Source organism: Hymenobacter glacieicola (assembly GCF_014640315.1).
GTDB lineage: Bacteria > Bacteroidota > Bacteroidia > Cytophagales > Hymenobacteraceae > Hymenobacter > Hymenobacter glacieicola.
This window is the reverse complement of record NZ_BMGS01000007.1, coordinates 229,545-337,704: the sequence shown is the minus strand read 5'-3', so window position 1 is coordinate 337,704 and position 108,160 is coordinate 229,545. Positions and strand designations below refer to the sequence as shown.

The following is a 108,160-nucleotide window of genomic DNA, read 5'->3' as shown; positions in this document are numbered from 1 at the left end:
CAGCATGCGCAGGAGCTTGAAGCCCAGCGACACGGTCAGCAGCCAAAATAACGGCGCGTAGCCAACGTGGTCGGAGTCAGCAAACCACCACAGAAAATGCCCCGTTAGCACTACCCCAATCACTACTAGTAGCCGCATTTGCCCTACCTGGGTCAAGAAGGTGTAGCCAACACGAGCGGCCGCTGGAGTTGATTGGATAGAGGAAGGAGGAGGGGAAACTGCTGTTGAAGTAGGCGTTTCTTCATAAAGAGTCATGGCGCGGCTGACTAGCAGTGTGAGAAGTAGAGCAGGGTAGTAGCTGAAAGGCGAGCAAAACAGGCAAACGTGGAGGTTGTCTTTAGTATAATGTATTCAAGTAATTTTTGTAAAATAATGCCAATAATACGATTTTTAAAATGTAATAAAATTTAATTATTTATTATAATTATACAATATTGCCTCGTCCGTACTTTTTTCTTGGTTATGGGTTTGCGACTTTTTGCTTCCTTCTGGTGGGTTATAAACCTGGGTATGTGGTTAGGCGGGTGCCAAACTGCCGATACTCCCTCGGAGCAAGTGCTTGCGCCACCACCACCGGGCGTGCTGCCCGTGCAGGTAGTAAAAACCAAAGTCGGGTGGCAGCTGCTGCGCGGGGGCAAACCCTATTATATCAAAGGGGTAGCCGGACTGCAACAGCTAGAGCGGGTGCAGGCCCTAGGCGGAAATTCCCTGCGGCTCTACACCACGAACTACGCCGACGCCATCCTCGACAAAGCGCAGCAGCAGGGCCTAAGCGTAATGCTGGGCATATGGATGAAGCCTGAGTATGAGGACTTCGACTACTTCGACCGGAAGGCCGTGGCGCGGCAGCAGCAAGAAATCCGGGAGCAGGTGCTGCGCTTCCGGCACCATCCCGCCCTGCTGATGTGGAATGTGGGCAACGAGCTGGACAACCACACCAATAACCCCCGGGCCTTTCAGGCCCTGAATGAGGTAGCCCGCATGATTCACGAGCTTGACCCCTACCACCCCGTCACAACTACTCTGACCAGCAACTTCAACATGGTATCGGCCGTGGAGCGCTTTTGCCCCGATCTGGATGTACTGACGGTCAACATCTTTGGTGGGCTAGGGGAGTTGGATGCCCGGCTCGTGCAGGATGGCTGGTCGGGGCCCTACATTGTGGGCGAGTACGGGGCCCGGGGCTGGTGGGAGGCTCCGCGCACTAAGTGGCGGGCCCCGCTGGACCAGAGCAGCGACACGAAGGCGGAGTTTATGCGCACCCGCTTCGAAAAAAGCGTTAAAGGCCAACCGAATCGGTGCCTGGGCTCCTACGTGCTTTACTGGGGCCAGCGCTTCGAGCAGACCGCCATGTGGTTTAGCCTCTTTACCGATAAGGGCGAGAAAACCGCCGTGGTAGATATGGTGCATTACCTCTGGACTGGAAAACGAGTTCCTAACCAAGCTCCGCGCTTGGCGCGCCTGCAGCTAAGCGGCCTGCCCCCTACCCGCAACGTGCTGCTACGGCCCGGGGCATCCTATCAGGTAACAGTGGAAGCAACTGATCCCGAAGCGGATCCGCTGCGCATTGAGTGGGAAGTAGTGCCAGAAGTAGATGAAAACTTCGTGCTGCCCCAGGACCGGACGGCCCCCGAGCCGCTGCCCGATCTGATTAAGCAGCCCCAAGGCCAGAGGGTATTACTGCAGGCCCCGCGCAAAAAGGGCCCCTATCGGTTGCTGGTTATGGCGTATGATGGACACGGCAGCGTAGCCACCCACAGCTACCCCTTTTTCGTGGGCCCGCTCTCAGCCGCCGACACGGCCAAGGAGCCCCAGGGCAGCTTCAGAAAAAAGGCGTTCCAGTAAGCACCGGAACGCCTCTTTAGGGATGAACTGACAGGTTCAGCAAATGCTGAATGAGTTGGTTAGCAGGCCCACGGTAGGATCAGCTTACCTGGCCGCCAGAGTAGCCCGTTTATTGAGCAGGCAGGCCGCCTTCTTTCAGCGCCTGAAACCCTCCAGCATTCACCACTTTCAGGAAGCCTTTCTCCTGCATGAGCACGGCAGCTTTGCCGCTGCGGTTGCCGGAGGCGCAGTACAGCACGTAGCGTTTTTTGGGGTCGAGCAGGGCCATTCGTTGGGCAAATTCAGGGGCGCGGAAATCCAGGTTTTGCGCCCCGGAAAGATGGCCGGCGGCAAACTCGGCCGGTGTGCGCACATCCAGGAGCACGGTGCCGGGCTGGGTCAGGGCTTGCTTCACCTCCGCCAAGTCCGCCACTGGCACGCTAGGCCTGGTTATGGTCCCAACATTCACCATGGGTACTGGCGCTGGGAGGGGCCGGGCTGCCGGAGCTGACATTTGCGCGTGGGCCGCGGCAGAACCTATCAGGAGGGCAGCAGCAAAAGCAAAACGTAACATATAAAAGAGGCTAGTGGGAAGTATAGGGCAAGGACAACCCCTGGCCCGAAGAAGTTGCGCCAGGGGTTGCAGGTTACTAATTATGAATGAGAGACTTAAAACAAGCTGCCCTGCTCGCCCGGGCCGCCGGATGAAGTAGGGCCAGTGGCGGCGGCAGGGGTAGCAGCTACGGCCGAAGAATCGCCCAGCATTTGGTCTAGCACGGCGTCCTCCGCGTCGAAGCTGGTGGGCAGCATGGCCAGCAGCTCGTCCTCGGTGATGATGGGTACTTTCAGCTCGGTGGCTTTTTCGCGCTTGGCCGGGCCCATTTTGTCGCCGGCCACCAGGTAGCTGAGCTTCTTGCTGATGCTGCCGGTAATTTTGCCGCCGTTTTGCTGAATCAGGTGCTGCAGCTCCTCCCGGCTGTGCTGCTCAAACACGCCCGACAGTACAAAGGTCAGGCCCGCCAGCCGGTCGCTCTGGGGCTGCGGGGCCTCGCCCGTCAGGGCCAGTTGCAGGCCCGCGGCCCGCAGCCCCTCAATCAACTCACGGTTTTCCGGTTCCTGAAACCAGGCCGCTACCGACTCGGCAATAACGCCGCCCACCTCGGGCACGGCAGCCAGCTCGGTGGCCGACGCGGCGGCCAGGGCATCAACGGTACGGTAATGAGCCGCCAGCTTTTCGGCCACTGTTTCGCCCACGTACCGAATGCCCAAACCAAACAGCACCCGGTCGAACGGAATCTGCTTGCTTTGCTCCAGGCCCGCCAGCAGGCGCTGCACCGATTTTTCGCCCATGCGCTCCAGCTGGGCCAGCTCGTGCGCTTTAGCGGGCAGGTCGTAAAGGCTGGCCGCATTCGACACCAGCCGTAGGTCGAAAAACCGACCCACCGTTTCCGCGCCCAGCCCGTCAATATCCAAAGCCTTACGGGACACGAAGTGCTCCAGCTTGGCCTTGAGCTGAGGCGGGCAGGCTCGTTCATTGGGGCAGCGGAAGTGGGCCTCGCCCTCGGGCCGGATCAGGGGCGTATTGCAGGCCGGGCACTGGGTAGGGTACACAATGGGCACGGCGTTGGCCGGGCGGGAAGCCAGGTCGACGCCGGTGATTTTGGGGATGATTTCGCCCCCTTTTTCCACAAAAACCAGGTCACCGAGGCGCAAGTCGAGGGCGGCAATCTGGTTGGCGTTGTGTACCGAGGCGCGCTTGACCACGGTGCCGGCCAGGGGCACGGGGTCGAGTAGGGCCACGGGGGTTACGGCACCAGTGCGGCCTACCTGGTACTGAATGGTGTGCAGGCGGGTGCGGGCAGCTTCGGCCGGGTACTTGTAGGCAATGGCCCAGCGGGGGCTTTTGGCCGTGAAGCCCAGCAGCTCCTGCTGCCGGAAATCATCCACTTTGATTACGATGCCGTCGGTGGCAACCGGGAGGGTGAACCGCTTTTTGTCCCACTCGTGCACGAAATCCAACACCTCTTCAATGGTGCCGCACACCCGCCACGTGTCGGACACGGGTAGGCCCCAGGCGTGCAGGGCTTCCAGGGAGGCGCTGTGGGTAGGAAATATGCTCCGGCCCGGCATCAGAAATGAATACGCGAAAAACCGCAGCTTGCGGGCCGCCACCAAGGCCGAATCCTGAAGCTTGAGGGCTCCACTGGCGGCATTGCGCGGGTTGGCCAGCAGGGCTTCCCCGTTGGCTTCGCGCTCAGCGTTCAGCTCGGCAAAAACCGGCAATGGCATGAAAACTTCGCCGCGTACCTCGAAGTCGGCGGGTTGGGGCGGGCCGGCCGGGCGCAGGTGCAGGGGTAGGTTGCGAATGGTGCGTACGTTGCTGGTTACTACGTCGCCGCGGGTGCCGTCGCCGCGGGTTACGCCCTGGGTGAGCTGGCCGTCCTGGTACGTCAGGCTCATGGCTACCCCGTCGAACTTCAGCTCGCACACGTACTGCACCGCGGCGCCTTCCAGCCCCCGGCGCACCCGCTCGTCAAACTCGCGTAAGTCAGCCTCGGAGTAGGTATTGCCCAGGCTAAGCATGGGGTAGCGGTGTTCCGCGGTGGGGAACTGCTTGGTGATGGTGCCTCCCACGCGCTGGGTAGGGGAGTTGGGGTGGGCAAACTGGGGGTAGTCTTTTTCCAGCTGGGCCAGCTGGGCCAGCATCTGGTCGAACTCCTGGTCGGGTACTTCCGAGATGTCGCGCTGGTAATATTGGTAGTTGAGGTGGTGCAGGCGCTCAGTGAGGGCCGTTATCTGGTGCTGAATGTTGTCGTCGGCAGGCATGGGAGGCACGGGGTTGGAGCTGCAAGCTACTAACTGCGTCCCTAAACTAACGTAGGCGCGGTCCTTCCCAGGTACGCCAAACCGCCCCGCCCCGTTCCCCAGTTTCTGGGTGTTGGCTGGATCTGGTCGGCCATAAAAAAGCCCCGGGCGACGGGGCTTTTCTCACGATGATACTTTACTTGTCGGCTACCAGCACGCCGCTGGCCTCAAAGTTTAGCTGCTGCTGGGGCTGGGTAATGGCGGCTACTTCCTGCGCCGACTTGCCGGCGTCCTTGGCGTAGTGCTGCAGGTCGGAAACCGGAACCGTTTCGCGGTGGGCCCAGCCGTCAATCACGACGGTTTTGCCGGTAATGTCCTTGGGCACGAAAAAGGCGTAATCCTTGAACCGCACGCGCATAGGCTCTCCGTTGGGCGCCTGCAGCGTAAGCCAGCAGCCCTTGGCCTGGCACACGGCCGTGGCAGTGCCTACCAGCTTCACCCGGGCCGAATCCTGCTCACCCAGCAAGCTGTTCAGGGCTGAAACTGGCTGGGCGCCCGCGGCCGTGATGGGGGCGCCGTAGGTAGTGCCCGTGGGGCCCGCAGTGGCGGCAACCGGCGTTGGGCTAGCGGTGGTTGTGGCGGCAGCGGTTTCGGTTTGGGGTTGGCAGGCGGCCAGCAAAAGCACGCTCAGGGCGCCGGTGAGTGGGGTAAGCAGGTGCATAGCAAGCAAAAGTGTCGGGTTCAGCTCTCAACTTACGATTTTTTAACCTTGTATTTCTCCTTCTCCCTGGGCTGAATGGTGCCGCCGGCGGGTGCTCCCGTATTGATGGCTGTTAGCAGGCGTACCTGTTCCAGCTTGCCTTTTTTGTCATAGACTTCACTTTTGACAATGCCCACGGCCGGCGAGTAATAGTCAACTACCCGCACGGCGTTGCGCATGACCATGTCGGCGCGGGCGGCGGTGGCGCTTTCCCGCTCGGCTTCCACTTTGTAGCAGGCAAAGGAGCCGGCTGGGGTCGTAACCATTTCAGTGCCGGTTACCCGGCGCTTGTGCACGGTAGTGTACACCTTGGCAATATCGACGGCCGTGCTGCTCACCTGCACCGAAATACCGCCCTGGGGCAGCTCCGAGCCAACGGTGGGCTGATTGGGCCAGGCCAGGGGCACGGGGGCGTAATCAAAGCGCCGGTCGCGGAAGGAGCGCAGGCTTTCGGGGCTTAGCTCGGCGGAGCCATCGGTGAAGCTGGTGTCCTGGCGGCAGCGGAAGGTAAGGTCCTGCAAGCGCAGAAGCTTGTTCTTCGGGTCATAGGTGCCGCTTTTCAGCAGCACCGTATTCGTAGTAACTGTCTGCTTTTTGTTTTGCTCTGCGCTGAGGCTCACCACCCGGTTGCGCATGGTGCCGGTTGTCTTGCCACTGGCATCCTGCAGCTGGTACACCAGTTCCATGTTATCATAAAGACCAAACGGATGCGCGCAGTCAACGGGCGGCAGGGTTTGGGCCAGGGCGGGAGCGGCGGCCAGGCAGGCGCACAGACCAACTGCCAGAAAATGAAATCGGGGCATGGGGCAAAGAAAAGAGGAAGTAAATCAGCCGTTGGGCTGCATACGCAGACGGTTGAGTTTTGATGCTGGCCTTCTAACGAGGGCCACGCGGCAGGCTTGGTGCAAAGGTCTTGCCAGCGTCATCTCGTAACTTGCCCCGCGCAGCGCCGTTTCTACCCGGGCAGGTCAGGGTAGTTTCAGTTGCCGCTACCGCTCACTTCTTCCTTTTCTATTGTAGATCTATGCCAGAACAACCTACTTCCTGGGCCGATACGGCCGCTTCCCTGCTCTCCAAGCTTTCGGGTGGGGTAGAGGTAGCCCTCAACTTCGAGCAAATGGAGCTGCAGGTGCCCAACCCCGCCAACCCCGCTACGCCCACCACCTGGCGCCTGAACGGCTCGTTGCGCATCCGTACCCGGGGCGAAAATCCGCCTTCCGGCGCCCTCCCGCCCGCAACCCCCGGTACCCTTGGCTAACGGACTCGATATTGAAGCTAGGCTGGTTGTTACTATGGATGGCGACGATGTACAAATAGCGGGCTCCGGGGGCTACCTCATCATCAACTTCCCCAGCCAGCGGGTCTTCGACAAAATTACCAGCGGCCCGCCCAAGGACCCCAACGCCCCACCCAAACCCAAGAACCCTAACGCCCCCGACCCGCTCCAGCAACTCAACGACCTGGCCCTGCGGCTGGGCTTGGTGCTGGATATGCGGGTAGCCGGCAAAACCCACGTTACCTTCGGCACGGGCCGCTCCGCCAAGATTACCCTGAACGCGGTGCTCGGCAAAATAGGGTCGTTTTTCCGGGGGTAATGGGTGTGGGCAGTACTGTTCAGAATTCTACTTTGGTTGCTACGGGGTCCTCATGCCGCGCGCAGTGTGCAGCATGAGGACCTTTTTTGCATCTCGGGTAAGCCACTGCGCTGTTCTAGAGTAGGGGCGTACTGCAGGCTGGCAGCCAGGGTTTTGGCCCGAAAAAAGCACACGCGGAGCGGAACGTTTTTACGTATCTTGCTCAGAAGCCCTTGTCCTCAGATATGCCCCCTGGGGCCGGAACTAAAGGGCTTCAGATTGGTTTGCTTACTCGCACCCAGCCCTGCTTTGTCGCTCATGAATTCTGATCAAGAACGTACCAATAAAATTGGCGCCGGTCGGCCTGCCTCGGCCTTTCAGCGCATGGAGGGAGTGCCGCCGCTGCTTCTGATGCTGTACCTGGGCCTGGCCGGCGTGGGGGTGCTGTTTCTGATGCTGGTGGTAGCCTACATGTACACCCGCAGCCAAAGCGACACGCCCACCGGCATCTATCCGCTGCCGCGCTTTTTCTCCCTGAGCACCATTGTCCTGCTGATCAGCAGCTACACCATCAACCAGGCCCGCCACCTCTACTCCCGCGACGACCTGGCGGGGCTGGCCCGCTGCCTGGGCGCTACCCTGCTGCTAAGCAGCGTGTTTGCGGGGTTGCAGGTGCTGGGCTGGCGGGAGCTAATGGCCCAGGGCGTGCTGCTCGACGGCGTAGCCAGCGGCACGTTCGTGTACCTGCTCTCGGCCCTGCACGTGGCGCACTTGCTGGGGGGCATGTTGTTTCTGCTGGCCCTGCTGCTGCGCACCCACACCGCCGCCCGCGACGCGGTGCGCAGCCTGGTGTTTATCCGCAACCCCTACCGCCGCCTGCAGTTGCGCATGATTACCATCTACTGGCATTTCATTGACGTGCTGTGGGTAGCGTTGTTCGCGGCTTTTCTGTTTCTGTATTAGCGGCCGGCCCCGAAGGCTCGCCCCCAAAAAAGCCCGGCCAGGCCGGGCTTTTTTGGGGGCTACCGTTACTGCGCTGCCTAGTTGGCAATGGTTACAGTGCCTTTGTAGCGTTTCTTGTCCGTGAACTCAATGAGGTAGTAATACACGCCGGCGGGGAGGCCGCCCCCATCCCAGCGGAAGCTGCGGTTGGTGGTGCGGTACACCCGGCTGCCCCAGCGGTTAAAGATTTCAAGGTCAGCAAAGCGCGACTCGCAGAAATCCGGGGGCAGGTTGTTTTTCACGTTGTCCAGCTCGAAGAAATCGTTCTTTTCGTCGCGCTGGTAGGGGGTAATAACGTTGGGCGGCAGGAAGTCCGGCACGGGCGGTTGCTCTACCTCAAAGCGCACTATTCGGGTTTGGGGCTGGGGCCAGCAGGTGCTTTCCTGTAGGGTAAACGTAACCTCCAAGCCATTCAGGCGCACAGCTTCACAGCTAGCTTCCCAACGAAATACCCCACTGGCTTGGCCGTTGCCATTGCGGGGCACAAAGGTCATACCGGCCGCAGCCAGGTCGAAGCCGGTGCCCACCGCCGTGAGCGTCAGCGCGTCCACATCCAGGTCTAGGCCCGCGAGGGAAGCCTCGTACACGCCCCCAATCGGCCGCCTGATAACCAGCGGAGCCGGTGGGGTAGGCGAGCCGGCCGCAGGCCCGGGGAACGGGCTGGTCAGCTGCGGCGGCCGGTTTACGTACTCAATCTGTACCGGAATAACGAGGGTAGTAGCTTGCCGGTCGGCACAGGGCGCGGCCGCGGCCGTAAACTCGAACTCGTACAGCGGTTTATCCACGGCCCGGCAGTCAACGCGCCAGGTGAAGCGGCCCGTAAGCTGGCCGTTGCTCGCCGTCTGAGTTAACTGGGCCCCAACGCCCGCAGGCGTAAAACCCCGGCCGGTCATTTCCAGCGTAATGGGGTCGTTGTCGGGGTCCGTGGCCACTAGGTCAAAGGTAATTAGGTCACCGGGCCGGGCGCGCAGGGGCAGCACGGCCGTGCTACGCAGCAGCGGGGCGGCGTTGGGCTCGGGCACGGAGGTAACGGCTACCCGCACGGTGTCGCGCTTGGGCAGGCTGCACCCGTTATCGGCCACAATCACGTCCAGCAGGTACACCTTGCCTTTGGTGTTAAAGCAGTCCGGAAAGCACAACCGCGACACAAGGGTATCGGGGGCGCCGGGCGTGCGCACGGTACCCTGCAGGATGCTCAGGGTAGGCAGGGGCGCGGTAAAGTTCACCGGGCTTAACGACAGGGTCAGGGCCGAAGTGAGGTCAGCGTCGGTGAACTTGAGCGTGAAACAGCGGTTGCCACCGGGTTGCAGCCGTAGCGTATCGCGCCCGACTTGGTAGGGCTGCCTGCGGTTAGGCACCTGCATGACCACCTTCGGCCGGGCGTTGGTGGGGCAGGAAATAACTTTGAGCTGAAAATCGCGCCGGGTTTCGCCCAGCCGTACGCCCTTGCGGTACTCCGTGCAGCGCACCCCAAACACGAACAGCCCCAGCCGGGTAGGCCGCACTTCCAGCCGGCCCGTGAGCCGCCCAATGCTCAGGGTAGGGTTGCCCGGAATCTGGCGCGTAACGGACAGACTATCTACCCACCGCACCGTGCTGTACGGGGCTGGCTGGGCGCGGTCGGGCTTAGGAATAACCGTGTTGGAGTAGCCGTTCAGCGGGGTTACCAAATCGTACACCAGGGAGTCCCCGTCGGTGTCCTGGCCCCCGAAGTTGTAGTAGAACAGCTCTCCCCGGCAGGCGTAATCACTCAGGGGCGGAAAGATGCGCGGCGTGGAGTTGCGAAAGTCCTGCCCGTTGCGCACGACCGGCGGAAACTCCAGGTAAAACGTTTGGGCCGCCCCGCCGGGGTCCACGATGTTGCTGATGCCGTTGTTGCGGCAGCAGCGCTCCACGGCCACGTAGTAGCCATTGGGGCTGGCGAAGGTTTGCCCGGCCAGGGTAATGGGGCGGGTGTACACCAGGCGCCGCGTCACCAAGCTAGGCGTGGTGCAGGCGGGGTTGGTGTAGCTGACGAGGGTGTTGTTGGTCAGGGGCAGCGGCACGTCCAGCATGCGGCGGTTGGTGCCTTTCTCGAAGATGCTGGCCGTCAGCTCCGGATCCAGGGCGCCGGGCTGCCCGTTCACGGCATCAAAGTACAGGTTCAAGCTTAGCTGATAGGTAGCGCCGTTAACGTGCTGTAAATCAAGCTCGCCGCCCACAATGTGCGTGGCCCGGGCCGCCGGAGCGAGCAGGCACAGTAGCCACAGCAGCAGGCCGCCCCGAATAAAAGTCGTAAGAGTAGTTGTTGGCATAGGGTAGCGCAGCTGAACAGGTAGCAATGACGAAAGATACAACCCCAGTCGCCGGGAGTCCTACCTTTTCGGTTTTTTATGCTGCCTGCTGCGTACCTTTCGTTACTGGCTTCTCTGCCCGTACACGCTCCCTGTCCGTCTGTAAATCTGCCCTATGCGCCCCTACCTCTACGCCCTCGCCCTGGCCGGTCTGCTGAGCCGCCTGCCCGCGGCCGCCCAACTGCCTGCCTACCACCCCACAGCCGCCGACCTGAACGGGGCCGCTGCGGAGGCTTGTGCGCAGACGCACAACCGGGTGGCCCGTCCGGCCTACGCCAGCCTGAGCCACTGGCAAAAAATGGCCCGCTACGATGTTACGTATTATAAGCTGGACCTGAACCTGACCAACACCACCCGCGCCGTGAGCGGGGCCGTGACCATCCGGGCCCGCACCGGGGCGCAACCCCTCGACTCCCTGGCTTTTGAGCTGTATGCTACTTATATCATTGACTCGGTGGTGGTGAACGGCCGCCGGAGCGCGGGGCTGCGCCGGGTCGGCATGGGTGATGTAACCGTAGGACTAACCCAGGCCGTGGCGCCCAATACCCTGTTTAACGCCCTGGTTTACTACCGGGGCACGGCTCCCAACGGCAACTCCGCCGCCATCGGCAATGCCCTTGATACCCGCATCGACCCGACCTACGGCGTGAGTACCACCTGGAGTTTGTCGGAGCCGTACAACGCCTACGAGTGGTGGCCCTGCAAACAGGTGCTCACCGACAAGGCCGATTCGTCGGACGTCTGGGTTTCGACGGCCGCTACCAACAAAGCGGGCTCCAATGGGGTGCTGCAAAAATCTACTCCGCTGCCCAACAACCGGGTGCGGCACGAATGGAAATCCCGCCACCCCATCGACTACTACCTGATTTCGGTGGCGGTGGGGCCATACGTGGAGTACGTGAACTACGCTAACCCCGCCGGTGGCCCCCGGATTCCTATTGTGAATTACGTGTACAACCAGGCGGCCCTGGACAACCAACGCACGGAAATAGACCGTACCCCCGGCTTTATTGAGCATTTCTCGGAGCTGGTAGGGCTCTATCCTTTTGCCAACGAGAAGTATGGCCACTGCATGGCTCCCATTGGGGGCGGCATGGAGCACCAAACCATGACGACACAGTCCGGCTTCACCTTCACGCTTACGGCCCACGAGCTGATGCACCAGTGGTTTGGCAACAACGTGACCTGCGGGGCCTGGGAGGATATCTGGCTGAACGAGGGCTTTGCTTCTTACGGGGAGTACTTGTCGTTGCAGCGCTTTATCTCGCCCTCTGATGCGCTTAACTGGATGAATCAGGCCCACACGTCCGTGCTGAGCCAGCCGGGGGGTAGTGTTTTCGTGCTCGATACTACCAGCGTCGGCCGCATTTTCAACTCCCGGCTCTCGTACAAGAAAGGGGCTGCCGTGGTTCACATGCTGCGCTACCTGGTCAACGACGACGTGAAGTTTTTCCGGGCCCTGCGCACGTACCAAAGCACTTACGCCGGCCGCACGGCCCGGACCCGCGACCTGCAGCGCGTGTTTGAGCAGGAAACCGGCCGCTCCCTGCACGATTTTTTCGGCCAGTGGTTTCGGGGAGAAGGCTACCCCACGTTTACGGTGCGCTGGAACCAGGCCGGCGGGCTAGTGTACATCCAGAACACCGAAACCGCCTCCATGCCCGCCGTTACGCCCTTTTTCGCCACCGATGTGGACTACCGGCTCACGTTTACGGATGGCACCACGCGCACCATTCGACTGCCGCAGTACCAGCCAGTGGTGTCGGCGGCCGTGGCCGAGGCGCGCCCCATCACCAGCATCACCGTCGACCCGGACCAGTGGCTGCTCAACGGCCCCGGTCCTATCACCCGCGACAATGGGCTGGTAACCGGCACCCGCCCAGGTGCTAACACAGCTACCATTACCGTTTATCCTAATCCTTGCCTGGACCAGCTCCGGCTGGCCGATTTCAGCGGCGGGCGGGCTACCGCTGAGGTTACGGATGCCACTGGCCGGGTAGTACTGCGCCAGTCCGTGTCGGCGACGGCACCGGTGCTGCACACGGCGGCGCTGGCCCCTGGCATCTACCACCTGCGCCTTCTGGGCCCCGATGGTCTGGTAGGGCAAGCCCGGTTCGTGCGCGCCGCGGAGTAAGGGTAGTCAGTCAAGGGCTAGTAAAAAAGCCTCCGGTACACGTGTACCGGAGGCTTTTGTGTAGGTGCTGGCGTCACGCCTGTCCCATCAAACCTTTCGATACTGATTGATGAGCTTCTGCACTTCCGGCGGGGCCGAGGGCAAGTTGAACACCGCGTCAATCAGCTCATCAAATGAGTGAGCCGGCGTGAAGATGGAATCCGTGAAGGGGTTGCTGAGCAGGCGCAGAAAGCCCGGCTGCCCATTAATGCTCACCAGATCCAGGGTAATGTTGCCGTAGCGCTGGTTGCAGCGGCCGGTGTTCGTACAGTCGTGCGGCTGAGGCTTTAGGAAGTGCTTCTGCGTGCTTTCCGTATACTGCTCGTGGCGCACCGTGCGGTGGCTGGAGGCGCCCACGTGGTAGCCCAGCCCCAGCACTCGGTCCCGAATAAAATCAAACAGGTGCCGGAAATTGCCGGGGCCAATGCTGGGGTCGTACAGGAACACGGCACCGGGCCGCCCCGCATCCCGGGCCAGCTGCACCCGAAACATGCCACCGGGCAGTCCGGCCTTCTGGTAGTGGTAGGCTTTAAAGTAAGGCCCCATCCAGTTCAGGTATACCTGCTGGGCAACCCACTGCTGCCGTACCTGCTCCTCGGCCGCGCTGCGCTGCAGCGGCTGCCAGTCGGCAGAAGCGGGAGCAGAGCCAGAAAAAAACCGTTTGAACAGATTCAACAACGTAGTAGGATTGATTTACAGGACAACACAGGCTCGGTAAAATGGTTTTAACCTCGGCGCTACCGGCGGCGCCCTTACGTTGGCCGGCAACTTGGTAGTACTAGTTCCAGCCTGTCACCACGCAAGCACAGTGCCACACCCGTGCTCAGCCGCCCCCAACGAAAAAAGGCGGCGCCCCCACAGAAGGGGGCGCCGCCTTGTAAGCCTAAAACGCGCGGAGCAGGTTATTTAACCCGGGTCCAGGTTTGCGACTTGCCGATCATGGAGAAGCCGATGTATCCTTTCACTTCCATGCTGTTTGCATTCAGCATTTTCATGTAGCAGGAATACGTTTTGCCGCTTTCTGGGTCGTAGATCTTACCGTCGTCCCACTTGTTATCATCGTCGTACTCAAAGCCTTGCATGAATACCATGCCCAGGCGAGGACGGTTGCGGAGCTTGGGTTCGGGGTTCATCGTGTCCGTTTTGGGTTTGCCGGTTTTGGGGTCATTCGGCACGGTAAGGCTCACGATTTTGCCGCACAGCTTGTCGCCACACTTGTAAATCTCGAAGGTGGCCTTTTTCTCGGCGTTTGTCCATACTCCGAGTGGGGAGAGGGATTGAGCCGAAGCCGCCCCTAGCAAGCCCAGGAACATACCCAGGCAGAGGAACAGAATTTTTTTCATGGTAAGTGAAATGATAGATGGGAGTTTGCGGGAAAAAGATAGGGGAAAACTCGTGAATAAAACGAATGACGCCTGTTTTTCCTGGAATTGGGAGAGGCAACTTTGAGGCCAACTTACGGGCACATCTTTTTTGTAAATAAGCAGGTTAATAAAACGAGCTGATGGTCAGCTATATGAGTAAAAACTGCGGCCAGGACCATAAATAATGGTGTTTTTATTTTGAACCATCCGGGGGGATTTTAACTTTACCTATCGTAGCGAGTGCTACAGCCCCCGCCAAGCAGCCCTAAGGTGCTGGGTAGCGCAGCCGGGGTTATGTCGGATCTAAAGAAAGGAGGTACAAAATGTCTAGTAGTCCCAAACAAATCCTGCCAAGCCTGTCGAATGTAGTCCGCTTCACCGCCGGACGCGCTTAACAACAGCTTTCGCGCGGAATGACCTCCTGATTGAGTATTTCCCGCATTCTGGCAAGGTCTTACTGGATAAGTGGATGATGGGGCTGTACCCCAGACTCATCGCTTGGTAAGATTTGAAGGATTAGATGCCCGGTTCGCCCAGCAGCCTCATGTAGAGGATCTGCACTGGCGGCCGGGCATCGTTCTTTCATAGTGGTTCGGTGAGACAGTGATTAAGTGAGTTTTCGTTCGGTTGGCGTGAAGGCTCCCGCGGGGCGACAGCCAATCGTATAACGAGCGGTGTCGCCCCGCCGGGGCGTTGCTTACTATCAGCAAGGTATTTCCTACTAATAGGTCGTCCCGCTGGAGCTGCTAGAACGACAACTCACTCCATCACTATTTCACCGAATCACTTATAGTACCCGGCGCACCTGCATAAAGCGGCGTTCGTAGTCGGTGCCTTCAACCTGGCTTATTTTCACGCCCGATTCGCGGCGGGCCGAGGAGGAGTGCACAAACCGCAGCGGCTCGCCGGGTTTGCTAATAACGATGCCCGCATGGCCGGGAGTAGTGGAAGAGGTGGCCGTGCCGGTAAAGACCACGATGTCGCCGGGGCGGGCTTGCAGGCGCTCTACTGCTTTGCCCGTGCTGATAAGCAGGGCTGTGGAGTGAGGCACGGGTATCCGGTAGCGGGCAAACACGTAGTTCACAAAGCCCGAACAATCGAAGCCAGTGGAGGGGGTGCTGCCGGCATAGCAGTAGTTGGTGCCAAGCTGGCGCAGGGCAAACGCTACTACGCTATCGGCCCGGGGTGGGGCGGCCTTATCCCTGATAACATATGCTACTGCCCGCGTGGCTTTGGCCTCCGGCTGTAATTCTGCCGCTGCGGGGGCCTGTCGGGTCCAAATCGACCAGCCAACGACCACGCTAACCAGAAGCAGAAAACTAAGCCAGACGTAGCGCATAGCGGGGAAAAAGGGTAGGGGGCGGGCGACAGTCAATTCCATGGCAGACAGTTTAAACTTGCTGGTTGCAAATTGTTTGCCAGCTACCTAAGACTGAACAAGGCCCACAAGATACTCGACGCTAGCGTAACGGCGGACGCGCAGAGCGGGTTTAGTATAGCCTAGGCTGCTGGCATGTGCGTTGGGGCGTAATTTGCGCGCTACCTTGCAGCCCTAAGTGGTTTCCGCCGTTCTTTGGCGACCACAACGGCTTTTTCACCACCTCACCCTCTTTCCGAATGCTCCTGAACTTTGCCCGCCCGCTGGCGGTAGCGGCCCTGGGACTCCTGCTGAGCCAGGCTGGCTCGGCCGCAGTGGCAGCGCCAACGCTGCGCTATACGCTTTCCATGCCCGCGCCCCAAACCCACTACTTCGAAGTGGAAATGCAGCTGGACGGCTTCAACAAAGCCTTCACCGACGTGAAAATGCCAGTGTGGGCGCCCGGCTCATATTTGGTGCGTGAGTTTGCCAAGAACGTTGAGGGCTTTGAGGCCACGGCGGGCACCGAGAAGCTGCGGGTAGAGAAAGTCACCAAGAATACGTGGCGCGTCTATCATCCCAAGGCCAAGAACTTTGCGGTGCGCTACCGGGTGTATGCCTTCGAGCTGAGCGTACGTACCAGCTTTATTGATGCAGCGCACGGCTACCTCAACGGTACAAGCGTATTCATGTACCCGGCTGAGGAAAAGCAGCTGCCCAGCACCCTGGAAGTAAAACCGGCCGCTGGCTGGAGCCAGGTAAGCACCAGCCTGAAGCCGGCGGGCGGCACCTTCACCTACCGCGCCGCCAACTACGATGAGCTGGCCGACTCGCCCATTGAAATCGGGAATCAGAAAATTTACACGTTCACGGCCAACGGTACGCCCCACACGGTGGCCATGTTCGGCGACCCGAAAGTAGACACCGTCCGCCTCACCCGCGACATGCAGCGCGTGTGCGAGCAGGCCCAGAAGGTAGTGGGGCAAAACCCGCTGGACCGCTACGTGTTTATTGTGCACAACATCGATAGGGGCACCGGGGGCCTGGAGCACTTGTTCTCGACCACCTTATCCGTGTCGCGCACTGCCTACTCCTCGGAGGCCGGCTGGAAAGGCTTCCTCGGGCTCGTGGCCCACGAGTATTTTCACCTCTGGAACGTGAAGCGCATCCGGCCCGTCGCGCTGGGGCCGTTCAATTATGACCAGGAAAACTACACCCGTATGCTGTGGGTAAGCGAAGGTGGCACCGAGTACTTCAGCAACCTGATTGTGCAGCGCGCCGGCTTCGTAAGTCCCGATGAGTACTTGGGTGACCTGAGCAACGGCATCAACCGGGTAGAAAACACGCCCGGCAACCGGCAGCAGTCGGCCGCTGAATCGAGCTTCGATGCCTGGATTAAGTACTACCGCCCGAACGAAAACTCCTCCAACACCGGCATCAGCTACTACGATAAAGGCGAGGTAATCGGGGCCGTGCTGGACCTGATGATCATCAACGAAACCAAGGGCCAGAAAAGCCTCGACGACGTGATGCGCTACCTCTACGACCAGTACTACAAAAAGCTGGGCCGGGGCTTCACCGATGAGGAATACCAGGACGCCGTAGCCAAAGTCGCCGGCCGCCGCTTCGACGACTTTTTCCGCCGCCACGTTTACGGGGTAGAAACGCTGCCCTACGAGCAGGCTCTGGGCTACGCCGGCCTGCAACTCCGGGTGGCTCCGGCCGCCGCCACCGAGGCCAGCCTGGGCGCCAGCATCAGCCCGGCGGGGGGCAAACAAACCGTATCTAGCGTGGTGCGCGAAGGCAGCGCCTGGCAGGGCGGCCTAAGCGTGGGCGACGAGATTCTGGCCGTCGATGGCGCCCGCGTAACCGACGACGTGAACCGGCTGCTCGCCAACCGTGCCCCCGGCTCCGAGGTGAAGCTACTCGTAAACCGCGACGGGCTGGTAAAAGAAATTAGCTTCCCGCTGCTGGCCAATCCGTTGCGTCGCTACCGCATTGAGCGCCAGGCAAACCCCACGTCCGAGCAGCAAGTAGTGCTAGCCAAGTGGCTGCCCGTGCAGAAATAGCCGGTTATCCGCTAAACAAAAAGCCCCGCTGACTAGCAGCGGGGCTTTTTGTTTGAAATATGTTCTGGCACCCAATGTTTTGGGTTGAACTGACAATTACTTGATGCGCTTAAGGGCTACCTCCCGCACGGGGGTAATAACTAACGGTACTTTCTCCACTTTCACCGAGCTGGTATCAAGGCCGAAATACTTGTCTTCGGAAGCAATGAACTGCTTGATGTAGAAGTAGGCCTGCATCACCAGCTTCTCGACCATGGGAAACTCGTTTTCCACCGAGAGAAACTTCTCCAGTACCACGAAGCGGAAGTCGCCGGTAACGTGCTGCTTGCTCAAGGACTCGTAGCGGGAGGTAATGTCCACTTCCTTGTTGCGCACCAGGTCTTCGACCACCTTGCGGAAGTACAGGTTGATGCGCTGCTCCACCCGGAAGCCCAGGCGGAACGTAATCCGGAACACGTCGTCGGGGGCCAGCTCGGTCACTTTGTATTCCATCGTGTAGGGCTCGTCGGTGGTATCTACGTGCACAAACCAGTAGATGTCGGCGCGCTTGGGCCGCTTCTGGAAGATGGAGTAGATAATCTTCGACTCGATTTCCGACTGCCGCTCCGCCGAGGACATGAACACCAGGTGGGTAGCATATTTCGACACCGACTCGTCGTTGGAAAGCTGCTTGAGCGCCTCAATGTAGGGGTCAATTTTCACGAACTCCGTCAGGCGCCGCTTAATGTAGTAGGCCCGCAGCCACACGTACATCACCGCCATCAGCGAAGAGCCAATGGCCAGCGAAACCCAGCCCCCGTGGGGAAACTTGATGAGGTTGGCAATCAGGAATGAGCCCTCAATGGCGCCATACACCAGCACGAAGAGCACTATAGCCGGCATGGGCACCCGCTTCATGTGCAGCCACGTGGTGAGCAGAATGGTGGTCATGAGCATGGTTAGCGTGATGGCCAGGCCATAGGCCGCTTCCATGTTCGTGGATTCCTGGAAGTACAGCACTACCCCAATGCAGCCTAGCAGGAGCAGCCGGTTCATGCTGGGCACGTAGAGCTGGCCCTTCACGTCAGTGGGGTAGTTGAGCCGCACTTTAGGCCACATGTTCAGGCGAATAGCTTCCGCTACCAGCGTGAACGAGCCCGTAATCAACGCCTGCGAGGCAATAATGGCGGCAATGGTAGCAATGCCAATTCCGATAAGCAGGAACCACTGGGGCATCAGGGCATAGAAGGGGCTCCGACCGTCCAGCATCTGGCCCTGGTGAGCCAGCAGCCACGCTCCCTGGCCCAAGTAGTTCAGAATCAGGGTGGTTTTTACGAACACCCAACTGATGCGGATGTTGCCCTTGCCGCAGTGGCCCAGGTCAGAATACAGCGCCTCGGCCCCGGTAGTACACAGGAACACCGAGCCCAGCAGCCAGAACCCGCCCGGGTACTCGGCCAGCAGCTCGTAGGCGTAGTAAGGGTTAATGGCTTTCAGAATATCCGGGTTCTGCACAATCCAGCTCACGCCCAGCACGCCCAGCATGGTAAACCACAGCAGCATAATCGGCCCGAAGGCCTTGCCTACAATCTGGGTACCAAAGCTTTGCAGCAGAAACAGGCCCGCAATAATGCCGATGACAATGGGCACCGTAGGAATGTCGGGCTTCACGGCCCGTAGTCCTTCAATGGCTGACGATACGGAAATCGGAGGGGTAATAACCCCGTCGGCCAGCAGGGCCGCGCCGCCCACAATGGCCACGGCCGACAGCCAGGCCCCGCGCCGCCGCACCAGGGCGTAGAGCGAGAAAATGCCCCCTTCCCCGTTGTTGTCGGCATTGAGGGTCAGGATTACGTACTTGACGGTTGTTTGCAACGTCAGGGTCCAGAGCACGCAGGATATGGCGCCCAGCACGAGGTTGGCTTCAATCAGGTTGGGCACCCGGGCGCTTTTCAGGATGGCGCTCATCACGTACAGCGGGGAAGTCCCGATGTCGCCGTAGATAATGCCCAGGGCAATGAGCAAGCCAGCCGTCGAAATGGCGGTATGCGAGTGTTTGGCGTCCATGTGAGGAGGAAGAGAGTGAGGATAGCCGTTTTTAATAAGCGGGGCCAAAGGTAGTAGTTGCACACGAATGCGGCGCTTCAACCTCGGCGCGCTTACGTAGGCACCGGTAAAAAGTGACAGCCCGTCCGTAAGATTAGGAGCCGACCGGTGCCTCCGGCCCCGAAAAAGCCGACCGTTCGGCCTCGTGCAGCCAGTAAGCCGCCGCGGCCGCCGCCTCGTTGTGGCGCTGCCGGATGCGGTAGTTAGCCTCGCTGGCCAGCTGCTGCCAGCTGCGGGCGGGGCCAGAAAAAGCGAAGTGGCGCGCCTCGCGGCCGGGCCGGTGCAGCCGCCAGCGGTTGGTGCCCCGGGCTCCCCACACCAGGAGCAGAGCGCCTGCGGCCATGCCCAGGGCGGCCGGCATAGTATGCAGCCAAAATTGCAGGTAGCCCAACATAAAGCCGCAGAGCACTAACCCGCCCCCGAGCACGCCCAGCAGCCAGCGCACCGGCTGCACATCAACCCCTTCCAGCTCACGCCAGCCAAACAGCTCGTCGTTGATTTCCAGCCCGTCGTTGGTGAGGGCTACCCGGCTGTCTTCGCTGCGCAACGTTGGGAAGTGCTGCGGCGGCGCCGGCGGGAGGGGGCGAAAACCCAGCTCCGCTTCCTGCCCTAGCTCGGGGCCGTTGGCGGCCGCCGGGGCGGAAGGTGGGTTTTCTGGTTCAGAAGCAGGTGGAAAGGAAGTAGAATCAGGCATAGTCGAAAAAGCCCCGCCGGCCGTGGCAGTCAGCGCCCACCGGGGGGCACAACACTATGCACGGCTCCAGCGGGGCTGGCACTCGAAGAAAAGCTTAATTATTTACTTTCAGCAGCTCCACGTCGAAGATGAGAGCCGAGTCCGGACCGATGTCGCGGCCGGCGCCGCGCTTGCCGTAGGCCAGGTCCGAGGGGATGTACAGGCGCCATTTCGAGCCTTCGGGCATCAGCTGTAGGGCTTCTGTCCAGCCCGCAATTACCTGGTTTACCCCAAAGGTAGCGGGCTGGCCGCGCTGGTAGGAGCTGTCGAACACGGTGCCGTTGGTAAGCGTGCCGTGGTAGTGCGTCGTCACCGACGAGCCCGGGCCGGGCTTGCGGCCGCTACCTTCCTTCAGCACTTCGTACTGCAGGCCGCTGGGCAGGGTAGTAATGCCGGGCTTGGCGGAATTTTCTTTCAGGAAGGCTTCGCCTTCGGCTTTGTTGTTGCTCATATCAGAGGAGTCTTGGTTGGCTTCTTCGTGGGCTTCCATCTGCTGCTGCAGCTGCTGCATGGCGCTTTGCATCTGCTCGGGCGTCAGGCGACTAGGCTCGCCGCCGAGGGCTTCCTTCATGCTCTGGGCAAATACGTCAATGTCCAGATCCAGGCCTTGCTGGGCGAAGTTGCGGGCCATGTCGCGCCCGATGATGTAGCTGATTTGCTCTTTCAAGCCGGTCAGATTCATAAATCACAGTTTGTGCTCCTGGGGGGGAAAGCCGCCGGGCGTTTGCCGAGGCCATGCTCACCCAGGTAAGCAGGTGAAGGGATGCCCGGCGGCCCACCCTGGGCCGCCGTTCCTGTGAAGTACCGAAAACCGGCGCGAATGGATGTTGTTTTTTTTGGCTGCGTTGGTAAGTCCCTGATTTTGACCTCGGCTTTGTTCCGGCTTAAACGCAACAAACCCCGCTGAGTAGGCGGGGTCTGCAGAAAAACAAGGCCAGCGGCTCCCTAGCAGAAGTGTAACTCTTCCTCGTCGCGCAAGTCAAAAAACAGGTTCAGGTCGCGCACCTGAGCGGCCAGGAAGCTCAATGAGCCAATACCTCCGAGAACGAGCAGCGAAGAAACGGCAGCAGTGGTCTTTTTCATGGTGTTGTATGTATGTTAAAGTAAGTCAGCCGGTTGAATGCAAAGATACTACGCAGTTATTACATAAATGTTATGCAAGCATCATTATTTGTGTGCTTGACAACCGGGCGCGCCCACGAGTTTCAGTGCGGTCAAGTGCGTTTGCAATGGGCCGTGCGAAAGAGATTCAAAAAGAAAACCAGCTCGAGGCTAGGGTAGCTGACTCAGGAGCTATGAGGCTCTCGTGCAGCGTGCCGCCTACCACGTACAGGGGAGTCAGCAGGTAGTTCTCGCCCGACAACCGGGTGCGCAGGCAGCCGTGTACTTAACCTGAGCCAGGCTTACTAGGCTATGGTGCCCAGGTACTTTGAATTCTATTTGCCACTACTGGCGCTGCTCTGGTTGGCCTTTATTTTCTCGGCTACTTCTACCATCGGGGCCACCCAAATATCCCGCTCATGCGCTTTGAGGTAGCGCAGCAGCTGCCGGTGCGCGGCCAACTCCACGTTCAGGCTATGGCCGCCGCCTACGCCGTGAAACAGAAACACGAGCAGGGCGCCCGAGCGTTGGGCCTGCCTCACCAAATCAACCAGGTAGTCGCCCGACTGCCCATTAATCATGTAGCTGTTGATGTTAGCCAGGTCAACCTGGGCCATCGGTTGCAGGCCCGCCGAAACTCCCCGCGCCGCCACAAAGTCGGGTTTAAGTTGCTCGTAGAAGTACACGCCCCCAATTTGCCGGTCGCCGCAGGGGTAGGCGAAGGTGCGGGCGGTTTTGCCGTCAATGGCCTTGAGCAGCACGTTGTTGACGCGCACCTCGCTCACCGCCCGGCTGATGGTGTACTTGCTCAGGTCATTATCGGGCGTTACGAAGCTGCGGCCGGGCAGGCTGCCGTCGCAGGGGTGCATGAGGGCGTGGTTGCCGAGCTCGTGCCCCCGCTGGGCTGCCCGGCGCCACTCGGGCAGGCGGGCAGCCACTACCGGCGAGGACCCAATCAGGTAGAATGTGCCCCGCAGCTTCACCGAGTCGAGGGCGGGTATCACGTGGTCCAGATCATCAGCAATGGCGTCGTCGTACGTGAGCACCACGGCGCACTGCTTGTTATTCCAGGGGCCCGGGGCTTTGGTTTGGGCGCGGCTGCCGGGGCTGGCGGTTAAAACCAGCAGGGCTGTCAGTGCCAGAGGGGTAGGGAAGTTCATTCTAGGTGATATCAGGTAGATTCGCTGTTGCGCCTTTCCGCAAGCACTGCGTCGGGACAAGAACAACTAAAAGAACATCAGTTTACCGTTTTCTGGCTACATGGCACACCAAGTTGGGCAATCTTCTTACGACTTTTCCTCGCTGACTTCCACGCGCCGGTTGCGGGCATCGGGGGAGGGGTAGAGGGGGCGGGAGTCGCCGTAGCCGATGGTGCTGATGCGGCTGGCCTCAACCCCGGCCTTTATCAGCTCGGCTTTCACTGCCTCGGCGCGTTGCTCCGAAAGCACCAGGTTCTTCTGGGGCTCACCGATTTTGTCGGTATGGCCGGCCACGCGCAGCTTGAGCAGTGGATGGGCTTTTAGCTCGGCGGCTAGCTGCTCGAGGGCTGGGCGGCTTTCCGGCAGCAGCTCGGCCGTTCCCAGCTTAAAAAGTACCGTGGGGAGTACCACGGGCGTCGGAGCCAGGAGCGGGGCTGGCGCGCGGCGGACCGTATCCGGGCGGACCGTATCCGGGCGGGCCGTATCGGGGCGCACGGGGGCCGGCGAAAGTACCGGCGGAGCGGAAGCAGCTCGCTTGGGAGCCGGGGCGCCGGTTACTTGTATGGTAATGGGTACCACGGGACTTTGACTGGTGGGGTAGTACCCCTGCGTGAGGTAGAAGGTAGTGGTTTTGCTGAGCGTAATGCGGTAGCTGTTACCGGCTGTAAGCGGCTTTTTGAGGTCGGCATCCGCAAACCAGAGCACATTGCGCCCCGACACGCGGATGGTGCTGGCCGCGTTAGCCGCTACCTTGGCCGCCGACTTGAGCTTAATCCGGTAGAGGGTGAAGGCGCCAAAATCACAGTCGCCCACGGGCTGGTAGGTGGCGCGGCCGGTCAGCTTTTCCTGCTGGGCATCATAGGTGAAGGTAACGGAGCCCTCGCACCAGTGGCTGAAGGGCGAGCGGCCGGTTTCGTTGAGCTTACGGACGTGCTCGAGGCGCAGGCCCGTGCGAGAAGGGGTAGCCCGCACCTGAAACGTTACCGTTGTACGCGGCTGGCCGCCCACTTCCTGGTAGAGCACGCCAAATAAGCCGCTGCCCTTTCCTTTCTGCACCCGCAGGACCGCCGGCCAGTAGCCTTCCCGGTCCCCGGTATCCGTTTCCACGCCCTGCCAGATGCCCGCCAGAGACTGGGCGCGTAGTGGTGCCGCTGGCAGCAACAGAATAAGAGTTAACCAAACACTGCGTTTCATGGCACCTGCGTAAGCATAAGCTGTTTCGAAGCATGGCCGCGGGGCAGGAGCGCAAGCCATGCCGGGCCCCGGGCGGAGCGTTGCCGCTGGTAACGCTCCGCCTGGCAACTCGAATATCCGACGCGGTCGAATTTTTCTTAACCTCTTACATTGAGCGTGGGGCTACACTAATGAATTTAATGAAGAATAATGTTGATTTACACTGTCTTTCTAAAGACATTGCTAAACAGTTCTACACTAATATATTCTGAAAGTAATTTTAAAATTACGCTTATATAAACATGGGTATATTTCTTAAGTTTCCTTAGTGCCGTATACCCAGTCGTCAATGTAATCTTTGCCTGTACTCTGACTCACAATGACATACCCATTGCGTTTAAGATACTCACTTACTATAGCTTTGGTGCGAAAAAACTTATTTCCTTCCTTAGCATAACGGAAGTCGTGACAGGAAATAGCCACGTGTTTAATATCTAATTCAGGCCGTTCAAACGCTTTAGATAAAAACCGTTCTGCACCTTCAATATTGACTTTAAGTAAATCAATTCGACGAATAGAGTGAGTGGTGCAAAAGTCTTGTAGAGGTAGGCCTTGTACTTCATAAGTAGTGCCTTTATTTATGTTGTTTAACGAGGATGCTAAATACGTGTCTGGCGCGTCGTCAATGCTAACGAATTCGTGCTGTTCATTGATGGCAATATTGGATAGAATAACATTCGTAAAACCGTTAAGTCTAATGACTTCCTGTAATACCTGATATACAATTGGGTTAGCCTCTATGGCATACACTTTGCCCTCTGCTGCTACTAAATCAGCGTAAATAGATGTTTCCTCACCTAAACCAGCCCCAACGTCTAATACTACATCGCCTGGCTTGGGTTGGTAGAATTTACAACTTATATTTGCTACCTCCTGCGCTAATAAGGGCTTATGCAAATACCAGTTAAATGATTCAGATGCTATGTTAAAATCGTCTACATTATAAATGAAAAATCTCCCGTTATTGTAGATGTTTAATTTTTTTAGACTTATATTATTGCTTAAGTAACCCAGCTTACAGATTAGAAAAAGTAGATGCTTGTTATGTACTATTTTTGCGACTTGCATATAATCGAGTTTTGTAGTAAAAACTAAAGGGGTCTTACAATGATGACAACCTGTCACTAGCAGATGCTGCGGTAATATAATAATAAATTTATATCTGATTTTGATGATTTGCATAACAGCTTGATGATTGGAAGCATAGCTAGGTAACAGTCTAGCACAAAAGAGACTACTTGCCCTGTTGCAAGACTAGATCCGTTTGGAATAAATTTGGAGTGAAATGCTCCTCACACTAAATACGCGAGGTGCACCCGCTCTGCGCCCGCCGCTGAATACGCTTTTCCCAGCGCTTGCGCTTGGGTGCAATGTAGCCGCGCAGGTATTTCTCCATCACCAGCGTGGCGCAGGGCGCGGCGGCCGTGGCCCCAAAACCGGCGTTTTCAAGGTAAACGGCCACTACAATCCGGGGTTTGTCGGCCGGGGCAAAGCCGACGAAGGCGGCGTGGTCGTCGCCCTCATCATTTTCCACGGTGCCGGTTTTGCCGGCCACGGTAATGCCCACGTCCGAGAGGCTGGACGCATCGGCCGTGCCACCGCGTTGCAGCACGGCCACCATGCCCGGCACCAGGGCCGCGAAATGGACGCTGTCGATGAGGGTACGGTGCTTTTCCAGAAAGCGCGGCAGCGGGCCGCTTTTCTCTACGCTACGCACCAGGTGGGGCGCGTAGTACCAGCCGCGGTTGGCAATGATGGCCGCCATGTTCGCCATTTGCAGGCCCGTAAGGTTGATTTCGCCCTGCCCAATGCTGAGCGAGTAAATGGAGCGGTAGGTCCAGCGGGTGGTGCGGCGGGCTTTGTCGTAGTAGGCGGGGGTAGGCAGAAAGCCCGGGGCTTCCCGGGGAAGGTCCACGCCCAGCACCGAGTCTAGCCCGAACGAGCGGGCATGGCGGCTCCAGAGCGCCAGGTTGGCGTGCCGGGCTGCTACCGTATCTACGGCTAGGCTGTCGGGCAGGCGGTTAATCAGGTGCTGCATCACCTGGTAGAAGTAGGGGTTGCAGCTGTACTTCAGGCCCAAAGTCAGATTCTTGCCCGGGGGGTGGCGGTGTACGCAGCTAACCAGCGACTGGTCGCAGCGGAAGGCGGTAGTGGGGCTGATGGCGCCCAGCTGCAGGGCCACGGCGGCATTCACCAGCTTAAAGACCGAGCCGGGCGGGTTAGCCAGCATGGCCGGCCGGTTCAGCAAGGGCATGTCTTCGTGCTCCAGCAGCTCGGCGCGCACCCCGGCCTGGTCGGGCGCCGTGAGGGTAGCCGCGTTATACACCGGCGCCGACACGTAGGCCAGGATTTCTCCGGTGCGCGGGTCCAGGGCCACGAGGTAGCCGCGGCGGTTGCCCAGGAGTTTCTCGGCGTAGGCCTGCAGCTTCACGTCGATGGTCAGGTGCAGGTCCTGGCCTTGCTGGAAGGTAGTGTCCTGGGCCCAGCTGCCGTGGGTCCGGCCTTTGGCATCTACCAAGGGGTGGAGGTAGCCGTGGCGGCCCCTGAGCAGGCCGTTGTAGTAGGTTTCCACGCCGCCGTTGCGCAGCCGGTAAAAGCGGCCGCGCCGGTATCGTTTGGCCTGGCGGTAGAAAGTCTGGGCCTCGGCGCTCAGGTAGCCCAGCACGGGAGCCGCCGCGCCGGTGGTGTAGCTGCGCTGGCGGCGCTCGGTTACGGTTAGCATCGGCCAGTTGGCGCTGTCGCGGCGGACTCGCTTGGCTTCGGTGGCAGTAAGTCGGAGCTGCACGGGGTAGCCGGGTGGGGCATCCGGGTAGGGCAGGGCATCGGCAATGCGTTGCCGAACGGTAGTGGAATCCCAGCCCAGCAGCTGGCCCAGGGCCAGAGTATCGAGCGGGGGCCGACGCGGCAGCTTCAGCAGGTAGTACAAGCGGGTATCTACCAGCACCGAGTCGTTGCGGTCGAGCACCCGGCCCCGGATAAGGGAGTCCGCCACCACTATACGCCGCCGGGAATAGACTTCCCCGGTTGTGGGGTCCGGCGACGATTGGCCGGTCTGCTGGTCGGGGGAGGAGCAGGCGGCCAGCACCACAAGCAAAGCTAGTAGCCTATTTTCCCACCAAATGAAAGCCGTGCGCATGGGGTAAAGCTAGACAATTGCCACACTTCGGCCCCGCGCTTTTCGATTAACCAAGCTGCTCACTACCTCAAGCAAGCCGTAAACCAGGCCGGCTGTTTAGGCGGAGCTGGAATGGAGTGCACCTTGCAAGTTCATGTTAGCAAGTAGGCAGGTACAGAACCACCCTGCCTGAAAACAAGCTCGACCAGGAAACCGTACTGGACCTTTATGGTAGAAAAAGCTATTCTAGAGGAAGCCTACGCTACGGTACTGGCTGACGCGGGCACACCCTGTATTGTAGTACAGCTGCATGGTTTTGCCAACCGGGAGCAGTTTAAGCACATGATGAACACGGGGCTGGAATATTTCCAGGCCAACACTACCCCGCAGCAGCCCTGGGGCTGGATTGCCGATACACGCCGCATGAGCGCCATTCATAACGAGATTCAGCAGTGGCTGGCCCAGGATTGGAACGTGCGGGCCTACCGGGCGGGCCTGCGCGAAATGAGCATTGTTACCTCCGAAAATATTATTGGCCAGCTGGCAACCCAACAGTACGCCCAGCTAGCCGTGGCGCAGCCCGAAACGTATGTGCTGGAACCCGTATATTATCCGTCGTTGGAGGACGCCAAGCAGGGCGTCAGGAAAAGAGCCGCAAGGCTCAGCGCTGAACAATAGCCCGTGCAACCTATGTGCAGGCAGTTTGCTCATACATCTTTGATTTCGAACCGAGGTATTTATGCAAGAGTTGAAAACACCCCTGGGCCGGGTTTACCTGACTGTGGAAACTGATCATGACAACCAGTGGATACGGGTAAACTGGCAAGGCTACTTAACCGCCGACAGTATTCAGGAGGGAGCCAAGGCCTACACTGCCGCGCTAGCCAAAGCAGGCTTCTCCTGCGTTCTAAACGATACTCGCGCCGTGCGCGGGCCCTGGGACCATTCCATGGATTGGGTCATCAACGAATGGGCGCCCAATGCCGCCGCGGCCGGCATGCGCTACTTCGCCCTGATTTCCACCCCAGAAACTCTCGCCGACGGCTCCGCGGCCAACTTCTACGCCCAACTCAAAGCTTTTCACGCCGAGGTCTTCGACAACACCGAAGAGGCCGAGCAGTGGCTACGCCGCGTGTGCCCCCCTGAAAAATAAACCACCCAGATTCCGGCACGTAGCCTTGGTTTGCTACCAAGGCGGCTTTAATCGGTGGTCTTTTTCAGGGACTAGGTTAGAAACTATCCTGCGCGACGCTTGTGCCAGAAGAAAAGGCACTCTTGCCCTTAACCTAGGTGCCTGTATTAGTGGTTTTTATCGGCTGCAGCCGGGCTTGTTGCCGACGTAAATACACGAAAAACGGCAGTCCAGTCAGTATCAACCCCAGGCCCGAAAGCGACTGGGTAGGTTGGGTAAGTACCGTGTGGCCGGTGAATGTAAGGGCGAACAGAATAAGGATTATTTGCACGAAGGGGTAGCCGGGCACCGGGCCGGGGATGCGCCCTTGGCGCTTCATTTTAACCACCGCTACGGCCAGCAAGCCATAAAATAGAAAGGTGGCGAAAATAACCAGGTCCGTCAGGCGCTCGAAGGTACCGGAGACAACCAACAGGCTGCTCCAGGTGAGGGTGAAAAACAGAGCCCGGTAGGGGGTGCGGTAGCGCGGGTGCACCGTCGCGGCCGAGTGAAAGAAATACCCTTCCTGGGCCATGCGAAAGTGCACGCGGGTGTGGGAGAGTAATACCGAATTCAGCGTGCCGAATACGCTCACCAGAATCAGGACCGTCACGCCCGTTTTGCCCCACTTGCCCAGTAAGGACTCTGCTACCACGGCCGCCCCAATTTCGTTAGGGCCTACCGCCGCCAGCTGGGCCAGGGGTAAGGTGCGCAGGTACATGTAGTTGATGAGCATGTACAGCACAATGGCCACGCTCACCCCGCCAACAATGGCCCGGGGAACATTGCGTCGCGGGTTTTTAATTTCGCCCGTAACAAAGGAAAGGTCCACCCAGCCGTCATAAGCCCAGAACACGCTGAGCAGGGCGCTAAAAAAGGCACTGGCCAGTGAGACTTCCCGTACGGGCCCTACCGGCGCCGTACCGCCGGAGTCCGGAGAAGCCAAAAACAAACCGGCGAGAATAAGCAGCAGAATGCCCGTGATTTTGGCCGCCGTAAACACATTGCTGAGCCGTCCACTGTCGCTCACTCCGCGGTAGTTTACCCAGGTAAGAGCCGCTACCGTGCCGATGGCCAGGAGCTTGATGCCGGAGTCGGCGAAGGGGTAAATCAGCCCGCCGATGGAAAGGTGCGCCCATGCCTCGGCCGGGTTGGGCAGGGGGAGCAGGGCGTTAACGGATTGGGCGAAAATAAACGCCAGCGCTGCCACCGAAGCAGAGCCGATGATGGCGAAATCCGTCCACCCAAACAGAAACGAAGCAAAATTGCCAAACGACAACCGCAGGTACTCATACACGCCGCCCGATTCTTCGGTGAGCGAGGCCATGCCCGACAGGTTTAGGGCCCCGCAGATGGTAATCAGGCCCGCCACTACCCAGGCCGCGAGAATCCACCCCGCGCTCAGGCCACTCTGCGCCAGCGGCACGATTTTCTTGAACACGCCGGAGCCAATCACAATGCCCGCCACCAGCAACGTGCCGCTTACTACCCCGAAGGCTCGAACCAGAGTAACGGGGGCGGCAAGGGCTGGCTTTTCTGAATCTTTCATGTTTCAAGGTAAACGGGGTTGCTACTGAGCAGCGCGATGTTGGTTTGCCATATGGATAGCGAAGCAGGCCCCGAGCCTTAACTCCTACCTATGCGCGTAGCTAAACAGGCTACTGCTGCCCGGAGTCGAGTAAGCGCCGGTGGTAATTAATCTGGCCCAAGTGATAGGCCAGATGAGTGGCCAGATGCACCAGGAAATATTCAGTCGATGTTTTCTGGTCAAAAACCAGGATTGGGTATTCCCGCGCCAACATGTCGGGGTTTACTTGCTTTAGTGATATATCTACTCTGCGGCTGGTGTCCTGTAGCATTGCCAGCAGCTCCAGCCGGGGAAGGTTTTTGAGCGAGAATTCTACTTCGCGGTACCGGAGATACGCTATACCACCCAGTTCAGCCCCGATATACGTATTCAGGTTGCCGACTACATGCAGGCATAGGTTGCCAGCCGAATTGCCTATACCTTTTTCAACGTGCCACATGATGTGCTCATCGTTGTACAAAGTGAGTTCTTGCTTCACTCGGTTCAGGTCACGTTGAAACAGGTGGCGGAGAGTATCAATCAGCATATACAGTAGGTCATTTGCTTGGACCAGCGCTTGGTTTTGCTTCGGGAGTCGCTTTAATGGCTATATCCTCCCCGGACATGATGCTAGTTACCCATGGTGTCTCGCTAGCTTGTCCAACGTCCCGAATGAAGGTAACTCAAACCTGCTCGGCTTCAGCTACGGTTAGGCAGCACAGCAGTAGCAACCTGCGAGTGTAGCCCAGTAACAGCTAGTAGCCATGCCGGGCCCGGCTCTGAATGCGGGCTTCCCAGCGCTTACGCTTAGGCGCGATGTAGCCGCGCAGGTACTTTTCCATGACTAACGCGGCGCAGGGCGCAGCGGCATCAGCGCCAAAGCCCCCGTTCTCAATGTACACGGCTACGGCTATTTGGGTATTCTCGGCCGGGGCGAAGCCCACGAAGGCGGCGTGGTCGTTGCCTTCGTCGTTTTCTACGGTGCCCGTTTTACCGGCCACCGTAATGCCCACATCAGCGAGGCTAGAGGCATCGGCTGTGCCTCCCTTCTGCATCACGGCCACCATACCAGGCACCAGGGCCGCGAAGTGGGCACTATCTACCAGAGTATAACGCTTCTGGGTAAAGCGCGGCAGTGGCCCACTGTCCCCGACGCTTCGTACCAAGTGAGGAGGGTAGTACCAGCCGCGGTTAGCAACAATGGCCGCCATATTGGCCATTTGTAGGCCTGTAAGGTTTATTTCGCCTTGGCCTATACTAAGGGAGTAGATAGAGCGGTACCGCCACCGGGTGGTGCCCCGGGCCTTGTCGTAATACTCGGGGGTAGGCAGGAAGCCCGGTGCCTCGCGTGGTATGTCTACCCCCAGCACGGAGTCGAGACCAAACGACCGAACGTAGCGCCGCCACTCGGCTAGGTTGACGTGGCGGGCAGCTACAGTGTCCTGCACCAAACTATCCGGCACGTAGTTGATGAGTTTCCCCATCACCTGGTAGAAGTAGGGGTTGCAGCTGTATTTGAGCCCGGCAATTAGGTTGCTGGGCGCCGGGTGACGATGCACACAGCTGACGAGTTTCTGGTCGCAGCGGAAACCGGTAGTAGGGGTGATAGAACCTAGTTGCAACGCCACGGCGGCATTCACCAGCTTAAACACGGAGCCGGGCGGATTGGCGCGCATAGCCGGCCGGTTAATCAGCGGCATGCCTTCCTGTTGCAGTAGCTTGGCGCGCACCCCAGCCAAATCGGGAGCGGTGATGGTAGCGGGCTTGTAGATGGGCGCCGACACGTAGGCCAGTATTTCCCCGGTACGTGGATCAAGGGCTACCAGGTACCCTTTACGGCGGCCCAGGAGTTGCTCGGCGTAGGCCTGGAGCTTTATATCAAGGGTCAGGTGCAGATCCTGGCCTTGCTGAAAGGTGGTGTCGGGTGCCCAACTGCCCTGCGTCTGGCCTTGCTCATCCACCAAGGGGTGTAGCGTGCCCCGGCGCCCGTTAAGAATGCCATTATAGTAGCCTTCTATACCACTGTTGCGCAGTTGGTAGAAACGGCCTCGGCGGTAGCGCTGAGCTTGGTTATAAAATGCCTCCGCCTCGGCTGCCATGTAGCCTAGCGCATGGGCGCCCACGCTGGTGGTGTAGGTGCGCTGGCGGCTTTCGGTTAGGGTGAGGGTAGGCCAGTCGCGGCTTTTGCGGCGTACCCGCGTTGCTTCGGCCGCCGTGAGTCGCAGCTGTACTGGGTAGCCCGCCGGGGCTTCCTCATACGGCAGGGCATCGGCAATGCGTCTCCGGATGGTAGTGGGGCCCCAACCCAGCAACTGGCCTAGCGCCAGCGTATCAAGCGGTGGTCGGCGCGGGAGTTTTAAGAGGTATTGCGGACGAGTGGCTACCAGTACCGAATCGTGGCGGTCCAGAATACGGCCGCGCTGGGGCACCTCGGGCAGCACGATGCGCCGCTTAATATAAACGATGCTCGTATCAGGAGCCTGAGGCGGGATGTCAGTTTGTTGTTGAAATGAGGAACAGGTGACCAGCACCAAAAACGCAGTAAGTAAACTCATTCTCCAAGTTGCAAACAGGTAAAGCCACGGATACCCGGGGTACTCTACGCAGTTGCCGAGTTTCTAGATGTGTTGGTCAAGTGGTCAAGCGTAGGTGGTTGGCTCTCAATTAATCATGTATAATGCTTGCCATACTACCTAGCTTACGACCTTCTCCAAGCTGCCTTACAGAACCAAGCCAAGCGTGCTCTGCTGGCTTGTGATAACCAGGTAAGCTGAGCGATAAGAGTTACCTACAGGATATTGTCATTTTCGGCTTAGACAGTCTGATTTGCTAGGCTTCAGCAGTGAGTTAACTAATACTTAATGTTCCCTTCCTGGTTCACCGCTAAGCGGCGGTTAAGTATTATTTAAGAACGATTTGCGCGGGAATGCTTTACGTTCTGTTTCGTAGCAATTTAGTTTGTGGCTAAGTGATATACTATTGATTTACAAGCTAATAACTATGTATAGAGCGTGGTGCCAGCACGCCTGTCTCTGTACGACTTTAGCAATTGGATTTAGGGAATAATAAGCGTTGAGCTTACTTCTTTACTGCAGGTGTTAAACTGATACCTTGGAAGTGTAAAATGTTGATAGTAAGCCCGCAAAGCAAAACAAATGCATAGAGCTTGTTGATGCCTGCAGAGGCGAACAAAGTGAAATAGGGGTCGTTGAAATAGCTGAGCAAGAGGCACTTGCTCTTGATCTTTTACTCTTCTGAGCTATGGAAACCGACGACCTAAAACAACTCATCAAAGATGGCTTATCGGCCCAGCAGGCCGGCAGCCAAGTGGCAGCCCAGGCCACCGACGAAATCCTCAACGATGCCACCCACCCGGAGTTGAAAGCCGCCCTGCAAGAAGGCAACGAAACCGCCAAGCAGTGGGCCCAGCGCATTGAGCAGGCCATTGCCGAAGTAGGCGGCGCCGAAAACCAGAACAATGAAATTCTGGAGGCCCACTACCGCGTGAGCAAGAAAATCCGGGCCAAAGCCACCTCCGACACCACGCGCGACCTGGGCATCATTGCCAGCGGCCAACTGGCCCTGCACTACTGGATTGCTTCCTTCGGCACAGTCGCCTCGTACGCCGCCTCCGCCGGCCTCACCCAAACCGAGCAAAACCTGAAAGCCTGCGTGCAGGAAGCCAAACAAGCCGACGACAAGCACACCGACATCGCCCAGCGGATACTAGCTGAGCAAGGCCAGGAATAAGGGAAGTTATCATTGCCGACTATAACGAAACCGCGCCGCTCGGATAACCCCAAGCGGCGCGGTACCGGCTTGCCGCTGGGGTGGATGGGAATGTTGGGGCTTCTGGCGAGGCCAGCCACGAGTTACGCTACGCCTAACTAACGATAGATGGAGAAGCCGAGCCAGTAAGCACTATCTTCGAAGCAAAAAAGTACAGCTTTGAAGAACATAATCTATTCGTCTAGAATAAAATCACTTTATATAGGTTATAGCGTTACGGGCGCAATTTTTTGCAGTTGCCTAGCTTATATGTTATTATTCAGGCCATTAGGAGAAGTTGAAGGGATTGGCATAGCTACTGCTAAGATAATGATATGGGGGCTGGGAAGCATATTTGTATTTTTTGCTTGTATGAGCATCGTCATGTTACTATCAATCCGTCTATTTGCAATAATTGATAATGAACTAATAATTACTTAGCCGCTGCAATTCAGGAAGAGAATAATAGAGCTCAATAAGATTGAAGCAATTGAAGAGCAAAAACTTAGAATAGATTCATCACATGATTTGAAAGACTTCAATGTATACCGAGGTAAGCAGGTTGTGATATTATGTCAAGGAGGAAAAATAATTAAAGTGAGTTCTTTTGAAATTGCAAACTATTATTCGTTTGTTGCTCACCTTCGTAATGAATTAAGAAAATACAAATGGCGGTTAGATGAAAATAAGCTCTCTAAGCTAGATAATAGCTGGGAAGGATATGGATGGTTAATTTTGATGATAGTATTAACTGTAGGTTTGTTGTATGGTTTGCTCGTTGCTTAATCTATACAGAAATAGTATTCGCAGTTAATGAAAAATGAAAACGGGTGCTACCTTGCTGAGGTAGCACCCGTTTTCATTCAACCAAACTAGCCGTATTACATATTTCTTCTATACTGGCCGCCTACCTCAAACAGCGCATTCGTCACCTGGCCTAGGGAGCAGAACTTCACGGTTTCCATTAGCTCCTCGAAGAGGTTGCTGTTGGTTACTGCTACTTGCTGCAGCTGCTTTAGGCGCTGCTCGGTGGTGCCTTGGTTGCGGGCGTGCAGGTTCTGGAGCATTGTGATTTGATACTGCTTTTCCTCCTCCGTGGCGCGGATAACCTCGGCGGGCACCACCGTGGGCGAGCCTTTCGAGGAGAGGAAGGTGTTCACGCCAATGATGGGATACTCGCCCGTGTGCTTGAGCATCTCGTAGTGCATGCTTTCCTCCTGAATCTTGCCGCGCTGGTACATGGTTTCCATGGCGCCCAGCACGCCGCCACGCTCCGTAATCCGGTCGAACTCGGCCAATACGGCTTCCTCTACCAGGTCGGTGAGCTCCTCGATGATGAAGGAGCCCTGCAGTGGGTTTTCGTTCTTGGCCAGGCCTAGCTCGCGGTTGATGATGAGCTGGATGGCCATAGCCCGGCGCACCGATTCTTCGGTGGGCGTAGTAATGGCTTCATCGTAGGCGTTGGTGTGCAGAGAGTTGCAGTTGTCGTAGATGGCGTAGAGGGCCTGCAGCGTGGTGCGGATGTCGTTGAAGTCGATTTCCTGGGCGTGCAGGCTCCGGCCGCTGGTCTGGATGTGGTACTTCAACATCTGCGAGCGGGCGTTGGCGCCGTACTTCAGCTTCATGGCCTTGGCCCAGATGCGGCGCGCCACGCGGCCAATTACGGCGTACTCGGGGTCGATGCCGTTGGAGAAGAAGAACGACAGGTTGGGCGCAAAATCGTTCACGTCCATGCCCCGGCTCACGTAGTACTCCACGAAGGTGAAGCCGTTGCTGAGGGTGAGGGCCAACTGCGTGATGGGGTTGGCGCCGGCCTCGGCAATGTGGTAACCGGAAATCGACACCGAGTAGAAGTTGCGCACCTTCTCCTTGATGAAGTACTCCTGCACGTCGCCCATGAGGCGCAGGGCAAACTCCGTGGAGAAGATGCAGGTGTTCTGGGCCTGGTCTTCCTTCAGAATGTCGGCCTGCACGGTGCCGCGCACCTGGCTGAGCGTGCGCGCCTTGATGGTGGAGTACACGTCGGCGGGCAGCACCTGGTCGCCGGTCACGCCGAGTAGCAGCAGGCCCAGGCCGTCGTTGCCAGCGGGCAATTCGCCTTGGTAGCGGGGGCGCTCCAAGCCTTTCTCCTGGTAAATCTGATTGATCTTGGCGTCAACCTCGGCCTCCAGGCCATTCTCCTTAATATACAGCTCACACTGCTGGTCGATGGCCGCATTCATGAAGAAAGCCGCCAGCGTAGCCGCCGGACCGTTGATGGTCATGGACACCGACGTGCTAGGGTTGGCTAGGTTGAAGCCAGAGTAGAGCTTCTTGGCATCGTCGAGGCAGCAGATGCTCACGCCGGCGTTGCCAATTTTGCCGTAGATGTCGGGCCGGTGGTCGGGGTCCTCGCCGTAGAGCGTCACCGAGTCGAAGGCCGTGCTCAGGCGCTTGGCCGGCAGGCCCGCCGATACGTAGTGGAAGCGGCGGTTGGTACGCTCAGGGCCGCCTTCGCCCGCAAACATGCGGGTAGGATCTTCGCCCTCGCGCTTGAAGGGGAACACGCCCGCAGTATAAGGGAACTCACCGGGCACGTTTTCCTGGAGCTGCCAGCGCAGCAAATCACCCCAAGCGGTGTAGCGCGGCAGGCTCACCTTGGGAATCTGCTGGTTGCTGAGGCTGGTGGTATGCGTCTGGATGCGGATTTCCTTGTCGCGCACCTTGAAAATGAACTCCGGGGCTTTGTAGGCGGCTACCTTTTGCGGCCAGGTCTCCAGGAGTTTCCAGTTTTGGCCGTCCAGCCGGAGCTTGATTTCCTCGAAGGTGCTCTCCAGGCCGGCGACGAGGTTTCCTGATCCGGGGGCGTGGCTGCCGTTCCCAGCGCCAGGTCCTCCACTGGCGGGGTTGTATCCGAGGCTTTGGACGGCTCCGATGGCTTGCCGGATTCCGTAGAGTTGCTGAGCGGTGTCAGACTGTTTTTGAACCCACTGGTCATACTGGCGGTTGGTTTCGGCTATTTCAGAAAGGTAACGCGTGCGGTGGGGCGGAATGATATAAATCTTCTCCGAGTCCTCCTTGGTAGTCTCGAGCTGCGACGCAAACGGCACCCCCGTTTTCGCCTCTACGGTTGCCAGCACGGCCCGGTACAAACGGTTCATGCCGGGGTCGTTGAACTGCGAGGCGATGGTGCCAAACACGGGCATCTCGTCCAAGGGCTTGTCCCAGAGCTGGTGGTTGCGCTGGAACTGCTTGCGCACGTCGCGCAGGGCGTCGAGGGCACCCCGCTTGTCGAACTTGTTGAGGGCAATAACGTCGGCAAAATCGAGCATGTCGATTTTCTCCAGCTGAGTAGCGGCCCCGTACTCGGGCGTCATCACGTACAGGCTGGCGTCGGAGTGCTCAATGATTTCGGTGTCGGACTGCCCGATGCCCGAGGTTTCGAGGATAATCAGGTCGAAGTCGGCGGCGCGCACCACGTCCACGGCATCCTGCACGTAGCGGCTCAGGGCCAGGTTGCTCTGGCGCGTGGCCAGGCTGCGCATATACACCCGCGGCGAGTTGATGGAATTCATCCGGATCCGGTCACCGAGCAGGGCGCCGCCGGTTTTGCGCTTGCTCGGGTCAACCGAAATAATGGCAATGGTTTTCTCCGGGAAGTCGAGCAGAAAGCGGCGCACCAGCTCATCTACCAACGATGACTTACCTGCGCCACCCGTACCAGTGATGCCCAGAATAGGGGCTTTCTTAGACTCCGACGAAGCGGCATTGAGGCGCTGGTCCGAGCCAAACTCTGACTTCTGAAAATCAGCAATCAACTGGCCTTTCACCCGCTCGAACTCCTGGGGGAAGTTCTCGGCGGCGGAAATAAGGCGGCCAATGCTGCGGGCGTCTTTCTCTTTTACGTGGCCGGCCTCCCCGTTCAGGTTCTGGCCGGTGGGGAAGTCCGACTTCTGGAGCAGGTCGTTGATCATGCCCTGCAGGCCCATGGCGCGGCCGTGGTCGGGGGAGTAGATGCGGGTGATGCCGTAGGCCTCCAGGTCCTCGATTTCCGTGGGCAGGATTACGCCGCCGCCGCCGCCGAAGATTTTTACGTGTCCCGCCCTGCGCTCCTTCAGCAGGTCAAACATGTACTTGAAGTACTCGTTGTGGCCGCCCTGGTAGGAGGTAATGGCAATGGCCTGGGCGTCTTCCTGAATGGCGCAGTCCACGATTTCCTGCACCGAGCGGTTGTGGCCCAGGTGAATAACTTCGGCACCGCTGCTCTGGATAATGCGGCGCATGATATTGATAGCGGCGTCGTGCCCATCAAACAGGGCCGCCGCCGTCACGATGCGGATGTGGTTCTGGGGCTTATACGGAGCTACAGGAGCTGCTTGCATAGCGCGGGAGGTTTGGGTGGAATTTGGGGTAGCGAAGGTACGAAAAAAGCCCCGGCATGGTAGCGCGGGGCAGGTTCAGCAATAGGGGGTAGCAGATTGGTGGCGCGGCTGGCCAGCAGTGGCAAAGCCGGCTTTACTCTTGCCAACTCTGAACCGTTAGGTACATACTAGGTTGCATGGGGTACGTCTTCCAATTCGCCTGGCTTTTATCCCGGCCAAACACCCGGTGCAGCGGGGCGGGAAACACGGCCGGAATACCGAAGAACCAGCGCTCCGAAAAAGGCGTGTCATTATCGAGCCACTGCAGGGCCAAGGCTATCGGCTGCTTTTTATCTAGTTGCACGTTGTAGGAGCGTAAATCCACTGAAATCCAACCGGTGCGTTGGTCACGCACCACAAACTGCACGTCATCCGGTAGCAGAGCCGTAGCTGGCTTCCCGTCCAGGACCGTATACAGCATCAGCCGGAACCGGACTGCCCGGAACGGATTGCTGTCGATGTACACGTTGAAGCTGTCGACGTAGCAGCTGCGGGCGGGCCGGAGAAAGGTACCAAATTCCCTACCCCGCATATCGCGGCGGGTGCTGTCCGGGGTCATGCTGCTGATGCCCCAACGAGCCAGGCCGGTTTTGCCCGTGTGCCCCAGCGTTTCCGGGCGTAGCCTCTGGGAGCGTACCGTTACCTCCCGCAACGCCTGCGCCCGGGGCCGCAGCCGAACCAGGGCTGGGCTTTGCCGCCGCAGGGCTGGTACCGACAGCCGAACCGGGTAGTAGCCGACGCAGGAAACAACCACCGTATCCTGAGCCGTTAGCCCGGGAGAGTCGGGAAAGCTAAAGCGGCCTTGCGCATCGGTTACCGTTCCGAAGGGCTTATGGCGGACACCTACGGAGGCGAACGGTACGGGCGTTGCCAGAGAATCGTGGAGCACGGTGCCGTGCAGGGTTTGAGCACGCAGCCCGTAGGTTGGAAACAGAATGAACACGATGCTCCACCAAAAAATCAGACGCATATAACTTGCCGAATAGGTTCAGGCAGAAGAGCAGCGGTAGGTACAGAGCGTTGCAAGGCGCATAAAAAGGCCCCGCGAGGTGGGCGCGGGGCTTTAATGATATTACTGCGCTAGACGCAGAGAACTAATCAGGGAAGCCACTTTCTTTCTGATGGGAAGAGGGATATGGTCAGGTGACCTAATAAGCTCACGAAGAAAAAAATAACTCCCAGGGGTTAGTAATATCGAATCAGCGGCCCGTTTTACAAGCGCAAACAAGTTTGGAGATATTTCCACCTCATGCTCATAAAGCTGTTGAACAATGATGTCGAAGGCACAGCCATATTCGCCTACTAAAAGCATGTCTTGTGCATAGGCGTAATCACGCGGCAGCAAGCCTGCTTCGTAAGAGGCGGCCAGTAGCGTTGCAACCAACTGTTCCCGCTGCTTTAGACGGTGATACTCTTTCCACCAACTCCACATACTTACCGCAGCTCCACCAGCCGTAGCTGGAACCCCGGCAGTACGGCTTCGCCGGATAGCTCCTTCTCAAAGCCTTGCACCACTTCCGGCTCGGGTTGGCCGGGGCGGTAGAGGTAGGCGGTTTCGGTTTCCGGCACGATGAACCACGCCAGTTGGGCACCGTTGCGGAGCCAGTCGAGCATTTTGGCCTGTAGGGTTTTCAGGGAGTCGGTAGCCGATTTCAGCTCTACTACAAACTCCGGGCATACAGGCGCAAATTTGTCCTGCTGTTCGGTGGTCAGGGCGTTCCACTTGGCTGCCGAAACCCAGGAAGCATCCGGCGACAGTACGGAGCCATCGGGGAGGGTAAAACCGGTGTTGGAATCGAATACCTCGCCTTGTTGTGAGTGCTGAGCATACCAGCTGTATAGTTGCCCGGTAAGGCGGGCGTTGCGTTTGCCGGAACGGCTGCCAGTAGACGACATAAGTAGTATTTCGTGGTTGGCAGTACGCTCAATCCGCAAGTCGGAGTTCAACTGGCAGAAGTCGAAAAACTCGTCGTCCGACATATTGGCCAGCACCGGGCTGCGGAGCGTAATAACGTCTTCGGTGATAGTAGGGCGCATAACGGAGCTATTGTAGACAAGCGGAAGATACGCAAAAACGAGTCGGCAGACCAGCTATGGTAGTCTTGCTCATTCCGTCATTACCGTGAAGTACAAACTCGGCTGCAGGGCGTGGGTAGTCCAGGCGGCCTCGCTATTTTCGCGTTCCACCATTACGTGCTTGGGCTGGCGCGTTACGGGTATGGAAAAGTACTTTTCCCACGGATTGGTTTTCTCGCTTTGCAGCCACTGAAGGGTGGCTACTACCGGCTGGGATTCCAGCATGATTTCGTAGGGCCGCAGATCCAGCGTGAGCCAACCCCGTTGGCGGTTGCTGCACACCAATTGTACGTCGCGGGAGAGTAGTGCCCGGCCCGGTCGGCCCTGCTCCAGCGCGTACAGGTTCAGGCGGAAGCGCAGGTGCTCGTAGGTGTTGGCGGCTAGAAAAACGTGAAATTCTTCGAGGTAAGTGCGATGGGTAGGCCGCAGCACGGTGCCCAGCTCCCAGCCCCACTCGTCGTCCACGGTTTCTTTGCCGCTTGAGCCTCCCGTCCATAGCACATCGGCCTTTTCCTTGCTGCGGCCCAGCTGGCCCGGATGCACCCGGCGGTGCTCCACCACCACCGCGCCTAGGGCCTGCTCCTGCGGGGCCAGCCGAAACTCGCGCTGGCCGGCCGCCAGGGCCGTGGGTAAGACAACCTGCCGGGAAAAACCTACGCAAGTAACCACGAGCGTATCCCGCAGATCGGGTAGGCGCAGCAGGTAGCGGCCCTGCTCATCGGCCACGGTGCCCAGCCCCCGGCCCGGTACGCCCAGCGTAGCAAAGGGCACGGGCTCATTGGTGTGCGTGTTCAGAATACGGCCTTCGAGGATGATGTTCTGAGCCCGCAGGCTGAGGCTGACCAGCGAGAATAAAAGCAGTAAACAATATCTGGGTGGCATTCTAGAAAACAGGACAAGGCAGCGCGCCGCCTTGGTAGGTGGCCTGCAATATACGGCCGTCGCAGGTGGCGGCGGCGGCAAAAGGTGCCGGCAACAAAACGGCCAGGGCGCTTTCCCGCACCCCGGCCGCCCCTGTTGGGCCCGGCGTCCTCCTCGGTTGCCGCGTGGCGTTATGCTAGTTTATTGGCCCGACAGCGCCTGTACGCCCGCCTCAGCCACCGCATGGTCGTCCTCCACGGTGCTGCCCGACACGCCAATGGCGCCGAATATCTGGCCCTCGCGGTTCTTGAGCGGAATCCCGCCCGGGAAGGTAATCAGGCCCCCGTTGGAATGCTCAATGTTGTACAAGGAGCCGCCGGGCTGGGAGAGGCCCCCAATGGCCCCCGTGGGCATGTCAAAGAAGCGCGCCGTCTTGGCTTTCTTAATGGAGATATCCAGGGAGCCCAGCCAGGCATCATCCATGCGGATAAAGGCCACGAGGTTGGCGCCGGAGTCAACCACGGCAATGTTCATTTTGACGCCCATTTGCTGCGCCTTTTCGTGCGCGGCCTGCACGGCCAGTTGCGCTTGCTGAAGAGTAATGCCCATACGAGTTATCTGGTTAGCAGGAAAGAAAGTGTTCAGTTAAGAACGGCATCCGCAGCGCATAGTTCTGGTAGGCGGGGCGGTAGTACTGGCCCGGCTCTGGCTTAGCCTAGGCAGGCGGTTCTACAGCGGTGGGAAGGGGGAGGGGCTGACCGGCAAGTACAGCCCAACCGGCTAACCCCGGGCACAGGGGGCGGGCTGGGCAAACGGGCTCCGTTAGCTTTTACGGGTCGTTTTTCGTACCTTCGCCTCTGGAAAAAACCGCCTCTAGTGAAGAACATCCGCAATTTCTGCATCATCGCCCACATCGACCACGGCAAGAGCACCCTGGCCGACCGCCTCTTGGAATTTACCAGCACGGTAGCCAAGCGCGATATGCAAGCTCAGCTGCTCGACAATATGGACCTGGAGCGGGAGCGGGGCATCACCATCAAGAGCCACGCCATCCAGATGCAGTATCAGTACAAGGGCGAGCAGTACACGCTCAACCTGATTGATACGCCCGGTCACGTCGACTTTAGCTACGAAGTATCCCGCTCCATTGCTGCCTGCGAGGGCGCCCTGCTGATTGTGGATTCCTCCCAGGGCATCGAGGCCCAGACTATCAGCAACCTCTACCTGGCCATCGGCTCCGACCTGACCATAATCCCCGTTCTCAATAAAATTGATCTGCCCCACTCCATGCCGGAGGAGGTGTCGGACGAAATTGTGGACCTGATTGGCTGCGAGCGGGAAGAAATCATTCCGGCCTCGGGCAAATCCGGCATTGGTATCGAAGCCATTCTGAACGCCATTTGTGAGCGAATTCCGGCGCCCCAAGGCGACCCGGAAGCCCCGCTCCAAGCCCTGATTTTTGACTCCGTATTCAACTCCTACCGGGGCATTGAGGTACTGTTCCGCATCAAGAACGGCACCATGCGCAAGGGCGACAAGCTCCGGTTCATGGCCACGGGCAAGGAGTACGGCGCCGATGAAATTGGTATTCTGGGCTTGAACCAGGAGCCCCGGCCCGAAATTGGGGCCGGCAACGTGGGCTACCTGATTTCCGGCATCAAGGAGGCCCGCGAAGTAAAAGTAGGGGACACCATCACGCACGTAGCGCGGCCCACGGCCGAAGCCATTCAGGGCTTCGAGGATGTCAAGCCCATGGTATTCGCCGGCATTTACCCCGTAGATACCACTGAGTATGAGGAGCTGCGTTCCTGCATGGAAAAGCTCCAGCTCAATGACGCCTCCCTGGTGTGGGAGCCTGAAACGTCGGTGGCTCTGGGCTTCGGCTTCCGGTGCGGCTTCCTGGGTATGCTGCACATGGAAATTGTGCAGGAGCGCCTGGAGCGCGAGTTTAACATGACGGTAATTACTACCGTGCCCTCAGTGCAGTTCCACGCTACTGGCACCAAAGATCAGCGCCTGACCATCAACGCGCCGAGCGAAATGCCGGAGCCGAACATGATTAAGCTGATCGAGGAGCCCTACATCAAAGCCCAGATCATCACGGCGGCTGATTACGTAGGGCCCATTATCACGCTCTGCATGGAGAAGCGCGGCATTATCAAGGGTCAGAGTTACCTAACTTCGGAGCGGGTAGAGCTGACCTTCGAGCTGCCCCTGTCAGAAATCGTGTTTGATTTCTTTGACAAGCTCAAAACCATCAGCCGCGGCTACGCTTCCCTCGACTACGAGCTGATCGGCTTCCGTGAGTCGGACATGGTGAAGCTGGACGTAATGCTGAATGGCGAGAAGGTCGATGCGTTGTCGGCCATCGTGCACCGTTCCAAGAGCTACGACTGGGGCCGCCGCCTCTGCGAAAAGCTCCGGGAATTGCTACCCCGCCAGCAGTTTGAAATTGCCATTCAGGCCAGCATTGGGCAGAAAATCATTGCCCGGGAAACGGTGAAAGCCCTGCGCAAAAACGTAATTGCCAAGTGTTACGGCGGCGACATCAGCCGTAAGCGCAAACTGCTCGAGAAGCAAAAGGAAGGCAAGAAGCGGATGCGTCAGGTGGGCTCCGTTGAAATCCCACAAGAGGCCTTCCTGGCCGTTCTTAAAATCGACTAATACCCCCAGCGCGGCTCCGAAACGGGCCGCGCTTTTTGTTGTTACCGCACTTCTTTTTTCACCTCATGCACTTCTTGACACGGCGTGTAATGATTTACCATCGCAAAACATGTCCGATACCCTTCTCAAGAACTGTACAAGCCAGGAGCAACTAGACAAGATCATCAAAGGGCAGGAGCGCAAGTTCCGGTGGCGCGACGATTGGCCCGCCATGGAAGCCGCGCTGCAAGCCGCCGGTACCGCCGCCATTGCCGCCCACGACCACAAACGCATTCCCGACCAACCGCAGGATTTAGCCTAACCCCCGTACCCATGACCACTGCTCCCGAAGCTACTACCTACCGCCTGATTGACGGCAAGCAGACCGCCGAGGCTATTAAAGAGGAAATTGCCGCCGAAGTAGCCCAGCGTCAGGCGGCCGGCCAAAAGGTACCGCACTTGGCCGCTGTTCTGGTTGGCCACGATGGCGGCTCCGAAACCTACGTGCGCAACAAGGTGCTGGCTTGTGAACGGGTAGGGTTCGGGAGTACGCTGCTGCGCTACGAGGACGACATCACCGAAGCCGAGTTGCTGGCCAAGGTGGAGGAGCTCAACCAGGATCCGGAAATTGACGGTTTTATTGTGCAGCTGCCCTTGCCTAAGCACATCGACACCAACAAGGTGATTGAAGCCATTCGCCCCGAAAAGGATGTGGATGGCTTCCACCCCATGAACATTGGTCGGATGGTGGCCGGGCTACCCGCGTTGCTGCCCGCTACCCCCTCCGGAATTGTGGAGTTGCTGCGTCGCTATGAGCTACCAACCGATGGCAAGCACTGCGTCGTAATTGGGCGTAGTAACATTGTGGGTACGCCAGTTAGCATCTTGCTGGCTAAGAACTTAGAGCCGGGCAACTGCACGGTTACTTTATGTCATTCTCGAACTCAAAACCTGGTGGAAATAACCCGCTCCGCCGATATTTTGGTAGCCGCCCTGGGCCGGCCGGAGTTTGTTACGGCCGACATGGTGAAGCCCGGCGCGGTTATCATCGACGTAGGCACAACCCGCGTGGAGGATACCACCAAAAAATCGGGGTGGGCGCTTAAGGGAGACGTGAACTTTGCCGAGGTGGCGCCCCTGGCTTCTTATATCACGCCGGTACCGGGCGGGGTAGGCCCCATGACCATTGCCATGCTACTGCTTAACACGCTGCGGACGGCCAAGGGAGAGGTATATGCCAAGTAAGCGAGTCGTCAGCGCTAGGCAACACCGGCTGTAGGCTACACCCAATTGGTTATAGCTCAGCTTCAACCCTTGCTTTGGACCTCAAAATCCAATTAAAACCGCCTCAGGCTTTTAGAATTCGGGGCGGTGTACTACTTTTAAAGTCGGGCCGTTGGTAAACAGGCCCGGTGCTAACCCACCGGGCCCGCCCCAGCGGCCCGACTTATTATTTTCAGAATACGCGTTTTGCTGCACGAACTTCCCGTTACGTCGGCAGCCCCGACTCAGGCGGCTGCGGCGCTTACACTGCCCGTAATGGAGCAGTTTTATACGATTCAGGGCGAAGGCTATAACACTGGCCGCGCTGCCTACTTCATTCGCCTGGGCGGGTGCGATGTGGGCTGCGTGTGGTGCGATGTGAAAGAGTCGTGGCCCCTGGACGCGCACCCGCGTCAAACCCTTGCTGAGCTGGTGGCCGCCGTTACGGCCGAGCCCGGTCGCAACGTGGTTATCACCGGTGGCGAGCCGCTCATGCATGATCTGGCCCCTTTAACCGCCGCGTTGCACGCGGCCGGCTGCCGCAACTGGATTGAAACCAGCGGGGCCTATCCGCTAAGCGGGGAGTGGGACTGGATTTGCGTTTCGCCCAAGAAATTCAAGGCGCCACTGCCTTCCGTACTGGTTGCTGCCCACGAGTTGAAAATCGTGGTGTTTAACAAGAACGATTTTGCCTGGGCCGAGCAGCATGCCGCTGCGGTTGGGCCGGAGTGCCGCCTGTATCTGCAGCCGGAGTGGAGCAAGGCCGCCCAGATGATGCCCCTTATTGTTGACTACGTAAAAGCCAATCCGCAGTGGCAGGTGTCGCTGCAGACTCATAAGTTCCTCGACATTCCGTAGCGCCCTACCCGCCTATGCGCCGTTTACTTTCCGTTCCGTTTGTGGTGTTGTTGGCAATAGCCGTAAGTGAGGTCGTTCCCCTGCCAGCTGCTGCCCAGGCCAAGCTTAGCACTACCAACACCAAGGCCCGCAACCTCTGGGACAAAGCCCAGGAGCAAGCCAAAGACCGGGAGTTCAACAAAGCCATTGAAACGCTGACCCAGCTCAACCAGAAGTTTCCTTCCCTGGGCGAGCCTTACTTGATGAGAGGCTCCCTGCTGAAGGCCATGGGTGAAAACCGCGCTGCCTTCGAGTCGTACCGGGACGGGATTAGTAAGCTTCCCCTGGACCCCGCCCGGGCCAATGACTACTTTACCCTCGGGGAGCTAGCCATGAGTTTCGGCGAGTACGCCACGGCTGCTGATAGCTACAAAAAATACCTGAAAACCGCCACCAAAAGCCCCCGCAACGCGCCGCGGGCCCAGCGCCAACTGCTCAATTGCGAGTTTGCCCTGAAGGCAATGGCGGCGCCCACCGGTATTCAACCGGAGCGGCTGCCCGGCCCGCTGAATACCTACCGATTTCAGTATTTCCCGGCGCTTACTGCTGATAGCCGCTTTCTGCTGTTTACCGGCCGCCCGACGGCCGAAAGCGGAGAAGACCTGTTCGTTAGCCGCCAGAACAAGGACGGTACCCTGGATGCGCCGGCTTCCATTTCGCCGGCCATCAACACTCCCTACAACGAAGGCGCGGGTACAATTTCCGGCGACGGAAAAACGCTGGTGTTTGCCTCCTGCGACCGGCCGAACTCCGTGGGCAACTGTGACTTGTACATCTCCCGGCGCACGGGCAACACCTGGAGCAAGCCTCAGAACCTGGGCCGCAACGTGAATTCGCCGGAGTGGGACTCCCAGCCCACGCTTTCCGCCGACGGCCGAACTCTGTATTTTACCAGTATCCGCCGCGGGGGCAAAGGCCAGGAAGATATCTACGTGACTACGCTGGGCGCTGACGGCAACTGGACGCTGGCCCGCAACGTGGGCGCCCCCGTGAACACGGCGGGTAAGGATATGGCGCCCTTCATCCACGCCAGCGGCACCACGCTCTACTACGTGACCGATGGTCTGGTCGGCATGGGTGGGCTGGACATCTACCGGTGTGAGCAGCTCGGGGCCGGCAAGTGGAACACTCCTCAAAACCTAGGCTACCCGCTTAATACCTTTGAGAATGAGGCCTCCCTCTTTATCAGCTCGGATAACCGCCGGGGATTCTGCTCCCGCTCCCGGGCCGCCGCACCAGGTGTCAAGCAGGAGCGCGACCGTCCGGTAGAGCTGTTCGGCTTTGAGGTGCCCAAGGAAATCCGAGCCCGCGAAACCAGTACCTACACCCAGGGCCGGGTCTTTGATGCGTTTACCAAGAAGCCCATCCGGGCCGATGTGCAGCTCTACGATCTGAATACCGACGAGCTGGTGCAATACGTGGGCTCCGATGCGGAAAACGGCGAGTACACGGTGGTGCTAAACGAGGGCCGCCAGTACGCTATGTACGCCGCCGCCGACAAGTACCTGATGAAGAGCCTGAGCTTTGACTATAGTGACAAGCGCAGCTTCGACCCGCTGACCTTGGACATTTACCTGGAACCCGTCCGGGCTGGGCGCAGCATCGTGCTCAATAACTTGTTCTTTGACACCAAGCAGTATGAGCTAAAGCCCAAGTCGCGGACGGAACTCAACCGGCTCGTGGGCTTCATGAAACAGTACCCCGATGTGCAGGTGGAAGTATCTGGCCACACGGATGACGTAGGCTCCGACGATGACAACCAGCTCTTGTCCCAGAACCGGGCTAAGTCGGTGTACACGTACCTGGTCAGCCAGGGCGTAAAGGCTACCCGCTTGCGCTTCAGAGGCTACGGAGAAACCAAACCGCTCCTGCCCAATGACTCCGAGGAACACCGCCAGCAAAACCGCCGCATAGAATTGCGAATCCTGTAAAAGACAATTTTAACTGCTATGACTGAACCCAGCTGCCCTAAAGCAGTTGGGTTTTTTTATTGGAGTTTTCCTTTTCAATACGATTATTACGGGATTCAGAATGAGGCATATATCTCTCTCAAGTAAAAGTGTTTGACTAGAATAGTTATAAAAATTCTTTTTTTTATTAAATAATAGATTCTATATTTGGTCACGCTGCTTAGCCTCGGAAGATGACATTTCCTTTCATTCGAATTGCTTGCTTTCCTTGCTGGCTAGGCAGTGGCCTTGAATATGTCCCACTTTTCATCCTTTTCATTTCCTACCACCATGAAAAAAATTACTCTGTTTGCGGGTTTGTTGTTGGGCCTGCAGGGAGCTGCTGTAGCTGGTTCTGAGCCGGATGCACCTACCAGCCTGCAGGCGCGGGCAACCGCCCTCACACGCTCTATTTCGGACAAGGCTCGCTTGGATGAAGGACAGTACCTGCGGGTAAAGCAGCTGAACATCCGGATGCTGGCGGAACAGGAAGACCTAAAAACGCGCTTCGCTGCCGATCCTACTCTGCTGGACCAGCGCCTAGCCGATGCCCAGGGCCGCTACGAAAACGACCTGACCGCCTTGTTGCGTCCCGCTCAGCTGGCGTTGTTTCAGCAAAGCCGCACCAGCATGACGGCCCTTGGGGCCGCGCCTAAGTAGACCCGTGTAACCAAAAAAGCCCACCAATAGGCGGGCTTTTTTGGTTGGGCCTGGCAGAGTAGAGCAACGCGTAATGACATGATTTTATAAGTACTGTATATCACACATTTAATAGTAAAAATATATATTTAGCTACCTGCTTATTGAGTCGCTTTTTATTTCTGGTTTTCCACCTTTCACCAACCCTACACCATTATGAAAAACGGATTCATTTGCCTGGCATTTACCCTGCTGCTAGCCGCAGGAACTACTTATGCTACCCCCGCCGACGGCGGAAAGCTCTCCACCCGGGCCACGGAACTCACCCGGCGCATGGCGGAGCGCACCAAGCTCAGCGAAGGTCAATACGTGAAGGTTCGGCAGCTTAACCTGCGCTTGCTCACTGAAATGGCTGAGGCTCGCAAGCAGTTTGCCTCTGATGCCGCGGGCCTCGACAAAACCCTCGCCGACGTGCAGATGCGCTACGAATGGGACCTGGCTTCCATCTTGTGGCCCAAGCAGCTAGCCGCCTACGACGACATAAAGCAAAACTTTACCGCCACCAACCTGCGCTAAATCTTTAACAGCCAGAATCTTCCTGGATGCAAAAAAGCCCGCCGAAGCGGGCTTTTTTGTTATCGTCAGTAAGTCTCTTAAACGGAAGCTTAGGAGCGCTGCTCAATCGGGGTGTAGTCGCGCTCCGTTTCGCCGGTGTAAATCTGGCGGGGGCGACCAATGGGCTCCTTGTTTTCGCGCATTTCCTTCCACTGGGCAATCCAGCCGGGCAGACGGCCCAGGGCGAACATTACCGTAAACATCTCCGTCGGGATACCAATGGCCCGGTAGATGATGCCGGAGTAGAAGTCCACGTTCGGGTACAGCTTCCGTTCGATGAAGTACTGATCGGTCAGGGCAGCCTGCTCCAGTTCCTGGGCAATTTTCAGCAGCGGATCATCAATGCCGAGAGCAGCCAGCACTTCGTCGGCCGCCTTCTTGATGATTTTAGCGCGCGGGTCGAAGTTTTTGTACACGCGGTGGCCGAAGCCCATCAAACGGAACGAGTCGTTTTTGTCTTTGGCTTTGGCTATGAACTTGCTCGTGTCGCCACCGTCCTTCTGAATGGCCTGCAGCATCTCCAGTACTTCCTGGTTAGCACCACCGTGCAGGGGGCCCCACAGGGCGTTGATGCCAGCCGAAACCGAGCCGTAGAGCGAGGCGTTAGCCGAGCCTACCAGGCGTACAGTAGAGGTAGAGCAGTTTTGCTCGTGGTCGGCGTGCAGGATGAGCAGCTTGTTGAGGGCGCTGACAATGCGCGGATCGATGTCGTACTTCTCCGTGGGGAAGCTAAACATCATGTACAAGAAGTTCGAGCAGTAGTCGAGGTCGTTACGCGGATAGTTCAGCGGGTGACCCATGTTGTTCTTGTACGTCCAGGCGGCAATGGTCGAAATCTTGGCCATGAGACGAATAACGTTCAGGTCGATTTCTTCCTTGCTCAGATCCGGCGACACGCTTTCGGGGTAGAAGGCGGTAAGCGAGCAAATCAGGCTGCTCAAAATGGCCATGGGGTGGGCCGCCGACGGGAAGCCGTCGAAAATCTTGCGCACGTCCTCGTGCACCAGCGTGTGCTTGGTAATCTGGTTGCTGAAGTTCTGCAGCTCAGCCTCGGTAGGCAGCTTGCCGTAAATCAGCAGGTAGGCCACTTCAATGAACGACGACTTCTCGGCCAGCTGTTCAATGGGGTAGCCCCGGTAGCGCAGAATGCCTTCTTCGCCATCGAGGAAAGTGATGGCGCTCTTGGTGGCGCCGGTATTCTTGTAGCCCGAGTCCAGGGTAACGTAGCCCGTTTGGTCGCGCAGCTTGCCAATGTCGAAAGCTTTTTCGCGCTCGGTGCCTTCAATAACCGGGAGAGAGTACGATTTCCCGTCGAGGATCAGTTCAGCAGATTCTGCCATAAGCGTAGGGTGAAGGGTGGGTTGCGGGGCGAAACTAAAGAATTACCAAGTAGCAGTAAAACCCCGTGAGAGTTTGGCGCCTATACTACAATCCGGCCCGGGTTGTTGTTTGAGTTGGGGTGAAACGCAAAGAAAAGCCCCGGACCGGATAAGTATGGCATAAAGCCGGATTTTTTACGGCCAACTGCCCAGATTTCTTCCGGCCAAATGTTCTGCCCAGGCAGAAAGCCGCTAGTTCCCCCTGCCGAGTAAACCAGCCCCGTCGATGCCATACCCGCCGGCAGGCCCATCAGGAGGGGGCTACTTACCAATGCAGAACTGAGTGAAGATGCTCGTGAGCAGGTCGTCGTTGCTGATTTCGCCGGTAATCTGACCGAGGGTAGCCAGCGCATGCCGTAAGTCCGCTGCCAGCAGTTCGGTGCCTACGCCGGTTGCCAGGCCCTGCACAACAGCCTCCAGGTGAAGGGCGGCCTGCTCTAGGCTGCGGGCATGCCGGACGTTGGTAACAATGGTGCTGGAGCCCGTGCGGTCCAGGCCTTCACCACGCACTCGCGTCAGCAGGGCTTCGCGTAGCTCATCGAGCCCGTCGCCGCGGGAAGCGGCAATGAGTACAGTGTCAGGCCGCTTGTAATAGGCTGCTTGCTCGGTGTCGCTAGCCACATCCAGCTTGTTGCCAACTGCTAGCAACGGAATGCCTACCGGTAGCTGTAATGCTTCAATTTCTACTTGAAGATTAGTAGGGGTAGTGGTCGTAATATCAAACAGATAGATAACTAAAGCGGCCTGCTGAACGCGCTTCAAGGTCCGCTCTACCCCAATGGATTCTACCACGTCGGTGGTGTCGCGCAGGCCCGCCGTATCCACGAAGCGGAAGCGGATGCCGTCGAGGCTAACTTCGTCCTCAATCAAGTCGCGGGTGGTGCCGGCAATGGCCGAAACGATGGCGCGCTCTTCGTTGAGCAGGGCATTAAGCAAGGTGCTTTTGCCCGCATTGGGCCGGCCGGCAATAACGGTAGTAACCCCGTGCTTGATAACGTTGCCCAACTCAAAGGAGCGCAGCAGGCGGCGCACCAGGGCCTGCACTTCTTCCAGCAGCCGCACCAGGCCGGTGCGGTCGGCAAACTCCACGTCTTCCTCACCGAAGTCCAGCTCCAACTCCAGCAGGGCCGCAAACTGCACCAGCCGTCCGCGCAAGTCCTTCAACTCCTGAGAAAAGCCGCCCCGCATCTGCCGCATGGCAACCTGGTGCGAAAGGGCCGAGTCGGCGGCAATCAAGTCGGCCACGGCTTCCGCCTGGGCCAGGTCAAAGGCGCCGTGCAGAAAGGCCCGTTTGGTAAATTCTCCCGCTTCGGCCAGCCGGGCCCCGCGACGAACCAACAAGCCCAGCAGTTCCTGCACGATGTAGTCGGAGCCGTGGGTGCTGATTTCCACCACGTCCTCGCGGGTGTAGGAGTGCGGCCCCCGAAACAAGGACACAACTACCTCATCAATGATTCGGGCCCCGTCGCGGATGGTTCCGACGTGGAGGGTGTGGCTGGGTTGGTCGCGCAGTCGCTTGCCCGCAAATACTTCATCAGTCAGATGGATGGCGTTGGGACCCGATAAGCGCACCAAGGCAATGGCACCCGCGCCAGGCGGCGTGGATAGGGCAACAATGGTATCGGAAAGCGAGGGAGGAAGCGCAACGGCCACGGCGGCGAGGAAATGGTATCAGCCGCAAAGGTAGGGGTTATGAAGCGGGAAAATACAGCCCCGTACAGGGCCACGCTTGGCCTGAGAAGACCCCAGCATGCACTGCTTTGTTTTCATAAGTTGGCTTAGCCAGTTATATATAAGTTACGGCTTACCTCCGCAGACAAGAGGTGTTCCTTGGCTTTGTTTATTCTGATTTCAAAGGAGTTATCGAATACTATCTTATCTAAAACTTCAATATGAGTACCCAGGTTCAATCCTACCTTATCGAGGTACTGTAGGAACGGCACGGAGGTGTTTTTTACGGCCACAACTATGCCTTGGTCGCCGGGGCGGAGGTCGGCCAGCAGGCGGTGCTGGGGGCGGTGCAGGACACCTTCGGCGGTAGGTATCGGGTCGCCGTGGGGGTCCAGCTGGGGGTAGCCCAGGAATTCATCGAGGCGCTGAACGAGCAGGTCGGAATCAATGTGCTCCATCTGCTCAGCTACGTCGTGCACTTCGTCCCAGGTAAAGCCGAGCTGCTGCACCAGAAACACCTCCCAAAGGCGGTGCTTGCGAATGGTAAGCAGGGCCAAGCGGCGGCCTTCTGCCGTGAGGGTTACCCCCCGGTAGCGGGTATAGTGGAGCAGTCCTTTCTCCCCGAGGCGGCGAAGCATATCCGTAACGGAGGCCGCCCGAGTACGCAGCACTTCGGCTACGCTATTCGTACTGACCTCGCTACCCGGTTGGGCCTCCGCCAGTTTATAAATTGCTTTCAGGTAGTTCTCCTCGGTGTAGCTAGGCATTTGTAAGAATCAAGAATTAAGAATTAGGAATTAAAAAATTAAGAACGGCCGCTCCCAACCTGTAGCCAGGTCGTGGAGCGGCCAGTTCTTAATTCCTAATTCTTAGTTCTTAATTAAAAAAACTACCATTTGATAAGGGCCGAGGCCCAGGTAAAGCCAGAACCGAAGGCGGCCAAGCACACCAGGTCGCCGCGCTTGATGCGGCCTTCCTGCACCGCTTCGCTCAGGGCAATGGGCACCGAGGCGGCGGTGGTGTTGCCGTAGCGCTGGATGTTGCTGAAGATCTTGTCGTCGGACAGGCCCATTTTCTGCTGGACGTACTGCGTGATGCGCAGGTTGGCCTGGTGGGGAATGAGCATGTTGATGTCCTGGGGCTGGTAGCCGTTGTGGTCAAGGGCTTCCTTAATAACCTGAGGAAAGCGGACGACGGCGTGTTTGAACACGTTCTGCCCGTTCATATAAGGGTACATTTCCAGCTCGTTCGCCACTACGTAATCTACCCGGTTGTTACGGTTTGAGCCCGGCTCCTTCACAATCAGCTCCTCGGCATGTTCGCCCTGGGAGTGCAGGTGGGTGCTCAGGATGCCGTGCTCGGGACGGGTGCTGGGGCGCAGCACCACCGCGCCGGCACCATCACCGAAAATAACCGATACGCCACGGCCGCGGGTGCTGATATCAAGGCCAGAGGAGTGAATCTCCGAGCCCACTACCAGCACCGTGTCGTACATGCCGGTTTTCACGAACTGGTCGGCCATGGACAGCGCGTACACGAAGCCCGAGCACTGGTTACGCACGTCAAAGGCCGGAATAGGGTCCTTGATGCCCAACTCCCGCTGCAGCAGCACGCCGGAGCCGGGAAAGAAGTAGTCCGGCGACAACGTAGCAAATACTATCATCTGCACGTCATCGGGGGTGAGACCGGCCATTTCCAGGGCCTTGCGGGCCGCGTTGGCCCCCATGTTGGCGGTGGTGTCCTTGCCTTCCTCAAACCAGCGCCGCTCCCGAATACCGGTGCGTTCCTGGATCCACTCGTCGGTGGTTTCCATCAGGGTGGTGAGGTCGGCGTTGGTTACTACCCGGTCGGGCACGTAGTGGCCCACACCGGCAATTTCAGACATTCGGAGAGTTGTGTTCATCAAGGGGGGATTTGCGGAGCAGTAGGTCTGAGAAACGGAGTCGAAGGTAGAAAAATTCGAGCCCTGCGCCGTAAACGGGCCGCAAAGGTCGGCAGTTACTATAGAGAATCCATAAGCTGGTGCAATTTTTCGGCTTCGGAAGTCCAGAAAGCCTCCACCGGTGCCCCATTCGGGTAGTACTCCCGGGCCCTAAGCGCGGCTGAAAGAGTGGCCGCGGCTGGGTAGTCGGGTTGCTGGAAGTCAAAGGCAACGCCCGCGCCGTGGGGTTGCACCAGCGGCTCCCACAACGGGTTGGGCGGCACGAGCAGGGGTAAGCCCTGGGCGAGGTACTCGAACAGCTTGGTGGGTACGCACCGGGCCGTGCTGGGGTGAGGCCGGTAGGGTAGCAGCCCCAAGTGGCTACGCTGGATTTCCGCCACCACCTCGGCGTGGGGCACCAGTTCGGCCCCGCCCCGTAGCGTTACGGCGCCTTCGGCGGCGGCCACGGCCGCTTGCAGGCGCGGCAACAGCCCCGGTTGCTGGCAGGCCCCAATAATGGTCAGGTGGGCCAGGGGCCAGGCAGCGCGCAGGTGCCGGACAAAGCGGATGGCTTCCCATACGCCGTTCAGCTCCGAGATGGTACCGGAATACACCACCCGTAAGGGCTCAGTGGGCGCGGGCAGGCGGCGCGGAAAAGCAGTTGCCAGCGGCGCCTGAGCAGGGTAGGGCTGATATTTATTTTCAATGAGCAGCGTCTTGCCAGGCGTAGCAAACGGCAACTCCTCCGCGTAGCTGCGTTCAGCTAGCAGCACGGCCGTAGCCTCCCGGGCCGCCAGGGTTTCCAGGCCCCGGACCAGAGCCGACAACGCAGTGCGGGCCCAGGCGGGGTACACCTGCTGGGTTTGAATGTTGAGGGCGTAATTCTCCCGCACATCATAAATAAAGCGCCGGTCCGGTCCCAGGGCCTTCCACAGCACGGTAAGGGGTAGCAACTCCGGTGCGTGTACTAGCACTACCTGTGGTTGCAACTGCCGCAACAACTGCCAGTACCGCCACTGAGTCACCAGGCGGCCCAAACTCAAGCGGGAGCCATCCAGCAAGGCGTGGGTGTGCAGGTTGTTCGGCAGCCCGGAGGGGGTAGGCGCGAGGCGGCCGGCTACGTGCACCCGCGTTCCGGCCCGGCTGGCTAGGGTGCGCCCAAACTTGCCCAGCATCCGGGTATCGTCGAGGGGCTTGAGCACCGAGGCGAGTAAAATGGTCAGGGAAGGCGGCATATTGGCCGTGAAGATGGTAAGTTTGCTTGTTAGTTGCCGGCGGAGAGGCGCGGCGTGCGGTAGCAAGCTCCCTCGCGAAGCACTTCCGGTGCGGGCACCCAACGTAAAATCACCTGACAACCAGATTGTAGATGTCTGAACTCCAAACCCTGATTGAGGCTGCCTGGAACGACCGGAGCCTGTTGCAGCAAGCGGCCACCACGGAGGCCATTCAGCACGTAATTGAAGAACTTGATAAGGGCCGTTTGCGCGTGGCGCAGCCCGGAGCCACGGAAGGCGCCAATTGGCAGGTAAACGACTGGGTGAAGAAAGCAGTTATTCTGTACTTCCCCATCCGCCAAATGGAAACTATTGAAGTAGGCCCCTTTGAGTTTCGCGACAAGATGCAGCTCAAGGCCAACTACGAGCAGCAGGGCGTGCGCGTGGTGCCCCCGGCCGTAGCCCGTTACGGCGCCTACCTCGCGCCCGGCGTTATCATGATGCCAAGCTACGTGAACATCGGCGCCTGGGTAGGCGAAGGCACCATGGTTGATACCTGGGCCACGGTTGGCTCCTGCGCCCAGATTGGGGCGGGCGTGCACCTGAGCGGGGGCGTGGGCATTGGCGGCGTACTGGAGCCCGTGCAGGCCGCGCCCGTTATCGTGGAAGATGGGGCCTTTGTCGGCTCGCGCAGCATTCTGGTGGAAGGCTGCTTCGTGGGCAAGGAAGCGGTAATTGGGGCAGGCGTGACCATCACGGGCAGCACCCGCATCATTGATGTAACCGGCGCCGAGCCCAAGGAATACCGGGGCTACGTACCGGCCCGCTCCGTGGTCATTCCGGGCTCCTTGCCCAAGCAGTTTCCGGCCGGCGAGTACCACGTGCCCTGCGCCCTGATTATCGGGCAGCGCAAGCCCAGCACCGACCTGAAAACCTCCCTCAACGACGCCCTCCGCGAGCATAACGTAGCTGTGTAGCCTCACAGGCGGCTGGCTTCGGCTGGCAACTGCTCCCGAACGTACCCTGCGCACGTTGTGCCAGGGTACTTTTTTTCCACGGCCAGATACAGGATATTGCGCTGCGGTGGGTAGTTTCCCCGCTTCAATCCCCCCCGATTCTATTCTTGATGAGTTCCCTTAAATCAGTAGTGTCCGCGGCCCAGGCCCGCGACGAAGTTCGCGACTACGTAGCCCAGGAATTAAACATTGACCCCGAGCTGGTGCAAACGCGCGTGGCCTTTAACCGGGAGCTGCCCTGGGTTGACGGGCGTACCCGGCCCTGCTTTCTGGTGGAGTGGGCCGAGCCCAACGGCCGCGACGGGGTAGCCATTGCCGGCCCCTACACCCACAACTTCTTTGAGTTTAGCCGGGCTGATGCCTACCAACTGGGCGCCCAGAACGCCTGGCGCCAGCAACTGCTAAACCTGTATGCCGGCTGCGAACTGGTTATACACGCCCGGCTGACCCAGAGTCTGACCGATGTAGCGGACCCTACCCGCCTCGCCCTTATTCAGCAGAACCTGGAGGAGCGCACCAACTGGCGCGTGGGCGTCAACGTTTCCCTGCGGGATTTCCTGCGCCTGGGCACCGATGAGTACTACATCTTTAACGGCAGCTGGGTCTGGAATCCGAACTACCGTTACTCGCACCTGAAAGGCTTTATCCCGTACGGGGAGAAAACGTTGATGGAACTGCCCAAGCACGAGTTCATCCCGGTAAAGTCGCACTCGCCCTTCGAGGCTATTCCGCCCCTGGGCGAAGATGGCGCCTACCCCGGCGAGCTGGTCAGCTTTATCATCGTGAAAAACAACCAAATTCTGGAAACCCGCGCCCTCGACCTGTACGCGCGCACCCTCATGAACCAGGTAGCCCTGTTCTACGCCATCGGCCGCGAACATGGCCCCTTCCAGATTGACTTGAAGGAGCAGCAGTAACCGCCGCCGCGCCTGGCTACGTGCCGCCAGGCCCCAACGGGTTGCCCGTTAACAAGCAGAGCCCGCCCTGACAACATCAGGGCGGGCTCTGCTTGTTAAGGCTAGGCCGCACGCTAGTACGTGCGGGCTTCGGCCTTGAGCTTGTCGCCGAACACGGCTTTCACCTTGTCCACTTTGCTTTTCACCACAAACTGGCAGTAGGGCTGGGAGCCGTTCAGGTTGTAGTAGTTCTGGTGGTAGGCCTCGGCGGGGTAGAACACCGTGAGGGGCAGAATTTCGGTGGTAATGGGGCCATCGAAGGCATTGGCTGCCGTCAGCTGCTGCTTGTAGGCTTCAGCCGTGCGCTGCTGCTCCTCGTTGTGGGTATAGATGCCCGAGCGGTACTGCGTGCCAGTGTCGTTGCCCTGGCGGTTAAGGGTAGTCGGGTCGTGGGTTTTCCAGAATACCTCTAGCAGCTCTTGGTAGCTGATAACGGCCGGGTCGAACGTAATCTGGATAACCTCGTTGTGGCCAGTCAGCCCGCTGCACACTTCCTTATAGGTAGGGCTGGCGATGCGTCCGCCCGTGTAGCCCGATACTACCTTCTGCACCCCGTTCAGGTTCTGAAATACGGCTTCGGTGCACCAAAAGCAGCCGCCGCCAAATGTGGCTTGTTCCATTGATATCGTAGTAAGAGTCGAAGGCAAAATTGAACCTCTATAAGCGAATTTCGGCGCCAAAGGTTTCAGGCAAGCCCAACCGCAACGGCCCTCCCCGAGCGTATCGGAAAGGGCCGTTGCTACCTGCTTCGGGCGAGGCTGGGTTATTTGCGGAAACGCTCGGCCAGCACCAGCTCTTTGCTACCGTGGGTCCAGGAATAAAAGCCTTCCCCGGACTTGACGCCCAGCCGGCCGGCCGTTACCATGTTCACCAGCAGCGGGCACGGGGCGTACTTCTGGTTGCCCAAGCCCTCGTGCAGTACCCGCAGAATGGCCAGGCACACGTCCAGCCCAATGAAGTCGGCGAGCTGCAAGGGACCCATGGGGTGAGCCATGCCTAGCTTCATTACCGTGTCAATTTCTTCTACCCCGGCTACCCCTTCGTACAGGCTGTAAATAGCCTCGTTTATCATGGGCATCAGAATGCGGTTGGCCACAAAGCCGGGGTAGTCGTTTACTTCGGTAGGAGTTTTGCCCAGTTCCTGCGAAAGTGCCATGATGCGAGCCGTTACCTCGTCAGAAGTAGCGTAGCCCCGAATTACTTCCACCAGCTTCATCACCGGCACCGGGTTCATGAAGTGCATCCCGATTACTTTGTCGGGGCGCTTGGTGACGGCGGCAATTTTGGTAATGGAAATTGAGGAAGTGTTAGAAGCCAGGATGGCGGCGGCCGGCGCGTGCTGGTCCAGTTCTCGGAAGATGTTCAGCTTCAGCTCTACGTTTTCCGTGGCTGCTTCCACCACTAAATCGGCGTTGCGCACACCCTCAGCTACGCTTGTGTAGGTAGTCAGGCGGCCGAGGGTAGCGGTTTTGTCGGCGTCGGTAAGTGCGCCCTTTGCCACCTGCCGGTCCAGGTTTTTCCCAATGGTGGCCACTCCTTTGTCAAGAGCCGGCTGGTTGATATCAATAAGAGCCACGGGAAACCCGTGCTGGGCGAATACGTGGGCAATGCCATTGCCCATAGTGCCCGAGCCAATAACGGCAACGTTAAGCATAAGAAATGAGGTTGGGTGGGGAGGAAGCCCGGGAGCCTGACCGGCTCCTGGAGCGGCGCAAAGCTACACGGAAAGCGGAGCGCCTCAATGTTGAATTAGGACATTTGGTTATTTCTATACTTTATTTTTAACTGCTTAAAATAGGCCAAGCGGCGTTTAAAGGCGGTTTTTATAGCCGAGCTATGTAAACCAGAAAAAAAATATGAATATCTGATAAACCTTTTTTCATAACGCCAGCGTACAAAACCGCAGATGCAGCCCTAACCAAGTTCTCACCCAGATACATGGTTTCTGTCTCTGAACTCTCCCTAACCTTTCACCAACTCTCTCCTCTCATCATGGGTAACCTACTGTATATCATCGCCGTCATTCTGATCATCATTTGGGCCCTGGGCTTCTTCGGTGTACTCGGAACCGGTATCCAAGGCAACAGCCTGATTCACATTCTGCTTGTTATTGCCATCATCGCCATTCTGCTGCGTGTTATCCGCGGCGGGCGGGTAGTATAACTAGCTTCGTCATTCCACTTGGTAGTGGAATTCTTTAGTCCGAAAAACACAAAAAAGCCTGCCTCATATGAGGCAGGCTTTTTTGTGTTTTCTTTTCTATGACTATTTCAAATCAAACAGGAAGCTGAAACGGATAACGGGTTGCCCGTATATGTCATTGATGCCATCATTGAAGTTGTACAGCACCACAATATCAGCGGCGGCCCGGTCCCCGATTTGCTGGCGGTAGCCCGCACCAGCCAGAGGCGTTTTCACCGTGAGGTCGCCTTTAAACAACTGGCCAGTAGACTGGTCCTGATACAAGACTTCAGCCTTGGTCACCTCGTACTCGCCGTGCAGGAAGAACTGGTCGAACACGATAAACTGCGCAAAGCCTTTGAGGCCCAGGCTATTTGTTTTGATGCTCTCATAACCCCGCGCGGAGTAGCTGTTATAGGCGTAGGAGATGCCCGGACCGATGGCGAACCGCTTGGATACCCGGTAGCCAATGGCCGGCGCTAAGCTGGCGCTAAACTGGTTGAACCCGTAGAGGCTGCTGAAGCCCAAGCCAAAGTTGCTATACAGAAAGTAGCGCCGCATCGGGAGCTCGGGGGCCGCTACGCCGGGCCGCTGGGGCAGGTCAAGGCCGGAGGGGCGGTTGGGGTCGAAGGGGGCGTTGGAGGCTGGAACGCCCGGTTGCACCGGCTCAGTGGGAGGTGTGGGCGTGGGTTGGTACACGGGCGGTGGGGTCCGCGCCGGGGCAGGAGCGGAGCCAGGCGGGGCCGTGTTCAATTGGGGCTTCACGGTACGGGTCGTGTCCGTCACCTGGGCCGAAACGGTAGGGGCCAACCCAAGGCTGGCCCCCCCCATAAGCAGTAAGAACAGAAGTCGTTTCATATTCCTGCTAGAACGTAACTACGAAACCAACTGATACATGCGCTGGCGTTGCGCTTTAATATTCTCATCGGCCAAGTACTCTTCGTAACTCATGCGGCGGTCAATGATACCGTCCGGCGTCAGCTCAATAATGCGGTTGGCTACGGTTTCCACTACCTGCAAGTCGTGAGAAGCAAAAACCAGGGTGCCGCTAAAGTCTCGCAGGGAGTTGTTCAGGGCCGTGATGCTTTCCAGATCCAGGTGGTTGGTTGGGTCGTCGAGTACCAGCACGTTGCCGCCTTCCATCATCATCTTGGAAAGCATGCAGCGTACCTTTTCGCCCCCGCTTAATACGTTGGACTTTTTCTGCGACTCCTCACCCGAAAACAGCATCCGGCCCAGGAAGCCCCGGATAAACGACTCGTCCTTTTCCGTGCTGTACTGGCGCAACCAGTCCACCAGGTTCAGGTCGGTATTGAAGAACTCCGTGTTTTCCTTGGGAAAGTAGCTCGGCGTAATCGTCGTGCCCCACTTGAAATCCCCGGTATCCGGCTTGGTTTCGTTGAACAGGATGTCGAATAGGAGGGAAGCAGCCCGGTCGTCGCGGCTGATGATGGCTACCTTGTCCTTTTTGTCAAGCGAGAAGGACACGTTGCGGAAAATGGTCTGACCATCCACCGACTTGCTCAGGTTATCTACCGTCAGCAGCTGGTTGCCCGCCTCGCGCTCCGCTTTGAAGGCAATGTACGGGTACTTGCGCGACGAAGGCTTGATTTCCTCCAAGGTAAGCTTCTGGAGCAGCTTCTGGCGCGAAGTAGCCTGCTTGGACTTGGACGCGTTGGCCGAGAAGCGGCGCACGAACTCTTCGAGCTCCTTGCGCTTGTCCTCGGTCTTTTTATTCACTTCCTGGCGCTGGCGCAGGGCCAGCTGCGAGGACTCGTACCAGAACGAGTAGTTGCCCGGGTACATCGTGATTTTCGAGAAGTCCAGGTCGGCCATGTAGTTACACACCGCGTCGAGGAAGTGACGGTCGTGGCTAACTACAATTACCGTGTTCTGGAAAGAATCCAGGAAGTTTTCCAGCCACAGCACGGTTTCGGCGTCGAGGCCGTTCGTGGGTTCGTCCAGCAGCAGCACGTCGGGGTTACCAAACAGGGCCTGAGCCAGCAGTACGCGCACTTTATCGGAGGTACCCAAGTCACCCATGAGGGTTTGGTGCTTGTCTTCCGAAATACCCAGGCCGGAGAGTAGCTCCGCGGCTTCATACTCGGCGTTCCAGCCTTCCAAATCGGCAAACTCGCCTTCCAAAGCGGCGGCCCGCTCCCCGTCAGCGTCCGAGAAGTCGGCTTTGGCGTATAGGGCATCTTTCTCCTCCATCACCTTCCACAGGCGCTGGTGGCCCATAATCACCGTCTGCAACACCGGAAAAGCATCGGCGGCAAACTGGTCCTGCTTCAGCACCGACAGGCGCGCGCCCTTAGGCATGTCAACCGAGCCCGTGTTGGCCTCAATTTCCCCGGACAGGATTTTTAGAAAAGTAGATTTGCCCGCGCCGTTGGCCCCAATCAGGCCATACACGTTGCCGGGCATGAATTTAATCGTAACGTCTTCGAACAATACGCGCTTGCCGTAGCGCAGGCTTACGTTGGAGGTGCTGATCATATCAAATGTGTGCGGAGAAACTTACTGGAACAACGCGGTAGCAGGGGGAGCTGCTGGCATTGGCGCGCAAAAATACGCAAAATGCCACTGCCCGCCGGGATACATATTCCGGAATGAACCAGATTAGAAAAAAAAGCAAACCGAATACACAACCAGCTGCCAAACAATACGGTATAAAAAGTAACTGATGGAAGACAGCCGGGCCGGCAGCACAGGGAAAACAGAACTCCCGCTACCCGTAGTTCCCGGGGCCTTACCCTCTACCGTTCCTTCTTCACTCACCTTGGATTCTTTCATTGTATGGCAGCATCACGCATTACCCCCGAAACGAATGGCATTCGCTACGGCCTGTTCACGGCTGGCGGCATGATTTTATACTTTCTGATTGCTTCCCTAACAGGCTTGTCGGAACGTATTGAGTTTAGTTTTCTTAATGGAGTCATCCTGGCCGTTGGCATCTGCCTGGCTATCGTAAACTACAAGCGGTTCCGGCAAGACCGGATGCCTTATTTACATGGTTTTGGCACTGGTATTATCACGGCCATTGTGGCTTCAGTGATTTTTGCCTTCTTCTTTATCCTGTATGCTGGCGTACTAAACCGCAACATTATGGACGGAATCCGGGCTCAGGACCTGTTTGGATTCGATTTGTCGGTAACCATTGCCTTCTTGGCCATCATCCTGCAAGGAGCCATGTCGGGCGTAATTATCTCGCTGGTGGCTATGCAGTACTATAAAAGCCCTGACCATAAGCCTGTTACTGAAATTGAGTAACCCGAGAGTTTTTAGTGAAGCACTAGTAAGGCCAGCCTATTAGGCTGGCTTTACTCTTTATACAGCTATATAGGAGTAGAATTATAAACATGTTTATTCTTATAAATACTTATACAAAAAAAATATTAGCCGAAGTTGTTGTGCTTAAATTTGTATATATTTGTACAAACAAAAGAGTGCGGTTGAGCTGAATTTTTCTTTAACAAGATTCGTTTATCCAACACCAGCACTTTCATTCCTGCACGATTACCCGTTTTCATATGAAAACCATACTACTCACTTTTTTACTTGTTGCTTCGTTGAGTTCCGCCGCTCTTGCCCAGCGCCGGGACCGGTATGCAGAGCGGCCCGGAGACACTGACCCTTCGGTTGAGCGAGTTGATGAAATAACCCGGCAGATGAGTGCACAATTGCACTTAAATGAGGCTCAGTTCATCAAGCTACGCGAGGTTAACAAAGTCAAGCTTGCTCGTTTAGAGGAAATTCAGTGGCAATACGTGGAGGATAGCCAGCAGCGCACCGCCAAAATTGCCGAACTCGAAGCGCAGTACGAGGCTGAGTGTGGTCGTATTCTGACTCCCTCTCAGTTAAGCCTTTTCCGGGAGGAGCAAAAGCGAGACTCGTCGCCTACTCCACCCGCTAATTCCAACGAAGGTGGATTGGGCTAAACCCTCTTTTCTACTAGCTGGTTTTTTGCAGATCATTACAAAGCACAAGGCCGCTCCATACTACATGGAGCGGCCTTGTGCTTTACTGGCTACAGAGGCTGAAATTAGGCAGAAGCTAGAGTTGCCTTTCCGGCAAATACAGCCGGATGTAGGAGAATAATTATACTTTATTTAGACGTAACTACTGGTAAAATTACTTCGGTGATGGTGCCGGTAGCCCCGCTACGAAGCAGGACCCGAGAGCGGGTGGAGCGAGGATGTCCAGGGGTACATTGTTGGCCAGCAGCCACGTAGTAAACGTATACTTTGTCGCTTTGCTCGCCTAATTCCTCTTCATCCGGGTGACCAAGCAGGGCAGTGACGTCGTTAAGTCGGGCGCCATACAGCTCATTCCGGTGCTTTTCCAGAATGGGTACCAGTGTCGCCCGCTGGCTCTGGCACCCGTAAGCATCCTTGCGCCAGGCCACGGAGTCAAAGCCAGGGAAGTCGGGTAAGGCGTGCCCGCAGTTGCTCAGTAGCACGGCCAGTAAAAAGCAGCCAACAAATCGGGGGAGGGAATAGGGAACGGTTTGCAAGAGCAATGAGTTAGGAACCCGAAGGGTAGTTGAAGAAAAGTGCTATTTTTGAGCTGCCCAGGACAACAATACTGGTTCTTACCACCGCAATTTACTTCGCCCGACTGATTTAGCCGATGACGAACGTGTTAACTGGCGCCGCCGCAGTACTCCTTAGCTTCTTCTTGGTTGTTTCTCCGCTGGCAGCCGCGCCGACGAGTCCTTCCCGCGACAAGGCACCAGTTGCCGCAGCCTGGAGCCCCCAGGAAAAGGCCCTTGTAACGGCCGCTTTCGAGCAGCACGTAGCCCTTTCCTATGTGCAAGCTAACCTGACCCCGACCGGCCTACCCCTGAACGTGTACCGCCGAGCCCTGATCGGCTTTTATAGCTTGCAGCAGCGCGGTACGGCTAGCAGCCGCAGTCAAATTCTGTCCATCGTTGACTTTAGCCGCTCCAGCACCCAAAAGCGGCTGTGGGTCATTGACGTAGCCAAAGGCCGATTGCTGCACCATACATTGGTAGCCCACGGCAAGTCTACGGGCGAAGAATACGCCCGCACTTTCTCTAACCGGGAGGGTTCCGAAATGAGCAGCCTGGGCTTTTACGTAACCGGCACTACATACCAGGGCAAACACGGCCTGTCGCTGAAGCTCCACGGAGTAGATGCCGGCTACAATACGAATGCCTTGAGCCGGGCCGTAGTAGTACACGGTGCAGAGTATGTAAGCCAGGAGTTCATTCGCCAGCACGGGCGCTTGGGGCGCAGCCAGGGCTGCCCGGCCCTACCCGTTGACCAGACCCCAGCTATTGTGCGCTCTATTAAGGGCGGGACGGTGTTATTTGCTAATGGCCCGACCAGCAGCAGCTACCAGTCCGCTTGGTTGAACCTGGATTCGGCTTTATACGCCTTTGCGCGTACCAAAGGCTTGCCAATTCATCTAAGCTAGAGCTTCAGTTACTGCTATAATACAGCAAACGACCACGCCCCACTTCTGCACACAGTCAGAAGCGGGGCGTGGTCGTTTGTGTGGGTGCCAAGTGGCTACCTAAGCCCGGTCGCTGGTAGTTTTGACCAGGTTGATGCCGGCAAAAAAGAAAATTAAGCCAACGAAGAAGGGCACAAGAGAATTCATCTTACTCAAGCCTAAGCCACCGATTTGCAGGAAGCCCAGCGCACCGGCAATGATACCAATGATGCCCAAGATAGTGAGAATGCTGCCGAAGGTGCGTTTCTGATTCATGACTGATAGACGTTGCGGTGGAGGAGAGCAGCCCGCTGCGGAGCAGGCCGGAATAGTGGTTCATACGAAGGCCAGCAGCGTTTGGGTTCGGCAGGTGAGCTAGCAACCCTACCGTAAGCTTCGCGTTACAAGCCCTAGAGCCCATCAGGCCTTATTTTCGCCCTATTCACTCCCTTCCCTACACCAATCATGAGAGGAAACCTTCGTTTTATAATAGCGCTGGTCATGGCCGCCTTTGCCTTCATCCCGTACTACTGCAACACGCAGAAAAACGAGGTGACGGGTGAGGTACAGCACGTTGATATGTCGGCCGACCAGGAAATAGCCCTGGGCCTGCAAGCAGCCCCCCAAATGGCGCAACAATACGGTGGCCTGCACCCCGACAAGCAAGCCGCCGCTGCCGTAGAACGCATCGGCCAGCAGATTGTGCAAAGCACGAAAGCCAGTCAGTCGCCCTACCGGTTTCAGTTTCACTTGCTCGCCGATGAAAACACCATCAACGCCTTTGCGCTGCCCGGCGGCCAGATATTTATTACGGCGGGCCTGCTGAAAAACCTCAAAACCGAGGGGCAGGTAGCCGGCGTACTGGCGCACGAAATCGGCCACGTAGTAGGACGCCATTCGGCCGAGCAGATTGCTAAAACCCGCCTGACCCAGGGCCTGACCGGCGCCGCCGCCATTGGCCTTTTCGACCCGGAGCGGCCGAGTACGGCGGCCAGTGCTGCCGCCGCCGCAATGGTGGGCAAGCTGCTGACCCTGCGCTTTGGCCGGGAAGACGAGCTGGAAGCTGACCGGCTGGCCGTTGACTTTACGCCCGCCGCTGGTTATGACCCCCGCGCCATGATTCAGGTAATGGAAGTGCTGGAAAGTGCCAACCGCGGGGGCAGCAGCCCGCCCGAATTCCTCAGCACTCACCCCAACCCCGGCAACCGAATTGAGGAACTGCAGCGCGACATCGCCGAGGATTTCCCCCAGGGCCTACCCGCTAATTTGAAACCCTAAGTTTCGCCCGTAGGAAATACTTTTGCCATAGCCGACCTTAGAGTCGGCTATGTGCGTTTTAAACAAGAGCAGTCGAGCTTGGCTGCCCTAGTCTTGTCCGATTCTCTAGTGTACTCTTTTCCATGTCTGATTTAGCGTTGCACTCGTTGCTGTTTGTACTGAATCCCATTTCCGGGGATGTCGATAAAACTGACCTAGAAGCAACCATCCGGCGGTATTGCCAGGAGAGGGGGCGCACGGCTTCCTTTTTCCATACCAGTGGTTCCGATGATCTGGTAGCGCTTCGCAAGCACTTGGCTGAACATAGCTTCGATGCCGTGTTTGCGGCCGGCGGAGACGGTACCGTAAGTTTGGTGGCGGAGGCGCTGAGCGGCACGAGCACCCCGCTGGGTATTATTCCGCTGGGCTCTGGCAACGGCCTATCCAAGGACCTGGTCATACCACAAGAGGTCGAGCCAGCCTTGCGCCTAACCTGGGATTACGAGCTCCGAACGGTGGATACCTTGCAGGTAGCCGGTATGTTCTCGGCCCACCTCGCCGACTTAGGCTTTAATGCTCTGATTGTGGAGCGTTTCGACCAGGGAGATGCTCGGGGTCCAGCTGCCTACGTGCGCATTGCCACCCAGGAGTATGTTGCTTACGAGCCCGCCACGTACCACATCGAAACCGATCTGGAGACCTGGGAGGGCCCGGCCTTTATGCTCACTATTGCTAATGCCAGCACTTTCGGCAGCAACGTCATCATTAACCCCGATGGGGAGCTAGATGATGGTCAGTTTGAGATTTGCCTGATTGAGCCCTTCCCCAACTCGGCCGCGCCGGGGCTCTTGTACCGGCTCTATACCAACGGCTTCGATGCCTCAGATTATACCCGACGCCTGTGCTGCCGCTGGGCCCGCATCAGTGTGCCCGGACAAACGCAGGTGCTGTTGCAGGTTGACGGGGAGCCTCACCACGTAGCTACCCCAGTGGAGGTCGAAATCAACCCCAGCAGCCTGCGGGTGCTGGTGCCTGCCACCGGCGCACCTAGGTAGTTACGCCTGGGGGGCCTGCTTCACTTCATCTGATTGGGGTACTACTACTGGAGTGGCCGGTAGCGCGGGCTGCAATTGGAGGCGGAACACTTCCTCCTGGCCGGGTTCCAGGGTCCGAAGCCAGGTTTCGCCCTGGGCGTATACATCCAAGCTGAAGAAGCCCTTGTGCTCGTGGACAAATGCGGCCCGTCCCCCTTTTTGCACGAAAGCCGTTTTGCTACCTGAGCCACTGACAAGGTAATGACCGCCCTTGTACTGAAAATACTGCAGGTTGTGGTCGTGACCCGCCGCGTAAATAACGCCCGGAAAATCGTGCAAGACCCGGAGCAGACGGCGGCGCATTTTGCGGTAGCGCGGATGGGCCATATCCTCGGCCGCACCCACTACCTTCCGGTAGAGCGGGAGCAGGGAGCCAATGATGGGGAGGGGCACATAAGCTTGCTTATACACCGTGGTAAGCGGGAATACATGCTGCTTGGCCGTGAACTTACCCCCGTGCAGGGCATTGGAGTAGAGCGGATGATGCCCGGCTACTACCACGCGCTGGTGGCGGTTTTCTTCGAGCAGGCGGCGCAGTTCCCGGAAAGGCGCCTTCGGGTCGGCGGCCGGCCGGGGCCCGCGCTGCACCCACCACTGCGTGTTCAGCACAATGAGCAGTAAATTATCGGCCAGCTGCAGCGTTACTGGACCGGGGTGCCCATCAAGGGGTAGGTAATGGGCCTTGGGCAGTTGCTCGCGCACGTAGGCTTCCTGTCGCCGCAGGTATTCCCAGCCATCGGGCCGGCCTTTGTTCCAGTCGTGGTTACCGCTAAGCAAAACTACCTGGCCCGGAAATTGGCCCAGCGCCTCTAATAGCGCCCCGAAGCGGGCTTCGGCCGCGGCCCGGCCGGGGTGCTCCGGGGCGGGCAACCCCGTTGGGTACACGTTGTCGCCGAGGATGATGACCGTGCCAGCCGGGCCGGTTTCCTGTTGCCAACCCGCTAGCAGGTTCAGGATGGGGTCGGTGCCATCCGTAGCCACGGCCCCCGGGTCGCCGAGCAGGGCCACGCGGTGCGCGGGCGGCTCCGCGGGCACGGGCTGCAGGGCCCAGTTGTTGTGGGCCGGCGCTACGTAGGGGCGCCGCCGGTACTGCCGCTCCTGGTAGAAACGGCGCAGCAGCCAGCCCATCAGCAGAAGGGCGGCCACAATAAACGAATACAGAAGCAGGGAAGACAGCGGCACAGGCAAGCAGAACTATTCCCGTCTATACGGGCAGAGCCCATCCGAGGGGCGCACAAGAAATAAACAACAAGGCAGTATGCACAACACGCTGCCAAACAGAAAGTTAAAAGGAGGGAGGGGTTAGGTTTTTGAAGTGGCCGTTCAGGCGCACCCGCTCTTTCAGCCGCTCCGTTTCCTGCAGCACCGGCAGAATGTGCAGCAAATGCTCAAATACCCGCTGCTGGCGCTCGGCCTCAGTGGCCGCTTCTAACAGCTCGTACTCCTGCTCCGTGCTCAGGCCCAGGTTGTGAGCAATATCATACACCCGAAAAGTAGCCGGCAAGTCCAGAAACAGCCGCCGCAACCCCAGAATCTCGTACAGCTGCTGAATCAGGGTCCGGATACGCTCGTGCAGGTCGGGGTCGGGAGTGTTATCGTCGGGCAGATCAGATACAATTGCGCCCGCGTAGAGCTTATCCGGCAGCTGGCGAAAGAACTCCTCAACGCGCACTACCCCAACGGCCTGGGTTTTGATGTCCATTTCGCCCGAAGGGTAGGTTTTAGCCACGCCCACCAGCCGCATTTCCGTGCCCAGGGTACTGACGCTGTTGTTGAGGTAGGGCGGGATACCAAAGGTGATGCCTTCCGCTACGCAGTCGTGCACGAGCTGGCGGTAGCGCGGCTCGAAAATGTGAAGGTTAAGCTTTTCTCCCGGGTAAACCACGAGATTCAGCGGAAACAAGGCGAGCGTACGAGTCATGCTTTTACAACCGGAAAGGACGTGAAATGTAAGCGCAAACCGCCGGCCAGCCGTGCCTACGCCCTAAAATCTGCTACTTTTGCCCCGGGGCCCGGGCCTGCAGATTTCACTTTACGTTAGTTGCTGATTTCGTGACGAATTACAGGCAAGCGGCCCGCCGGGCCGGGCGCATCGCCCTTCAGGTTCTCGCTGCTCTTTTTCTGACGTCGGTGGCGTGGGTGCTGGTGTACCGCTGGGTAAGCCCCCCGGCCACCTGGCTGATGCTGGACCGCCGCGCCCACGCCCCGGTAGGATTGGGCTACCACGGCATCCGGGAAGAAGACCGGCGCATCGACTACGACTTCAAAACCCTGGACGAAGTATCGCCCCACCTGCCCCTGGCCCTGGTAGCCGCCGAAGACCAGCGCTTCCTGATTCACCACGGCTTTGATGGCGACGCTCTGCTTAAGGCCGCCAAATCGAACCTGAGCGGGGGCAAGCAGCTGCGCGGCGGTAGCACAATTTCGCAGCAGGTAGCCAAAAATGTATTCCTCTGGTCGGGGCGTAGCTACGTGCGCAAGGCCGCCGAGGCCTACTTCACCTTGCTGATTGAGCTACTCTGGAATAAGCGCCGGATCATGGAGATGTACATGAACGTGGCGGAAATGGGCGACTGTATTTTCGGGGCTGAAGCTGCTTCACAACGGTATTTTCACAAGTCAGCCAAGAAGCTCACCCCGGCGGAAGCGGCTTTGCTGGCCGGGGTGCTACCCAATCCGTTGCGGTTCCGGGCGGCTCAGCCCGGACCCCAGGCGCGGGCCAAGCAAAAGCGGGTTATGCGCAACATGCGCCGCCTGGGCGGCACAACCTACGTGCGTACCCTCATGGACAAATAGCGCCGGAACTAGCGCGCAGGCGGTTTGCAGAACAGCTTACACTACAAGCTAGCACGGAAAGCGTAGCGGGGTAGTTGCCTAAGTGGCTATCTTCCGGCCATGAAACCGCTTCTCCTTGTTACTGCCGCCGCGCTGCTGACCGCTTGCGCCACCTCGCCCCGAGGCACCGCTGACTCTGCCGCTACTCGCCAAGCCATTGCGCACGTGCTGGCTACGCAAACCGCAGCCTGGAACCGCGGCGACGTGGCGGGCTTCATGCAGGGCTACTGGCAGAACGATTCCCTGGTATTCATCGGCAAAAGCGGCCTGACCTACGGCTGGCAGGCTACCCTTGATAATTACCGCCGCAGCTACCCCAACGCCGCCGCTATGGGTCAGCTCGACTTTTCCAACCTCCGGATTCAACCCCTGAGCCTCGATGCCGCCCAGGTTATCGGGCGCTGGCACCTGGCCCGCCCCAGCCAGGGCGACCTGCAAGGACATTTTCTGCTGGTTTTTCGCCGGATTGCCGGACAGTGGGTCGTCGTGGCTGACCATTCAAGCTAACAGTGATGTAGTGAGTGTATTACTACGAGGCAAAGGCCCACCGCCATCCGTTGTTTCCTAAGTACGTATCGTGGCAAGGGCACCGAAGTCATCCGTCCTCACAGTTGCCAGATACCTAATAACGTGATAAGCCCTTACTTCCAGCGCGGAGGTAAGGGCTTATCACGTTTCCGAAGGGTAATACACGGGGCAGGAAGGATGGCTTCGCCGTACTTCCTCGCCATGACAACTTACTTAATCACTAAATCACCAACTCGCCTATTGCATAACCGGGGCACCGGAGCCTTCGCCGTCCAGCTCGGCGTCGTCGGTGGCCGCTTCGTCCTTTTGCTTTTCCTGCTCTACGGCCGGAATGGCTGCCTGGAAGATCAGGCCCGTGCTGGCAGCGTGCTTGGCGGCCTGCACCGTATCCTGTACCAGCAACATTTCCACTTTGTCAGCCCGCAAATCTTCTGACACCTGCTCTACCAGCATGGCGCGGTCGGGGCGGTTAACGTCGCGGATGTAGATGGCTAGAATCCGGCCGGGATGACGGCGCACAACCTCCCGATAAATGTTGGCATCTTCTTGCCCTGAGTCGCCAATGAGGACGAAGGGGAGCGTGGGGTAGGTCAGCAGCAGGTTGTCGATTTCCTTGAGCTTGTGCCCGTGGTGCTCCGAGGCATCGGTGCTTTGCTTGCGCTTGAGGGCCATATCGCGCAGCAGCAGAGGGCCGGGCGGAATGTCGTTGAGCTGCAGAAAGTCTTCCAGCAAATCATAGAGGTTCCAGGGCGAGCTGCTGACGTAGAAGAAGGGATTATTGCGCTTGCCGTTGCGCCCCAGCTGCAGCTGCCGGTAAAACTCGGCCACGCCCTTGAAGGGTAGGCGGGAGCGGGCGTTGCGCAGCAGTACAATGCGCGCCATGCGCAGCAGGTCCGTGGCCGAGGTTTGGATAACGGTATCGTCCAGGTCGGAGATGATGCCGTACTCCGCATCCGCGGGCGGTATCAGCACCATAGCCCGCGTACTGAGGTTAGGCGGGGTCGGGAAGGGGGCGGGCGCCTGGCTCAGGAGCACATCCACGGGGTACCAGAGAAAATCAACCGGCTCGGGCAGCGTCTTCGGCTCCAGGTTCAGGGTAAAATAGCCTTCCTCATCCGTCACCACCAAGTGGTCAGAGCCATCGGTAGGCCGCACGCTGAGCTGGGCTCCGCTGATTTCGTTGCTGTCGAAGCGGCGGTACATGTTCAGCAGGTTGTTCCAGCGCGAGTCAGACGGATCGGGCTCACTAATGCCCTTATCCGTGAGTAGGCGGCCTTTCACGTAAAGGCGGTTGGGGGTGCCGTAGCTACGGTAGGAAAGTAGCTGGAGCGGATGAAGCAGGCCCAGACGGGCGCGGGTGCGGGTTAGGGCATCGTCGGCCCGTTCGGCCCAGCTGCTGAGTTTGTCGAGTAGAGGCATCGGGCGTAAAGAAAGCGGGAAAGGAGCAACTTCTACGCGCCGGACCAGCTTGCGTGTTACAAGGCACGCGGGTTTCCGCTCAGGTTCAGCCACAAAAAAGGCCTGCTACCGCTAGGGTAGCAGGCCTGCCAAGGCAACCAAGCCGCTTCTAACGGGTTAGAGGGAGCTTTTCAAGGCGTTGAAGTCGGTGCTGGCAGCCGAGCGGTTACGGCAGCCCAACTGGTCGGCTTTGGTTTGGATGTTCTGGATGCGGGAACCGGGGTTGGGGTGGGTGCTCAAAAACTCCGGCGTGCCGGCTTGGGCTTCCTTCTCCGCCTTGATAAAGAAGCCAGCCGCCCCGTCGCAGGCGTAGTAGTTGGTGCCGTTCAGGTATTCCACCGAGTAGGCATCCGCCTCCGTTTCGTAGTCGCGGCTAAATTTAAGCTGGCCCAGGCTGGCGGCTACATCTACCAGGGTGTTCTGGTTTTCGCCCAGCAGCAAACTCAGCAGCACGCTGATGCCGTACTGGCTTTGCAGCTGGCGCGAGGTATGACGACGGTCGGCGTGGGCTATTTCGTGACCCAGTACGCCGGCCAGCTCCGTTTCATTATCCAAGTACTTAATCAGGCCCGAGTACACGTAAATGTGCCCGCCGGGCGTGGCAAAGGCGTTCTGGGTCTGGTCGTCGCGGATGATTTTGACGTCCCAGGGAAACTCGTTCCGGTATTGGAGCTTGCCGTTATCGAGCACGCGCGTGACGATGCGGTTCAGCGCGGCGTAGGCCGCCGGGTTGCGGCTGGGCTCGAGCAGCTGCCCTTTGGCCCGGAAGGTAGAATCGGTTTGGGCGGCTACTTTTTCGCCGAGGGCTTTGTCGTCTTCAATCGAAAAAAGGAGCACCCCGTCGCCGTCTTTGGAGCAGGAGGAAGCAACAGTGCCAAGGGAGGCGACCAAGCCAAATAGAAGCCAGGGTTTGAAAAGCAAACGACGCATGAAACGCGGAAATAAGAGTAAACGGAAAGGAGAGCAGTACCGCTCGGCTAGAAAAAACAGTGCCAGAACCAGTAGCCTCCTAACGCGGCCCGCCCGCCTCGTGTTGCTTTTTCTTAGCCCTGGCGCAGTTTATGGACATTAGAAGCCGGAGTATCAGCCGGAAAGAAACGTGGGTTCGGGGTGTTACCTCTGCCAGCGTCGGCCCCAGGCGGGTGACTTTATGGGAAGGCCTGGAGGGGGCAGCGCCGCGGCGGCATCTCCTCCGTATAGGCTTTATCTTTTCCCAGTCTGCCACGTACAGCAGAGGCCCAAGCGCCGCACTACGCGGCCCGGCTTCTGCTTTTTTTTCCGCCATGTCTACTACCGTATCTGCCCGCCCCAAAACCCGCAAAAAGAAGCTTGAACCCCTGGAAGAGGCCCATGTGCTCTACAAAGACCCCGCCCGCCAGGCGGAGCTAGCCGGCCTGCGCTACCTCACCGACACCCGTCCTGGCATCACGCGGGAGCCTGCGGCCGAGGGCGAATTTCGCTACCTCACGGCCAAAGGAGAGGTAGTGGAAGACGAGAAAACGCTGACCCGTATTCGGGGCTTCGTGATTCCGCCGGCCTGGACGGAGGTCTGGATTTCACCCTCCGCTACTACCCACTTGCAGGTGACGGGCCGCGACGCCAAGGGCCGCAAGCAGTACCTCTACCACCCGGCCTGGGACCAGGCCCGGGCCCTCACCAAGTTCAGCCGCCTGCAGGCCTTCGGGGAAAAGCTGGCCGAGTTGCGGCAGCAACTGTACAAAGACCTGGGGCGACCCACGCTGGATAAGCGCAAAGTGGTAGCGCTGGTGCTTACCCTCATGGACCAGTCCTTTATCCGGATTGGCAACAAGGAGTACGCTAAAAAGAACAAAACCTACGGCCTGACTACCCTGCGCGACAAGCACGTGCAGGTGAGCGGGGCCGATGTGCGGTTTAGCTTCGTGGGCAAGAAAGGCGTACCCCACGACCTGACCATTCACGACCGGAAGCTGGCCCGGCTGGTACAGAAATGCAAGGAAATTCCGGGCCAGCACCTGTTCCAATACTATGCCCCCGATGGCCACCGGGAGGAGCTGGAATCGGGCGACGTGAATGCCTATTTGCAGGAAGTAACCGGTATGCAGCTCTCAGCCAAAGACTTCCGCACCTGGGGAGGCACCGTGAAAATGGTGGAAGCCCTGGAACGAATCATTGACGAGGAGCCGGAGTTTCCCAAGCCCAAGGGCCTGAAGCGCGCCCTGAAAGACGTAGCCGAGAATCTGGGCAATACCCCCACGGTCTGCTCCAAGTACTACATCCACCCCCAGGTAGTTGAGCTGTTTAACTCCGACCAGCTCATCGACTACCTGCGCCGCCACGACGCGGACCCTTCCGAAAACGACCTTCTCACGCCCACTGAGCACATGGTGCTGGAAATGCTCCAAGAGCTGGAAGCCAAGCAGTAAGGCCGGGTTAGTGAACTGTCAGGGCCAGGAGGCCTAACGCGGCTCTTTTCCCTAACCAATGTACTACCTCTCCAAAACGAGACAAGCCCTTGGCGCTACCATACGTTAAGGGCTTGTCTCGTTTTGGGGCTTTGGGCAAATAGGTCTGTGTCAAAGCGTGGCATGCTCGCCATCCCATAGACTCACTCAGTCACCGAATCACCTCCCTGAGCCGTCGCGGTCGAAGGCGTGGGAACTGACGCTGTGCTCGGTGCGGTCCTTGGTTTCGGAACCAGGTTCCAGCTCGTTGTTGCGGCGGCTGTCAAAGAAACGGGTACGCTTGCGCCAGCCAGCCACGCGAGACGAATCCTGAACTAAGTCCGAGCCGGGGCCACCGTAAATATCGACAAAAGGAGAGCGGTTGACCCGTCCCGAGACAATGAACTCGTCTTTGCCCTGCAACCCGTGCAAGACTACCGTGTGGGTAGCGGCCGGGTTGAAGGTGCGGCGGTAAAGCAACGTGGGTTTGCGCTTTTCCTCATCGGGCAGGTCATACACCGAAACTACGGTAGCCGTGTCGTTGCGGCGCTCGACCACAAATCGTTCGTTCTGGTCGGTGCCGGCTACCACCACGCGGTGCGCTTTCAGACGGTAGAACGCTTCGGCGGCCCGGGGCAGTTTAGCCCGGCGTGCGCGCAGGGCGGCTTCCATAGCGGGGCCCTCCAGCTGGTACACTTCCGGCGGCAAGCCCTGGCGAACGGCCCGCGCAATTACCTCATCCGTAAGCCGGGCCTGCAGTTCTTGAGCGGTGCGCTGGTAAGCGGCCTCGGGTACGGCTGCCAGGGCGCGCTCATCGATAAAAGAGGCATTGCGGGTATAGCCTTCAATACTCTGGTACTGGGGCCGAAACGTGCGAAACTTGCTGACGAGCTTGCTGGCCAGCCAAGACACAGCCCCGTCATCAAACCGGAAAAACACCTGGTCCCGGTCCTGGGGCACGGGCCGCCAGAGGACGCGGCCATCGGCCTGGGCGTAGGCCGCCCAGCTCCACTGGCCTTCATGCCGGTCCCAGTCGCCCAGCCAGATATCAAGCAGGCGGGCCCGTAGGAAGGCTTCCCCGTCGATGTGCTGGCGCGGGTTGGCGTACCGGGCCGCCAGCATGTCCTCCGACTCCTCAAGAGCCTGGGCCCCAGCCACCGGTCCGGTAATATTCTGCTTGCCTTCAAACTTCTCTTCCAGTAACACGACCTTGCCCCGAAACCGCTCACTGGCGGCCCCCAGGCCGGTTTCATCGGCCCGCACGTAGTAGGGGCGGGGAGTAGCATGCGGCAAACCAGCCGCTTCAGCCAAAGCCGGTACCACGAAGGCCCCGTAGGGCATGCCGGCGGAAGTGGCGTCGCGTACCGTTTTCAATACAAAGCCTTGTCGGAGCACCTTGGGTAGGGTACGGTAGGGGTCCTTATCAATGGTGCGCAGGGCGTAGCTGCGGCCCGTGGGCGTCACCAGTGTCATGCTGATTGTTTGGAAGCCACCCCCAATTTTTCCGAAGGTTAAGCCCCCTGGCACGGCGCTTTGCGGCTTAAATACAGGTAGCGTAACGGGCTGCACCCAACTCGGCCGATGGTGCCGGCCCAGCAGCCACCGGCCCAGCAGGCCACGCTGGTAGTGGCGTCCGGCCGTTACGCGCACACTATCGGCGGTGGGAGGCAGCGGGGTAGCGAAATCAAGACGGGCGTCGGGCTGGAAGTACGTTTCCCGATTACAGGCGGCGGCCGTAAGCAGCAACAGAAGGCTAGGGTAGCGAAGGTTCATGCGGGGTGAAAAGCGCGGCTAGGTTCCTTCAACGGAACCGCCGCGGAAAAGTACATGCTCCGCGGTACAACCGCCACCGGGGAGTTTGCGCTATAAGGTCGGCCACCCGAAGTCGGGTTGCAGTTTTGGTTTGTAATAGTCATCCCCCGTGCCCTGTTTTTCCCGCGTGTTTTTGCCCGTTGGCTTGCCGGCGGGCCTGCTGGCTGGCTTGTTGTTCGTCTCCTGTTCAGCTCCGGCCCAACGCGGTGCTTCCGGCTCGGCCCTCATCCGTCCCGATTCGACGGTGGTAGTGGCGGCGGGGCCCCACTACCAGCGCAGTGCGCTGTACCGGTTTTTTTGGGGCACGCACTACCGGACCTTGTGGGCGCTGCCCGTTACGGCCCGGGTGTTTAACCTGCGCACGGCGGTACCGGGCGGCCTGACGCCCATCCGGGAAGGCGGTTCTTTTCAAACCAAAAACCTACGTCTCGTTGACCGAAACGGCACACAGTACGTGTTGCGTTCCGTGGATAAAGACGCTACCAAAGCCCTGCCCGAAGCCCTGCAGCAAGGACCTATCGGGCGCCTGATGAAGGACCAAACCAGCGTCATTCACCCCTACGGTGCCTACATTGTGCCGCCGCTGGCCCAGGCCGCCGGGCTGTATTACACCAACCCGCGCCTCGTGTACGTGGCCGATGATCCGGCCCTGGGGGAGTTTCGGGAGGGATTTGCCAACGCCTTATACCTCTTTGAGGAGCGCCCGGAAGGCGACCAGCGGGCCGTTCGCAGCTTTGGCTACTCCACGCAGGTAGTGAGTTCCCGCCAGGCCTTTACTAACCTGGTAGCCAGCTCCCAGTTTCAGGTAGATGCGCGCCAGTACCTGCGCAGCCGCCTGTTTGATATGTGGCTGGGCGACTGGAGCCGGCGCGAAGACCAGTGGCGCTGGGCCAGCTTCCCGGCACCTAATGGTCGCGTGGTATACCGGGCCATTCCGCGCGACCGGGACCACGCCTTTTTTAAGTTTGATGACGGCCTGTTCACCCACATCATTGGCTGGGTGAAGTCCAACTACCAAAGCTTCCACGAGAAAATTCGCCTGGCCGATGTGGAAGGGCTTAACCGTGCGGCGCGGCCCATGGACAAGTCGCTGCTGGCCTACCTGGACCAGCAGGATTTCCAGCAGATTGCGGACTCCTTGCAGGGCGCCCTCTCCGATGACGTGATTTCTCAGTCCCTGGCCGTGTGGCCCCGGGAAGTGCAGCAGCTGGCAGCCGCCGAGTTTCGTCACAAGCTCCGCCACCGCCGCGAGCAACTGCCCGCCGTAGCGGCCAAGTTCTATGCCCTGCTGGCCCAGGATGTGGAGCTGCCGGGCACGGACGAGGCCGAGCGGTTTGTGGTGGAAGCCGTCGGCCCACGGCAAGTGCGGGTGCAGGTCTTTCGCCTGACCCCGCAGGGCGCTACCCTGTTGCATCAGCGCCTGTTTAGCAGTCCGCAAACCCGTTCCATCAAGCTGTTTGGCCTGGGGGGAAATGATGCGTTTGAGTTGCGCGGCCAGCCCGATCCTCACTTTCAAATTAGCGTGTACGATGGCGCTGGTCAGGATTTGCTGGAAGCAACGCCCGCCCCGCTTCGCTCGCGCAGCCGCCTCACCATCTATGATAGTGGCGACGGCAACACGTTACGGGTTGGCAAAACCACCGTTGAAAAGTACCAGCCCCGCGCCGACGAGTTCGATGCGGCCGGTTGGCTGCTTCGTCATCGGTTATATTAACTATATGCGCCCCGAAAGCGGCTTTGCCTTACAGCGCCTCACTAGTAGCTGCCGCTAGGTGCGCGTTCTGAAGCCAATGCATCGCTGCACCCTCATCGCCGAACAACCGCAAGTGGTAATCCTGGGCCGGTAAGGGTTGGCGCTGGGCCAGAACAGCCAAGGGAGCGGGGGCACCTCCAGTGTCTGGCCACGTTGCGGACACCAAACAGGCCAAGCGGACGGAGGGACCCAGGTGTTGAGACAGGGTGGGCAGAAAGCTGGTTGCCAGCCAATCGGCCATGCGCTCATCCGATAAGGCCCGCCGCCGCGAATCAATTAGCCAGCACGTGGCCCCGTGGTGACGAGCTGCGTCTAACGCTTCCAGGTAGCCTTGCTGCAATTCGTGCTGGGAAATTTCGCGTAGCCAGCGAACAATTAATACGTGCAGATCAGGCCGAAATACAATGCTAAGGGCAGGAGAGGAATGCATAGGTGGTGCAGCTACGCAGGCCAGCCCTGAAAGTTGTGCAAGGCTGTTCCGGCAATTGGCCGCGCCTGCGGGCAGACCCAGTTGCGGAGACCAAAGTAGCTAAGAGCAACAGTCAAATTTTAGCATTGCGGCTTAGCTTGGAAATTGGCAAACAGGTAGTGCTGCTCGTTACGACAGCTATGCGGCGGTTTTGAAAATCTTGACTTTGTCCTTGTGCTTGGTCCGCAGGTACTGCCGGATAATCTGCTGCACGTCCTTGTTATCGTTGTAGCGGGTAATGGCTTCCTTGAAGTCGCCCAGCTTGCGGGCGGTAAAGGTTTCGTCTACGTAGCCAAAGCCCAGGTAGCGCCCGTTCTCCACCACCACGATGCTTTTCTCATCGGGCCGGCGGCCTTGCCCCGTAATTACAAAGGAGCCGTGCTCGTAAGTAAACGACTCAATGGCGGCTTCCACCCGTTCGTTGTACTCCTCAGCCGGCTCCAGGCCAATGCAGGCCCCTTTGCAGCGGTGTACCTGGTAGTCAAAGCAGGAGCCGGTGGTTTTGTACAAGTCGCAGAGCTTCTGACAGAGGTTGAACTTGGCTACCTTATGAAACAGGAAGCCCTTGGCCTTGAATTGGTTGCCTAGCGCAATCAGGGGGTGAGACTGGGCGTGGTCATCGGCCCGCCCGTAGTAGAGGTGCTTGTAGCCGTTTTCATCGGTACGCAGAAAAATACCCGCCGGAAATACGGAGCGCCGCTGCTGCCGGTTATACAAGGGCTTCATGCGCTTGATTTCGTGCGACTCATAAAGCAAGGCAACCAGCTCTGAGCCCGTCAGCTCCCAGGTAATGTCGGAAATGGAGTTCTTGAACTCTATGCTCTTGCGCGACTTGTAGTCGACGGCGAAGTGCTGCTGAATGCGCTTGTAGATATTGATGCTCTTGCCTACGTAAATCACCTCGCCCTGCTCGTCATGAAAATAGTACACGCCGGCTTCCTGGGGTAGGCTGGCTACTTTTTCGGGGGTGATGTTGGGCGGTAGCAGGGCCGTCCGGATGGCATCCTGCACGGCCTTGATTTTGCGAGCCGAAGGCTGCTTGGTTGCGGTGGCCGCGCTGCTAGCCTTGGGCCGGTTGCCGGCCGGAGCATTGGCATCCACGGCCGCCAGCGTGTCGGCTGGGCTCAGGCCCGGAGCTGTCAGGGCTTCTTCCTGTTGGCTGATTTTGAGCAGCCGTCCGAACAGAATGGCCGTGGCGGCGGCGTCGCCGGTGGCCCGGTGCCGGTCGTTGAGAGGAATCCCGATGTTCTGGCAGAGCTTGCCCAGGCTGTAGCTGGGCTGCCCCGGCATCAGGGAGCGGCTCAAACGCACCGTGCACAGCGTTTTGCGGGAGTAATTGTAGCCCAGGTCGCCGAATTCCTTCTTCAGAAAAGAGTAGTCGAAGCGCACGTTGTGCGCCACAAACACGCAGCCCTCCGTAATCTCCACGATGCGCCGCGCAACCTCATGAAACTTAGGAGCATCGCGCACCATATCATCGGTAATGCCCGTGAGCTGGGTGATGAAAAACGGAATGGGCCGGCCGGGGTTGAGCAACGTGCTAAACTCATCCACTACTTTCTCACCGTCGTGAATGTAGATGGCTATTTCCGTGATGCGGTCCTGCGCGGGCTGCCCTCCGGTAGTTTCAAGGTCGATGATAGCGTACAAGCGAGAAGCGGAATCGGGTAAACAAACGTGCTAACAGAATTGGTAACAAAGATACGCCCCCGGAAGGTTGCAAAGCCGAGTTGCCTTCCCAAAGTGGCCTCTGGCTCAGCCCTAAAAACAGAAAGCCTACCAAAGTGGTAGGCTTTCTGACAAAAGAAATAGGCTAAAGGCTTAGCGGGTGCCTTTCTGCTGAGTAACCCAGTTCTTGGCCGACAGAATTTCGCTGTGCTGCTTCTGAATAACGGTGCGAGCCTCAGCGGGCAGGTCCTGTGACTTCATGGCCGTTTCGTACGACTGCAGTGCCACCGCATCACCGGTTTCGCACTCGCCCAGAATAGCCGAGTCGTCCTGGCCCGTAATGGCCGATTTAATATTGATCCAGCCACGGTGTACGGCGGCGGCGGCGTCAGCTACCAGACCTTCTACCGTGTTGCCTTCTTCGGTATTGATACCGTACTGCTGCGCATGCTGCGAAAGCTCAGAAGCAAACTGGGCACGCTGCTGGCTGAACTGGCTGAATTTTGCTTTCAAGTCGCTGCTGCTGGCGCCTTCGGCGGCTTCCTGGTAGCCTTTAGCTGCGGTTTTGTTAATTTCTACGAGGTCGTTGTAAGCGCGGGCGGCGTCGCCGGTTATAGTAGCCATGATGAAGCGTTTTAAATGAATGGTAGGGAAAGAGAAATGCTACCCGGTAGGCAGCACATGGGCTTTTATACCTTGCCTGAGCCGTGGAGGTTGCCTAAGCAGGATTATAAAATTTCGGTCTTCAAGTGCCACCCGCAGGTTTTAGCTAAAAAAAATCCCCGTTAGCAGCGGCCAACGGGGAAAGGGTAGGAGTGGCAACAGCCGTGCTTATCAGGCAGCTTTGCCGGTAACGCGTCCCCATAATCGGCCCAGGAAACCGGGCTGTTTTTCGCCGGGTTTCGTGGAGTCGTCGCCCTCGGCCGTGTCGCCAAGCAGAAAGCCCCAGGGCTCGGTGACTTTGTTGGCGTCCAGCACTACCTTGATAACGGCCATAATCGGAATGCTTAGAATCATGCCGGGCGTGCCCCACAGCTCGTTGCCCAGAATCAGGGCCAGAATAGCAGCCAGCGGGTTAATGCTTACCTGCGAGCCGGTAATCATGGGCGTGATAAAGTTGCCCTCCAGGAATTGAACTACCACGAACACGCCAATTACCAGCGCCGCCTGCACCACCGAACCGGTTTCTACCAGCGTGATAATGGCCGGGATGGTAGCTCCAATCATGATACCGATATAAGGAATAACGGCCAGCACCGAAGCAAAAATGGCGAAGAAGATGGCAAACTTAACCCCCAGCGCCACCAGCCCGATGCCGTTCAGAACGGCCACAATGATGATAACCTTCACCAGACCCGAAATGTAGGCCTGCACTACCGTCTGGATGCTATCCACAGTGTGCAGCACCGCCGTGCGCTTATCGGGAGCCACAAACCGGAACATGAACTGCCGCAGGTGGTCGCGGTAAAGCAGCAAACAGAAGATGTAGATGAACACCTGCAGAATATTGCTCAGGGCCGCGGTGGTTGTGTTGAGCGTGGTGCCCAGGTACGTACCGCCCGACTTTTTCAGGGCCTTCATTGTCGATTCCTTTACGTCTTCAATGCTCATGGGCTGGTAGCCGAACCGCTGGTGGGCCCACTCCTGGGCCGTATTAAAGAACTCCATGGTCTTGGCCTGCAGCTTGGGAATCTCCGATTTAAACTGCGTTAGCTGGGAGCCAAACCCAAGCACGAAGCCCGCAAAAATCAGCACCAGCAGCAGCAGGCACAGAATGATGGCCAGCACCCGGGGTAAGCCCCGGAGTTCCAGCCACCGGCAGATGGGCAATAAAAGCAGGGCAAAAACGCCCGAGAAAACCAGGGGCAGCAGCACGTCATCGAGTACGCGCAGAGTGTATACCAGCAGCACGGCCCCCAGCATGAGGAAGGCAAACTGAACCACGGGCGCTTGCTTTACCTCCGGATTAGGCTTGTGGCCCGAAGGAGGCAAATGATGTTGAGTAGCGGGAGGAAACATAATACTAAAAAAATTGGTAAGTCAAACAGGTTGGGAGTGAAGGTGCTGGCTGAAATTGGCCGTTTTTATGGGAACAAACCCCCGAAAATCAGGGTTGATACAAGGAATTTTGCTAACTTAGCTAGCGAAAGAAAGACGCGGAAAAGGCCAATTTTCTGCGTTATTTTACCTCAAATTTGATTACCCGATTTCATGGCTGAAGAACTAGTACCTACCGCTACCCCCGACCACGGCTACACCGAGGACAGTATCCGCTCTCTGGACTGGCGTGAGCATATTCGGCTGCGCCCGGGCATGTACATCGGTAAGCTGGGGGACGGCTCCAGCTACGATGACGGCATTTACGTGCTGGTCAAGGAAGTTATTGATAACTCGATTGATGAGCACGTAATGGGCCACGGCCGCACCATCGAAATAAAAATTTCTGACCAGCGCGTACAGGTGCGCGACTACGGCCGGGGCATTCCGCTGGGCAAGGTGGTGGAGGTAGTAAGCAAAATCAACACGGGCGGCAAATACGACTCGAAAGTCTTCCAGAAGTCTGTGGGCTTAAACGGGGTAGGTACCAAAGCGGTTAACGCCCTGAGCAATTACTTTCTGGTGCAAAGCGTGCGCGACGGGCTGATGAAGTCGGCCGAGTTTGCCCAGGGCATCCTCACCAGCGACCCCAAGCCGGTGAAAACCAGCCAGCGCAACGGTACGCTCTTCACTTTCCAGCCCGACGAGTCCATCTTCCGTAACTACCGCTTCATCCCGGAGTATCTGGAAAATCAGATCTGGAATTACGTCTACCTGAACGCCGGGCTGACGATTAATTTCAACGGCCAGAAGTACTACTCTGAGAATGGCCTGCTGGACTTGCTGGCCCGCAAAATCGACAGTGAGAGCCGCCGTTACGACATCATTCACCTGAAAGGCGAGGACATTGAGCTGGCCCTTACCCATGGCAACGACTACGGCGAAGAATACTACTCCTTCGTGAATGGTCAGTACACCACCCAGGGCGGTACCCACCTGGCTGCTTTCCGGGAGGCCGTAGTGAAAACCCTGCGCGAGTTCTACAAAAAGGATTATGACGCGGCTGATATTCGGGGCTCCATTGTGGCCGCCATTTCGGTACGGGTGCAGGAGCCGGTGTTCGAGTCCCAGACCAAAACCAAGCTAGGTTCCATCAACATGGGCCCCGATGGGCCGACGGTGCGCGGCTTTATTCTGGACTTTGTAAAAGAGCACCTCGACAACTTCCTGCACAAAAACCCCGAAACGGCCGAGGCGCTCAAAAAGCGCATCGAACAGAACGAGCGGGAGCGGAAAGACATGGCCGGGGTGAAAAAGCTGGCCAACCAGCGCGCCAAGAAAGCCAACCTGCACAACCGCAAGCTCCGAGACTGCCGCCTGCACCTGGGCGAAACCAAAAACGCCGAGAAGGAGCTGCTTACTACCCTCTTTATTACGGAAGGTGATTCCGCCTCGGGCTCCATTACCAAGAGCCGGAACGTGGAAACGGAAGCCGTTTTCTCCCTGCGCGGTAAGCCCCTGAACTGCTTTGGGCTGAAAAAGAAAATCGTGTACGAAAACGAAGAGCTGAATCTGCTCCAGCACGCGCTCAACATTGAGGAAGGCATTGAGAACCTGCGCTACAACCGCGTAGTCATTGCCACCGATGCCGACGTGGACGGCATGCACATCCGGCTCTTGCTGCTCACGTTCTTCCTGCAGTTCTTCCCCGATTTGGTGCGCAACGGCCACGTGTTCATCCTGGAAACGCCGCTGTTTCGCGTCCGCAACAAGAAGACAACCATCTACTGCTACAACGAGCAGGAAAAGCAGGCCGCCATGCGCCAACTGGGCCGCAACCCCGAGGTAACACGCTTTAAAGGCCTGGGCGAGATTTCGCCCGACGAGTTCGGTAAGTTTATTGGTGACAACATCAAGCTGGAGCCCGTAATTCTGCAGTCCGACCGCTCCATCCAGCAGGTGCTGACCTACTACATGGGCAAAAACACCCCGGCCCGTCAGGAATTCATCATTGATAACCTGCGTTTGGAAAAAGACCTGGTGACGTCCGACGTGCTACCCCTGGCTGAAGTAGCGGAGGCTGATCTGGCCTAAGGTCAATTAATGCTATAGCCTGGCAAGTCAACGGCAGGTTACCGAATAGCACTTCCAGCAGGCCGCCAGTAGCGGACTTATGCCGCTGACTAGTTAAGAGTTTAACCTTCTGCTCTCTTTACCGGCAGCAGGAGAGAGGTACAAGAACAATAACCGTGGCGCTTGCCACACCCCCATGTCAGAAGAGACGAACCCCCACGACCCTAACCACGAAGACGAATCGAAGCTGTTTGGTGCCGGTGACTCCTTTGCGTTTGGGTCTGCGCCGGAAACGCCGGCCGATGCTGACGCTACCCCCACCGATGCCCCGCAGTTCGTCGTCAGCGAAGCGGGCGAGCTGCTGCTGGCCGAGTCCAGCGCCGATGTGCAGGCCGTGACTGAGCCGGAGCCTGTAACGGAAGAAGCCGAGGAAGAACCCAAGTTCGCCCCTGGCGAAACCATCCACGACGTGGCCACCGTGAACGGTATGTACCAGAACTGGTTTCTGGACTACGCCTCCTACGTGATTCTGGAGCGCGCTGTGCCCGCCATTGAGGATGGCCTTAAGCCTGTGCAGCGCCGCATTCTGCACGCCATGAAGGAAATGGACGATGGCCGCTTTAACAAGGTCGCCAACGTTATTGGCCAAACCATGCAGTACCACCCCCACGGCGATGCCTCTATCGGCGACGCCATGGTGAACCTGGGTCAGAAAGATTTGCTGATTGAAACCCAGGGCAACTGGGGCGACATCCGTACCGGCGACGGGGCCGCGGCGGCCCGCTACATTGAAGCCCGCCTAAGCAAGTTTGCCCTCGACGTGGTGTTCAACCCCGACATCACGGAGTGGCAAATGAGCTACGACGGCCGCAAGCGCGAACCCACTACGCTGCCCGTGAAGTTCCCGCTGCTGCTGGCTCAGGGCGTAGAAGGTATTGCCGTAGGTTTGAGCACCAAGATCATGCCCCACAACTTTCGCGAGTTGTGCAAGGCCTCCATTGACGTGCTGCGCGGTAAGGATATTCAGCTGTTCCCCGACTTCCCGACCGGCGGCCTCTGCGACGTCTCTAACTACAACGGCGGCTTGCGCGGGGCCAAAATCCGCCTGCGCGCTACCATTGAAAAGGTCGACAAAACCCTACTCGTCATTCGCGACATCCCCTACGGCACCACCACCACGGCGCTGATGGAAAGCATCGTGAAGGCCTCGGAAGCCAACAAAATCAAGATCAAGAAGGTAGTCGATAATACGGCCGCCGAGGTAGAAATTCAGGTGCACCTGCCCACCGGCGTGAGCCCCGACCTCACCATTGATGCCCTGTACGCCTTCACTGACTGCGAAATCAGCATTTCGCCCAACACTTGCGTGATTATCGAGGATAAGCCGCGCTTTGTGGGGGTAGAGGACATGCTGCGCCTGAGCACCCAGAAAACGGTGCGCCTGTTGGAGCGGGAGCTGGAAATCCGCCAGGAAGAGCTCCAGGAAAAGTGGCATTCGGCCTCCCTGGAGAAGATTTTCATCGAAAACCGCATCTACCGCAAAATTGAGGAGTGCGAAACCTGGGAAGACATTCTGCAAACCATTGATGCCGGCTTGAAGAAGTTTGTGCGCATTGAGGGGGAAAAGCAGAAGGCCAATGATGCGCGCATTGTCTTGCGCCGTGCCATTACGGAAGACGACCTCACCCGCCTGACCGAAATCCGCATCAAGCGCATCAGCAAGTACGACGGGTTTAAGGCCGAGGAGTACATTCAGAAGCTGGAAACGGAGCTGGCGGAAGTAGCCGACCACCTGGCTAACATCATCCGCTACGCCATTCACTATTTCGAGGGCCTGCTGAAAAAGTACGGTGCGGGCCGGGAGCGGAAAACCCAGCTGCGCACCTTCGACGTGGTGACGGCCCAGAAAGTAGCCGTGGCCAACCAGAAGCTCTACGTCAACTACGCTGATGGCTTTGTGGGCTACGGCCTCAAGAAGGACGAAAAAGCCGTAACGGTGTGCGACTGCTCGGACCTGGACGACATCATTGCCATTCGCCGCGACGGCACGTTCGTGGTGAGCCGCATAGCCGAAAAAACCTTCGTGGGCAAGGACATCCTGCACGTGGGCGTCTATAACAAGAACGACGACCGGCTGGTGTACAACATGGTGTACCAGGACGGGGCCTCGGGCATTGCCTTTGCCAAACGCTTCCTAGTGACGGGTATCACCCGCGACAAAGTATACGACCTAACCAAGGGCACGAAAGGCACCAAAACTCTCTATCTGACGGCCAACCCTAACTCCGAGTCGGAGGTAGTAAGCGTGCAGCTTTCGGATAAAGCCCCAGTCCGCGTCAAGCAGTTCGACTTCGACTTTGCCGAGCTGGCCATTAAGGGCAAGGGGTCCATGGGCAACATCGTAACGAAGCAGCCCATCAAGAAAATCACCCGCAAAACCGTGGGCGACAGCACCTTGGGTGGGCGTGAAGTGTTCTTCGACAGTGTAGTGGGCCGCCTAAACCACGCCGGTCATGGCCGCTACCTTGGCGCCTTCGACACCGACGACAGCATTCTGGTTGTGTACAGGGATGGCAGCTACGAATTGGTGCCTCCAGATTTGACCATTCACTTTGAGCTGCACAAGATTGTCCTCCTGCGCAAGTTTGAGGTCGATACGGTTATCAATGCCGTGTACGTCGAGGGCGAAACGAAAACCCACTATGTAAAGCGCTTCCGCGTTGAAACCAGCACCTTGCGCAAACCCTTCATCTTTATTTCCGAAACCAAAGGCAGCAGCTTAGTGTGTGCTACCTGCGGCCTGGAACCTGAGGTAGAGCTGAAAGTGCAAAAGGAGAAAAAAGCGGAAAAAGTCACGGAGCGGATGATGCTGCACGAGTTCATTGACGTGAAAGGCTGGAAGGCTTTGGGCAACAAGCTCAACTACTTCCGCATCCATGGCGTGACTTTGCTGACGGATGAAGGCCCCGAGCCCCAGCGCCGCGAGGCGAAGAAGAAGGCCGGGCCGGCCACCATTCCCAGAACGGCAGCTACCAGCGCCGCCGCCGAGGAGCCGCTGCCGGAACTCAGTGACACGGTTGACATTTCGGAGGCCGACATTGCCCAGGCCCAGGCTGTGCTAAAAACTCCTAAGTCACAGTTGAAACTCTTCTAGTTGCTGACTCTCTTCAGTACTACTGCCTACAGAAAAGCCAGCCTACATTCAGGCTGGCTTTTCTGTAGGCAGGGGCTGCGCTGCCGCTTCAACTATTACTTTGGCTCAGTTGCCGTAAGGCCGGCACTGCTCAGTTGCTTGGTAAACGATGGCCGAAGCAGCATGCTAGGTCCGGCGGTATGGAATGGCTAGGCGGCAAGTTTTAACTCAACATCAGGATCTGAAAAGTACCTTTGCCGGCCATGCTGCGCGTAGTAAGCTTTCTTATGGGGATACTGCTGCTTGGTCTGCTCACGGGCCAGGCCCGGGTGCTAGCGCAAGCCCGGCCAGCACCAAAAACAACTGTTAGCATCCCCGATCCGGTAGTAGCGGACCTGCTGACCCAGGCCCGGGCGTTACAGGCGCAGTACCACGAATCGGAAGCTCTGGCCAAGTACGAGCAGGCGCTGAGCAAAGTGCCAGCTACCTACGAGGCTCTGTGGCAGGCCGCCGTGCTTAGTGTCCGGATTGGGGCCCGCTACACCGATGAAACCCGTAAGGCTGCCTATTTCTCGGCGGCCCGCCTCTACGCCAGTCGGGCCTTGGTGGTGCGCCCCGATGGGGCCGAGGGCCATTACGCCGAAGCGCTGGCCCTATCAAACCAGGCAACCCTGCTTACCGCCCGCGGCCGTTTGCTAGCCTACCGCGAAATGCGCACCCATGTATTCCGGGCTACCGAGTTGCGGCCCGACTGGGCCGAAGCCTGGCAGCTGCTAGGACGGTGGCACTACCGCGTGGACCACTATAGCCCCTTGGAGCGGGTTTTTAGCCGGGTATTTCTGGGTGGAACGCCGGCGGGTGCCAGTACATTTCGGGCTATTGATGCGCTCAGGCGGGCCCATGAGCTCGACCCCAAACGCATTCAATACGCCTATGATTTGGCCCGTGTGTACTTAAACCGCAGCCAGCAGACCCGGGCTACCGCCGTGTTGCAGGAAGCAGTAGCCCTAACGCCCGTAACGGCTGATGAGTTGGAGCTCAGCCGCCGCTGCCGCCGTATGCTAGAGCAGCTTAACCGCAAGTTGCGCCGCCAAATCAGTCGTCACGTCAGGAAGTTATAAGCTGCCGGCGCCAGGTAGCGCCCAAGCACGGGAGCCCGTATCTTTGCTGCTGAATTTTACTTTGCGCCGTGCGTTCCTCCTGTTTCTTGCGTTTGTTTCTGTTGCTGGCCGCTGGCCCGGCCGTTGTAGCTGCCTGCACAGAAGGCCCCAAGGAGCGGCCCGAAACCATGGTGAACCTGCGTACGGTGCAGAGCGGACCGAAAATTCAGGCCGAAGAGCTGGATGGTGCCATTGCCCGCCAGCCGCAGAATGCTTCCCTGTACGCCCGCCGGGCCGCTTTTCGCCTGGATGCTGGCCTGACGGAAGCCGCGCTACGAGACATCAACCAAGCCCTTGATTTAGACGATGCACCGGGTGAGTTCTATTTCACGAAAGCCCGGGCATTGCGTGCGCAAGGAAAAATTCAGTCGGCGCTAGCGGCTACTACCGAGGCCGCCCGCCGGGGCTTCGCTTCCCCAGATCTGAATCTGCTGGTGGGGGAGATGCACCTGGCCACCCGCCGCTACCAGGATGCCCTGGACCAACTAGACCGCGCCCTGCAACAGGAGCCGGACCACGCCGCCGCGCTGTTCTATAAAGGAGTTGCCTACGTAGGGTTACAGGATACGCTCCAGGCTTTGGAGCACTTTCGGGCCAGCTTGGCCCGCGACCCACGCCAGCCCGAAACGCTGCATCAGTTGGCGTTTCTGTCCAATGCGTTCCGCCAACCCGACCAAGCGGCCATTTACGCGGCCCGCGGCTTAAAGCTGGCGCCCACCTACGGCCCGCTGTGGTATGATTACGGCCGGCAGTTTGAGCTTCAGAACCAGCCCGATAGTGCCACGCGCATCTATGCCCGAACGGTTCAGCTGGACACAACTTTCTACCGGGCTGATTACCGCCTGGCCCTCGTGGCCTTCAAAGCCCGCAAATACGCCCAGGCCGTGCCGCACCTGCAGCGGGCCCTGCGCCGCGCCCCGCGCCTGGCCGGTGCTCGCCAAATGCTGGCCGAGAGCTTGGAAAGTGTGGGGCGCTGGCCCGAAGCCGCCGATCAGTACCGGCTGCTGGTGGCTGAAAACCCGGGCAACCGCCACTGGACGTACAAAGCCTGGAAGGTGGGCAACCGGGCCAAGGGCGTTATCGTGAATGAAGCCCCCCGGCCCGCCGTGGAGGCCGTTGAGCCCATTGTGGTGGACCACTCTGGCTTATAGCAGGGGGAGGATTATGAAGTAGTACAGTGGGGTGTTTGCGGTTCTGCTTGCGCTGTTCAAGCGTCAAGCTCCCATTTCACCTCTTCACAATTTCACCACTTGTGTAACTTGCGGGCTCACGGCTGTTTGTATAGCCATTATCCCCAACTTCATGTTGAATATCACCCTCCCCGATGGCTCGGTGCGCCAGTTTGTAGATGGCGCCACGGGCTACGATGTTGCCGCTGGCATTAGCGAAGGCCTCGCCCGTAATGCCCTGGGTGTGCGCGTCAACGGCGAAGTGCGCGACTTGCACCGCCCCATTGAACAGGATGCCACCGTTGCTATTCTGACCTGGAACGACCCGGAAGGCAAGTCCACCTTCTGGCACTCCTCGGCTCACCTGATGGCCGAAGCCCTCGAAGCCCTCTACCCCGGCGTGAAGCTAGGTATTGGCCCCAGCATCGAAAACGGCTTCTATTACGATATTGATCTGGGTGAAGGCCGCACAATTTCTACCGACGATCTGCCGGAAGTAGAAAAGAAAATGCTGGAGCTGGCCAAGAAGAAAAGCCAATATGAGCGCCGCGAGGTAAGCAAGGCCGATGCCATTGCCTACTTCACCGAAAAGCAAGACCCCTACAAGCTAGACCTGCTGGAGCGCCTCGAAGACGGCTCCATTACCTTCTACACCCAAGGCGACTTCACGGACCTCTGCCGCGGCCCCCACATTCCTGATACCTCGCCCATCAAGGCCGTGAAACTGCTCAACGTGGCCGGGGCTTACTGGCGCGGTGATGAGAAAAACAAGCAGCTCACGCGCATCTACGGCATCACCTTTCCCAAAGCCAAGGAACTGACGGAGTACCTGGAGCGGCTGGAGGAAGCCAAGCGCCGCGACCACCGCAAGCTGGGCAAAGAGCTGGAGCTGTTTGCCTTTTCGGAAAAGGTAGGGGCAGGGCTACCCCTGTGGCTGCCCAAGGGAACGGCCCTGCGCGAGCGGCTGGAGCAGTTTCTGCGTCGGGCCCAGATCAAGGCCGGCTATCAGCCCGTCGTGACGCCCCACATTGGCTCCAAGGAGCTGTACGTGACCAGCGGCCACTACGAAAAGTACGGTGCCGACTCGTTCCAGCCCATCAAGACGCCGAATCCGGGCGAGGAGTTCTTCCTCAAGCCCATGAACTGTCCCCACCACTGCGAAATCTACAAAACCAAGCCCCGCTCGTACCGCGACCTGCCAGTGCGCTTCGCCGAGTTTGGCACCGTGTACCGCTACGAGCAGTCGGGCGAGCTGCACGGCCTGACGCGGGTGCGCGGTTTTACCCAGGATGACGCCCACATCTTCTGCCGTCCTGACCAAGTAAAGGAGGAGTTCCTGAAGGTAATTGACATCGTGCTCTACGTGCTCAAAGCCCTGGATTTCCCCGATTTCACGGCCCAGATTTCCCTGCGCGACCCCGAAAATAAAACCAAGTACATCGGCTCCGACGAAAACTGGGAGAAGGCGGAGCAGGCCATCATTGAAGCTGCGGCCGAGAAGGGCCTGACCACCGTCACGGAACTCGGCGAAGCCGCTTTCTACGGTCCCAAGCTCGACTTTATGGTGCGTGATGCCATCGGCCGCAAGTGGCAGCTCGGCACCATTCAGGTCGACTACAACCTGCCCGAACGGTTTGAACTAGAGTACGTGGCCTCCGACAACTCCCGCCAGCGCCCCGTGATGCTGCACCGGGCTCCGTTTGGCTCGCTGGAGCGCTTCGTAGCCGTTCTCATTGAGCACTGCGGCGGTAATTTCCCGCTCTGGCTTTCCCCGGAGCAGTTCACCGTGCTGCCCATTTCGGAAAAGTACCACGACTACGCCCAGCAGGTGTACGACCAGTTGCAGGCCGCTGAGCTACGCGGCACCGTGGACCACCGCGACGAGAAAATCGGCCGCAAAATCCGGGATGCAGAAGTCGGCAAAATCCCTTACATGCTGATTGTAGGCGAAAAGGAGCAGGAAAATGGCGTTGTCTCGATCCGTAAGCACGGAGCCGGCGACGTGGGAGCCATGCCCATCGGAGAGTTCATTCAGAGCTTCCAGCAGCAGGTAGCCGACATGATGGACGGTAAGGCCAGTTAACAGCGCCGCTAGCTGATTAGAAGTACCGCAACGGACCTTCTGCTAAGAGAAGCAGCTACCCCCTTTGCGGGGCGTTACTACCGGCCGAAGGTCCGTTGTTGATTTCCGAAAACCAGTTTTTCACCGGCTGAATAGGCATTTTTATATAGCCTTTTTTGAGCGTGTGGAAAAAATGCCGGATATTCGCACGCTGATTGAACTAGCTGGCGCCCTTGCGCGTCCTTTCAATCCTAGCAGAAACCGACTTTCACCTTAAGGAGAACCGCCATAGCTACCCCCAACCGCCGCTATATACCTCGTGCCCAGGTCGAGGAGCCGTTTAAAATCAATCAGAAGATTACGGCCCGTGAAGTTCGCCTCGTCGGCGACAACATCGAGCAGGGCATCTATTCCATTGAGCAGGCCCGTCGGTTTGCTCAGGAGCAGAACCTCGACCTCGTGGAAATTTCCCCCACGGCTGTACCGCCCGTGTGCCGCGTCATCGACTACTCGAAGTTTAAGTACGAGCAGAAGAAAAAGACCCGGGAGCTGAAGGCCAAGCAAACCAAGGTAGTCATCAAGGAAATCCGCTTCGGACCCAACACGGATGACCACGATTTCGCCTTTAAGTTGAAGCACGCCCAGGAATTTCTGCGTGAAGGAGCCAAGATCAAGGCCTACGTGCATTTCGTGGGCCGTAGCATTGTCTTCAAAGAGCGAGGCGAAATTCTGCTGCTGAAATTTGCCCAGGCCCTCGAAGACCTTGGTAAAGTGGAGCAGCTGCCCAAGCTAGAAGGCAAGCGCATGTTCCTTTACCTGGCTCCCAAGGCTGCGGCTCCTACCAAAGTAGCAAAGCCTGCTGCTCCCAAGGAAGCCGGCAAAGAGCCCGCTAAAGAAGCCCGGCCCGCTGCCGCTGACAAGGCATCCGAATAGTTTACCCGGGGCTGCGGCCCCATTTTGAGCTGGCGCACCGGCCCTAGGCAGCCGACCGCCGCAGTTTTTCACCTTTTATCACCACCACAATGCCGAAAATGAAGACCAAGTCCGGCGCCAAAAAGCGTTTCACGCTGACCGGCACGGGCAAGATCAAGCGTAAGCACGCCTTCAAAAGCCACATTCTGACCAAGAAGAGCACCAAGCAGAAGCGTAACCTGACGCACGTAACGCTGGTAAGCTCGGCCGACATGAACCGCGTAAAGGACATGCTTACTCTTTAATTAGTAATTAAGAATTAGCGAGTAAGAATGGCCGATACCTTTTTCGGATCTAATTGTTCTTAACTGCTAATTGTCAATTATTAATGTAATTTTTTCACCAGGCGTCCGGCTGAAATAAAAGCTGCGGTAAATAATTATCCGCCGCCGGCCGCCAAAAAAAACTGGTTATGCCAAGAAGTGTAAACCACGTGGCCTCGCGCCACCGCCGGAAAAAAGTAATGCGTTTGGCGAAAGGCTACTACGGCCGTCGCAAAAACGTATGGACCGTTGCCAAAAACGCGGTTGAGAAAGGTCTGCTGTATGCCTACCGCGACCGGAAAGTTAAGAAGCGCGAGTTCCGCGCCCTCTGGATTCAGCGTATCAACGCTGGTGCCCGGGAGCACGGTCTGTCTTACTCGCAGTTCATGGGCGGCCTGAAAAAGGCTGGCATCGAGCTGAACCGTAAGGTTCTGGCCGACCTCGCCCTGAACCACCCCGAGGCTTTTAAAGGCATCGTGGAAAAAATCAAGTAGCTCGTTTAAATATGCTGCTTATAAAAAGCGCCTGCTCACATATGAGCAGGCGCTTTTTGTGCTTTATAATTCTGCAGAATATCAGTGTACCAACGTATCTGAGAGAGCCACTTATCCATCTAGCCCCTTTTTGGCGCTGTTTTAATCGATAAAGAAACTTCTCTTTAACCTTGTCCCACACTTGTCGGTCAACAAGCTTCAGCTGAAGAGCTACCCCTAAACTGGGCCCTGCTGCTTGTCGCGCAGTAAGTCAATGATGAGCTGCTTATCCGCAATGATATCTTCCAGCTCCCTAATGCGGCTGCGGCTTTGTTCCAACTCCTGCCTGCAGGCAAACAAAGGAGAGGAATAGGTAGCTGGTGCTTCCTGGGCCACAATTAAGGACCCGTCCTGGGCCAGTAACGGCTGATCTGCTGCTAGTGCAGCTACTGCTTCCGGGGACTGGAGCGGGGCTAGCGGTTCGCCCTCGCCTGTAATCAGCCAGTGGCTATTGACCCGGGGAAATACCGCGAGTATTTTCTGAATTGTTTTCAGGGTTACGCCGCTCTGCTTGGGCCCGGTAAAGCCATTGAGGGTCTGGGGCTTCATGTCCAGCTTGGCCGCGAAAGCCGAGGGCTTGAGCCGCAGGAGTTCCATAAGCTGCAGCAAACGCTTTCCGAAAGGCTCAGACGTACTGGCAGTTAAGGGCTGATGAGCGGGGGACATGCTAGAATGTGAAGGCGCTTTTTGGAGGAGTTAATATTTAAGGTAAATTGCGTATGTGATTAAGCTTTTTGCCTTAAATGTTGGGAAAACCTACAAAATATTGTGTGAATGGAAAGCTCACAAGCAGATAATACCAATAAGAAAGTGCGGTCTATGCGCTTGCCCGACCAAGGAAATCCTTTGTGGATAGCTTACCAGAAATTATCCCGACTCCAGCAGAGAGCCTTCAAGGATGCAGTGCAGGAATGTGGCTTCACTTTCAACACCTTTCTGCACGACACTGCCCTAGAGCGGCCCCTTGACCTGATACCGTTCGGTCGGTTAGATTTCTACTCAACTTTCTTCAAGGCGGTGGAAAGTGAGCAGGACTTCTTTACGGTAGCCCGCCTGGAGCGCAGAAAGGTACTACTACACCGCTCACTCTAATCCTAGTGAAACACTTCAAAGGTAAACGCTACAGCGTGAAGGAAGCCTTAGCTATTGTATTCGGATCACCGCCCTTTGATATGGAGTATCCTACTGAAGATATTCAACGGGTGCTGAGCAAATTACTAGGGCGTGAATTAACCGAAAAAGAGGTGTTGTCTGCCCTACACCAAGTGCCTTTTGCCGCCGCTCACCGACGCAAGAAAAATAACTTTCTGACGTGGCACTTCACCCATGTACTTACCAACCAGTACGAATAAGCAGTTTTAAAAAGCTTCTGGCAGCTTTCCATCTCCGAAAACTATAGTTATAACGGAATTCGGTAGAGTCTATATCCGATCAGCTAGTTATGGTTTATTGTAAGTGATAAACGTGCTGGGAACACCCAGCACGTTTTTTTTATTACACACAGGGGCGAACAACGGGCTATCCTGCGGGACTACACCCAAGCAGGCCTGAATGATACATATGCGCCAGTAGCGTCTGCTGGCGTGCTACAGATAGTACCGAGCCCTGGAGTAGTTGCTCCGTATAGCAGCGCCACGTGAAGTAGCTAAGTGGATTGATCTTGACAGTTGCGCCAGAAGAGCCCAGAGTGGATACTTTACTTCTGAAGCGGTTCGACGACCGGATTAATTGAAGCTATGAATTGGTTCAATACCTACAGCTGGGAATGCGGGCTGTATTCTTAACTAGCCTTGGGGCCCACGTTACGCAGCTATATCAGTAAGTATGAATACTTATTAGTGGGCTGGGTTCATATCCGCCTTTTATTCTACTGGTACATGCACGCTCGTAATGATGCTGACGCGGTTAAGTAGACCAAGTTCTTCTGCTACCTCTGCCGCTTTCCTTTCGACAAAGCAGCGGAAGTGCTCATTTATTGCAAGGTGCCAAAGCAATAGCGTATGCTCAGATCCACATTGGGGTAGGCACCAACGCTATAGCCGAAATAAAACGGATTAATACGCACCTCACTTGCTAGCTCCAGCTTGGGGAGCAAGGCGTACCTGGCCCCAATGCCCACTAGCAGGTTGGCATATGTAGCATTTCTGCTATAAGCGTACTGGTTCGTAACCTGAAACTGGCTATCGAGATGAGTGGTCGTCGAATGCTCGCGCGTATGATAAATAGTAATGCCTAGTAGACCATCTAGCTTCATCCGCTGCGCGCTACCAGCAAAGGTGTAGCGAACCAGTAATGGTACTATATAATAGCGGCGACGTGTCGTGCCACTTGTATAGCTTATAACGGGATTGTTTGGGTTACCGGCGCTGTAATCCACTCCTTGAGCCGTGTAACTCATCCGATGATTGTACATGTTGGCTCCAAGTTGCAGGGTAAGGGTAGGAGTCAGGTGCAGGCCTGCCACAACCGTCGGAGAATATAGCAAGCCGTTGTTGAGCACCTCTCCGTAGCGTTTATCATAATACCGCCCTCCATTAACACCCACGCCTACATAGGCCTTGAGGGGAAGGGAGGAGCCAGGGGTCTGGGCGCGAGTCGCTAAGGGCAGCGCAAGCAGGCTGCAGGATAGAAGCTTATACATCTGGTCAAGAATAAAGAATAGGATAAGCCTAATGTAGCTGAAATACAGTATAATTCGGGATGCTCAGAAGCTAGGGTCCTACAAAGATTACCGAGGTAGCTGCTGTAAGCCAGCAATGATTGCTCAGGGGAAGGCAGTTTTGTGGCATATGAAAGACTTATTATGAGTCTTAGCCTCGATGCCGCGCCTGCTCTGCTGATACAGAAAACCGGTGACCTGCGCCAGGATGCCAGGGTAAGAAACCTGAGGGGCAAGGTAATAAAGGCGGGTAATTACCAGCGCTTGCAGAGGTCACCATCCAATCAAACAGGCGGAGTTCGTACCCAGGCGAATACATGGAGTTGTAATAAAAAAGTAACGGGCATAAAAAAACGGCCTTCCTGTTCTGGAAAAGCCGTTTCTATATGTAGCGGGGACGAGAGTTGAACTCGTGACCTCAGGGTTATGAATCCTGTGCTCTAACCAACTGAGCTACCCCGCCGTCTTTTTTGCTGGTGCAAAGGTAGGAACAATATTTAACGTGATGCAAGCATTGTGCAAAAAAAAACCCGTGTATATTGGCTCCCGGGCCACTTTTGCCGAGGAGGTGGACTCACTAAATTCTTTACACTGTTTTGCTTATGCCCCTTTCTGCCACTCGCCTCAAGCACCGTTTTACGGTCGAATACCCCATTAATGCTTCCCCGAAAATCCTGTATCCCTACCTGGCTTCGGCCTCGGGTCTTTCGCACTGGTTCTGCCAAGATGTGCGGGTTGACGCCGGCCGCTACAACTTCATTTGGGATAATCAACCGCACTACGCAGAAATGGCTTCACACCGGACCAACCGCTCGGTGCGGTTTGTATTCCTGGATGAAAACAAGCGCCACGCGCCCGATGCCAACTACCTGGATTTCCTCGTTGACGAGTCGCAGCTAACCCAGGAGGTCTACCTGCGCATTGTGGACTACTCCGAGGAAACGGATACGGTTGAGCTGCAGGAAATGTGGGATAGTCTGATTCAGAAGTTACGGGAACAGGTAGGAGGGTAGCGGACGTTTGGCTGATAACCGAGGAGCAGACGCGAAACGAGCCGTATCTTCGTTTCCCGTTTGCTCTTTTCTTTTTCCCCCTTAGAAGCCTGTTGCGCTAGCCTAGGCTTCGCCTTCCTATGAAAAAACTCGATAAGCTTATTCTACAAGCTTTTGCTGGACCGTTCTTCCTCACGTTTGCGGTGGTTCAGTTTATTTTCCTGATGCAGTTCATGATGAAGTACATGGACGACCTCGTGGGGAAGGACCTGGGGCTGGGCGTCATAGCCCAATTGCTGTTTTACTTCAGCGTGCTCATCGTTCCTATATCCCTGCCCTTGGCCGTGCTGCTGTCCTCGCTCATGACCTTCGGGACCCTGGGAGAACATCATGAGCTGACGGCCATCAAAACGGCCGGAATTTCTCTTACCCGCATCCTGCGGCCAGTACTGCTAGTAAGTGTACTGCTGGCGGGTGGGGCTTTTTGGTTCAACAATACTATCGTGCCTATGGCGAACCTGGAGGCGTATAGCCTGCTCTGGGACGTCCGCCAGCAGAAGCTGGCGCTGGATATTCGCGAAGGAGTTTTCTATAACGGCATTCCGGGGTACACCATCAAGGTAAATCAGAAGCTGGGCGAGAATGGCGACATTCTCAAAGGGGTTATGATTTATGACCATACCCAAAGCTCCGGGTCGATGCGGGTGATTCTGGCCGACTCGGGGCGCATGTTTACGCGGTTCGGGGGGCAGTATCTGGGCTTGGAGCTGTTTCGGGGGCGCATGTACGTGGAGCAGCCGAGCACGGACAACCGCAGCGGGGCCAACTTCGTCCGGCAAAACTTCGGCCGTAACCTGATTACCTTCTCGCTGGCTTCCTTCGGGCTGGACCGCACCAAAACGGAGCTCTTCGCCAGCAACAAGATGATGCTGAATCTAAACCAGCTGGCGCACTTCACCGATTCCCTGCACCAGCGCCTGCGCACGGAGCGGGTGCAGCTTATCACCCAGCTCAACCCGTACTACACCTACCTGCGCTTTGACACCACCGGCCGGGCCGCGGCCTTGCGCGTGCAAAACTGGAAGGTTTCTGCCGCTGAGCTACAGCCCGTTAGCCTCAACATCACGCAGCAGGCCGCCAACCGGGCCCGCAATGTGCGCTCCTTTCTGGGCACCTCGGCGGAGCGGCTGACCAATCTAAACAAGGAAACGGCCAACTACCGCATCGAAAGCTTCAAGAAGTTTACTCAGTCGGCCGCTATTCTGCTGATGTTTCTGATTGGGGCCCCGCTGGGTGCCATTATCAAGAAGGGCGGCTTGGGAGTGCCCATCCTGGTTTCCATCGTGTTCTTTATTATTTACTACGTCCTTTCCATCATGGGCGAGAAGTACGGCCGCGAAATGGTCTTGCCCGTGGGGCCGGGCATGTGGCTGGCTACTACCTTGCTGCTACCCGTTGGCCTGTTCTTCCTCTACCAAGCCCGCCACGACTCCGGGTTGCTCGACATCAATTGGGCTCAACTGCTGCCCACCTGGCTGCGGTGGCCCATCCGGGGCTACAAGAAAGCAAGCTAGTAACGTGAGGCTTCCGGCCAGATACAGGATATTTTCTGCATCTTCTCAAAGGAAAAGCTTACCTTTGCGGCCACCCCGAAGTGCGGGGTGAATTCTCTTTTCATTTTTAAATCTAAGACGGGGAAACCTATCTGCCGATGAAACTCACTACTGAAGCAAAACAGGCCATTTTCGAAAAAAACAGCCTGCAGAAGTCCGCTAACGACACCGGTTCGGCCGAGTCGCAGATTGCTCTGTTCACGACCCGCATCACGCACCTGACCGAGCACCTGAAAGTTAACAAGAAGGACTACTCGACCCGTTTGGGTCTGCTAAAGCTGGTTGGTAAGCGCCGCCGCATGCTGGACTACCTCCAGCACCGCGAAATCAACCGCTACCGCGCCATCATCAAGGAACTGGGCATTCGTAAGTAAGCCCACGGTCCGGAGCAGGGAGCCTTTCCACTGGGGAGGTTCCCTGCTCTTTTTTTGTCCGAAACCGGCCGCATTATTCCGCCGGTTTCGTTGTTTACTCCCCCAAAGGATATTTCTCAGAGCAAAATAGGGCTACTGCTGGCCCTATTTTTACGGCTGCTCGCCCGCTGTCGCTTTCTTAAGCAACCATACGATGCCCAACTACACCGCGGTTACCAAACACATTACGCTGCCCGACGGGCGGCAGATTTCCATTGAAACCGGCAAGCTGGCCAAATTCGCCGACGGCGCCGTTGTGGTGCGCCTGGGCGACGCCATGCTGCTGGCAACGGTGGTGTCGCAGCCCAGCTCCCGCGGCGACGTGGACTTCCTGCCCTTGTCCGTGGACTACCAGGAGAAATTTGGCGGTGCCGGTAAAATCCCCGGTTCGTTCCAGCGCCGGGAAGGCCGCTTGTCTGATTACGAAATTCTCGTGTGCCGCCTCGTGGACCGCATTCTGCGCCCCATGTTCCCCAAGGACTACCACTACGAGGTACAGGTACTGATTTCGCTGATTTCCGCTGACAAAGACGTGCAGCCCGATGCCCTGGCCGCCCTGGCCGCCTCAGCTGCGCTGTCAATTTCTGATATTCCGTTTGCCGGCCCTATTTCCGAAGTTCGGGTGGCCCGTATCGACGGCAAGCTGCAAATCAACCCCAAAAGCTCGGACATTGCCCGCGCGGATATTGACCTGATTGTGGGCGCCACTGCTACCTCGGTAGCCATGGTAGAAGGCGAGATGAACGAGGTGAGCGAGGAGGAAATGGTAGAAGCCATTGCCTACGCCCACGAAGCCATCAAGGAGCAGTGCCGCGTGCAGAGCGAGCTGGCCGCCGAGATTGAAAAGTCGCACGTAAAGCGCGAATACCCCAAGTACGACGAAAACGAGGACCTGAAGCAGCGCATTCACGAGGGCGTCTACCAGCAGGCCTACGCCATTGCCCAGTCGGGCAATACCAGCAAGGCCGGCCGTAAGGAGTCCTTTGGCGCCGTAAAAAAGTCTCTGACGGAAAAACTGCTGGAAGAGCAGCCGGAGCTGGACATGAAAATGTTCGGCCGCTATTACTCTTCGGCTGAGAAAAAGGCTATCCGCGACATGATGATCAAGGAGCGTACCCGCCTCGATGGTCGTCAGTTGACGGAGATTCGCCCGATCTGGAGCGAAGTAAACTACCTGCCCGGTGCGCACGGCTCGGCCCTGTTCACCCGCGGCGAAACCCAGTCGCTGACTACCGTAGCCCTGGGTACCAAACTGGATGAGCAGATCATCGACTCGGCCATGCAGTCGGGGTACAGCAAGTTCATGTTGCACTACAACTTCCCCGCCTTCTCGACGGGTGAGGTGAAGCCCAACCGTGGCCCCGGCCGCCGCGAAATTGGTCACGGCAACCTGGCCCTCCGTTCCCTGAAGCGGGTGTTGCCTTCCGAGGAAGAAAACCCCTACACCATCCGCATCGTGTCGGACATCCTGGAGTCGAACGGCTCTTCATCGATGGCGACGGTGTGTGCTGGCTCGCTGGCGCTGATGGACGCGGGCATTAAAGTGCGCGCTGCCGTTTCGGGCATTGCCATGGGTCTGGTCCAGGACAAGGAAACCGGTGAGTACGCCGTACTGTCGGACATTCTCGGCGACGAGGACCACCTCGGCGACATGGACTTCAAAGTAACCGGCACCGAGAAAGGTATCGTCGCCTGCCAGATGGACATCAAAATCCAGGGCCTGAGCAACGAAATCCTGACCGCGGCGCTGCATCAGGCGCGCGAAGGTCGCCTGCACATCCTGGCCGAGATGGCCAAGACCATTTCGGCTCCGGCCGCGGAGCTGAAGCCGCATACTCCCCGCTCGCACAAAATGCTTATCGATAAAGAGTTTATCGGGGCAGTTATCGGGCCGGGTGGTAAAGTGATTCAGCAGATCCAGAAGGACACCAACGCTACGGTAATCATTGAGGAAAAGGACGAAAAGGGCCACGTGAGCATCTACGCTTCCAACCAGGAAGACATGCAGGCGGCCATCGACCGGATCCGGGCCATTGCGGCCGTACCGGAGATTGGCGAGACCTACAAAGGCAAGGTTCGCTCGATTCAACCCTACGGCGCGTTCGTGGAAATCATGCCGGGCAAAGACGGTCTGTTGCACATTTCGGAGGTAGCCCACGAGCGTTTGGCTTCGCTGGAAGGCGTGCTGGAAGTAGGGCAGGAGATTGACGTGAAATTGCTCGACATCGACAAAAAAACCGGCAAATACCGTCTCTCGCGCAAGGTGCTTCTGCCCAAGCCCGAGCGGGCCGCGGATTCGAACGGCAGCGCCCAGTAAGAACTTCCCGAACTTTCGCGGGTACCGGCGTGTTGCACATAATCAATGCCGGTACCCGCGTTTGGGTATCCTCCGTACATCGGACTGACAACGACGTTTAGTAGCAATCAACACTCAATTCTCACGCGCCCGCAATGAGACAGCTAAAAATCAGCAAGCAGATCACCAACCGCGAAAGCCAGTCGCTGGATAAATACCTCCAGGAGATTGGCAAGGTGGATCTGCTGACCCCCGACGAGGAGGTGACGCTGGCGCAACGCATCAAAGAAGGTGACCAGCAAGCGCTGGAAAAACTCACCAAGGCTAACCTCCGCTTCGTGGTGTCGGTGGCCAAACAGTACCAGAACCAAGGGTTGTCGCTGGGTGACCTGATCAACGAGGGTAACCTTGGTCTGATCAAAGCCGCCAAGCGTTTTGATGAAACCCGCGGCTTTAAGTTCATTTCCTACGCCGTATGGTGGATTCGTCAATCCATTCTGCAGGCCCTGGCTGAACAGTCGCGCATTGTGCGTCTGCCCCTGAACCGGGTAGGCTCACTGAATAAAATTTCCAAATCCTTCTCCGAGCTGGAGCAGAAATTCGAGCGGGAGCCCTCGCCCGAAGAAATTGCCGAAGTGCTGGAGCTTACGACCTCCGAGGTGGTCGATACGCTGAAGATTTCAGGCCGTCACGTGTCGGTAGATGCTCCCTTTGTACAGGGTGAGGAAAACCGCCTCCTAGACGTGCTCGAGAACGAAGATGAGGAGAGCCCCGACACCGGGCTGATGAATGATTCGCTTCGTAAGGAGGTACAGCGCGCGTTGAGCACCCTGACCAAGCGCGAAGCCGACGTAATCACGCTGTACTTTGGCCTGAATGGGGAACACTCACTCACGCTGGAGGAAATCGGCGAAAAATTTAACCTGACCCGCGAGCGAGTGCGCCAGATCAAGGAGAAGGCCATTCGCCGTTTGCGCCATACTTCGCGCTCTAAAGCGCTCAAGCCTTATCTGGGGTAACTCTTTTTACCCCTTCGCAGAAAACCCTGACCCTTGGTTGGGGTTTTTTGTTGTAATACCAGCCCAGCTACTGCGGCAAAGTTTCTGCCCGCGGGCGGAAGCAGCGTGCGGGTATTACCTTTGCAGCCCAACTATAACTTTACACAGCGCTGGCGTGGCCGGTGCTCCGTACTTCTCATGGCGACTACCTCCCCAGAACACATCAAGTGTCTGATTATCGGCTCCGGCCCGGCTGGCTACACGGCCGCTATTTACGCCGCGCGCGCCAACCTCAAGCCCGTCATGTACCAGGGCCTGCAGCCCGGCGGGCAGCTCACGATTACCAACGACGTAGAGAATTTTCCGGGTTACCCCGACGGCATTATGGGGCCGGAAATGATGGAAGACCTCAAGAAGCAGGCCGCCCGCTTCGGCACCGACATCCGTTACGGCATTGCTACGGCGGTGGACTTTTCGGGCCATCCGCACCGGGTTACTATTGATGAAAACCTGGAGCTGACGGCTGATACGGTCATTATTGCTACGGGTGCTTCCGCCAAGTGGTTGGGTATTCCGTCGGAGCAGCGGCTGAACGGCTCGGGCGTGTCGGCCTGCGCCGTGTGCGACGGGTTTTTCTACCGCGGTAAGGACGTGGCCATTGTCGGCGCCGGCGATACGGCCGCCGAAGAAGCCACCTACCTGGCCAACCTGTGCAGCAAGGTGTACATGATTGTGCGCAAGGGCGAGATGCGGGCCTCGAAAATCATGCAGAAGCGCGTGCTTGACAATCCCAAGATTGAGGTGCTCTGGAACACCGTGACTGACGAGATTCTGGGGGAGCACGGCGTAGAAGGCGCCCGCCTAAAGAACGTACTGGACGGCACCACCCGCGACATTGCTATTGAGGGTTTCTTCGTGGCCATCGGGCACGAGCCAAACTCTAAGATTTTCCAGCCCTACCTGCACCACGATGAGCAGGGCTACCTCAAAACCCTGCCCGGAACGGCCAAAACCAACGTCGATGGTGTGTTTGCCTGCGGCGACGTGCAAGACTACACCTACCGCCAGGCCGTAACGGCCGCCGGCTCCGGCTGCATGGCTGCCCTGGATGCGGAGCGTTACCTGGCCGCGCTGGGTGACCATTAAGTGACCTAGTGATATAGTGAAATGGTGAGTTCTATCGTTGTGGCTGCGCGAATTGGGCCCATGCAGCGTTGAGCTCACCATTCTACTACTCACTAGTTCACCATCTCACCATTTCACCCTTTTTGCCCTTGCTGAATTTTGCGAAATATTGGCTGCTGCCGCTGCTACTGATCGGGCTGTTTCTTGGCTTGCCCGGCCAGCTGCTGGCCCAGCGCCGCAAAGTCCCCGAGCCGAAAGCAAAAGCTGGCTCAGCGGGCAAACGGAAGGATTTTTTCCGGATAAAGTCGCCTACCATTCGCTACGTGCGGCCCGATACGACGATTCTGATTGAGACGGAGGAGTTGCCGGAAGAAGGCTCTGACGCGGCAAAGTCCATCTTCTTTAACCCGGCCAAGAAGCTCTCCATCGTTAGCGAAGACACGACCACGCTCAACGAAGGCGAGCAGCAGATTGTGGAAGTGTCGGAGGAAGTGAAAATTGACTCCTCCTGGATTAAGGTAGCGGGCTACTACGCTATCTGGGATACCCACAACATCAACCCCTACCGCGTTGACGGGCGCCACATCAAGGACACGCTTAATCTGAAGCTGACGGAGCCGGAGCGGCAGCGCTACGCCAAAATGCCCCTGAACCGGACGCCGATTACCTCGGACTTCGGCTTCCGGGGCTACCGCTGGCACTACGGCGTGGACCTGGACCTGGAAACCGGGGACTCCGTGAAAGCGGCTTTCGACGGGGTAGTGCGCATTGTGAAGTGGGACGGCTCCGGCTACGGCAACTACATATTGGTCCGGCACTACAACGGCATCGAGACGCTCTACGGGCACTTACAGAAGTCGTTGGTGGCACCTGGTACGTTCGTGAAAGCCGGCCAGCTGATTGGCTGGGGCGGCAGCACGGGCCGAAGCAGCGGTTCTCACCTGCACTTTGAGGTGCGCTACGAAGGCAACCCCATCGACCCAGAGCGCATGTACGACTTCCCGGATTACCGCCTCATCAAGGACAATTTTCAGATTACCTCGGCCCTGTTTGCCTACTACAGCAAGTCGTTGCGGTACCGGGGCGGGAGCGTGCCGGGCGCCAGCAGTGGGACCAGCAGTAGCCGCAGCAGCGCCGCCAAGCCTACCCAGGCCCGTCGTATCATAACCCACAAAATCCGCAGTGGTGATACCCTGTCGGAAATTGCCGATAAGTACGGCGTGTCGCAGGCCCAGATTCGCCGCTTGAATGGCGGTACGGCAGTGCTGCGCGTGGGCCGAACCCTGCGCATCAAATAGGCGGGCCGTTGCGTCCGCAGTAGTAAAAGCCCCGCTACGGTGTATCGTAGCGGGGCTTTTGTTGTTCCGATGCCGGAGAAATCTGGGTATACAGGAGGGCCTGACCAGATTCTTCCGGCGTGGCAGGCTAGGCCCTACACCAGCCTGGGGTGCAGCATCGGGAAGTTGCGCTGGTGCCAGTAGGGGTAGATGGGCGGCGTGTCGCTGGCGGCATCCAACTTGGCTACTTGCTCGGGGGTGAGGTGCCAGCCCACGGCGGCCAGGTTTTGGCGGAGCTGCTCCTCGTTGCGGGCCCCGATAACCAGGTTGACCACGGTGGGGCGCTGGAGCAGCCAGTTCAAAGCCACCTGGGCTACCGATTTGCCGGTTTCGGCGGCTACCTCATCCAGGGCATCGATAATGGTAAACAGCCGCTCATCGGGCACTTGGGGGCCTTGGCCGCCACCCTGGGCCAAGCGGCTGCTTTCCGGGAGGGGCTGGCCCCGCCGGATTTTGCCGCTTAGCAAACCCGCCGACAACGGGCTCCAGACGATGGTGCCCACCCCTTGGTCGAGACCTAGGGGGAACAGCTCCCACTCAAACTCCCGGTTGGCCAGCGAGTAGTAGGCTTGGTGGCCCACGTAGCGGGCCCAGCCGTAACGCTCCGATACCGAGAGGCTCTTCATCAGGTGCCAGCCCGAAAAGTTGGAGCAGGCAATGTAGCGCACCTTGCCACTCTGTACCAGGTCATCGAGGGTGCGCAGGGTTTCCTCCACGGGCGTGTGGGCGTCGAAGCCGTGCATGTGGTAGATGTCGATGTGGTCGGTGCCGAGGCGGCGCAGGCTATCCTCGCAGGCGCGCACCAGGTTCTGGCGGGAGGAACCGTAGCCGTTCGGATCCTCGCCCATGGGGAAGGTAGCCTTGGTCGAAATCAGCACCTGCCCGCGCCGGCCTGCCAGGGCCTTACCCAAAATCTCCTCCGACATTCCCTGGGAGTACACGTTGGCCGTATCGAAGAGCGTAACGCCCGCTTCCAGGCAAATGTCAAGCAGGCGCCGGGCCTCCTCAACCTGAGTGCTGCCCCAGGCTTTAAAAAACTCGTTGCCGCCCCCGAAGGTAGCGGTGCCGAAGCTCAGAACTGGGATGCGCAGGCCGGAGCGGCCTAGCTGTCTGTATTCCATAAAGTGAAGGGAAAATAAGTAAATGCCGCGCCCTCGGCAGCAAAGGCTACTACCAAGTGCGGGGTGCAGAGTACCCGTAGGAGGCTGCCTAGTGTAACTCACTCCCACGGGCCAGGGTTTTGGTTTGGCGCCGGCCGCCAGGAGCCCGGGGCGGGGTATGCGCGCTAACCTGCTACTTTTGCCCCGGAAAAACTCGTGCTTGCGGCCCACGTTTCGGGGCCCGGCAGCAGTTTTGGCCTTTCCTGATTTTTCTTTTTTCGCATGAAACTTGATATCCTGGCTTTCGGGGCCCACCCCGACGATGTAGAAATGTGCTGTGCCGGCGCGCTGCTGGCGGCCGCGGCCGCAGGCAAGAAAATCGGCATCGTGGACCTTACCCGGGGTGAGCTGGGCACCCGGGGCACCGCCGCTACCCGCGCCCAGGAAGCGGAAGCCGCCAGCCGCATCCTGGGCCTGAATGCCCGCGAAAACCTAGGCCTGCCCGACGGCTTTTTCCGCAACGACCGGGAGCACCAGTTGCCCCTGATTGCCGCCCTGCGCCGCTACCAGCCCGACGTGGTACTCTGCAACGCCATTCATGACCGGCACCCCGACCACGGCCGCGGCTCCCAGCTGGAGTCGGAGGCGTGCTTTCTCTCGGGCCTGCGCATGATTGAAACCCTCGGCGACGATGGTCAGCCCCAGCAGCCCTGGCGCCCCCGCGTGGTGTACCACTACATCCAGGACCGCCAGATTCCGGCCGATTTCGTGGTAGATATTACCGCCCACTGGCCTAAAAAGTGGGAAGCCATTCAAGCCTACGGTACCCAGTTCTTCAACCCCAACAGCACGGAGCCTACTACCTACCTCTCAACGCCCGTCTTTAGCCAATTTTTGGAGGCCCGCGCCCGTGAGTTTGGCCACCTGATAGGGGCAGAGTTCGGTGAGGGATTTACGCGGGAAAGGCCAGTAGGCATACGGGAAATTACGGAGTTGATTTAAGCAGAAGTGGAAATAGCCATCAAGCAGTTCGCGCACTGTTAGCGTAGCCCGAGCTAAATCGGTCTACCAGCCTGTCCATCCATCTGGGGCCAGCGCAGGATCTTCTCGCTAAAGTATAATTTATTGAAAAATAATTGTTTACGTGTGAGAAGATTCCGCCCCGGCCTTGAATGGATGGGCATTTTCAAGTGAATAAAAAGATAGGAACTCCGTCAACTAGTCAAGTGACTTCAGTAAGCTCAGGGGGTAAGTTCTTCAGTTCACACGCTGTGTTTAATAGAGACGAATACCGTAGTTCAGCTACCGCAAAGCAAAGGTTTTGCATGGTTTAGGACTACTTAATCTTGAATTCAAAATATTATTATCTATCTTGAGCCTAGAGAGCAGCGTTTACTACTGTGGTAGTCCGCTGCTGATGCCGCCCTCTGGACTGACCCCCACCCGCGTCCGGCCCTTTATGCTCACAATCTAATCATCTGGCTAGCCTTTTTGCTGATGCGCTCGGCAAGCTGACAAGCTTCGTCCTGGGCAACTAGCCTGCTGCCGCCCACCTTTCAAGTACCGGTCACCCTTGAAAGCCCTGCTATGAAATGCTTCACTACCTGGCGCCGTACCGCCGGGAAACGTCTGCCCGGGCCTGGGCTGCTGGCGTTGGCGTGGCTTTGTGCTACCTGCACCAGCCCCCAGCACCCACCCACGGCGCGTACCCCGCACACGGCCGAGAGCTTTGTGCGCCCCTACACCGCCGATTTTGGCTACGGCTGCAACATGGGCTACTACGGCAGCGGCTGGGACGATGAGCACTTGGCCTCGGCCATCAGCAAGGCGGGCGGGCAAACCATTCGGGTAACCCTGCCCGATCAGTTTCTGGACAAATGGGGCTGGCAGGCCCGGCAGGCAGCTTTTGACCACCACACCACCAACCTGGGCTTGCGGGAACTGGTGTGCTTTGTGGGCGAACCCTCGGCCGAGCACCGCGAGAAAACCGTGTACCCGGGCTGCCGGGAGCCGTCCAAGCTGTTTGCCAACCTCTACGAGCCGATTTGGCTGGCCGACAGCACCGTGAATCCGCGCAATTACTATGCGGCCTACATCTACCGGCTCACGCAAACCTACGGCCGGCACATCCGCTTCTGGGAAGTAGTCAACGAGCCCGACTTTATTACCGATGTCAGCAACAAGGATTGGGTAAGCCGGGCCCCGCGCCCGGCCGAAACCACCAATACGCTGGCGCCCATCTACCACTACATCCGCACCTTACGCATTACCTGGGAGGTAGTGAAAAAGTACTGCCCCGAGGACTACGTGACGCCCGGCGGTCTGGGCTACGCCGAGTACCTCGATGCCCTGCTGCGCTTCACCGACAACCCCCGGGGCGGGGCCGTAACGGCCCAATACCCGGCCCGGGGCGGCGCCTACTTCGACGTGGTGGACTACCACGTGTACCCCTCATACTACCTGCGCCGCCGCAACCTGCTACACACCGGCTTTACGTACCAGCGCAACTCCGATAATGCTGCCGCCCAGCTGCTGCGCCACAAGGCCCAGTTTG

The 108,160-nt window shown here is 57.9% G+C and carries 95 protein-coding genes, 1 tRNA gene and 1 pseudogene (1 of these 97 running past the window's edge); 47 read left to right on the top strand and 50 right to left on the bottom strand.

What is annotated here, in order from left to right; genetic code table 11:
- Positions 1 to 255: hypothetical protein (locus IEW18_RS14875; protein WP_188558648.1), on the bottom strand; the 255-nt coding region annotated here is incomplete at its 3' end.
- Between the two features lie 207 nt (positions 256 to 462).
- Here IEW18_RS14875 and IEW18_RS14870 point away from each other — a divergent pair.
- Complete coding sequence (locus IEW18_RS14870) at positions 463 to 1,845, top strand: glycoside hydrolase family 2 TIM barrel-domain containing protein (protein ID WP_188558647.1); 1,383 nt, start codon at positions 463 to 465, stop codon at positions 1,843 to 1,845.
- A gap of 109 nt (positions 1,846 to 1,954) precedes the next feature.
- Here IEW18_RS14870 and IEW18_RS14865 read toward each other — a convergent pair whose 3' ends face one another.
- The 4 genes from IEW18_RS14865 to IEW18_RS14850 form a co-directional block, all read right to left on the bottom strand.
- A complete protein-coding gene (locus IEW18_RS14865) occupies positions 1,955 to 2,398 on the bottom strand; it encodes a rhodanese-like domain-containing protein (RefSeq protein ID WP_229728761.1) in 444 nt (147 codons plus the stop codon).
- A 95-nt stretch (positions 2,399 to 2,493) separates the two neighbouring features.
- A complete protein-coding gene (gene ligA / locus IEW18_RS14860) occupies positions 2,494 to 4,650 on the bottom strand; it encodes an NAD-dependent DNA ligase LigA (RefSeq protein ID WP_188558646.1) in 2,157 nt (718 codons plus the stop codon).
- A gap of 175 nt (positions 4,651 to 4,825) precedes the next feature.
- Positions 4,826 to 5,350 (bottom strand): DUF4920 domain-containing protein, encoded by a 525-nt coding sequence (locus IEW18_RS14855; RefSeq protein WP_188558645.1) that lies wholly within the window; start codon positions 5,348 to 5,350, stop codon positions 4,826 to 4,828.
- Between the two features lie 32 nt (positions 5,351 to 5,382).
- Positions 5,383 to 6,192, bottom strand: coding sequence for a TapB family protein (locus IEW18_RS14850; RefSeq protein ID WP_188558644.1), 810 nt, complete (start codon positions 6,190 to 6,192; stop codon positions 5,383 to 5,385).
- A gap of 221 nt (positions 6,193 to 6,413) precedes the next feature.
- On the opposite strand from IEW18_RS14850, the gene IEW18_RS14845 reads away from it, so the two are divergent.
- From IEW18_RS14845 to IEW18_RS14835, 3 genes are all read left to right on the top strand, one after another.
- Positions 6,414 to 6,647: a hypothetical protein gene (locus tag IEW18_RS14845; RefSeq protein ID WP_188558643.1), complete on the top strand. Its 234-nt coding sequence runs from the start codon at positions 6,414 to 6,416 to the stop codon at positions 6,645 to 6,647.
- A complete protein-coding gene (locus IEW18_RS14840) occupies positions 6,640 to 6,984 on the top strand; it encodes a hypothetical protein (RefSeq protein WP_188558642.1) in 345 nt (114 codons plus the stop codon). Before IEW18_RS14845 ends, IEW18_RS14840 begins: the two co-directional genes overlap by 8 nt.
- 297 nt (positions 6,985 to 7,281) lie before the next feature.
- Entirely contained in the window at positions 7,282 to 7,926 is a 645-nt protein-coding gene (locus IEW18_RS14835; RefSeq protein WP_188558641.1) for a cytochrome c oxidase subunit 3, read from the top strand.
- Positions 7,927 to 8,003: 77 nt separating this feature from the next.
- Here the strand turns inward: IEW18_RS14835 and IEW18_RS14830 are convergent, their stop codons facing one another.
- The gene (locus IEW18_RS14830; RefSeq protein WP_188558640.1) at positions 8,004 to 10,259 is read right to left on the bottom strand and encodes a T9SS type B sorting domain-containing protein; all 2,256 of its coding nucleotides are present in this window, start codon (positions 10,257 to 10,259) and stop codon (positions 8,004 to 8,006) included.
- Positions 10,260 to 10,413: 154 nt separating this feature from the next.
- Between IEW18_RS14830 and IEW18_RS14825 the strand changes: the two genes are divergently transcribed.
- Positions 10,414 to 12,432 carry a M1 family metallopeptidase gene (locus IEW18_RS14825; protein WP_188558639.1) on the top strand — a complete coding sequence of 673 codons (2,019 nt, stop codon included), beginning with the start codon at positions 10,414 to 10,416 and terminating at the stop codon, positions 12,430 to 12,432.
- 87 nt (positions 12,433 to 12,519) lie between these two features.
- Here the strand turns inward: IEW18_RS14825 and IEW18_RS14820 are convergent, their stop codons facing one another.
- From IEW18_RS14820 to IEW18_RS14810, 3 genes are all read right to left on the bottom strand, one after another.
- Entirely contained in the window at positions 12,520 to 13,146 is a 627-nt protein-coding gene (locus IEW18_RS14820; RefSeq protein ID WP_188558638.1) for a hypothetical protein, read from the bottom strand.
- A 227-nt stretch (positions 13,147 to 13,373) separates the two neighbouring features.
- Positions 13,374 to 13,814, bottom strand: coding sequence for a DUF2147 domain-containing protein (locus IEW18_RS14815; RefSeq protein ID WP_188558637.1), 441 nt, complete (start codon positions 13,812 to 13,814; stop codon positions 13,374 to 13,376).
- A gap of 808 nt (positions 13,815 to 14,622) precedes the next feature.
- On the bottom strand, positions 14,623 to 15,216 hold the full coding sequence (locus tag IEW18_RS14810; protein WP_188558636.1) for a C40 family peptidase: 594 nt from the start codon (positions 15,214 to 15,216) through the stop codon (positions 14,623 to 14,625).
- A gap of 236 nt (positions 15,217 to 15,452) precedes the next feature.
- Here IEW18_RS14810 and IEW18_RS14805 point away from each other — a divergent pair, with 236 nt between their 5' ends.
- Positions 15,453 to 17,261 (top strand): M61 family metallopeptidase, encoded by a 1,809-nt coding sequence (locus tag IEW18_RS14805; RefSeq protein ID WP_188558635.1) that lies wholly within the window; start codon positions 15,453 to 15,455, stop codon positions 17,259 to 17,261.
- Between the two features lie 96 nt (positions 17,262 to 17,357).
- On the opposite strand, the gene IEW18_RS14800 is transcribed toward IEW18_RS14805, so the two are convergent.
- From IEW18_RS14800 to IEW18_RS14765, 8 genes are all read right to left on the bottom strand, one after another.
- A complete protein-coding gene (locus tag IEW18_RS14800) occupies positions 17,358 to 19,307 on the bottom strand; it encodes a KUP/HAK/KT family potassium transporter (protein WP_188558634.1) in 1,950 nt (649 codons plus the stop codon).
- 133 nt (positions 19,308 to 19,440) lie between these two features.
- Positions 19,441 to 20,040 carry a hypothetical protein gene (locus IEW18_RS14795; protein ID WP_188558633.1) on the bottom strand — a complete coding sequence of 200 codons (600 nt, stop codon included), beginning with the start codon at positions 20,038 to 20,040 and terminating at the stop codon, positions 19,441 to 19,443.
- Between the two features lie 94 nt (positions 20,041 to 20,134).
- On the bottom strand, positions 20,135 to 20,761 hold the full coding sequence (bamJ, locus tag IEW18_RS14790; protein WP_188558632.1) for a BamJ family beta-barrel-assembly machinery protein: 627 nt from the start codon (positions 20,759 to 20,761) through the stop codon (positions 20,135 to 20,137).
- Between the two features lie 263 nt (positions 20,762 to 21,024).
- Positions 21,025 to 21,162, bottom strand: a complete 138-nt coding sequence (locus IEW18_RS14785; protein WP_188558631.1) for a hypothetical protein — start codon at positions 21,160 to 21,162, stop codon at positions 21,025 to 21,027.
- Between the two features lie 353 nt (positions 21,163 to 21,515).
- Positions 21,516 to 22,340 (bottom strand): polysaccharide deacetylase family protein, encoded by an 825-nt coding sequence (locus IEW18_RS14780; RefSeq protein WP_188558630.1) that lies wholly within the window; start codon positions 22,338 to 22,340, stop codon positions 21,516 to 21,518.
- A 126-nt stretch (positions 22,341 to 22,466) separates the two neighbouring features.
- Positions 22,467 to 23,573, bottom strand: coding sequence for an OmpA family protein (locus IEW18_RS14775; RefSeq protein WP_188558629.1), 1,107 nt, complete (start codon positions 23,571 to 23,573; stop codon positions 22,467 to 22,469).
- A gap of 294 nt (positions 23,574 to 23,867) precedes the next feature.
- Positions 23,868 to 24,794: an FkbM family methyltransferase gene (locus IEW18_RS14770; RefSeq protein WP_188558628.1), complete on the bottom strand. Its 927-nt coding sequence runs from the start codon at positions 24,792 to 24,794 to the stop codon at positions 23,868 to 23,870.
- 115 nt (positions 24,795 to 24,909) lie between these two features.
- The gene (locus IEW18_RS14765; RefSeq protein WP_188558627.1) at positions 24,910 to 26,748 is read right to left on the bottom strand and encodes a peptidoglycan D,D-transpeptidase FtsI family protein; all 1,839 of its coding nucleotides are present in this window, start codon (positions 26,746 to 26,748) and stop codon (positions 24,910 to 24,912) included.
- A 207-nt stretch (positions 26,749 to 26,955) separates the two neighbouring features.
- Here IEW18_RS14765 and IEW18_RS14760 point away from each other — a divergent pair, with 207 nt between their 5' ends.
- Together IEW18_RS14760 and IEW18_RS14755 are read left to right on the top strand one after the other, a co-directional pair.
- The gene (locus IEW18_RS14760) at positions 26,956 to 27,405 is read left to right on the top strand and encodes a hypothetical protein (protein WP_188558626.1); all 450 of its coding nucleotides are present in this window, start codon (positions 26,956 to 26,958) and stop codon (positions 27,403 to 27,405) included.
- 103 nt (positions 27,406 to 27,508) lie between these two features.
- Positions 27,509 to 27,880, top strand: a complete 372-nt coding sequence (locus IEW18_RS14755; RefSeq protein WP_229728760.1) for an STAS/SEC14 domain-containing protein — start codon at positions 27,509 to 27,511, stop codon at positions 27,878 to 27,880.
- Positions 27,881 to 28,013: 133 nt separating this feature from the next.
- On the opposite strand, the gene IEW18_RS14750 is transcribed toward IEW18_RS14755, so the two are convergent.
- From IEW18_RS14750 to IEW18_RS14740, 3 genes are all read right to left on the bottom strand, one after another.
- On the bottom strand, positions 28,014 to 29,447 hold the full coding sequence (locus tag IEW18_RS14750; protein WP_188558624.1) for an APC family permease: 1,434 nt from the start codon (positions 29,445 to 29,447) through the stop codon (positions 28,014 to 28,016).
- Between the two features lie 109 nt (positions 29,448 to 29,556).
- Positions 29,557 to 30,012, bottom strand: coding sequence for a DUF1572 family protein (locus tag IEW18_RS14745; RefSeq protein WP_188558623.1), 456 nt, complete (start codon positions 30,010 to 30,012; stop codon positions 29,557 to 29,559).
- A 208-nt stretch (positions 30,013 to 30,220) separates the two neighbouring features.
- A complete protein-coding gene (locus IEW18_RS14740; RefSeq protein ID WP_188558622.1) occupies positions 30,221 to 32,020 on the bottom strand; it encodes a peptidoglycan D,D-transpeptidase FtsI family protein in 1,800 nt (599 codons plus the stop codon).
- 706 nt (positions 32,021 to 32,726) lie between these two features.
- Here IEW18_RS14740 and IEW18_RS14735 point away from each other — a divergent pair.
- Positions 32,727 to 33,215 (top strand): YciE/YciF ferroxidase family protein, encoded by a 489-nt coding sequence (locus tag IEW18_RS14735; protein WP_188558621.1) that lies wholly within the window; start codon positions 32,727 to 32,729, stop codon positions 33,213 to 33,215.
- A 546-nt stretch (positions 33,216 to 33,761) separates the two neighbouring features.
- Positions 33,762 to 34,019: a hypothetical protein gene (locus IEW18_RS14730; protein WP_188558620.1), complete on the top strand. Its 258-nt coding sequence runs from the start codon at positions 33,762 to 33,764 to the stop codon at positions 34,017 to 34,019.
- A 95-nt stretch (positions 34,020 to 34,114) separates the two neighbouring features.
- On the opposite strand, the gene IEW18_RS14725 is transcribed toward IEW18_RS14730, so the two are convergent.
- The 6 genes from IEW18_RS14725 to IEW18_RS14700 all read right to left on the bottom strand — a co-directional run bounded on the left by IEW18_RS14725 (position 34,115) and on the right by IEW18_RS14700 (position 41,179).
- A complete protein-coding gene (locus IEW18_RS14725) occupies positions 34,115 to 37,594 on the bottom strand; it encodes a methylmalonyl-CoA mutase family protein (protein WP_188558619.1) in 3,480 nt (1,159 codons plus the stop codon).
- Positions 37,595 to 37,727: 133 nt separating this feature from the next.
- Positions 37,728 to 38,603, bottom strand: coding sequence for a carboxypeptidase-like regulatory domain-containing protein (locus IEW18_RS14720; RefSeq protein WP_188558618.1), 876 nt, complete (start codon positions 38,601 to 38,603; stop codon positions 37,728 to 37,730).
- 102 nt (positions 38,604 to 38,705) lie between these two features.
- Positions 38,706 to 39,065 (bottom strand): hypothetical protein, encoded by a 360-nt coding sequence (locus tag IEW18_RS14715; RefSeq protein WP_188558617.1) that lies wholly within the window; start codon positions 39,063 to 39,065, stop codon positions 38,706 to 38,708.
- Positions 39,066 to 39,067: 2 nt separating this feature from the next.
- Positions 39,068 to 39,670 carry a Uma2 family endonuclease gene (locus IEW18_RS14710; protein ID WP_229728758.1) on the bottom strand — a complete coding sequence of 201 codons (603 nt, stop codon included), beginning with the start codon at positions 39,668 to 39,670 and terminating at the stop codon, positions 39,068 to 39,070.
- A 69-nt stretch (positions 39,671 to 39,739) separates the two neighbouring features.
- Complete coding sequence (locus tag IEW18_RS14705) at positions 39,740 to 40,591, bottom strand: carboxypeptidase-like regulatory domain-containing protein (RefSeq protein ID WP_188558616.1); 852 nt, start codon at positions 40,589 to 40,591, stop codon at positions 39,740 to 39,742.
- Between the two features lie 180 nt (positions 40,592 to 40,771).
- Positions 40,772 to 41,179 carry a GlcG/HbpS family heme-binding protein gene (locus IEW18_RS14700; RefSeq protein WP_188558615.1) on the bottom strand — a complete coding sequence of 136 codons (408 nt, stop codon included), beginning with the start codon at positions 41,177 to 41,179 and terminating at the stop codon, positions 40,772 to 40,774.
- A 267-nt stretch (positions 41,180 to 41,446) separates the two neighbouring features.
- Between IEW18_RS14700 and lepA the strand changes: the two genes are divergently transcribed.
- The 7 genes from lepA to IEW18_RS14665 all read left to right on the top strand — a co-directional run bounded on the left by lepA (position 41,447) and on the right by IEW18_RS14665 (position 48,537).
- A complete protein-coding gene (gene lepA, locus IEW18_RS14695) occupies positions 41,447 to 43,234 on the top strand; it encodes a translation elongation factor 4 (protein ID WP_188558614.1) in 1,788 nt (595 codons plus the stop codon).
- A gap of 109 nt (positions 43,235 to 43,343) precedes the next feature.
- The gene (locus IEW18_RS14690) at positions 43,344 to 43,535 is read left to right on the top strand and encodes a hypothetical protein (RefSeq protein WP_188558613.1); all 192 of its coding nucleotides are present in this window, start codon (positions 43,344 to 43,346) and stop codon (positions 43,533 to 43,535) included.
- 11 nt (positions 43,536 to 43,546) lie between these two features.
- On the top strand, positions 43,547 to 44,458 hold the full coding sequence (locus IEW18_RS14685) for a bifunctional 5,10-methylenetetrahydrofolate dehydrogenase/5,10-methenyltetrahydrofolate cyclohydrolase (RefSeq protein WP_188558612.1): 912 nt from the start codon (positions 43,547 to 43,549) through the stop codon (positions 44,456 to 44,458).
- A gap of 225 nt (positions 44,459 to 44,683) precedes the next feature.
- Positions 44,684 to 45,334 carry a 7-carboxy-7-deazaguanine synthase QueE gene (locus tag IEW18_RS14680; RefSeq protein WP_229728757.1) on the top strand — a complete coding sequence of 217 codons (651 nt, stop codon included), beginning with the start codon at positions 44,684 to 44,686 and terminating at the stop codon, positions 45,332 to 45,334.
- 14 nt (positions 45,335 to 45,348) lie between these two features.
- Positions 45,349 to 47,304 carry an OmpA family protein gene (locus tag IEW18_RS14675; protein ID WP_188558611.1) on the top strand — a complete coding sequence of 652 codons (1,956 nt, stop codon included), beginning with the start codon at positions 45,349 to 45,351 and terminating at the stop codon, positions 47,302 to 47,304.
- Between the two features lie 309 nt (positions 47,305 to 47,613).
- Entirely contained in the window at positions 47,614 to 47,982 is a 369-nt protein-coding gene (locus IEW18_RS14670) for a hypothetical protein (protein WP_188558610.1), read from the top strand.
- Between the two features lie 195 nt (positions 47,983 to 48,177).
- Positions 48,178 to 48,537 (top strand): DUF4890 domain-containing protein, encoded by a 360-nt coding sequence (locus IEW18_RS14665; RefSeq protein ID WP_188558609.1) that lies wholly within the window; start codon positions 48,178 to 48,180, stop codon positions 48,535 to 48,537.
- An 89-nt stretch (positions 48,538 to 48,626) separates the two neighbouring features.
- On the opposite strand, the gene IEW18_RS14660 is transcribed toward IEW18_RS14665, so the two are convergent.
- The 5 genes from IEW18_RS14660 to IEW18_RS14640 form a co-directional block, all read right to left on the bottom strand.
- Entirely contained in the window at positions 48,627 to 49,916 is a 1,290-nt protein-coding gene (locus tag IEW18_RS14660) for a citrate synthase (RefSeq protein WP_188558608.1), read from the bottom strand.
- Positions 49,917 to 50,216: 300 nt separating this feature from the next.
- Entirely contained in the window at positions 50,217 to 51,608 is a 1,392-nt protein-coding gene (gene mnmE, locus IEW18_RS14655) for a tRNA uridine-5-carboxymethylaminomethyl(34) synthesis GTPase MnmE (protein WP_188558607.1), read from the bottom strand.
- A 125-nt stretch (positions 51,609 to 51,733) separates the two neighbouring features.
- Entirely contained in the window at positions 51,734 to 52,393 is a 660-nt protein-coding gene (locus tag IEW18_RS14650) for a metal-dependent transcriptional regulator (protein ID WP_188558606.1), read from the bottom strand.
- A 122-nt stretch (positions 52,394 to 52,515) separates the two neighbouring features.
- Complete coding sequence (locus IEW18_RS14645; RefSeq protein ID WP_229728756.1) at positions 52,516 to 53,511, bottom strand: 3-oxoacyl-ACP synthase III family protein; 996 nt, start codon at positions 53,509 to 53,511, stop codon at positions 52,516 to 52,518.
- Positions 53,512 to 53,627: 116 nt separating this feature from the next.
- Positions 53,628 to 54,782 carry a glycosyltransferase family protein gene (locus IEW18_RS14640; RefSeq protein ID WP_188558604.1) on the bottom strand — a complete coding sequence of 385 codons (1,155 nt, stop codon included), beginning with the start codon at positions 54,780 to 54,782 and terminating at the stop codon, positions 53,628 to 53,630.
- A gap of 131 nt (positions 54,783 to 54,913) precedes the next feature.
- On the opposite strand from IEW18_RS14640, the gene IEW18_RS14635 reads away from it, so the two are divergent.
- Together IEW18_RS14635 and IEW18_RS14630 are read left to right on the top strand one after the other, a co-directional pair.
- The gene (locus tag IEW18_RS14635; protein WP_188558603.1) at positions 54,914 to 55,738 is read left to right on the top strand and encodes a 2,3,4,5-tetrahydropyridine-2,6-dicarboxylate N-succinyltransferase; all 825 of its coding nucleotides are present in this window, start codon (positions 54,914 to 54,916) and stop codon (positions 55,736 to 55,738) included.
- Positions 55,739 to 55,887: 149 nt separating this feature from the next.
- Positions 55,888 to 56,694: a hypothetical protein gene (locus IEW18_RS14630; RefSeq protein WP_188558602.1), complete on the top strand. Its 807-nt coding sequence runs from the start codon at positions 55,888 to 55,890 to the stop codon at positions 56,692 to 56,694.
- 113 nt (positions 56,695 to 56,807) lie between these two features.
- On the opposite strand, the gene msrA is transcribed toward IEW18_RS14630, so the two are convergent.
- Together msrA and IEW18_RS14620 are read right to left on the bottom strand one after the other, a co-directional pair.
- Entirely contained in the window at positions 56,808 to 57,353 is a 546-nt protein-coding gene (gene msrA / locus IEW18_RS14625) for a peptide-methionine (S)-S-oxide reductase MsrA (RefSeq protein ID WP_188558601.1), read from the bottom strand.
- A 143-nt stretch (positions 57,354 to 57,496) separates the two neighbouring features.
- On the bottom strand, positions 57,497 to 58,387 hold the full coding sequence (locus tag IEW18_RS14620; RefSeq protein ID WP_188558600.1) for a 3-hydroxybutyryl-CoA dehydrogenase: 891 nt from the start codon (positions 58,385 to 58,387) through the stop codon (positions 57,497 to 57,499).
- Positions 58,388 to 58,725: 338 nt separating this feature from the next.
- On the opposite strand from IEW18_RS14620, the gene IEW18_RS14615 reads away from it, so the two are divergent.
- Complete coding sequence (locus IEW18_RS14615) at positions 58,726 to 58,896, top strand: lmo0937 family membrane protein (protein ID WP_188558599.1); 171 nt, start codon at positions 58,726 to 58,728, stop codon at positions 58,894 to 58,896.
- A 102-nt stretch (positions 58,897 to 58,998) separates the two neighbouring features.
- Here the strand turns inward: IEW18_RS14615 and IEW18_RS14610 are convergent, their stop codons facing one another.
- Both IEW18_RS14610 and IEW18_RS14605 read right to left on the bottom strand, forming a co-directional pair.
- Positions 58,999 to 59,772 (bottom strand): hypothetical protein, encoded by a 774-nt coding sequence (locus IEW18_RS14610; protein ID WP_188558598.1) that lies wholly within the window; start codon positions 59,770 to 59,772, stop codon positions 58,999 to 59,001.
- Between the two features lie 18 nt (positions 59,773 to 59,790).
- A complete protein-coding gene (locus IEW18_RS14605; RefSeq protein WP_188558597.1) occupies positions 59,791 to 61,413 on the bottom strand; it encodes an ABC-F family ATP-binding cassette domain-containing protein in 1,623 nt (540 codons plus the stop codon).
- A gap of 300 nt (positions 61,414 to 61,713) precedes the next feature.
- Between IEW18_RS14605 and IEW18_RS14600 the strand changes: the two genes are divergently transcribed.
- Both IEW18_RS14600 and IEW18_RS14595 read left to right on the top strand, forming a co-directional pair.
- Positions 61,714 to 62,187, top strand: coding sequence for a DUF4199 domain-containing protein (locus IEW18_RS14600; RefSeq protein WP_188558596.1), 474 nt, complete (start codon positions 61,714 to 61,716; stop codon positions 62,185 to 62,187).
- Between the two features lie 260 nt (positions 62,188 to 62,447).
- The gene (locus tag IEW18_RS14595) at positions 62,448 to 62,855 is read left to right on the top strand and encodes a DUF4890 domain-containing protein (protein ID WP_188558595.1); all 408 of its coding nucleotides are present in this window, start codon (positions 62,448 to 62,450) and stop codon (positions 62,853 to 62,855) included.
- A gap of 167 nt (positions 62,856 to 63,022) precedes the next feature.
- Here the strand turns inward: IEW18_RS14595 and IEW18_RS14590 are convergent, their stop codons facing one another.
- Positions 63,023 to 63,430 (bottom strand): hypothetical protein, encoded by a 408-nt coding sequence (locus IEW18_RS14590; protein ID WP_188558594.1) that lies wholly within the window; start codon positions 63,428 to 63,430, stop codon positions 63,023 to 63,025.
- 116 nt (positions 63,431 to 63,546) lie between these two features.
- Here IEW18_RS14590 and IEW18_RS14585 point away from each other — a divergent pair, with 116 nt between their 5' ends.
- Entirely contained in the window at positions 63,547 to 64,356 is an 810-nt protein-coding gene (locus IEW18_RS14585; protein ID WP_188558593.1) for a murein L,D-transpeptidase catalytic domain family protein, read from the top strand.
- Between the two features lie 99 nt (positions 64,357 to 64,455).
- Here the strand turns inward: IEW18_RS14585 and IEW18_RS14580 are convergent, their stop codons facing one another.
- Entirely contained in the window at positions 64,456 to 64,650 is a 195-nt protein-coding gene (locus tag IEW18_RS14580) for a hypothetical protein (protein ID WP_188558592.1), read from the bottom strand.
- 189 nt (positions 64,651 to 64,839) lie between these two features.
- On the opposite strand from IEW18_RS14580, the gene IEW18_RS14575 reads away from it, so the two are divergent.
- Both IEW18_RS14575 and IEW18_RS14570 read left to right on the top strand, forming a co-directional pair.
- Positions 64,840 to 65,652 (top strand): M48 family metallopeptidase, encoded by an 813-nt coding sequence (locus IEW18_RS14575; protein ID WP_188558591.1) that lies wholly within the window; start codon positions 64,840 to 64,842, stop codon positions 65,650 to 65,652.
- A 122-nt stretch (positions 65,653 to 65,774) separates the two neighbouring features.
- The gene (locus IEW18_RS14570; RefSeq protein ID WP_229728755.1) at positions 65,775 to 66,686 is read left to right on the top strand and encodes a diacylglycerol/lipid kinase family protein; all 912 of its coding nucleotides are present in this window, start codon (positions 65,775 to 65,777) and stop codon (positions 66,684 to 66,686) included.
- On the opposite strand, the gene IEW18_RS14565 is transcribed toward IEW18_RS14570, so the two are convergent.
- Positions 66,687 to 67,907 (bottom strand): metallophosphoesterase, encoded by a 1,221-nt coding sequence (locus tag IEW18_RS14565; protein ID WP_229728754.1) that lies wholly within the window; start codon positions 67,905 to 67,907, stop codon positions 66,687 to 66,689.
- A 103-nt stretch (positions 67,908 to 68,010) separates the two neighbouring features.
- The gene (locus IEW18_RS14560; RefSeq protein ID WP_188558590.1) at positions 68,011 to 68,646 is read right to left on the bottom strand and encodes an LON peptidase substrate-binding domain-containing protein; all 636 of its coding nucleotides are present in this window, start codon (positions 68,644 to 68,646) and stop codon (positions 68,011 to 68,013) included.
- A 131-nt stretch (positions 68,647 to 68,777) separates the two neighbouring features.
- On the opposite strand from IEW18_RS14560, the gene mtgA reads away from it, so the two are divergent.
- Both mtgA and IEW18_RS14550 read left to right on the top strand, forming a co-directional pair.
- Positions 68,778 to 69,521, top strand: coding sequence for a monofunctional biosynthetic peptidoglycan transglycosylase (mtgA, locus tag IEW18_RS14555; protein ID WP_188558589.1), 744 nt, complete (start codon positions 68,778 to 68,780; stop codon positions 69,519 to 69,521).
- 99 nt (positions 69,522 to 69,620) lie between these two features.
- On the top strand, positions 69,621 to 70,067 hold the full coding sequence (locus tag IEW18_RS14550) for a YybH family protein (protein WP_188558588.1): 447 nt from the start codon (positions 69,621 to 69,623) through the stop codon (positions 70,065 to 70,067).
- Positions 70,068 to 70,325: 258 nt separating this feature from the next.
- On the opposite strand, the gene IEW18_RS14545 is transcribed toward IEW18_RS14550, so the two are convergent.
- Both IEW18_RS14545 and IEW18_RS14540 read right to left on the bottom strand, forming a co-directional pair.
- Positions 70,326 to 71,507, bottom strand: a complete 1,182-nt coding sequence (locus IEW18_RS14545; protein WP_188558587.1) for an App1 family protein phosphatidate phosphatase — start codon at positions 71,505 to 71,507, stop codon at positions 70,326 to 70,328.
- 156 nt (positions 71,508 to 71,663) lie between these two features.
- The gene (locus IEW18_RS14540; RefSeq protein ID WP_188558586.1) at positions 71,664 to 72,476 is read right to left on the bottom strand and encodes a M48 family metalloprotease; all 813 of its coding nucleotides are present in this window, start codon (positions 72,474 to 72,476) and stop codon (positions 71,664 to 71,666) included.
- Positions 72,477 to 72,829: 353 nt separating this feature from the next.
- On the opposite strand from IEW18_RS14540, the gene IEW18_RS14535 reads away from it, so the two are divergent.
- The gene (locus IEW18_RS14535; protein ID WP_188558585.1) at positions 72,830 to 73,951 is read left to right on the top strand and encodes a DNA topoisomerase IB; all 1,122 of its coding nucleotides are present in this window, start codon (positions 72,830 to 72,832) and stop codon (positions 73,949 to 73,951) included.
- Positions 73,952 to 74,149: 198 nt separating this feature from the next.
- On the opposite strand, the gene IEW18_RS14530 is transcribed toward IEW18_RS14535, so the two are convergent.
- Positions 74,150 to 75,742, bottom strand: a complete 1,593-nt coding sequence (locus IEW18_RS14530) for a hypothetical protein (RefSeq protein ID WP_188558584.1) — start codon at positions 75,740 to 75,742, stop codon at positions 74,150 to 74,152.
- A 148-nt stretch (positions 75,743 to 75,890) separates the two neighbouring features.
- On the opposite strand from IEW18_RS14530, the gene IEW18_RS14525 reads away from it, so the two are divergent.
- The gene (locus IEW18_RS14525) at positions 75,891 to 77,495 is read left to right on the top strand and encodes a hypothetical protein (RefSeq protein ID WP_188558583.1); all 1,605 of its coding nucleotides are present in this window, start codon (positions 75,891 to 75,893) and stop codon (positions 77,493 to 77,495) included.
- 28 nt (positions 77,496 to 77,523) lie between these two features.
- Here IEW18_RS14525 and IEW18_RS14520 read toward each other — a convergent pair whose 3' ends face one another.
- The 4 genes from IEW18_RS14520 to IEW18_RS14505 form a co-directional block, all read right to left on the bottom strand.
- Positions 77,524 to 77,964: a hypothetical protein gene (locus tag IEW18_RS14520; protein ID WP_188558582.1), complete on the bottom strand. Its 441-nt coding sequence runs from the start codon at positions 77,962 to 77,964 to the stop codon at positions 77,524 to 77,526.
- A gap of 177 nt (positions 77,965 to 78,141) precedes the next feature.
- Positions 78,142 to 79,653 carry an exonuclease domain-containing protein gene (locus IEW18_RS14515; RefSeq protein ID WP_188558581.1) on the bottom strand — a complete coding sequence of 504 codons (1,512 nt, stop codon included), beginning with the start codon at positions 79,651 to 79,653 and terminating at the stop codon, positions 78,142 to 78,144.
- 171 nt (positions 79,654 to 79,824) lie between these two features.
- Entirely contained in the window at positions 79,825 to 80,295 is a 471-nt protein-coding gene (locus tag IEW18_RS14510; RefSeq protein WP_188558580.1) for a ferritin-like domain-containing protein, read from the bottom strand.
- A gap of 210 nt (positions 80,296 to 80,505) precedes the next feature.
- Positions 80,506 to 81,690, bottom strand: a complete 1,185-nt coding sequence (locus tag IEW18_RS14505) for an AI-2E family transporter (protein WP_188558579.1) — start codon at positions 81,688 to 81,690, stop codon at positions 80,506 to 80,508.
- Between the two features lie 192 nt (positions 81,691 to 81,882).
- Here IEW18_RS14505 and IEW18_RS14500 point away from each other — a divergent pair, with 192 nt between their 5' ends.
- The 8 genes and pseudogenes from IEW18_RS14500 (at position 81,883) to rplT (ending at position 93,034) form a co-directional block, all read left to right on the top strand.
- Positions 81,883 to 83,802 carry a DNA topoisomerase IV subunit B gene (locus tag IEW18_RS14500; RefSeq protein ID WP_188558578.1) on the top strand — a complete coding sequence of 640 codons (1,920 nt, stop codon included), beginning with the start codon at positions 81,883 to 81,885 and terminating at the stop codon, positions 83,800 to 83,802.
- Positions 83,803 to 83,977: 175 nt separating this feature from the next.
- A complete protein-coding gene (locus IEW18_RS14495; RefSeq protein ID WP_188558577.1) occupies positions 83,978 to 86,935 on the top strand; it encodes a DNA gyrase/topoisomerase IV subunit A in 2,958 nt (985 codons plus the stop codon).
- Positions 86,936 to 87,201: 266 nt separating this feature from the next.
- Positions 87,202 to 88,035, top strand: a complete 834-nt coding sequence (locus IEW18_RS14490) for a tetratricopeptide repeat protein (protein ID WP_188558576.1) — start codon at positions 87,202 to 87,204, stop codon at positions 88,033 to 88,035.
- Positions 88,036 to 88,103: 68 nt separating this feature from the next.
- A complete protein-coding gene (locus tag IEW18_RS14485; protein ID WP_188558575.1) occupies positions 88,104 to 89,225 on the top strand; it encodes a tetratricopeptide repeat protein in 1,122 nt (373 codons plus the stop codon).
- A gap of 151 nt (positions 89,226 to 89,376) precedes the next feature.
- Positions 89,377 to 91,326: a threonine--tRNA ligase gene (gene thrS, locus IEW18_RS14480; RefSeq protein ID WP_188558574.1), complete on the top strand. Its 1,950-nt coding sequence runs from the start codon at positions 89,377 to 89,379 to the stop codon at positions 91,324 to 91,326.
- Between the two features lie 267 nt (positions 91,327 to 91,593).
- Positions 91,594 to 92,151, top strand: a pseudogene (infC, locus tag IEW18_RS14475) (translation initiation factor IF-3); the annotation flags it as partial.
- A 176-nt stretch (positions 92,152 to 92,327) separates the two neighbouring features.
- Positions 92,328 to 92,522 (top strand): 50S ribosomal protein L35, encoded by a 195-nt coding sequence (gene rpmI / locus IEW18_RS14470; protein ID WP_188558573.1) that lies wholly within the window; start codon positions 92,328 to 92,330, stop codon positions 92,520 to 92,522.
- A gap of 167 nt (positions 92,523 to 92,689) precedes the next feature.
- A complete protein-coding gene (gene rplT, locus IEW18_RS14465; RefSeq protein WP_188558572.1) occupies positions 92,690 to 93,034 on the top strand; it encodes a 50S ribosomal protein L20 in 345 nt (114 codons plus the stop codon).
- Positions 93,035 to 93,250: 216 nt separating this feature from the next.
- On the opposite strand, the gene IEW18_RS14460 is transcribed toward rplT, so the two are convergent.
- Positions 93,251 to 93,670: a hypothetical protein gene (locus IEW18_RS14460; RefSeq protein ID WP_188558571.1), complete on the bottom strand. Its 420-nt coding sequence runs from the start codon at positions 93,668 to 93,670 to the stop codon at positions 93,251 to 93,253.
- Positions 93,671 to 94,170: 500 nt separating this feature from the next.
- Between IEW18_RS14460 and IEW18_RS14455 the strand changes: the two genes are divergently transcribed.
- A complete protein-coding gene (locus IEW18_RS14455; RefSeq protein WP_188558570.1) occupies positions 94,171 to 94,425 on the top strand; it encodes a hypothetical protein in 255 nt (84 codons plus the stop codon).
- Between the two features lie 620 nt (positions 94,426 to 95,045).
- Here the strand turns inward: IEW18_RS14455 and IEW18_RS14450 are convergent.
- Both IEW18_RS14450 and IEW18_RS14445 read right to left on the bottom strand, forming a co-directional pair.
- The gene (locus IEW18_RS14450; protein WP_188558569.1) at positions 95,046 to 95,714 is read right to left on the bottom strand and encodes an outer membrane beta-barrel protein; all 669 of its coding nucleotides are present in this window, start codon (positions 95,712 to 95,714) and stop codon (positions 95,046 to 95,048) included.
- Between the two features lie 407 nt (positions 95,715 to 96,121).
- Positions 96,122 to 96,195 (bottom strand) — tRNA-Met (locus IEW18_RS14445).
- Between the two features lie 139 nt (positions 96,196 to 96,334).
- Between IEW18_RS14445 and IEW18_RS14440 the strand changes: the two genes are divergently transcribed.
- The 7 genes from IEW18_RS14440 to IEW18_RS14410 all read left to right on the top strand — a co-directional run bounded on the left by IEW18_RS14440 (position 96,335) and on the right by IEW18_RS14410 (position 104,467).
- A complete protein-coding gene (locus IEW18_RS14440) occupies positions 96,335 to 96,745 on the top strand; it encodes an START-like domain-containing protein (RefSeq protein WP_188558568.1) in 411 nt (136 codons plus the stop codon).
- Positions 96,746 to 96,864: 119 nt separating this feature from the next.
- The gene (locus tag IEW18_RS14435; protein ID WP_188558567.1) at positions 96,865 to 98,298 is read left to right on the top strand and encodes an LptF/LptG family permease; all 1,434 of its coding nucleotides are present in this window, start codon (positions 96,865 to 96,867) and stop codon (positions 98,296 to 98,298) included.
- 137 nt (positions 98,299 to 98,435) lie between these two features.
- A complete protein-coding gene (gene rpsO, locus IEW18_RS14430; RefSeq protein WP_188558566.1) occupies positions 98,436 to 98,711 on the top strand; it encodes a 30S ribosomal protein S15 in 276 nt (91 codons plus the stop codon).
- A gap of 193 nt (positions 98,712 to 98,904) precedes the next feature.
- The gene (locus tag IEW18_RS14425) at positions 98,905 to 101,067 is read left to right on the top strand and encodes a polyribonucleotide nucleotidyltransferase (RefSeq protein ID WP_188558565.1); all 2,163 of its coding nucleotides are present in this window, start codon (positions 98,905 to 98,907) and stop codon (positions 101,065 to 101,067) included.
- A gap of 134 nt (positions 101,068 to 101,201) precedes the next feature.
- Positions 101,202 to 102,065 (top strand): sigma-70 family RNA polymerase sigma factor, encoded by an 864-nt coding sequence (locus IEW18_RS14420; protein WP_022823752.1) that lies wholly within the window; start codon positions 101,202 to 101,204, stop codon positions 102,063 to 102,065.
- A 177-nt stretch (positions 102,066 to 102,242) separates the two neighbouring features.
- On the top strand, positions 102,243 to 103,190 hold the full coding sequence (trxB, locus tag IEW18_RS14415) for a thioredoxin-disulfide reductase (RefSeq protein ID WP_188558564.1): 948 nt from the start codon (positions 102,243 to 102,245) through the stop codon (positions 103,188 to 103,190).
- A gap of 128 nt (positions 103,191 to 103,318) precedes the next feature.
- Positions 103,319 to 104,467: a peptidoglycan DD-metalloendopeptidase family protein gene (locus tag IEW18_RS14410; protein WP_229728753.1), complete on the top strand. Its 1,149-nt coding sequence runs from the start codon at positions 103,319 to 103,321 to the stop codon at positions 104,465 to 104,467.
- Between the two features lie 134 nt (positions 104,468 to 104,601).
- On the opposite strand, the gene IEW18_RS14405 is transcribed toward IEW18_RS14410, so the two are convergent.
- Positions 104,602 to 105,627, bottom strand: coding sequence for an aldo/keto reductase (locus tag IEW18_RS14405; RefSeq protein ID WP_188558563.1), 1,026 nt, complete (start codon positions 105,625 to 105,627; stop codon positions 104,602 to 104,604).
- A 261-nt stretch (positions 105,628 to 105,888) separates the two neighbouring features.
- On the opposite strand from IEW18_RS14405, the gene bshB1 reads away from it, so the two are divergent.
- Together bshB1 and IEW18_RS14395 are read left to right on the top strand one after the other, a co-directional pair.
- Positions 105,889 to 106,608, top strand: a complete 720-nt coding sequence (gene bshB1 / locus IEW18_RS14400) for a bacillithiol biosynthesis deacetylase BshB1 (RefSeq protein WP_188558562.1) — start codon at positions 105,889 to 105,891, stop codon at positions 106,606 to 106,608.
- A gap of 585 nt (positions 106,609 to 107,193) precedes the next feature.
- A protein-coding gene (locus IEW18_RS14395; protein WP_188558561.1) for a hypothetical protein crosses the window boundary here: on the top strand, positions 107,194 to 108,160 show its 5' portion. Its footprint extends 692 nt past the window's final position; 967 of the gene's 1,659 nt are visible here — the first part of the coding sequence; the start codon lies at positions 107,194 to 107,196; the stop codon falls past the right edge of the window.

What these genes read in the sequence shown, in the direction of transcription:
- IEW18_RS14800 (WP_188558634.1), bottom strand. Translation starts at nt 19,307, where the DNA reads ATGGACGCCAAACACTCGCATACCGCCATTTCGACGGCTGGCTTGCTC.
- IEW18_RS14865 (WP_229728761.1), bottom strand. Translation starts at nt 2,398, where the DNA reads ATGTTACGTTTTGCTTTTGCTGCTGCCCTCCTGATAGGTTCTGCCGCG.
- IEW18_RS14825 (WP_188558639.1), top strand. Translation starts at nt 10,414, where the DNA reads ATGCGCCCCTACCTCTACGCCCTCGCCCTGGCCGGTCTGCTGAGCCGC.
- IEW18_RS14435 (WP_188558567.1), top strand. Translation starts at nt 96,865, where the DNA reads ATGAAAAAACTCGATAAGCTTATTCTACAAGCTTTTGCTGGACCGTTC.
- IEW18_RS14460 (WP_188558571.1), bottom strand. Translation starts at nt 93,670, where the DNA reads ATGGAACTCCTGCGGCTCAAGCCCTCGGCTTTCGCGGCCAAGCTGGAC.
- IEW18_RS14495 (WP_188558577.1), top strand. Translation starts at nt 83,978, where the DNA reads ATGTCAGAAGAGACGAACCCCCACGACCCTAACCACGAAGACGAATCG.
- IEW18_RS14845 (WP_188558643.1), top strand. Translation starts at nt 6,414, where the DNA reads ATGCCAGAACAACCTACTTCCTGGGCCGATACGGCCGCTTCCCTGCTC.
- IEW18_RS14715 (WP_188558617.1), bottom strand. Translation starts at nt 39,065, where the DNA reads ATGTGGAGTTGGTGGAAAGAGTATCACCGTCTAAAGCAGCGGGAACAG.
- IEW18_RS14700 (WP_188558615.1), bottom strand. Translation starts at nt 41,179, where the DNA reads ATGGGCATTACTCTTCAGCAAGCGCAACTGGCCGTGCAGGCCGCGCAC.
- IEW18_RS14530 (WP_188558584.1), bottom strand. Translation starts at nt 75,742, where the DNA reads ATGAACCTTCGCTACCCTAGCCTTCTGTTGCTGCTTACGGCCGCCGCC.
- IEW18_RS14550 (WP_188558588.1), top strand. Translation starts at nt 69,621, where the DNA reads ATGAAACCGCTTCTCCTTGTTACTGCCGCCGCGCTGCTGACCGCTTGC.
- IEW18_RS14635 (WP_188558603.1), top strand. Translation starts at nt 54,914, where the DNA reads ATGTCTGAACTCCAAACCCTGATTGAGGCTGCCTGGAACGACCGGAGC.
- IEW18_RS14560 (WP_188558590.1), bottom strand. Translation starts at nt 68,646, where the DNA reads ATGACTCGTACGCTCGCCTTGTTTCCGCTGAATCTCGTGGTTTACCCG.
- IEW18_RS14720 (WP_188558618.1), bottom strand. Translation starts at nt 38,603, where the DNA reads ATGCGTCTGATTTTTTGGTGGAGCATCGTGTTCATTCTGTTTCCAACC.
- IEW18_RS14805 (WP_188558635.1), top strand. Translation starts at nt 15,453, where the DNA reads ATGCTCCTGAACTTTGCCCGCCCGCTGGCGGTAGCGGCCCTGGGACTC.
- IEW18_RS14685 (WP_188558612.1), top strand. Translation starts at nt 43,547, where the DNA reads ATGACCACTGCTCCCGAAGCTACTACCTACCGCCTGATTGACGGCAAG.
- thrS (WP_188558574.1), top strand. Translation starts at nt 89,377, where the DNA reads ATGTTGAATATCACCCTCCCCGATGGCTCGGTGCGCCAGTTTGTAGAT.
- IEW18_RS14810 (WP_188558636.1), bottom strand. Translation starts at nt 15,216, where the DNA reads ATGGAATTGACTGTCGCCCGCCCCCTACCCTTTTTCCCCGCTATGCGC.
- IEW18_RS14425 (WP_188558565.1), top strand. Translation starts at nt 98,905, where the DNA reads ATGCCCAACTACACCGCGGTTACCAAACACATTACGCTGCCCGACGGG.
- IEW18_RS14580 (WP_188558592.1), bottom strand. Translation starts at nt 64,650, where the DNA reads ATGAATCAGAAACGCACCTTCGGCAGCATTCTCACTATCTTGGGCATC.
- IEW18_RS14645 (WP_229728756.1), bottom strand. Translation starts at nt 53,511, where the DNA reads ATGTCTGAAATTGCCGGTGTGGGCCACTACGTGCCCGACCGGGTAGTA.
- IEW18_RS14490 (WP_188558576.1), top strand. Translation starts at nt 87,202, where the DNA reads ATGGGGATACTGCTGCTTGGTCTGCTCACGGGCCAGGCCCGGGTGCTA.
- IEW18_RS14570 (WP_229728755.1), top strand. Translation starts at nt 65,775, where the DNA reads ATGTCTGATTTAGCGTTGCACTCGTTGCTGTTTGTACTGAATCCCATT.
- IEW18_RS14830 (WP_188558640.1), bottom strand. Translation starts at nt 10,259, where the DNA reads ATGCCAACAACTACTCTTACGACTTTTATTCGGGGCGGCCTGCTGCTG.
- IEW18_RS14780 (WP_188558630.1), bottom strand. Translation starts at nt 22,340, where the DNA reads ATGAACTTCCCTACCCCTCTGGCACTGACAGCCCTGCTGGTTTTAACC.
- IEW18_RS14785 (WP_188558631.1), bottom strand. Translation starts at nt 21,162, where the DNA reads ATGAAAAAGACCACTGCTGCCGTTTCTTCGCTGCTCGTTCTCGGAGGT.
- IEW18_RS14835 (WP_188558641.1), top strand. Translation starts at nt 7,282, where the DNA reads ATGAATTCTGATCAAGAACGTACCAATAAAATTGGCGCCGGTCGGCCT.
- IEW18_RS14575 (WP_188558591.1), top strand. Translation starts at nt 64,840, where the DNA reads ATGAGAGGAAACCTTCGTTTTATAATAGCGCTGGTCATGGCCGCCTTT.
- IEW18_RS14650 (WP_188558606.1), bottom strand. Translation starts at nt 52,393, where the DNA reads ATGCCTAGCTACACCGAGGAGAACTACCTGAAAGCAATTTATAAACTG.
- ligA (WP_188558646.1), bottom strand. Translation starts at nt 4,650, where the DNA reads ATGCCTGCCGACGACAACATTCAGCACCAGATAACGGCCCTCACTGAG.
- trxB (WP_188558564.1), top strand. Translation starts at nt 102,243, where the DNA reads ATGGCGACTACCTCCCCAGAACACATCAAGTGTCTGATTATCGGCTCC.
- IEW18_RS14450 (WP_188558569.1), bottom strand. Translation starts at nt 95,714, where the DNA reads ATGTATAAGCTTCTATCCTGCAGCCTGCTTGCGCTGCCCTTAGCGACT.
- IEW18_RS14510 (WP_188558580.1), bottom strand. Translation starts at nt 80,295, where the DNA reads ATGGCTACTATAACCGGCGACGCCGCCCGCGCTTACAACGACCTCGTA.
- IEW18_RS14665 (WP_188558609.1), top strand. Translation starts at nt 48,178, where the DNA reads ATGAAAAACGGATTCATTTGCCTGGCATTTACCCTGCTGCTAGCCGCA.
- IEW18_RS14765 (WP_188558627.1), bottom strand. Translation starts at nt 26,748, where the DNA reads ATGCGCACGGCTTTCATTTGGTGGGAAAATAGGCTACTAGCTTTGCTT.
- IEW18_RS14710 (WP_229728758.1), bottom strand. Translation starts at nt 39,670, where the DNA reads ATGCGCCCTACTATCACCGAAGACGTTATTACGCTCCGCAGCCCGGTG.
- IEW18_RS14690 (WP_188558613.1), top strand. Translation starts at nt 43,344, where the DNA reads ATGTCCGATACCCTTCTCAAGAACTGTACAAGCCAGGAGCAACTAGAC.
- IEW18_RS14735 (WP_188558621.1), top strand. Translation starts at nt 32,727, where the DNA reads ATGGAAACCGACGACCTAAAACAACTCATCAAAGATGGCTTATCGGCC.
- IEW18_RS14870 (WP_188558647.1), top strand. Translation starts at nt 463, where the DNA reads ATGGGTTTGCGACTTTTTGCTTCCTTCTGGTGGGTTATAAACCTGGGT.
- IEW18_RS14505 (WP_188558579.1), bottom strand. Translation starts at nt 81,690, where the DNA reads ATGTTTCCTCCCGCTACTCAACATCATTTGCCTCCTTCGGGCCACAAG.
- IEW18_RS14660 (WP_188558608.1), bottom strand. Translation starts at nt 49,916, where the DNA reads ATGGCAGAATCTGCTGAACTGATCCTCGACGGGAAATCGTACTCTCTC.
- IEW18_RS14620 (WP_188558600.1), bottom strand. Translation starts at nt 58,387, where the DNA reads ATGCTTAACGTTGCCGTTATTGGCTCGGGCACTATGGGCAATGGCATT.
- IEW18_RS14815 (WP_188558637.1), bottom strand. Translation starts at nt 13,814, where the DNA reads ATGAAAAAAATTCTGTTCCTCTGCCTGGGTATGTTCCTGGGCTTGCTA.
- IEW18_RS14745 (WP_188558623.1), bottom strand. Translation starts at nt 30,012, where the DNA reads ATGCTGATTGATACTCTCCGCCACCTGTTTCAACGTGACCTGAACCGA.
- rpsO (WP_188558566.1), top strand. Translation starts at nt 98,436, where the DNA reads ATGAAACTCACTACTGAAGCAAAACAGGCCATTTTCGAAAAAAACAGC.
- IEW18_RS14500 (WP_188558578.1), top strand. Translation starts at nt 81,883, where the DNA reads ATGGCTGAAGAACTAGTACCTACCGCTACCCCCGACCACGGCTACACC.
- IEW18_RS14855 (WP_188558645.1), bottom strand. Translation starts at nt 5,350, where the DNA reads ATGCACCTGCTTACCCCACTCACCGGCGCCCTGAGCGTGCTTTTGCTG.
- bamJ (WP_188558632.1), bottom strand. Translation starts at nt 20,761, where the DNA reads ATGAATCTGACCGGCTTGAAAGAGCAAATCAGCTACATCATCGGGCGC.
- IEW18_RS14405 (WP_188558563.1), bottom strand. Translation starts at nt 105,627, where the DNA reads ATGGAATACAGACAGCTAGGCCGCTCCGGCCTGCGCATCCCAGTTCTG.
- IEW18_RS14750 (WP_188558624.1), bottom strand. Translation starts at nt 29,447, where the DNA reads ATGAAAGATTCAGAAAAGCCAGCCCTTGCCGCCCCCGTTACTCTGGTT.
- IEW18_RS14595 (WP_188558595.1), top strand. Translation starts at nt 62,448, where the DNA reads ATGAAAACCATACTACTCACTTTTTTACTTGTTGCTTCGTTGAGTTCC.
- IEW18_RS14850 (WP_188558644.1), bottom strand. Translation starts at nt 6,192, where the DNA reads ATGCCCCGATTTCATTTTCTGGCAGTTGGTCTGTGCGCCTGCCTGGCC.
- IEW18_RS14760 (WP_188558626.1), top strand. Translation starts at nt 26,956, where the DNA reads ATGGTAGAAAAAGCTATTCTAGAGGAAGCCTACGCTACGGTACTGGCT.
- IEW18_RS14630 (WP_188558602.1), top strand. Translation starts at nt 55,888, where the DNA reads ATGAGTTCCCTTAAATCAGTAGTGTCCGCGGCCCAGGCCCGCGACGAA.
- IEW18_RS14640 (WP_188558604.1), bottom strand. Translation starts at nt 54,782, where the DNA reads ATGCCGCCTTCCCTGACCATTTTACTCGCCTCGGTGCTCAAGCCCCTC.
- IEW18_RS14605 (WP_188558597.1), bottom strand. Translation starts at nt 61,413, where the DNA reads ATGATCAGCACCTCCAACGTAAGCCTGCGCTACGGCAAGCGCGTATTG.
- IEW18_RS14795 (WP_188558633.1), bottom strand. Translation starts at nt 20,040, where the DNA reads ATGCCTGATTCTACTTCCTTTCCACCTGCTTCTGAACCAGAAAACCCA.
- IEW18_RS14535 (WP_188558585.1), top strand. Translation starts at nt 72,830, where the DNA reads ATGTCTACTACCGTATCTGCCCGCCCCAAAACCCGCAAAAAGAAGCTT.
- IEW18_RS14770 (WP_188558628.1), bottom strand. Translation starts at nt 24,794, where the DNA reads ATGCAAATCATCAAAATCAGATATAAATTTATTATTATATTACCGCAG.
- rplT (WP_188558572.1), top strand. Translation starts at nt 92,690, where the DNA reads ATGCCAAGAAGTGTAAACCACGTGGCCTCGCGCCACCGCCGGAAAAAA.
- IEW18_RS14740 (WP_188558622.1), bottom strand. Translation starts at nt 32,020, where the DNA reads ATGAGTTTACTTACTGCGTTTTTGGTGCTGGTCACCTGTTCCTCATTT.
- IEW18_RS14675 (WP_188558611.1), top strand. Translation starts at nt 45,349, where the DNA reads ATGCGCCGTTTACTTTCCGTTCCGTTTGTGGTGTTGTTGGCAATAGCC.
- IEW18_RS14670 (WP_188558610.1), top strand. Translation starts at nt 47,614, where the DNA reads ATGAAAAAAATTACTCTGTTTGCGGGTTTGTTGTTGGGCCTGCAGGGA.
- IEW18_RS14610 (WP_188558598.1), bottom strand. Translation starts at nt 59,772, where the DNA reads ATGAAACGACTTCTGTTCTTACTGCTTATGGGGGGGGCCAGCCTTGGG.
- IEW18_RS14775 (WP_188558629.1), bottom strand. Translation starts at nt 23,573, where the DNA reads ATGAAACGCAGTGTTTGGTTAACTCTTATTCTGTTGCTGCCAGCGGCA.
- IEW18_RS14585 (WP_188558593.1), top strand. Translation starts at nt 63,547, where the DNA reads ATGACGAACGTGTTAACTGGCGCCGCCGCAGTACTCCTTAGCTTCTTC.
- IEW18_RS14545 (WP_188558587.1), bottom strand. Translation starts at nt 71,507, where the DNA reads ATGCCTCTACTCGACAAACTCAGCAGCTGGGCCGAACGGGCCGACGAT.
- rpmI (WP_188558573.1), top strand. Translation starts at nt 92,328, where the DNA reads ATGCCGAAAATGAAGACCAAGTCCGGCGCCAAAAAGCGTTTCACGCTG.
- IEW18_RS14725 (WP_188558619.1), bottom strand. Translation starts at nt 37,594, where the DNA reads ATGCAAGCAGCTCCTGTAGCTCCGTATAAGCCCCAGAACCACATCCGC.
- IEW18_RS14705 (WP_188558616.1), bottom strand. Translation starts at nt 40,591, where the DNA reads ATGCCACCCAGATATTGTTTACTGCTTTTATTCTCGCTGGTCAGCCTC.
- IEW18_RS14520 (WP_188558582.1), bottom strand. Translation starts at nt 77,964, where the DNA reads ATGCATTCCTCTCCTGCCCTTAGCATTGTATTTCGGCCTGATCTGCAC.
- msrA (WP_188558601.1), bottom strand. Translation starts at nt 57,353, where the DNA reads ATGGAACAAGCCACATTTGGCGGCGGCTGCTTTTGGTGCACCGAAGCC.
- bshB1 (WP_188558562.1), top strand. Translation starts at nt 105,889, where the DNA reads ATGAAACTTGATATCCTGGCTTTCGGGGCCCACCCCGACGATGTAGAA.
- IEW18_RS14600 (WP_188558596.1), top strand. Translation starts at nt 61,714, where the DNA reads ATGGCAGCATCACGCATTACCCCCGAAACGAATGGCATTCGCTACGGC.
- IEW18_RS14420 (WP_022823752.1), top strand. Translation starts at nt 101,202, where the DNA reads ATGAGACAGCTAAAAATCAGCAAGCAGATCACCAACCGCGAAAGCCAG.
- IEW18_RS14440 (WP_188558568.1), top strand. Translation starts at nt 96,335, where the DNA reads ATGCCCCTTTCTGCCACTCGCCTCAAGCACCGTTTTACGGTCGAATAC.
- IEW18_RS14540 (WP_188558586.1), bottom strand. Translation starts at nt 72,476, where the DNA reads ATGCGTCGTTTGCTTTTCAAACCCTGGCTTCTATTTGGCTTGGTCGCC.
- IEW18_RS14615 (WP_188558599.1), top strand. Translation starts at nt 58,726, where the DNA reads ATGGGTAACCTACTGTATATCATCGCCGTCATTCTGATCATCATTTGG.